Origin of the sequence: Acinetobacter sp. CWB-G5 (genome assembly GCF_019209785.1) — a bacterium.
In the GTDB taxonomy this organism is placed as follows: Bacteria; Pseudomonadota; Gammaproteobacteria; order Pseudomonadales; family Moraxellaceae; genus Acinetobacter; species Acinetobacter johnsonii.
This window is the reverse complement of sequence record NZ_JAHUTF010000007.1, coordinates 1-115,343: the sequence shown is the minus strand read 5'-3', so window position 1 is coordinate 115,343 and position 115,343 is coordinate 1. Positions and strand designations below refer to the sequence as shown.

Below are 115,343 nucleotides of genomic sequence, written 5' to 3'. Positions count from 1 at the left end.
TGTCAGGGATCGCGGGACATAGTGGCCGACAGCACAGTGGACCACCACCAATGGGGATTCAAATTGCGGATATTGCAGGTGGCTCTTTGCATAGTGTGATTGGAATTTTAGCCGCAGTAATTGAAAGACAGCGGAGTGGTTTGGGGCAGTATATTGATATTTCTATGACCGACTGTGTGGTGGGGCTCAGCAGCATGGCCGCAGCTGCGAGCTTAGCAGGACAGGAAAAACAAGGGCCCGAGCAAAGCTATCTCAATGGTGCGACTTTTTATGACTATTATGAAACGCAAGATGGACGTTATTTATCGATTGGGAGCTTAGAGCCACAGTTTTTACATGGGTTGGCCCAGATTTTAGAATTGCCAATTGTGGCTGAAAAAGGAGCTTCATTGGCAACTGATGACCGTCAGGTGGTGAAACAAGCAATAAAAGACAAAATTAAAACCCAAGATTTTGCCACGTGGAACGCAATTTTTCAGCAGCAAGATGTCTGCGTTGAGCCTGTATTAAAGTTGGATGAAGCACTCGATTCGCAGTTGGCCAAAGATCGTGCATGGGTGGTTTCTGTACCTTTACAAGAGGGGAGTACAAAAAGCGAACAACAATTAGCTTGTCCAATTAAGTTTTCACGTTCAAAAATAAGATATGAATTTATAGGCAAACCACTTGGTTTTGATTTCTTGTAAATATCATATAGCGATAATTTGAATAGATTTAAAACAACAAAACGTCATAAAATGGGTTTTTATACAAATAAAGCGTATCATATCGATTAGTTGTAATTTTGTAAGAAAGGTCACCAATTATGAATAAATGTAAAAGAAGTTGGTGTTTTAACCTCAGTCTCTTAGCGCTCAGTTGCTGCTTTCAAAGTGTGTATGCTGCAAATGCCTTTGAGGCAGAAAGCCCTTGGATGCTGGGTGACTGGAATGGTCAGCGCAGCGCATTGCAACAAAAAGGCTACGACTTTAGCTTTGGCTATACGGGTGAAATGGCAACATTGCTCGATGCCTCACATTCTTCAAGTCATGGTACCGAATATGCAGACCAGTTTGCATTTGGTACGCACTTCGATTTAGACAAAATTTTGGGCTGGCAGGATACTGAGGCCCAAATCACCATTACCCAACGCAATGGGCGTTCACTTTCTCAAACATCCGATGCTTTAGATGGGCATTTAAGTTCCACTCAAGAAGTGTGGGGACGTGGTCAAACGTGGCGTTTAACTGATTTGTGGATTAAGAAAAAGTTCATGGATCAAAAGTTAGACATCAAAGTCGGTCGTTTTGGTGAAGGTGAAGACTTCAACAGTTTCGATTGTGATTTCCAAAACCTTGCGCTCTGTGGCTCTCAAGTTGGTAACTGGGTCGGTGACCAGTGGTACAACTGGCCTGTCAGCCAATGGGCTGCGCGAGTCAAATACAACCTTCGGCCAGATCTGTATGCACAAGTCGGGGTGTATGAATATAACCCTGAAAACTTAGAACGTGGCAAAGGCTGGAACTTAAGTACCGACGGTTCGCAGGGGGCTATTATTCCTGCTGAAGTGGTGTGGTCTCCTCAGTTAGGGGCTGAAAAATTACCCGGCGAATATCGTGTGGGTTATTACTACAGTTCGGCAGATGCCACAGACATTCAAAACCCACAGCAAACCTCACATAAACAAGGCGGCTGGGTTGTTGCCAAGCAGCAACTCACAGCACATCACGGTGATGCTGCACGTGGTTTAACAGGTTTTGTGAATCTCACGCTACATGACTCAGATACCAATACGGTTCGCGACATGCAGAATATTGGTGTGGTCTATAAAGGCGCTTTTGATGCTCGCCCTCAAGATGAAATCGCGATTGGCCTAGCCCGTATCAATATTAATGATGATGTCAATGACGTGAATATTACCAATAACAGCGTCGATGCTCGTGGCTTACAAAGTGAAGAATATGATGCCGAGATTTACTACGGTATACATGCAGCCAACTGGTTAACCATTCGTCCCAATATCCAATATATCCGCCATGTAGGCGCGTATAAAAATGGTGAAAATGCATGGGTCGGCGGAATTAAATTCCAGACCGCATTTTAGTTTCTAGATCGATAAGTATTTGTCCAACAAGGTTGATAAATACTTTTTACGGTTGTTCAAAGCATAAAACTGTTCGAAATAAGTCGTTTGGACAGATACTTAAAATCTAAAAACTGTCTAGGTGCTCATATCGATATTGAAACGATATGGGCTTTTAACAGAATCTAAGAAAAAGGTGGTCAATATGAGTACTCCGTCTTCAGGTTCAGGGCTTAAAACTTTTACAGCTGTGATTGCTGTGATCTTTGGTTTAGTCCTGCTGATAGGAGGGATTTATCTTGCAGTACTTGGTGGGTCTTGGTACTACATCATTGCAGGTTTACTCTTCATCGCGACTGCAGTTCTACTGCAAAAATTAAAAAGTACGGCATTAATCGTTTATGCGTTGTTGGTCTTGGGTACAGTGGTTTGGGGCTTATGGGAAGTGGGTTCAGACTTCTTTGCCTTGGCGCCACGTTTAGATATCCTTGGTTTATTTGGCTTATGGTTACTCATTCCGGCGGTCACACGTGGATTTGACAATGCTAAAGGTGCAAAAATTGCTTTAACAGGTTCACTGGCAATTACCATTGCAGTGATGATCTATGCTGTGTTTAATGACCCTCAAGAAATTCGAGGTGAACTGAGCAGTAAGCAGCCTGCAACCGCGCAGTCCATTCCAGGTGTTGCTGATGGCGACTGGCCTGCATATGGCCGTACTCAATCTGGCTTGCGCTATTCTCCTTTAACGCAAATTAATTCTGAGAATGTTAAGGATTTAAAAGTTGCTTGGACCTATAACACAGGCGACTTTAAAACAGAAAATGACTCTGGTGAAACCACCAATCAGGTCACCCCAATTAAAGTTGGGGACAATATGTATATCTGTACCACGCACCAAAAACTGGTTGCACTTGAACCTGCTACAGGTAAGGCGAAATGGACTTTTGATCCGAAACTCAAAGCGGACAATACTTTTCAGCATTTAACCTGTCGTGGCGTGTCTTATTATGATGCAAACAATACGGCTGGTTTTGAAACCAGTTTGGCTTCAAAAAAATCAACATCGACTGAATGTCCAAAAAAAGTGATTTTACCTGTCAATGATGGCCGTTTGGTTGCTATCAATGCTGATACTGGTGAGCGTTGTACTGACTTTGGTAAAAACGGTGAAGTTGACTTACAAAAAGATATGCCGTTCCCTTATCCGGGTGGTTATATTCCAACGTCGCCACCTGTGGTCACAGGCACGACGATTATTATTGCAGGTTCAACCACAGATAACTATTCAACTGAAGAACCTTCAGGTGTGATCCGTGGTTATGATGTAAATACCGGCGCATTGTTGTGGGTCTTTGACACAGGTGCAGAAGATCCGAACGCGATTCCAGCTCCAGGTCAAAAGTATGTTCAAAACTCACCGAATGCATGGGCACCATTAGCCTATGATGCAGCCTTGGATATGGTTTACATTCCAACGGGTGTGGGTACGCCAGATATTTGGGGCGGTAACCGTACTGAGTTGCATGAGCGTTATGCTAACTCAATGCTGGCACTGAATGCTTCAACAGGTAAGTTGGTGTGGAACTTCCAAACCACGCATCATGATTTGTGGGATATGGATGTACCATCACAGCCGACATTGACGGATATTAAAGATAAGTCAGGCAAAATGGTTCCTGCCATTTACGTATTAACGAAAACAGGTAATGCCTTTGTTCTAGACCGTCGTACTGGTGCAGCCATTGTTCCAATTACAGAAAAACCTGTACCACAAACAGTGAAACGTGGGCCGCAAACCAAAGGTGAGCGTTACTCTGCGACACAACCTTTCTCTGACTTTGACCTTGCGCCAAAAGAGAAACTGACGGATAAGCAAATGTGGGGTGCAACCATGTTTGACCAGTTGATGTGCCGTGTGTCTTTCCACAAACTGAACTATGACGGTATTTATACCCCACCTTCGGAAAATGGAACTTTAGTTTTCCCAGGCAACTTGGGTGTATTTGAATGGGGCGGTATGTCCGTTAACCCTGATCGTCAAATCGCGGTGATGAACCCAATCGGTTTACCGTTTGTTTCTCGACTCATTCCAGCCGATCCAAACCGTCCGAAAACAGCCAAAGGTGCAGGCACCGAAGCGGGTGTACAACCGATGTATGGTGTGCCTTACGGTGTAGAGATCAGTGCGTTCTTGTCTCCATTTGGTTTGCCATGTAAACAGCCTGCTTGGGGCTTTGTGGCGGGTGTGGATTTAAATACTCACGAAGTTGCATGGAAACGTCGTATTGGTACGATCCGTGACAGCTTACCGGGGATTCAATTACCACCATTTAAAATGGGGGTTCCTATGCTTGGTGGTTCAATCTCAACTGCGGGTAATGTGATGTTTGTCGGTGGTACGCAGGATAATTATATCCGTGCCATCAACGTGACCAATGGTGATGAACTTTGGAAAGGTCGTCTACCAGCAGGTGGTCAAGCAACACCAATGACCTATGAAGCCAATGGCAAACAGTATGTGGTCATTATGGCGGGTGGTCATGGTTCATTTGGTACTAAGATGGGAGATGCTTTGGTGGCGTATGCCTTACCCGATGCAAAATAATCGTCTGTAGTTATTTAAACTTTAAAATAGCCTGATTCGTCAGGCTATTTTTATATGCAGTCGGTTTAAAAGGGCAAAGTGACGAGGAGGAAAGAATAGAAAAATTGAGTTCTACCCAGATAAGCCGAGTTTAAAATTTACGTGGTAGCAATGAATGAATTAGTGTGTATGTGATCAGCTGAACGGAGTTAGCTGAATAATGTATAAGTATCTAATAAAAAATACTTTAATCAGAAAAAACCTTTAGGATTAGGGACAAACAGTACATCTACTTATCCTTATCAATAAAACAGCTATGAAATATGTAAAAAACGCATTTTGTTGATAGTTTAAATCTCGTTATGCTGTCAGCCGTTATAATGAAACTACTAGCTGTACGCCATGTATTTATATACTGATTTCGATCAGCAACTGATCAATGAACGTGTTGCACAGTTCCGTGACCAAACGGAACGTTATTTAGCTGGAAAACTCACTGAAGATGAGTACCGCCCATTACGTCTTCAAAACGGTCTCTATGTACAACGCTATGCACCAATGTTACGTATTGCTGTGCCTTATGGCTTAATGAACTCAACGCAATTGCGCAAAGTTGCAGAACTTGCAACTGAGTTTGACCGTGGTTATGCACACGTTTCAACGCGTCAGAATATTCAGTTTAACTGGCCTGCGCTAGAAAATGTTCCAGACATGCTTCAAGAGCTAGCTTCTGTACAAATGCATGCGATCCAAACTTCGGGTAACTGTATTCGTAACACGACTACAGACCAATATGCGGGTGTGGTTGCAGGTGAAGTGGCTGACCCACGTCCAACGTGTGAATTGATCCGTCAATGGTCAACCTTCCACCCAGAATTTGCTTTCTTGCCACGTAAGTTCAAGATTGCTGTATCAGCACTTGAAGAAACCGATCGTGCAGCGACCTCATTCCATGATATTGGTGTGTATATCGTTAAAAATGCATCAGGTGAGATCGGCTATAAAATTAAAGTCGGTGGTGGCTTAGGTCGTACCCCTGTGATTGGTAGTTTCATTCGTGACTTCTTGCCACGTGAAGACCTAATTGCTTATTTAGAAGCAGTACTGCGTGTTTATAACTTACATGGTCGCCGTGATAACAAATACAAAGCACGTATTAAGATTTTGGTGAAAGCGTTGACGCCTCAAGTTTTTGCTGAAAAAGTCGAAGCTGAGTTTGCGCACACCATTAAAACTTTAAAAATTCAGCCTGAAATTTTACAAAAATTAGACGAAGAATTTATACCGTTTGATTATCAAGATTATGCAGATGAAGATTTTTCTGAACAGTTTGCTGCACATCCGAAATTTAAACAGTGGTTCAATATCAACACCAATGCTCATAAAGTGAAGGGCTACCGTATTGTAACGATTTCGTTGAAACGTACGGGTATTGCACCGGGTGACGTGACCACGGAAGAGATGAATTTGATTGCAGACCTTGCAGACAAATACACCTTTGGTGAACTGCGGACCACGCATGAGCAAAATATTTCTTTGGTGGATGTTCCGCAGAAAGATTTGTTTGAACTGTGGACTATTCTTGAGAAAAACAATTTAGCTCGTGCGCACATTGGTTTCTTAACCGACATTATTTGCTGCCCAGGCGGTGACTTCTGTTCACTGGCAAATGCGAAATCAATTCCTATTTCAGAAGCGATTTCACGTCGTTTTGATGACTTAGATATCATTTATAACCTTGGCAAACTGGATCTGAATATTTCAGGTTGTATGAATGCATGTGGTCACCACCATGTGGGCAATATTGGTATTTTAGGTGTAGACAAAAAAGGCGCTGAATTCTACCAAATCACTTTGGGTGGTAATGCAGATCATGATGCTTCAATTGGTGACATTTTAGGCCCATCATTTGCAGCTGAAGTTGTGCCAGACATTGTTGAAGAAATTTTAAACACCTATCTTGACCTTCGTGCTGAGGGTGAAGAATTCATCGATACTTATCGCCGTGTGGGCATTCAACCCTTTAAGGAGCGTGCATATGCTTAATCTCGCACTACAAGTCCTCTCTAAAGATGGCTCGATTGCAGACAATACTTATCATGTGATTGGTGAAGGTGGTGTTTTACCGCAAGGTGATGTGGTTTTAACGGTTGAGCAGTTAGATCAATTGGCTCAAGTTTCAGGTAAAAAAGCACTCCTTGTTACAGTTGATGCCTCTCCTGAAACGCATGAGTTCCCTTTAGATCAGCTAGATGCCATCTTTATTGATTTTGCGGGCTTTAACGATGGTCGTGGCTATTCATTTGCAGCGCTATTACGTCGCCAAGGTTTCCAAGGTGAACTACGCGCAACAGGTGATGTGTTTAAAGATGTCTTGAATTACATGAAACGTTCAGGCTTTGATACCTTTGTTATTAAAGAAGGTAAAGACATTCTTGAAGCTGCTGCGGGTTTAAATGATTTTAGAAATCCATATCAAGCATCAACAGCCGTTGCACAAGCCAGTTATCAAACGGGCGCTTAAATTTTCAAGTGAATAAAAAGCTGGACTTTGGTCCAGCTTTTTTGTATTTATACGCAGCATTTTTGATGAACAAATTGAAGAAAAAGAAGCAGGTAAAATGGACATGATGGCACTTTTTGCAAAAATTAATCCCGGTGTCATTTGGTTACTTATTGCTATTGCTACAGATGTGCTTTCGACTTTTTATTCCGCAAAAGGTAATGGCTTGGTCAATAAATTGGATCAAGGTATTGCACTGGTGCTTTACATGATTTCTTTTGCGTGTGCCGCCTATGCCTTAAAATTTATGCAAGCGGGAATTTTATATGTGCTGTGGTCTGGCATTGGTGTCATTGCCACAGCACTTCTTGCTAAAGCATTTTTAGGGCAGAACATCGATTTGGCTGGATGGCTCGGTATCGGTTTTATTACCTTGGGGCTCACTATTATTGCGCAATTCTCAAATATTGATGTTTAAAAAGAAGATGCATTTTATCCTTCTTCTAATTGGCAATTCACCATCCACTTCACTCCAAATTGATCGGTAAATGCACCATAGAGTGCGCCCCAAAATGTTTTCTCTAGAGGCATCTCTATTTTTCCATTGGCTGAAAGTGCATCAAAAAAGCGTTTTGCATCGGCTTGTTCATGGGCATCTAAGTTAATGGAAATATAGTGGTTGTTGCCTACAGTAAAAACAGTATTGGTTTGGGCACAAAACTGATCATTGGTATCCGAAGCCATCAGAATCGTGCTGGCATTGATGGGAAGCGAAACATGCATGATTTTTTGTTGGTCAGCGTCGGAAAGGGTAACTGAACTTTCATCTGAAGGTAAGTCTCCATAACGCATGAACGTTGCAAACTCTCCACCAAAGACAGACTTGTAAAAATTAAAAGCGGCTTCAGTTTGACCATCAAAGTTGAGGTAGTGATTCAGTTGCATTGTCTTATCCTTGTTGTTTTTTTCGTCGTTATTTTAACAAGTCGTTAAGATCGACCCTAATACAATCTTGTAATAAAAAATCCCTCGCAGTCGAGGGATTTTCATAAATGTCGCTTTTATATCAGCTAATCATCCAGTCTTTCATTGTATAAAATATGTCAATAAAAGAAAGTTGCTTGAATCTTAAAGTAATTCAATCGCTACAGCAGTTGCTTCACCCCCACCGATGCAGAGTGCTGCAATCCCTTTTTTACCACCTGTGCGTTTAAGCGCATGAATCAAAGTCAGGATAATACGTGAACCGGTTGAACCGACAGGGTGACCCAATGCGCAAGCTCCACCATTGATGTTCACTTTTGCAGGATCAAGTTTGAAGTCATCGATTGGACACATGGTCACCATCGCAAAAGCTTCATTGATTTCCCAAAGATCTACGTCCTGTGCATTCCAACCTGTTTTCTTAAGCACTTTTTCAATTGCACCGACTGGTGCAATGGTGAACTCTGATGGATGCTGTGAATTGGATGCATAAGCCACAATTTTCGCTAATGGTGCTAAACCTTTGTTCGATGCATTTTCTGCTGACGTTAAAACTAGTGCGGATGCGCCATCTGAGATTGAGCTTGCATTTGCTGCAGTGATGGTGCCATCTTTAGCAAAAGCAGGGCGAAGGCTTGGAATTTTTGCAATATTGGCATTGAATGGTTGTTCATCTTTATCAACGACAACATCTCCTTTGCGAGATGAAACTGTCACAGGCACGATTTCATCGGCAAAGTAACCTTCGTTGACCGCTGTTTGTGCACGCTCTAAAGAGCGAATCGCGAAGGCATCCATTTGCTCACGCGTATAGCCACGGGTATTGGCCATATCTTGTGCAAAAGAACCCATCAATCGACCTGTTTCTGCATCTTCTAAGCCATCAAGGAACATGTGGTCTTTAACATCGCCATGCCCCATACGGTAGCCTGCGCGTGCTTTGGTTAAAATATAAGGAGCATTGGTCATCGACTCCATGCCACCTGCAACCACGATATTTGCTGAACCTGCTTTGATCATGTCTGCTGCTTGCATTACTGCTTTCATGCCAGAACCACAGAGTTTATTGATGGTCACGGCACCTGTTGAATCAGGTAAACCTGCTTGGCGCATAGCTTGGCGTGCAGGGCCTTGTTTTAAACCAGCAGGTAGAACACAGCCCATGATTACTTCTTCTACATCGTTTGCGTGTAGGCCAGCACGAGCAATCGCTTCTTTAATTGTCACTGCACCGAGTTCTGGAGCGGTTACACTGGCTAAACTGCCTTGAAAACCGCCCATTGCCGTACGAGCACCATTTACAATCACGATGTCTGTCATTTTCTTCTCCGAATCACTTATACGTTTTGTTGGAAACTTAAGCAGTATATGCAAATTTGCTCGAGAGAAAAGCTGAAAACGTGATTATGGACTCATGGGTCTAGTTACAGGTATTGAGTCGTTCTGTGCGGGTCTGCCCCATTTTGCTCATGACTAATTTAAAGTGATCCTGACTTTGCATAGAGCAATAATAGAAAGTTCCATTTGAGCCAAGGGGGAGGCCATTTTCAGCTTTAAAGCTTAAAGATGGAAGACTGAGTGTGCCACGCCAATCAAGATTGCCATATTTGAGCTGCTGTTGTTCTGTCCGAATAATCGTTTCACTGGTATCTACTCGTCGGTTTTTATTATTATCGATAAATACAATAAAGCCCATGTTCCACTGATGATTTTGGCATTGAACGAGGTCTTGACTTGGGCAAATGGTGATATTTTGTCGTTGTAAGTTCGCCATGTTTTTGGCTGCATGAATATTATTTCTTAGTGTATTCAGTGTCTTGGTTCGCTCTTGTGCTGCCATATACTGATGAAAATGAGGAAGAGCTACTGTACAAATGATTATAATAATGCTAATAGTGATCATAAGTTCAAATAAAGTGAACCCTTTTTTATTGATAAAAAACATATGGTTATCCAGTTTTATTGTTATGGCGCTATTTTTTTATTTATTAAAGCTTTGTTTATCAAACAAATTTTATACATAATTAGTAGTACTCAACTTGTTTAAAAAGCTGTTAAAATGTAAGACAAGTGAAAATAAGCTATTCGCAAGTAAAAATTGAGTAAAAAATTACCGAATTACAACGGAAATTGTAAGTAATTTTGTCAATAATTTACTTGATTAAAGTTATCAAGCACTTGGAAAAAAAATAAAGTGTTTGTATGATTCATTGCGAATAGCTTAAAAATAAAACTGGGGTATAAAAAAGCCTATCTCAGAATGGTTAAATAAGCTTAAGCTTGAAAAACAATTGTTATCTCTGGAGGATAAATCCATGAAAATGAGTCGTATTGCATTAGCAATGCTCGTAGCTGCTCCTTTAGCTGCTGCAAACGCGGGCGTAACTGTTACTCCATTAATGCTTGGTTACACTTTCCAAGACAGTAAACACAACAATGGTGGTGATCATTTAACAAATGGTCCTGAGCTACAAGACGATTTATTCGTTGGTGCAGCACTTGGCGTTGAATTGACTCCTTGGTTAGGTTTTGAAGCTGAATATAACCAAGTTAAGGGTGATATTGATTCGGCTGTTGCTAACTCAGAATACAAACAAACTCAAATCAACGGTAACTTCTACGCTACTTCTGATTTGATTACTAAAAACTACGACAGCAAAATTAAGCCATACGTACTATTAGGTGCTGGTCATTACAAATATGACTTAGGTGATATTGGTCTTAAAGATGACGAAGGCACTCTAGGTAATGCTGGTTTCGGTGCTTTTTGGCGCTTGAATGATGCTTTATCTCTACGTACTGAAGCTCGTGCTACTTACAACATCGATGAAGATTTCTGGAACTACACAGCGCTTGCTGGTCTTAACGTAGTTCTTGGTGGTCACTTGAAACCTGCTGCTCCAGTAGTAGAAGTTGCGCCAGTTGAGCCAGTTGCTCCAGTTGAACCACAAGAGTTAACTGAAGACCTTAACATGGAACTTCGTGTGTTCTTTGATACAAACAAATCAAACATCAAAGACCAATACAAGCCAGAAATCGCTAAAGTTGCTGAGAAGTTAGTTGAATATCCAAACGCTACTGCTCGCATCGAAGGTCACACAGACAACACTGGTCCACGTGCATTGAACGAACGTTTATCTTTAGCTCGTGCTAACTCTGTTAAATCGTCTCTAGTAAACGAATACAACGTTGATCCAGCTCGTTTGTCTACTCAAGGTTTCGCTTGGGACCAACCGATTGCTGACAACAACACTAAAGAAGGCCGTGCTATGAACCGTCGTGTATTCGCGACAATTTCTGGCAGCCGTACAGTTCAAGCTCAATAATCTGAGTTTTAACTAAAAAAACGACTCTTCGGAGTCGTTTTTTTATGCCGTTAGATAATGAAATTTATGTTAACTCGTGTTGATGAAAATAAGGTTGAACCAGTGCAAAAGCCGTTGAGACTTACGGTGTTCATGGTCATTTATGCATAGGATATAAGACACTGTTAGAAGTATTTAATTTTAGAAGATAAATCTAAGAAGAATGAACAGGGGATTTCCTTTACTCATGCTTCACAACATCGATAATAGCTTTAGCTTTCGAATGAATGGGTATTTCTAGTTGTCTAGCTCTGTAAGGCTTTTTTGCCAAAGAAATATTATTTATAGTTTGATATTTAGTGTCTATAAGTTGATAGAGGTCGGGACTCAATAAGCTGTCTTATTAAGATTTACATTAGTTATTAATTCGTTATATTTGGGTAAAAAAATAAATAATGAAATGGAAGATAATAAAAAACAGCCCGAAGGCTGTTTTTTATTATGAAAGAATTTTATTCGCGATCAGGATTCATTGGACTGACATCCATTTCTTGGTAAGAAACCAGTTTGGTTTTGTATTTCCATTTATAGCCTAGCCAAATCGCCAAGAATAAGAAAATACCAATATAGGTCGATAAAACAGAGAGCCATTCGCCATCAAGTACCGCTTGGTAGTTTTGACCTAAAACAACAATGGCGCACAGGATAAAGGCAAACCAAGGGGCAAAGGGGAAGAATTTTGCACGATAAGCTAAGTCTTCAACCTTATGCCCTTGGGCAACATATCCTTTACGGAAACGATAGTGTGAAACAGCAATCCCTAACCAAACAATAAAGCCACACATACCCGACATGTTGAGCAGCCAATTAAAGACCTGTTCTTCGCCAATGAAAGTAGTTAAGAAGCAAAGTGCAGCAATTGCAGTTGTCGCATAAAGTGCATTCATGGGTACGCCGCGTGGGTCTAATTTGGCAAACAGTTTAGGTGCACTGCCATTTTGGGCCATATTGAACAGCATACGCGTCGATGAATACATCCCTGAATTACCTGCCGATAGAATCGCGGTTAAAATCACGGCATTCATAACACTGGCAGCAAAGGCAAAACCAGCTTTTTCATAGAGTAAGGTAAATGGAGAGAGTGCAATATTCTCCGATGAAGCCGCTTGTAACAAAAGTGGATCATCATATGAAATGAGTGTACCGATAATGAAAATACACACCACATAAAACAGTAGGATGCGCCAAAAAATCTGTTTGATGGCAATCGGGATCGTCTTTTGTGGATCCTTCGATTCACCTGCAGCAACACCGACCATTTCGGTACCTTGGAACGAGAACCCTGCAATCATCGCGACACCAATCAGTGCCGATAAGCCACCAACGAAGGGTGCTTCACCTTTGGTCCAGTTGGCAAAAGTTGCGACACCAGGCGTCATCATGATTTTACCAATCATGAAAATACCAATGATGATAAACACAATGATGGCAAGGACTTTAACCAAGGAGAAGAAGAACTCACTTTCACCAAAGCCTTTGACTGTCAGTGCATTGATCCCAAAGACAACAGCTAAGAAGAGAGCACTCCAGTAGAAACCGGGCAGATCGGGAAACCAGAATTTCATAATGAATTGGACTGCAACCAATTCAAATGCAACCGTAATGGCCCAGTTATACCAATAGTTCCAGCCAAGGGCGAAACCAAAACCACCTTCAACATACTTGGTGCCATAGGTGAAAAATGCACCGGATGTTGGGTTGTGTGTTGCCAACTCACCCAGACTGGTCATGAGAAAGTAAATCATCACACCAATTAAGCAGTAGGCCAATAACGCCCCGCCAGGGCCAGCATTTGCAATGGTTGCACCTGAGGCAAGGAATAAACCTGTACCAATTGAACCACCAATGGCGATCATATTCAGATGGCGAGCTCCAAGCTTCCGCTTGAGTTGAGCTGGTTGAGTCATTTCGCTCATCATTGTTCCTTAAGATTTCTTTTGTGTGCTGGCAAACAGCACTTTAAAGCCTTGTTGATCGGCTTTGGTTGTACATTGGCCAAAACTTTGCTCAATGAGTAATGGATAATTCAGAAAGCGGTTGGCAACAATCCACAACTCGCCATCCGATTTAAGATGGCGACGGGATGTTTTGCATAAATTTTCGCTGGCATTGTAATCTGTATGAATGCCTTGATGGAATGGGGGGTTACTGACGATTGCGTGTAAAAACAGAGGAGCATCCTCAATTCCGTGTACCGCTTTAATCTCAAGTTGTTCTGGTAAAAGGTTATTTTTCTCAAAAGTCATTTTTGTTGAAGCTAATGCAAAGGCATCGACATCGAGTGCAAAAATGCGATTTTTCGGATTTAACTTGGCTAAATAAGCACTGATCACGCCTGCACCACAGCCAAAGTCTGCAATTTTTCCAGAAGTGACCTGTGAAAGATGAGGCAATAACACGGCTGTACCCACGTCCAGACGATTTTGACTAAATACACCCGGTAATGCGCAAATCTGTAATTCACCTTTCGGGGTTGGTACAGTGTAGTGTTGTGCCCAATCGGCCAAAGGTTTTGCCGTTACGGTTTTTTCGGTGACCAGTTGCCACATTTGACAATGTCGAGCACTGTCTAATTTGAGGGTTTTACCAAAAGGTTGTAGCTGTTTAGACGCGCGTTCTACACCACCTTTCTTTTCACCAACTAAAAAGATCGATGCGCCTACGGCCAAACGACTGACCAGTTGGTGTAGCACATAGTTAAGTAGTTCTTTTGATTTTGGAACAAAAACAATGGCTTGATCAAAAGCGGCATCAGGCAAATCTGTGCCAAAATGTACCGAGCTTTGTTGAGCCTCAAAATATTGTAATTCGTTAAGATTCCATGTCCAAAAATGTGGTTCTACAGTACCAATTAGCTGTGTGTTTAATTCGTCACACGGTGCATTGACCAGTAAAACTGAACCAGAGAGAAATTCCTGCTGGCGAAGAACAACTTCACTTCGTGGATCCATTTTATATACTCCATTGTAAAAACGATGCCCAGACAGTGCTGGGCAAAGTGCATACTGAAATGAACAATTATTTCTTCGTTTCAGGAAGAATAATATTTAATAACAAGGCTGCAATACCACCTGTCGCAACACCTGAGCTAAAGATATTACGGAATAATTCTGGTAAATGTTCCAAAATTTGTGGAACTTGTGCAACACCTAAACCGAGTGCCAATGAAATGGCAATAATCAGTAGTGCGCGGCGGTCAAGATGAATACCTGACAGAATGTTAATTCCAGAAGCTGCTACAGCACCGAACATCACCATTACAGCGCCACCTAAAACAGCTTGAGGGACCGCCTGAATCACACCTGCAACAGCAGGGAGTAAACCTAGAATCACCAATAATGCGGCAATCCAGATGCCGACATAACGGCTCGCAACACCAGTAAGCTGAATCACGCCATTATTTTGTGCAAAGACCGAACTAGGAAAGGTATTGAAAATACCAGCAAGGAAAGAGTTTGCACCATTCACCAAGACACCGCCTTTAATACGTTCCATCCAAGTGGCACCATCGACAGGTTGGTTGGAGAGTTTTGAAGTCGCGGTGATATCACCAATTGCTTCTAAAGACGTCACTAAATAGATGAAGGCCATTGGAATAAACAAGCTCCAAGAGAAGCTTAGTCCAAAATGCATTGGCGTCGGGACTTGTACTAAAGGCGCATCTTTTAAACCTGAAAAATCCAGATGCCCCATAAAGCCTGCAAGAGTGTACCCTGCAATTAAGGCAATTAAGATAGCAGAACTTTTTACCCATGTAATACGGATGCGATTCAACAAGATAATTAAGCCTAAAACCGTACACGACATGATTAGGTTGTCTGCATTGGCAAAGGTATTGTTTGACATGGCTTGATAGCCACCACCCATGCTGATCAGACCTTCTTTAATGAGGGTCAAACCAATCAATAACACCACAATGCCTGTTACCAATGGGGTAATTAACATTTTCACCCAAGGCAGAATACGTGACACGCCCATTTCAATAAATGAACCTGCGATTACCACACCAAAAATTGCAGCCATGACGGATTCTACTGGAGTACCTGCAGCAACCATGGCAGAGCCGATTCCAATAATCGGGCCGATAAAGTTAAAACTGGTGCCCTGAACAATCAATAAACCTGCACCGAAAGGTCCAACTTTTTTACATTGTAAGAAGGTTGCAATCCCTGAGATGACCAAAGACATGGATAAAATCATGTTGGTGTCTTCTTTCGACACACCAAGCGCTAGGCAGATAAGTAAGCCCGGAGTAACAATTGGGACAATAATTGCAAGGAGATGTTGAAAGGCAGCAAGAAAAGCAATGATTGGGCGAGGGCGGTCGTTTAAACCATAGACCAAATCGAGTTGATCTGTTTGATTGGGAGAGAGTTTCTGATCAGACATATGTCAAAGGGTGTTAGCAAGGTGGCGCTATTCTAATCGCTTTACACAGCTTTACAAAATTAATTACACACCACTTATCAAAAAAAATGAGTCTGTCAATAAACTGTCACTACTAAATTCTATTATTTTTCTGTATAATTTGCCCTCAAACTTTAGGCGTATCGAATTTACATGTCAGATATCAAAACTCTCCGCAACATTGCCATCATTGCGCACGTTGACCACGGTAAAACCACTCTAGTAGACAAACTTTTACAGCAATCAGGTGCACTTGGCGATCGTGCAGGCGAGATTGAGCGTGTCATGGATTCAGGCGCGATTGAAAGTGAACGTGGTATTACCATTCTTGCAAAAAACACTGCAATCAAATGGTTAGATGCACGTACCAATACAGAATACCGTATTAACATCGTCGACACCCCAGGACACGCAGACTTCGGTGGTGAAGTTGAACGTGTAATGTCGATGGTTGACTGTGTACTTCTTCTTGTTGACTCTCAAGAAGGCCCAATGCCACAAACTCGTTTCGTAACGCAAAAAGCGTTCGCACGTGGTTTGAAGCCAATCGTAATTATCAACAAAGTCGACAAGCCAAGCGCGCGTCCAGATTGGGTTATTGATCAAGTGTTTGATTTGTTTGATAACTTAGGTGGTTCTGACGAGCAGTTAGACTTCCCAGTTGTTTACGCTTCAGGTCTTCGTGGTGTTGCTGGTCCATCTCCAGAAGAACTTGCTGAAGATATGACTCCATTGTTCCAAACCATCGTAGACATTGTTGAGCCACCAGCAGTTGATGTTGATGGTCCATTCCAAATGCAGATTTCTTCACTTGACTATAACAGCTTCGTAGGTGTTATCGGTGTTGGTCGTATTCAACGTGGTTCTGTAAAATTAAACACACCAGTAACTGTGATTGATAAAGACGGTAAGACACGTAACGGTCGTATCTTAAAAATCATGGGTTACCATGGTTTAGAACGTGTTGATGTTGAATCTGCTCAAGCAGGCGATATCGTGTGTATCACAGGTATTGATGAACTTCATATTTCTGACACCATTTGTGATCCGAAAAATGTTGAAGCTTTACCAGCATTGTCTGTAGATGAACCTACAGTAACCATGACTTTCCAAGTAAACAACTCTCCGTTTGCGGGTAAAGAAGGTAAATTTGTTACTTCACGTAATATCCGTGAACGTTTAGACCGCGAATTAATTCACAACGTTGCGCTTCGTGTTGAAGATACTGATAGTCCTGATAGCTTTAAAGTATCAGGTCGTGGTGAACTTCACCTTTCAGTTCTTATTGAAAACATGCGTCGTGAAGGCTTTGAGATGGGCGTATCTCGCCCACAAGTAATCTTGAAAGAAGTTGATGGCGAAAAGCAAGAGCCATACGAAAACGTAACATTTGACGTTGAAGAACAGCACCAAGGTTCTGTAATGGAACAAATGGGTCATCGTAAAGGCGAAATGACGAATATGGAAGTTGACGGTAAAGGCCGTATCCGTATTGAAGCAACTGTTCCTTCACGTGGCTTAATTGGCTTCCGTTCAGAATTCTTGACCATGACTTCTGGTACAGGAATCATGACTTCAAGCTTCTCACACTACGGTCCAATGAAACAAGGTACTGTTGCGAAACGTCAAAACGGTGTGTTGATTTCTATGGTTCAAGGTACTTGCCTTGGCTATGCATTGTTCACATTGCAAGACCGTGGTCGTCTATTTGCTAAACCTCAGTTAGAAGTTTACGAAGGTATGATCATTGGTATTAACTCTCGTTCAGATGACATGACAGTTAACCCAACTAAAGCAAAACAGTTAACAAACGTACGTGCTTCTGGTACTGATGATGCGTTGACTCTTGTTCCTGCTGTTGAATATACGCTTGAACAAGCGCTTGAATTCATTGAAGATGATGAATTAGTTGAAGTGACACCTAAGTCAATCCGTATCCGTAAACGCTGGTTGACTGAAAATGAACGTAAACGTAACCGTTCTGGTAAATAAGTTTTAAAATGATGTTGCCTCATGCGGGGCAGCGACATTTAAAAATGCCATCAATTAATTGATGGCATTTTTTGTTTAAAATTAGCAAACCAATATATAAAAGCAGATGATTTCCGAGTAAATTACGTGGAAATGAAGCTATAAAATTAATGTATACTTCGTCACATAAATTAAAGTCAAAAAATAACTGGAGATTTAGATGAGTATTGTTCAAGAGTTTCGCGAATTTGCGGTAAAAGGTAACATGGTTGATTTGGCTGTCGGTGTGATCATCGGTGGTGCATTTGGTAAAATTGTCGATTCCTTGGTGAAAGACATCATTATGCCGTTGATCACGGTGGTGACTGGTGGTGGTGTAGACTTCACACAGAAATTCTTTGTTTTGGGGGATAACCCAAATAATTTACAGTCTTTAGATGAGTTGACCAAAGCTGGGGTGAACGTCCTGACTTATGGTAACTTCCTTACGATTTTAATTAATTTCATCATTTTGGCATGGGTGGTGTTCTTAATGGTGAAAATGATCAATCGTATGCGCCGTAAACAAGAAGAAGCAGCGCCAGCACCAGCAGCAACGCCAGAAGATATTGAGTTGCTACGTGAAATTCGTGATGAATTGAAAAAACGTCAGTAATTGAATAGGTAAAAATAAAACGGCACATTAAGTGCCGTTTTTTATGTCTGTGTCTTATCCAAAGACTGGTTTTTATACAGTTTTGGTTTTATGATGCGCGCTGATTGAATAGCGGTGGTGATGCCGAATGAACCAATTATTTGTCTATGGGACACTTCGTCCAAATCATGAAAATGCCCATCTTTTAGAGCGCATAGGTGGAACATGGCAAAAAGGCTATGTGCATGGCGTAGTGCATATTTTGGATTGGGGACCCGACAAAGGCTTATTCGCCATCGTCTTAGACCCACAAGCAGCAGCGGTTGAAGGATATTTTTTTATTAGTGAAAAATTGGCCGAACATTGGGATGCGTTGGATGAATTTGAAGGGATACAGTATCGACGGGTGAGGGTACAAGGGACGCTGGAATCTGGCGAACGCGTTGATGCTTGGACATATGAGATGAAAGAGGCTTAATCAAATACAGCGTTCGTGATGTGCTTAGACGTAAACACATCACACACCGCATAGCCTTTTAAAAATCCATACGGAATTTAATTTCTAGTAAATGAAAACCAAATTGGCTTTTGATGGGGCCATGTAGTACTTTTTCAGCTGCACTAAAGACCAATTTATCAATCACAGGCACCAGTTGGCCTTTTTTGACTTCACCCAGTTCACCACCGCGCTTAGCTGAATTACAGGTGGAATATTGCTTGGCAATTTTGGCGAAATCGGCGCCATCGTGGATTTTCTTTTTCAGTTGTTCAGCGAGGTCTTTGTCTTTGACCAAAATATGACGAACAATGGCAGTTTTCATTTGGTTTTTCCTCGAGCTGTGGTTTTGGGCTTAGGTTGCACTTTTTTCAGCGGTTGGCATTCGGGACAAAATACAGAAGCACGCTGTCCTAGTTTGATGTTTTCAAGTGTGGTTTCGCAGTTCACACACATTTCACCTGCTCGACCATAAGCCAATAAGGTTTGTTGAAAGTAACCATTTTCACCCATTGCGTTGGAATAGTCCCGCAGGGTAGAACCACCTAAATCGATGGCCTGCTGCAAAATACGTTTAATCTCGACCACCAATTTTTCAATTTGGCTGGGTGTTAAACTAGACGCCACTTGCGCAGGGTGTATGCCCAAATTAAACAAACTCTCTGTGGCATAGATATTTCCGACACCAACCACCACATGGTTATCCATGACTGCAACTTTTATGCCGACCTGTTTGCTTTTTAACTTTTGACTTAAATATTCAGCGTTAAAATCAGCACTCAGCGGTTCAGGCCCAAGGGTATCGATTAACTTGGTTTGCGAATATTCATCCAGCCATAAAATACAGCCGAAGCGGCGCGGATCATGGTAGCGTAGCTCGACATCTTCAAAACGAATAATCAAATGATCGTGTTTACGCAGGGTTTCACCCACCTCACAAATACGGAAACTCCCTGACATGCCCAAATGCCAAAGCATCGTGTCTTGTTCAAAAACGGCCAAAATGTATTTAGAACGGCGTTTGAGTTGAATTAAACGCTGTCCCACCAGTTTGCTGAGATCGGCGGGAATCGGCCAGCGCAGGCTCGACTGGCGAACTTCAACACTGAGTACTTGTTGATCTAATAACGGCGCTAAACTGGCTTTGGTGGTTTCAACTTCGGGTAATTCTGGCATGGCAACATGAGCTGATAAAACTTGAGGCTAATATTGCGGTGTACACGCGAGATTGCAAGTGATTTCAGTCAGAGGCTTGCTTTTAGCGCATTTGCACAAAGCAAAAGTGCGGGATTGTTTGTGGTGATCAGGAATCCTCCTCCTTAAATTACACTCTTGAATTGAGTGAAAACTGCTATGAATCACCCAAATCCAATCTTCTATTTATAGCTGTGGACGATATTGATAACTTTTTTTTGACTTAATGATAAAAATTTTGCTGAGATCTTTGTTTAAAAATTATGTACTTTTCATTAAATTTTTCATTTAAATGAAATGGATTGTTCTTCATTTTAGTTTGGGGCTTAGGTTTTATGCGACAGTTTTCTTTCTCTTTATTTGCAACTGCAATGTGTGCCTGGGCGACAGTGAGTCATGCGGAGCAGATGTTGGATGTACATGGTCAGTATTTGTTTGGTGACTGGCAGGGAAAACGAACTGAATTGGCGCAAAAAGGCATTAAGTTTGAAGCTAATGCTTTAACAGATACCAACTATTTGGCGGATGGCGGGCATAATGCAGGTGCAAGCCCAAATACCGCTTCACAGTTTTGGCTAGGTACACAATTTGATTTAGAGAAGCTAGCGGGCTGGGAAGGGGTCACCGTTCGTTTTGTTGCGACTGCCCGTCAAGGACAAAGTACCTCAATTCGCGATTTACAAGATCCTTCTGCACCGCAATTAGCCAATGTACAAGCCACCTATGGCCGTGGAAACCAAGACAGCCGTTTGTCAGAGCTTTCAATTGAAAAACGTTTTAAAGAACAAGGGCTCAGTGTCAAAGTTGGGCGACTGGGTTTGGGTTCTGACTTTGATGTGATGGCGTGTGATTTTGTCAGTAATGCCTTTTGTGCCGCGCAAATGGGGAAATGGCAGGGCAATATCTGGATGAATACGCCGGTTTCACAATGGGGTGGTCGCATTAAGTATCAACTGACCCCTGAAGTGGCAACTCAAGTGGGTGTTTATGAATTCAATCCAGATAATGGCAATGGCAAAGCCGAGGGACAAGGTTGGAGCCTAGACACAGAACATGCCGACGGTGTGACTATTCCAGTAGAAGTGATTTGGACACCGAAAGCACTATTCAATGGTTTGGCGGGGAGTTATCGGGTCGGTGGGATATATAACACCGCAGATGATCCGAATAACCAATATGACGTGGCTTATGGCAAAGGTGTGGTTGGCGAAGACCGGACGTTTGCAGGTTGGATTGCCATCGAACAGCAACTAACTTCAACGGGTGCAGGGCGCCAAGGTTTGCATAGTTTTGCCAATTTTACATGGCATGATCGCATCACCAATAAAGTAGATAACTCACAACAAGTGGGGCTGAAATATATTGGGGTATTTGAGCAGCATCCGACGGATATTTTAGGTTTGGGGGTGAATCGTGTACATCTGAATGAGCGATTCACTGCGGGGAAAGCACAGTATGATGCGAGCGCGGAATACAATATTGAACTGAACTATAGCTATAACGCTACGCCGTGGTTAATGTTACGTCCCAACATTCAGTATGTGGTCAACTCAGGTTCAAGCCATGTGGTGGATAATGCACTGGTCTTGGGGCTCGGAAGCCGTATTATTTTCTAAATGGATAGCCATAAAAGTGCAAAGGTTTGACAGCAGATTTGCACTTTTAGCGTTGAATGCAAGGCACTTTATTTGTTATAGATCATAGTGAGTACAGGGAGAGCTGTGATGCCATTATTATTTCAACCCATTCAATTTGGGGATCTAAACTTAACAAATAAAATCGTGATTGCACCGATGTGCCAATATTCAGCCAATGATGCGGGTGAGCTGAGCTATTGGCATGAGCAACAATGGGCCAATTATGCTTTGTCAGGTGCAGGCTTATGTATTGTTGAAGCGACAGCCGTACAAGCGGTAGGAAGGATCAGTTTTGCGGATTTAGGACTGTGGAATGATTTGCAACGTGCACAAATGAAAGCCTTACTTCAAAAAGTCAAAACACTCTCTCCAATGCCTTTTGCCATTCAACTGGCACATGCGGGACGTAAAGCATCGACCGATCGTCCTTGGTCGGGAAAAGGTCAGATCAAACCGAATGAACCGCATGGTTGGCAAACGGTGTCTGCCAGTGATGTCCCCTTTAAGCCTGAAGAGCATGCACCCCATGCTTTGAGTGTGCCGGAGATGCAAGACATCATTGATGACTTTGCCAGTGCTGCAGTACGTGCAGTAGATGCAGGTTTTGAGCTGATCGAACTACATGCAGCCCATGGTTATTTGTTGCATCAGTTTATGTCACCGCTGTCGAACCGACGGACTGATGAATATGGCGGAAGTTTTGAAAACCGCATTCGATTTACCTTAGAGGTCTTCCAAGCCATTAAACAAGCTGTTCCTGAAAATTATCCCGTAGGTATACGTTTATCTGCGACCGACTGGATGGAGTCGACCGCAACAGAAAGTTGGGATATTGATTCAACAGTGGGGCTATCGAAAGCGTTGGAGCAACTCGGTGCGGCTTATATTCATGTTTCAAGTGGTGGCTTGCATGTGGAGCAAGACATTCAGATTAAGGCCAAATATCAAGTGCCTTTTGCCCACGCAGTGAAACAAGCGGTGAAAATTCCAGTCATTGCGGTGGGATTGATTACAGAAGCCAAGCAGGCTGAACATATTTTGGAGGCGCAAGAAGCCGATGCAATTGGTCTGGCGCGCGCCATGTTGTATGACCCACGATGGCCGTGGCATGCAGCCGCAGAACTGGGTGGGAAAGTCTCTATCGCACCGCAGTATTTACGGTGTCAGCCACATGGGATCAAAGATTTGTTTTCTGCGTTCTAATCGCATAAGTGTTTTGCTTCGCCATTGGTCTTATAAAATATTTCAACTGAGTAAAGGTGTATCCTAGGATAGGTCTTTACTGCCATCATCTGGAAAAGGAACAGCTTGAATGATTTTTTCGGTAATTTTTCCAGTATTTTTCCTGCTCTTCCTTGGTTTTGCCTCTGTCAAAATTCAGTTGCTCGCTAAAGAGCAAATGACTGCAATCAGTGCTTTTGTCATCAAAATTGCGTTACCTGCTTTATTGTTGCATGCCTTAGCTTCAAAAGATTTGCATGAAATTTGGTATCCCTCTTATTTTTATGTTTATGCAGCTGTGACCTTTGGCTTATTTATTACGGCTTTTATTTTAGGTCAAAAGCTATTTAAGAATCACTTTACCCATGCTGCAGTTTTTTCACTGGGTGCATCCATGTCCAATACGGGGTTATTGGGAGCAGCGATTTTGACGCTGCTGATGGGAAGTGAAGCGATGATTTATATTTCATTGGTGGTTATCATTGAAAGTGTATTTCTTGTACCGCTGATGCTCACTCTGGCAGAAATAGGGCGACAAAGACAAGCCAATTTAGCCTCCATTTTAAAAACTACATTTCTTACGCTACTTAAAAATCCACTGTTTTTGTCGGTGATGCTTGGCATGAGTTGTGCGATTTTTGAACTTCAAATTCCACATTTAATCGACCAAGTATTTGCGATGTTAGGTCAGACCGCTGCACCTTTAGCGCTCTTTATTATTGGTGGGGGAATGGTTGGGCTAACCATTCAATCGTTTAACTTACAAACCATTTATCTGGTGGTATCTAAAAATATTTGTATGCCACTCTTGGTTTATTTAGGGTTGACCTATTTGACTGAATTGGACCCAAAGATGATTTATGCAGGGACCTTGATTGCGGCTTTACCGATGCCGTCTCTATTTGGAATTTTTGGGCAAGTGTATGGCTTAAATGAAAAAGCACTCACCCCATTGATGATCAGCACGTTATTGAGTTTTGTGGTGGTCAGTGTCTTGATTGGTCTTTGGTGGTGAAAAAAATACTCTCAATTGAGAGTATTTTTTTTGAAGAAGAGATTTATTTTTTGACCGCAGCTGTTGCAGGGGACTTAGCTTGATTCGCCATCATGGTTTCAACCTGCGCTAATGATTCTTTCGCTTGTGGCACATTTTCTTTAGCTAAAGCGGTAAAAATTTTCTTCGCTTCAGGTAAGTTCTGCGGAATGATATTGCCATTGGCAAACATATTGCCTACGGCCATCAGGGCAGGAATGTAACCTTTTTTGGCTAAGTCTTGAATGCTGTTGAGGCCTTTTTGAATGGGTGCTTCTTGTTTATTTTTAAAGCCTGTGCTGATGTCATATAAAGCTTGTGCATGAATGGCTTGATAGTTACCTTTTTTCACCAAAGGCTCAAGTTTCTTAAGGGCTAACTTTTCAGACTCTGGCTTATTTTCAGAAAATAACAGCACGGCATATTCAACGGTTGCATCATCAAAGCCTAGTTTAGATGCGGCTTCAAAGTGTTGTTTGGCTTTGTTAATGTCTTGAGGCAAGCCTAAAGTACCCGTGACATAGTTTTTCGCAAGCACATAATGCGCAACAGGGTAGCCTTTGTTTGCAGCATCTTGATAGAGCTGAATGGCTTTCTTCTCATTCTTCGTTGTGCCTTGGCCAGTCTGAGTCAAATAAGCCAAGTTATACATGGCTTGTGAGTTGCCAGACTTTGCCAGTTTTTCTAAAGCCTGATATGCCCCCGTCATATTGTTGGCTTTGACCATTTCCTCTATCTTGGCAAATTCGGGGTTAATGGTATCTTGAGTGGTGGCTGCAAGTGCAAGCTGGCTAGTGAGTGCAATTAAGCTTGCAAGTACGATTTTCTTCATGTTTTATAAACCTTTTTCTTACACATAAGTCCATCTATGTGTGTATTTGTTTTGAGTCATTTCACATCATAAGTTGAATTGTGTGAATGTAAATATCTGAATTGTGTCTTGTTCTTACAAATTTCCGTTGATTGTATTGATCGGTATATATTTTTCCAATACAAACTGCGTGCTGTAGGGTGGAAAAAACTGAAATGTGTTATTGGTATTTGTAGCTGATGAGCTTCGGGTTTTATTAGGATTCTGGCTTAGATTCTGTTTAAATAGCGCTGAAAATGAGTAGTGAGTTCAGCATGTTTATTAAGTCAATTAAGCGAAATTATTTAAAAGTTTTGGCCGATGAGTCGATTCCAGATGGCGAAAAAATTGATGCCTTATTGATGAAATTGGGTGGTGAGTTTTTAGTGAGCAAAGATGACCGTGTATATATCTTTGAAAAAGATGGTGTGACTGCAAAATTTGATGCTAAACATGCACGAGATTTTTCATTTAAAGACTATCTCTGCAAAGACATGAATAAGCTGTTTCATGATTTTTGATGTTTAATCTTCATTGAAGATGAGTGAACTATTAAATAAGGCTCTAAAAATAGTTTAAGTCCTTGGATGAGCCTTTTACCCAAGTACTGATGCTTACTATAGAGTTAAAGCAATATTTTTTATGTTCTGTTTATAGCTGCAGAACGAGTGTGAATGGATTTAACCACTGCAAAGATACTTGCAGTGGTCAGGCTAAAAGATAATATAAAATAATAATTTGTATATGAATAGCTTATACGCTTTTCTAGCAAAAGCGTTTGACTATCTGCTCATCATTCAAGTTATATCCTATAAAAAAGATGCTGTATTTCATAAGATGAATCGAGACGTCTCTAAAATGATAAAAATATTCTCAATCTTATTCATATGTTTAGTTGGTTCAATGGCAGTTTTAGCAGGGCAGCCAAATCTTGTGCCTCATCAAATCAGCTTGAAAAATGGGAAGCGCTTTTCTCTCAATCTGCCAGAAAATTACGTCATCATTCCTGCGGCTGAGGGCTTAAAACGTGTTCGTTTTTTTAGCAAAGCACCTGATGGGAGAATGTTTGTCACAGATATGCACGATTTGACCGACAATAATAAAGGCATCGTTTATATTTTGGATGAATGGAATGCTGAAACGGGAAAATTCGGCAAAATAATTCCTTATATGACAGGTTTGAAGAATCCAAATTCAGTCCAGTTTTATACCGATTCTTCAGGGCAAGACTGGTTATATTTGGCTGAAACGCATCAGCTCACCCGACGAAAATTCACCCAAGGTGAAATTAAACCCACGGACAAAACCGAAGTTTTAGCGACTTTTCCTGATTATGGTTTAAGTTATAAATATGGTGGCTGGCATCTAACACGAACCATTGCCGTAGGTGGAAACGGGAAAATTTATGTTTCAGTCGGCTCAAGTTGTAATGCTTGTACCGAGAAAGAGAAAGTTAGAGCGACAGTTTTAGAAATGAACCCCGATGGTTCTGAACAAAAGATTTATGCCACAGGTTTGCGTAATGCCGTCGGTTTGAAATGGGTGGGTAAATTTTTATTTGCCACCAATCAAGGTGCGGATCATTTGGGTAAACATAAACCTGATGAAACTTTTTATGCACTCAAGCGTGATGCAGATTATGGTTGGCCATCTTGTTATTCGTCGAATGGTAAAATTATTGCAGACCCAAAATTTAAACGTCCAACAGGATGTAAAAATGTACCGCCTCCTTATGCTTATTTCCCATCACATTCATCTGCACTAGGCTTTGACTATTTTGATCATCCAAATACGGATGAAACGATTAAAAATTCTTTTTTAGTGGCTCTGCATGGTTCTACGGATGCCACGATTGGTCATGGTTATAAAATTGTGATTATGCGTAAAGGGAAAAAACTTGAAACCTTTATGGATGGTTTTTTAGTGGGTAAAAATGTGTATGGTCGACCTGCGGATATTTACCGTATTGATGCAAATTCCTTTTATTTTTCAGATGATAAGGGTGGTGTGGTTTATTATGTGAGGAAAAAAGAGCCTTCATAGCTCTAAGTTAAAAAAGCCTCCAAAACCAAGAATAAGTTTTAGAGGCTCATTTATCATAACAGCATAAAATTTAAAGTCTTACTGCGGTCTTGCTACATCACCATTTAAGCTTTCTGGTAAGTCTAAAACTGTCACATCCAGTTCACTCAAAGACTCAGGACGTGCCACCACCAACGCGACATAACCGCCATCAATCGCAGTGCTATTCACCACTTGAATACCTTTATTCAACTGTTCAGCTTGAGCAGGTGCACTGCCTGTACCCTGAATTAAATGCAACCACGCTTTTGGTTTTGCTTTAAACCATAAACGCGCAATCACTTCCTGACCCAAGTAACACCCTTTGTCATAGTGCACGCCAGCACGTTGGTGTAAACGTAGCTCTTGAGGTTGAAACACATGCTCAATGGCTTGGTCGATATACGCTTCACCATGAGTAATGGCTTGCACTTGCCATGCTGCAATATCGGTAGGCTCAGCAGAGAAGGTAGTGCGGTCTTGCGTGAAGGTTGGGAAAACTGAACCCATAGGTTCAAGTTTCATTTTAGAGAAAGCACCAAACTTTTTAATGTGTTTAGCAAACTCTTCCGACTGGTCTTGTGTGGTAACAATTTCAAAATGTTCAGGGTTACGTTTTGTCAGCCACAAACCGAAGTGAATACGGCCTTTCAAGTCACAAATGGCGGTGTATTGCGTTGTATTTTCAGCTAAAGCTTCAACGTTGACCGTCACTTGACCTTGTAAAAATTTGAGTGCATCTACACCAATTAAAGTGAAAGAGGAGAAAGCTAGATCGCTCATGAATTGCTCGCCTACCTTAAAATCTAATACTAAAGAATTAGGGCTATTTTCCGCTATTTTTCAGAAAAAATCATATTTAGAGTAAATATTTAAAAGTTAATGTAACTAAATATTTCAAAAACCCCTATTTTTATATCTAAGTTTATGAAATATAAACGATTTGGGAAATGGGTTTTCGACAGTGTAGTATGCCTAGCAGACAAAGATGAATTGTCTAGTAAAGACAGTGAAGAAAAATGAAACACCAAAGGCAGGAACGCTATGAACAATAATCACCGCAAACCACTGCAAGGCACCCAGCTAGAATACTTTGATGTGCGAGAAGCCGTTGAACAGATTCAGCCAGGCGCTTATGCAAAACTTCCATACACCTCAAAAGTATTGGCTGAACAGTTAGTGCGTCGTTGTGATCCTGCCATTTTGGAGCAGTCACTAAAAGAACTGATTTTCTCAAAACAAGATCACGATTTCCCTTGGTATCCAGCTCGCGTCGTCTGCCATGACATCCTTGGACAAACGGCATTGGTTGACCTTGCAGGTTTACGTGATGCGATTGCAGACCAAGGCGGTGACCCATCCAAAGTGAATCCTGTGGTGCCAACACAGTTGATTGTCGATCACTCTTTAGCTGTGGAATACGGTGGTTTTGACCCAGATGCATTTGAGAAAAATCGCGCCATTGAAGACCGTCGTAATGAAGACCGTTTCCATTTCATCGAATGGACTAAGACCGCTTTTGAAAATGTCGATGTGATCCCTGCGGGTAACGGCATCATGCACCAAATCAACTTGGAGAAAATGTCTCCAGTGGTGCAAAGTCGTGAAGGTGTGGCATTCCCAGATACTTGTGTCGGTACAGATTCACACACACCTCATACCGATGCACTCGGTGTGATTTCGATTGGTGTCGGAGGACTCGAAGCTGAAAATGTGATGCTCGGTCGTGCGTCTTGGATGCGTCTTCCAGACATTATCGGGGTTGAATTTGTTGGACAACGTCAAGCGGGGATTACTGCAACGGATATTGTTTTAGCATTGACTGAGTTCTTGCGTAAAGAGCGTGTCGTTGGTGCGTATCTGGAGTTTTTTGGCGAAGGTGCAGACAGTATGTCCGTAGGTGATCGTGCTACGATTTCCAATATGACCCCTGAATATGGCGCAACTGCGGCAATGTTCTATATTGACCAAAACACGATTGATTATTTAACCCTGACAGGTCGTGAAGCTGAGCAAGTGAAACTGGTTGAAACCTATGCCAAAGAAATTGGTCTTTGGGCATCAGAGATGAAACAAGCAGAATATCCACGTGTATTGCGTTTTGATCTTTCAACGGTAACACGTAATATTGCAGGCCCATCAAACCCACATGCTCGTGTTTCTACGGCTGATTTAAAAGAAAAAGGCATTGCGGGTGTTGTTGAAAATCGTACCGATGGCTTAATGCCTGATGGTGCTGTGATTATTGCTGCCATTACTTCGTGTACTAATACATCAAACCCACGTAACACGGTTGCAGCAGGTCTATTGGCACGTAAAGCCAATGAATTGGGTTTAACACGTAAACCTTGGGTGAAATCTTCTTTTGCACCAGGTTCTAAAGCTGCTGCTTTATACCTTGAAGAAGCAGGTGTGTTGGATGACTTAGAAAAACTCGGTTTTGGTATCGTGGCGTATGCATGTACCACCTGTAACGGTATGTCAGGTGCTTTAGACCCTAAACTGCAACAAGAAATTATTGACCGTGACTTGTATGCAACCGCAGTATTGTCAGGGAATCGTAACTTCGATGGTCGTATCCATCCATACGCAAAACAAGCATTCTTGGCATCTCCTCCGCTGGTTGTAGCCTATGCGATTGCAGGAACGATCCGCTTTGATATTGAAAAAGATGCATTAGGTAATGATAAAGACGGTAATCCAATTTACTTAAAAGACATTTGGCCGTCAGATGAAGAAATTGATGCGCTGGTCAAAGAAGCAGTGAAACCTGAACAGTTCCGTAAAGTCTACATTCCAATGTTTGATTTGGGTGTGGCGGAAAAATCGGAAAGCCCACTGTATGACTGGCGTCCACAAAGTACCTATATCCGTCGTCCACCGTATTGGGAAGGGGCTTTGGCTGCACCACGTACATTGGCAAATATGCGTCCGCTTGCCATCTTGCCTGACAACATCACTACAGATCATTTATCACCATCGAATGCCATTATGATGGATTCGGCAGCGGGTGAATATCTGCATAAAATGGGTGTGCCTGAGGAAGACTTTAACTCCTATGCAACGCACCGTGGTGACCACTTAACCGCACAGCGTGCAACGTTTGCGAACCCGAAATTGTTTAATGAAATGGTGGTTCGTGCGGACGGTACGATCAAGCAAGGTTCGAAAGCACGTGTTGAGCCTGAAGGCGAAGTGATGCGTATGTGGGAAGCGATTGAAACTTATATGAATCGTAAGCAACCACTTATCATTATTGCTGGTAAGGACTATGGTCAGGGTTCTAGCCGTGACTGGGCTGCAAAAGGTGTGCGTCTTGCAGGTGTTGAAGCGATTGTGGCGGAAGGTTTTGAGCGTATTCACCGTACTAACTTGGTGGGTATGGGCGTGTTACCGCTTGAGTTTAAAGCAGGAACTGACCGTAAAACTTTAGGTTTAGATGGTACTGAACTGTATAGCGTGATTGGTAATATCGCACCACGTTCGACGTTAACTTTAGTGATTGAGCGTGCGACGGAAGATGGTAAGAGTGAAACCGTTGAAGTGCCTGTAACCTGTCGCCTAGATACTGAAGAAGAAGTGTCTGTATATGAAGCGGGTGGTGTATTACAACGCTTTGCGCAAGATTTCTTGGAAGGGAATGTGGCGTGATTTAATTCTTTAAATCCTCCCCAACCCTCCTTTGAAAAAGGAGGGAGTTCCCCTCTTTAAAAAGAGGGGCTAGGGGAGATTAAAGTCCTTGAAATTGTTGTAAAAATACCCTACTTTTAAGTGGGGTTTTTTAATAGAGATATGAATGGAAAAAAATATAGACTTAGAGCAATTTTCTCAAGATTTAAAAGTATTACAGCGAATATCTTATGATAAAAAAAAATCTATGTTTGAACGATTGGATGTGAGTCGTTATGAAAATGTAAGTTCTCGAATGTTAGAGTTTTTATTTAATAGTTATGAAGAACACGGGATTGGAAACTTAGCAATTGTTGCTTTACTGGAAGAAGCGAATATTAAATTTAAGCATCAGCCTGTAACATTGGAGTGTTTATCAGAAGTTTACACGACTTCAAAAAAGTTCGATCACAAAGGATTTATTGATATTGTTGTACATTTACAAGAATATACATTGATTATTGAAAATAAGATTTCACATATTTTAAATAACCCTTTTGAACTCTATCAACAATATGCAAAAACTGCATATAATAATAAAAATGGTCATAGTGGTAATAATGTTTTTATTATTATGGGAATAAATAAACCTAAAAATATTCCTAAAAATTTCATATTTGTAAGTCATGCCCAGTTCTGCAAAAATTTAAAAAATAAGCTATCAAATAATGTAAGTAGTCAAGATAAAAATAAAAGTTATTATTTTGTTCAGGATTACATAGAGGCTATCGAACATATGTCAAACACTAAGTTAAACGAAGATAAAGAAGAGTTTTTTAAGTTTATTGCTGAACATTATCAGCAATTAGATCAAATACAAGAACAGCAGAAATATATGTTTGATATTGCAAATGGATATTTAGAAGAAATCTTGGGTCATACACAATGTAAAGAAAAATATTTTGTTCAGAATAAAAGTGAGAAAAATAATCAAAAGGAATGGGCATACAAAGGGTACTACGTGTATTCGTCAACTATAAAAAAGGTATTTAATGGAAGTGAAATTTATGTCGTCCTAAATGTAATTGCTCAAGGAATATTTTTATCGATAGCTATGCATGATAATAGACGTGAAAAATACTATGTACAGGAAGATATTATCGAACGTTTAAAAGGATCTAGATTAATTTCATCCTCTGAAAAAGTCGACCAGATATTTGCTAATGAAGCTATATTAATGAAGTGGAATCATACTGAGTTTGACCCTCTAGCAATTGCCAAAAAAATAGATAGCTATGTTGAAAAAATAGAAAATATTAGTTTAAAAAATGGTTAACTTATAAATAGAATAAATTAGGTAGATGTATCGGCATTAGGTTAGTCATTGTTTATAGTTATTTTAATGAATTGAAAGTTTTTTATTGCTATTTGTCACCTTCGTGGTCCAAACGTCATCATCACTTGTGGAAATGATCAATAGATATTCATCATAAAAGGCATGTACTAGGGATACCATTTCTAAAACCTATGGAGAACAAAAATGGTTACTGCTGGCGAAAAACCTGGAACAGGCTTCTATTTTTGTGTTCAATGCGGACATCGTGTCTACTTAGAAATTGGTACAGATCGTTTACCCCCCCGTGTGCCAAATGCCTTGGCCATCAATTTAACAACAAGATTGCCTAAGCGGCACACTGCAAACAGTTATCCATTGTTTTAAATCAAGCCCTGTCATTAGATAGGGCTTTTTATTTGCTGGAAGAAAGGTTTTGGAAGCGGTTAGCACTGATACCATGACTCAAATGTATCTCAGCCTAAACGAATGCACTTATGATTCAATGCTCTAGAGACAACAATATAAGCTACTGACAGCACTTTCATGACTAAATTTTATTTAGCTTAGCTATTTTTGAAATACATCATTTCTTACATTTATGACGTCATCATTTGTCAAAATGATCAATAGACATCCATCATAAAATGCATATACTAGTAAGACCATTTTCTAAACATATGGAGAACAAAAATGGTTACTGCTGGCGAAAAACCTGGAACAGGCTTCTATTTTTGTGTTCAATGCGGACACCGCGTCTACTTAGAAATTGGTACAGATCGTTTACCCCCGTGTACCAAATGCCAAGGCAATCAATTTAACAATAAGAATGCCTAAGCCAAAGATTTAACAGTTACCCACTGTTTTAAAGAAAAGCCCTATCACCCGATAGGGCTTTTTGCTAAGTTATAAAAAAGATAAGAACATCCAACTTAGGCCACATAGGAAAAGCACATGGAAACCATATTAGGACTTTGTATCGGTATTGGCTTAAGTGCGGCCTGTGGCTTTCGTGTCTTTGTCCCACTCTTGGTCATGAGCCTTGCATCTATTCTGGGTTGGTTCGAACCCATGCAAGGTTTTGAATGGTTAAGCATGCCATCGGTATGTATCGCCTTAGCTATTGCAACTGTCTGTGAAATCGCAGCCTATTACATACCATGGGTCGACAACGCTTTAGACACCATCGCAACGCCAGCCGCGATGGTCGCAGGAACACTCACCACTATGGCAGTCAGTAGCGGGGAAATGTCGCAGTTTGCCAGTTGGGCCGCTGCAATCATTGTCGGTGGCGGTACAGCAGGCGCCGTGCAAATGAGTACCGTTGCTGTCCGTGGGGTTTCAACCGCAACGACAGGCGGTGTTGCCAACCCACTGGTGTCTACAGTGGAGTGGGTCGGAGCCGTTTTACTGTCCGTGCTTTCACTACTGGTTCCAGTCTTGGTGGTGATTGTGGGCATTATTTTGGCGATCTGGGCCGTGCGTTGGTTTAAACATAAAAAACAAGAAAGTATCAGCACACCTTTATAGTCTCGGGCGTTTTATTTTGGCGTTGCTGGATCTCTAAATTTTAAAAATAAAGTGGCTAATTTTTCCTTATATGGGCATCAAATCCTCTATGTTGATATGACTTAAAGGCCAGTTTAACTTTTAAAATAATGATTGATTTTCATACGCTATCTGTTTAATTTTATAAATACATACTTTTTGTATGGCTTTGTTTGTAGTTGAACTTTATAAAAATTATTCGGGGAACTGTAAATGATAAAATTTATTGTAAATGAACAGCCTAGTGAAAAAGGCATCCATCATATTCATAATGCATCCTTAGGCTGTGCAGACTTACCCAGCTCGGAGGATCAAATTCTGATTGGTTATTTTGCCAATTATCAGCTGGCTTATAAACGGGCAAGAATGAACTGGCCCAGAGAAAAAGTCGAAGGTTGTGACAAGTGTTGTTTCAAATAATCAAAAACAAAAAAGCTCTGCAAATTATGCAGAGCTTTTCATTGTTAGATATGGATGCTCTATTTTTTAAGCATTACAACATTAATGAATTTCAATTCGGGTCGTGACCTTAATTTTTCGACACTCTCGGTCAGCTTCGACTAAAGCGCGAATTTTAAAGTCAGAAAATCGAACCATTCTGTTTTGCATAGCAAACTGTTCAGGTGTTTTAATTTCTAAGCACTGAAAAGGACGCAGGTTTTTTAGAATGTGCTTCTGTTTTTCTGTCATATTCTGTGTCGATAAGTACACATAGCCTTTGGTGGTTTTTAACAACACTTCATTTGGCTGTGTTTCAGTTGAGCTGGTGACTTTGACGATATGTGTTTTTAACACTTTGCATGCACTGAGGGAAAGCGCAAGGCATAGCATCAATAGGGTAGTTTTGGTTTTCATGATGAAACGTATTTGAATGGTCTTTCGTTACTTTAGCTGAAAGTTTTCAACGGCAGCAACCAAAATATGACACTGACACAGTCATCTGTTTTTAATTGTAGAGCATTCTACAAATAGGCTTCTGATAAATGCTAAGCTGAAGCACAGATGCCAAAATTAAGCATTCGTTAGCGCGCTCTTTTCCCTACTTTATTTAAAAAAATTAACAAAACTATGAAAAATCAGTTCATTCAAACTTCTCTAATGTTCGCTGCAATGTTGGGTATCTCCGCCAATCTGTGTGCTGAAAACTTAAGCGCAGAGGACGTTCAGCGACAAAAAGCCACCAGCCAGTATAATGCTTACCTTCCGACAAAATATACGGTGTTTGAGGTCCTGCAAGGGGACTTAAACAAAGATGGCTTAAAAGATGTGGTTTTAATCATCAAAGGTACAGATCCGAAACAGTGGGTCACCGATGAATACCGCGGAAAACTAGACCGCAACCGCCGTGGTGTGATTGTGCTGTTGAATACCAAAGGGCACTACCAAAAAGTCGTTCAGAACTTGTCACTGTTTTCTTCAGAAAATGAAGATGGCGGTGTGTACTTTGCGCCTGAGTTGGTGTCCTCTATCGAAAAAGGCCTGTTAAAACTACATTATGCCCATGGCCGTTATGGATATTGGGCCTATCAGTTCCGTTTAGAGGGGCGTGATATGCGCTTGATTGGCTATGACAGCTCCGATAATTTCGGCCCTTATGTGAACAGCGAAACCAGTGTCAATTTTCTCACCGCTAAGAAGCTGGTCAGAGAAAATCTCAACAAAGACCCGGATAGTGACCCTAAATTTAAAGAAACATGGAGCAAAGTGAATGTTGCTCCGCTGTATTTGAGCAAAATTCAAGACATCGATGATCTGAGTTTTGAATAGTATTGGCTTAGTTTTTGCTAACTTATATTTCAAAAATGCACTTTTATGAGTGACGTGAGTCTGAGGCAGCAGTCACATGACTGCTTGATCATGTATAGGGGAAAGCGATGGAAAGTAAAGAACTGGCCTTGAGTGTTGAAGAGAAACCTAAGCTGAGTACAGCTGCCCATTTGATGGCAGGCTGGCCTTTGTTTTTAGTGATGATTGGTGGTGCAATCGGTGGAGCCTTAGCTGTGGTTGCGTATGTAATTAACCGAAAAATCTATTTGTCTCAGCTGAGTAATCTGCAGAAAGTTTTAGCTAACTTACTCTGTGGTATGTCCGCGATCAGTTTGTGGTGGTTTATTGCAACGTGGCTGCAAGGTTATATGGGGACTTAAGCATTCTGAAATTATGGTGTTGTAAAAAAAATGATAGAAGCCTGTTTTTATGCGATGAAATAGATGATTCAAGTGTCATTATGAATGTTTTTATCAAATCTAGTTGTGTTTAGGGAAATATTTTTCATCATTGCTTGAAATCAGCCAATCTTCGGAAATTCATCCCGCACCAATTTGCTTAATATAGCGTTTAAGGGCACAGGAATCGAAAAGAGTAGTTTGCGACTCGTTATCTATCAGATCAGCGTCGTACTTACCCACAAGGTCTCGATTCGGCTTAGGACGCTATAGATTATCCATTTATAGGCAAAAGTTTAGAACTTACCCAGTTTTAATCGTTGAAGTTATCTCCTGATCCCTAGAAACAACATGATAAAAACAACACGATAAAAGACACGTCCATTCAAATATTTTCTTCCATTTTAAGCATCTATATTGCCCCGAATTTATCCAAATATTTGCTCTAACTGTGCCAAAACAAATTGGCGCTTTGGTTTGCGAAAACGGCTTTAAAAAAATTGCGATTTGATAACATTGGAACGCTTAGAGTTCTGCTATAACCATTAAAAGTCTGATAAAAAATATGGAACAACAATGAAAATATATGTCACCAGCATCATGGTCGATAGCCAAGAAAAAGCCTGTCAGTTTTATACAGAAAAACTCGGTTTTAAAATCAAACATGATGTACCTGTGGGTGATTATCGTTGGCTAACCTTGGTTTCACCCGAAAGTCCAGAGGGTGTTGAACTGCTATTGGAGCCTGATGCACATCCCGCGGCACAGCCGTTTAAAGCTGCAATTAAAGCAGACCTGATTCCCTATACTTCTTTTCAAGTGGATGACCTTGATGCGGAATATGAGCGACTCAAAAACTTAGGGGTGCGCTTTACCAGTGAACCGATGCGGGCCGGAAAAGTCAAAGTTGCAGTCTTTGATGATACCTGTGGGAATCTCATTCAGTTGATGCAGGTCTGTGCAGGAAGTTGATTTTCTCATCTGTGATGCAGTAAAGAAATAAAATCCTGAGAAAAGCGCTTTTATGTGAGAAAAAAATCACAAATACGCTGCATTTGGGAAAATATTTTTTAGATAACCTGAAAGCCAAGATTTTTTTCCAAAAATAGCCAAAAAGACTTTATCTTCGGGAAACAATCCCGCCCTTGGATTGTTAAATTATATCTCAAGGGTGTGACGGGATCGAAAAGAGTAGCATGCTACCAGTGGCGCAAAACGCGTGAGTAGTACTTACCCAAAAGGTCTTGATTCGGCTTAGGACGCTATAAATCAAAAGTTTATAGGCTATAAGATCATCACTTACAAAGTTATGATAGTTGAAGTAAACAACATGTTTTCCCAGACACCCTAAAAAATTTGAACTCGAATAAAATATAAATCAAAAAAATAAATTTTAATATTTCCCACGAAAATCGAAAAATCCTGCTGTTGTAGTTTCACTTACATCATTTAATTTTAAGTTTTCAATCTAATCAGCGCTGCTAAAAAGCTGGTTTTATATGGAGTGATGGACGCCTAAGATTAAGGCTGTTTTCCATATTTGGTGAATGATTGACAGCAGAAACACAGCTTGCTATTTTTCGCGCTCGCTTTTGTATGCTGTTATTCCTATGGCTCTAAATGACAACTTTATATATTCACCGCCCCAAGAAGACTTGGTGATCGTTTATGAAGACGATGATTTGGTGGTGATTGAAAAGCCTGCGGGCTTGTTGTCTGTACCGGGGCGTTTACCAGAACACCAAGACAGTGCCTATTTACGGGTTTTAGCCCAGTATCCACATGCCAAAATTACCCATCGTTTAGATATGGCGACCTCGGGGATTTTAATGTTTGCCAAGCACCGCGATGCCGAAGTCGCCGTCAGCAAAATGTTCCAAGCCCGCACGGTGGACAAACACTATATTGCTTTAGTTCAAGGCCAGTTGGATGCCGAAGGCAGTGTTGAAGTACCCCTGATTACTGACTGGGAAAATCGACCACGGCAGATCGTGCACTTTGAGTTGGGCAAACCTGCAAAAACACTTTATCAAGCACTTAGCTATGATACTGAGACCGATATTACGCGAGTTTTACTGACCCCGATTACGGGGCGCTCACATCAGCTTCGTGTGCATATGCAATATATTGGACATCCAATTACAGGGGATAAGTTATATCACCCTGAGCCGACACGAAGTCCATTAAAACGTATGGCTTTACATGCCAGTTTTCTAGCCTTTCAGCAGCCTTTAAGTGGACAATCGGTCGCGATTCATGGAAGTGTGCCATTTTAACTGTGTCACACTTTATTCATATTCTGAGAAATACTTAAAATTTGGGATATCGGGCAGTTTAAAAAACCGTTAGCGTAAGTTGTGTAAGTGCAGTTTTATCCAGTGTGCTTATCTTTGTTGAAATTAACATTTGAGTTTGGCTTTTTAGCCATGATCACGACTGATTGAAATTGAATGAAAATAGGTTTGTCTGTTCCAAGGCTTACTGTTCGAGTTTCATGTGTTCTTACAGCGGAGTCTTTAAAAGAAAAATGACGTTCCCGTAGGGAGATAGGCCATGCTTTATGTATTCGCTGTCATTCTTGTCCTGCTGTGTGCGGTTATATGCTGGCAAAAAATACACAGCCTTGCCCAAAAAAAGAAGATTGAATCCTTAGAAATCAATTTAGAGCGCAGTCGAAACAGTTTAGAAGTTTATGAACAGCAGCAAAGTGAATTACAACACCGGCTGACCAGTTTAAGAATTGAGCTTGGAACGCTCAGACAACGCAACGAAACTTTGAGTCCTTACCAAGAAATTATTGATGTCGAACACTATGTCATTGAACGGCACAACCAAGTGGAATTGTTTGCTGAAACGGTCAAATTTGATGCTGAACAGATGCTCAAACAATGTCGGCAGCGCATCGAAAAAGTACATCACTTCTTAACAGAGTATGAGCGTAAGGCCAAAGAAATGAGCATGCTGCGCGCCAGAGAAAAACTGGGTGCTTTTTTTCACATGGCTGAAGAACGACAACATCTGGCTGAAATATCGAAGGCTCTACACCATAAAATTGAAACCTACAGCCAGAGTTATCAACTGCCTTCGGAGCAGTTATTAGATGAACTCATCGAAGGCTATGGGAAAACAGATGCGGCCTGTCATCTACTGAAAGTTCGGCAACAGGTGATTCGTGCGGTTGAGCAAAACGACGTTGTGAACTGCGCCTTTATGGATGAGAATCGGCGATTATCGATGATGGTTTTGGTTTCACAGTTATTTAATACGAAAGTAGACTTTTATTTACAACGTGTGAGCAAAGACAATCTTGGCCTTTTGATTCAAGCTTTGCAGGATGATTTTATCCTGATCAATCACTATGGTGTGGCTTTCGGTCATACTCAGATACAAGAGAGTTATCTGGCTTTACGCTTAGAAGAACTTAAATTTGCAGCCTTATTAGAAAACTTAAAAAGCAGTGATTTACAGTTTCAAGCGGACATTTTAGTTGAAGATCGGGTTTTACACTAACACGGCAAAGCCAGCGTGAAATAAAGTCTAAACAACCTTCGAAAAATCAGATGTAACTGCTATAAAAATGAGCAAAATATGCTATGTTGAAGTCACTATTTTGTCACTTGCCAACGATATATTGGCTAAAAAGATAACAAGGACATACGCATGACACGTGATTATGAATTATATCCAGATGATGATAACGGAAATGTACTTTGGCAAATGGCTGAGGATGGCGACGACCTATCTGAACCGCATGAAATAGAATATTCGATTGCCTTTCAAGAGCAGTCACAAGCAGAAAAGTGTGCGTTGTATTTATTACAAGAAGAGCAAAAAATCACTTTGTTTGTCGATGAAGAAAGCGACGTATCTGAGTGGATTATTACCATCTATGTGTATATGGAACCTGAGTATTCAGACATTGTTGACTTAGAACAATGGTTTACTAAAATTGCAGAACAGTTTGGTGGTGAATATGACGGCTGGGGCTGTATGGCCTATGTCTATGACGACGAAGATGATGAGGACTATGAGCAAGGTCAAGCTTAAGAAATGGTCAAAGTTAAAGCATGTTGAAAAACATGCTTTTTTTGTTGGTGGGTAGAAAAAGACAGCAGGTCACGTTTGGCTTGTCTAAAAATATGCACAAAAAAAATACAGTATGTGGGTTTGAGCGTTTTAAACTAAATCTGAATATTTGAAAAGAACGAGAAAAATCATGTCAAATAGTGTTCAATTACACCGCGTATTTAGTGCACCCGTCGAGCGCGTCTATCGTGCTTTTACCACTGCAGATGCATTAGTGAAATGGATGGCACCACATGGCTTTACCGCACATGTCGATCAGTTCGATCTGCGTGAAGGTGGTCAATATCGCATGTTTTTTACCAACTTCACTACAGGCATGCAGCATTCGTTTCATGGCACTTATCATGAAATCGTTGAAAACAGTTTATTACGCTATACCGATGAGTTCGATGTACCTGAACTAGCAGGAAAAATTGAAGTGCGTGTTGAGTTTAAAGAAGTATCTGTCGGTACAGAGGTTCATATTACGCAGTCTGGTTTACCCGATGTGATTCCTGTCGATGGTTGTTATTTGGGTTGGCAAGAGTCGTTGCAACTCTTAGCTTTTTTAGTGAATCCAGACATTCCTGATGAATAGTGCATTGTCATCGTTGAACAATAGAATAAGTTGCACCATAGATTTAAAAGGAGTTTTGCATGCCAATACGCATGAAGCGGATTTATGCACCTGTCGAGGCAGAGGATGGCAAACGGATTTTGGTCGATCGGTTGTGGCCACGAGGGGTCTCAAAACTTGAGGCCAAAATAGATGAATGGCCAAAAATTCTCACACCATCCAATGAACTACGGAAATGGTATCACCAAGACATGGTGGCACACTGGGATGAGTTTAAATTCCGTTATATGAAAGAACTGGAAGCACATCCCGCCGAGTTGAATGATTTGTGCCAACTGGCAGTGCGTGAGCAGATCACGTTACTCACCGCAGCCAAAGAAGAACAGCATAACCATGTGGTGATTTTGAAGCAGTGTTTGGAACAAAAGTAAGTGTTGAGCTGATGCTATCACAGGGAAAATTTATATTTTCCTAGGCTTTATTTTATTCATCCCGTGACAAGGCTAAAGCCTTAAAATAAATAGGTGATTCGCATCGTTTTTGTCTGAAAAATGCTATATTGGCGCTTTGAGCAATGTGAATTGCTTATTTTTTTATTTTTGAGGTTTTTATGTCTTTACCCAACTGCCCAAAATGCCAGTCCGAATATACCTATGAAGATGGTGACTTGCTGATCTGCCCTGAATGTTCAAACGAATGGAAAGAGGGAGAAGCAACTGAAGAAGTCGTAGCAATCAAAGATGCCAACGGCAACTTACTTGCTGACGGTGACACGGTAACGGTGATTAAAGATTTAAAAATTAAAGGTTCGTCATCGGTGGTGAAAGTCGGAACCAAAGTGAAAAATATTCGTTTACTGCCAGATGCCGCAGATGGCCATGACATTGACTGTAAGATTGACGGGGTCGGTGCGATGAAACTGAAATCTGAGTATGTGAAAAAAGCCTAATCCGTTGAGTTTGCAGTTGGAGATTAAAACGGAGTCAATTAGACTCCGTTTTTGTTTTTTAGCCATTTTGAAAAGATATTAAGCGTTGAAACACCAGCACAGCATGCTATAAAGATAAAAACCTGTTGAAGAATACGCTATGCCACATATCCACCTTGAATATTCAGACAATATCGACACCCTTGAAGTTAAGCCGATGTTATTGGCTCTAAACCAAGCTTTGTTGGATGGTCAGTTTGTACAATCGGGCAACGACATCAAAAGTCGTGCTATTCGACAGTCCGATTTTGTGATTGGGGTAGAAGGTGATGCACAGGCTTATTTGCATGCCAAAGTGTCTTTATTAAGCGGACGAGATGAAGCCACCAAGTGTGCCATTTCGAGCCAATTACTCCAAACATTGCAGCAAAACTTTATAGCGCCTCAGGATTTAACGGTACAAATTTGTGTAGAAATTATTGAAATGCCAAAAAGCAGTTATAGCAAATTGGTATTAAAAGCATAAAATGATGAAGGGTTCCAAACCGTTTATTGGGCCGATATCGCGTGTCATTTAAATGGTTTGTGGCTGTCATGCGTTATTCATATAGCGCTGTTATTTTAAAAAAATAAAATTTGGGCTGGTAGTAAATGCACTTTTTTTTATAAAAGAAGTCATTTATATTTTATGAAATTGGATGTTTTTTTATTCAGTTTTTGTGAATCTACAATCACTTTAAAATAACAATAGGTGAGCTTATGTCAGGATGGTACGAAGTAAGTCAGGCAAATGATGGCCAATATCGCTTTGTTTTAAAAGCGGGAAATGGCGAGGTCATTTTGACCAGTGAACTGTATAAAGCAAAAGCGTCAGCACATAATGGAATTGAGTCGGTACAAAAAAATAGCCCCGATGATACGCGTTATGAACGCTTAGAAGCCAAAAATGGCAAACCTTATTTTAACTTAAAGGCTGCCAATCATCAGATTATTGGTACCAGTCAGTTTTATGCCAGTGAGCAATCCCGAGATAAAGGCATTGAATCGGTCAAAAACAATGGTTCAAGTACCACAATTAAGGATTTGACGACTTAAGATCAGATTACATATTTTGCTTGTTTTAAGAATTAAAGAAAACCGCGTGTTTGCTATGGATGGCGCACGCGTTTTTTTATGCGGTTTGATTTGTAGTGTGGGAGTGTGATGTGGATTTTCGATTAGTTGGAGATGAGCATGCAGGGCATGAAATTATCTTCAAACTCAAACAATGGGATGATGCCATTTGTAAAATGGATGTACAAAATATCATTCGTCTTTGTCAGAGTGATGTCAGCTTGTTTGATATTGGGTTTGAGCTGCAAGGTGTGCAAGCCTATCAAGAATTGTGGAGACGATATGCCCCATTTTTTCAGGGGGAAATCAAAGTGTTTAGGCGTAACATCAATATTTTTAGTCGTGACGGTTTAGCTTTTTTACATTGTTATTCTAAACTAGATCATGCCAGTGGTATTGCAACTCCAGAGATTCCTTGGTGCAGAATCACCCTATGTTTTCAAAAAACGGCAGGTGAGTGGTTGGTTGCCCATCAGCATATTTCGGTGCCTGTGGACTTTGAAACTAAAATGTCAAAGCCGATTTATTTTCCAGACTGAGTTCGACTAAAGCTTTGGCTTGGGCACAGATCGAGCCACCTCAGTTTTAGTGAGTTATGTTTTAATGACAACATGAACAACTTAAGAATAAGGTATCTATGGCATTTCAAGACTTTTACCGACTGAGTTCTCATGCGGTGCTAACCAATGATGCAGGACAGGTTTTATTACTGAAAGCCAATTATGCCGATCAGGCTTGGGGGCTGCCCGGTGGAGCATTGGATATGGGAGAAACCATTCATCAGGCTTTACTACGTGAGTGCCAAGAAGAACTCGGTTGTCAGGTTCAGATCGATTATTTATCGGGGGTGTACTTTCATTCGGCAGTGACCTCGCATGCCTTTATTTTTAGGTGCCATTTGACTGCATCTGCTGAGATCAGGCTCAGTGATGAACATACGGCTTATGCTTGGTTTGATTTAGATCAGCTGTCGAAGGTACAACGGATTCGCGTTGAAGATTGTTTAAATTACACAGGTATCGTGCAAAGCCGAAGTTTTTGAGTGCAAGATTAAGATTCCTCTGAAGTGGAGTGAGTGCATATGTTGAATAATAAGATCATAAAACGAAATAGTCCCATTATTGGTGTGTTGCTGATGAGTGCCTTGAGCCAGTTGACTCATGCTGAAACAGGTAACTATTTTATGCATAAAGACTGGGAGCTTGCCTGTGATAATACGGGCATGTGCCGTGCGGTGGGATATCAAAGTGATGCTCAGTTTGGTCATCCAGTTTCATTACTGATTTCTCGTCCTGCAGGTTCAGGCAGCGCGGTGCTCACCCAAGTTCAAGTGGCTGAGGAGTTTACGCAGGATACTGAAGCCAGTTTAAATGTAGGAGGAACATCTCTGGGGAGCCTGACCATCGATGCCAAGAAAAGTACCGCGAAACTGTCCAGTGCTCAAAGTGCGCAGTTGCTAAAGGCTTTGGTGGGTGCGGAAGATATTCGTCTCACGACCCAAGCACAGCAATGGCAAATTTCAACTGCTGGGGCAAATGCAGTTTTGCTCAAAATGGATGATATACAAAAGCGTGTAAATACACCGAACGCGGTATATCAAAAAGGCAATCAGTCTGAGCAAAATGTTTTACAACCCAAAGCCATCCCCAAAATTGGTATTACGGGATATCGACCTACGGTTGCCAGTCATTTTGCCGTGGACAGTAAAAATGCCCATCAACTCTTTAAAAAGTTAAAAGTGAAAACAGATGAACAAGACTGTCCAAATCTATATGAAGCACGGTTTTTTGAGGAAGATCGGGTTTCAGTCTATCCGCTGAATGCGGAACAAGTGGTGGTTCAAGTGCCATGCTGGCGTGGGGCGTACAATGAAGGTCTAGGCTACTGGGTTATGGACAAAGCATTACAAAAGATTCAGCAGCAAGTCACCACATCAGGCTCAAGTTTTAGTGAGGCGCAAATTTTCTCAGAACAAAAAGGGCGGGGTATCGCTGACTGTGGTATTCGTTCCGAGTGGGCTTGGAATGGAAAGGCTTTTGTCCTCAGTTATCAGGCACAATCGCAGCAATGTAAAGGCTTTGCAGGTGGTGCGTGGAACTTACCCACTTATGTCGCGATCGTTGCGCGAACGGATTAAGTCGCGCTTGCGTTTAGTTTAAGAATAATGTCATCCAGCGGCTTTATACGTTTGACTTCATCCCAGAGGGCTTTGGCTTCTGGATAGTGTTTAGACATCATGCCCAACCATTGCTTATAACGTCCGACCATATTCATTTCCTTCTTATACCCGCCGTTTAAGAAACGGATTTGTAAGGTCAGTAGCTCATTCCATGTCAGCAAAGGTGTGTCGATATTTTGACGAATACATTGGGTCAAATCGGGTGTGGTCACGGCACCACGTCCAATCATCAAATCTTCACAGCCAGACTCTAAGCGACACTGTTTCGCATCTGCATTGTTCCAAATTTCTCCATTGGCAATCACATTGATTTTCAATGCTTCACGAATCGGGCGGAGCTGATCCCAAAAAGCGGGTGGGGTATAGCCATCGGCTTTGGTACGCGCATGCACGGTAACCCATGCTGCACCTGCATCTTCAATGGCATGAGCATTGTCCAGCATATAATGTCTGTCCATATAGCCTAAGCGCATTTTTGCAGAAACAGGAATATGTGCAGGAACCGCATCACGTACTGCTTTGACCAGTTCATGCACCACTTCTGGCTCATCTAAAAGCACCGAGCCACCACGGTGACGGTTCACGGTTTTGGCTGGACAGCCAAAGTTCATATCAATGGCAGGCGCACCGAGTTTCACTGCACGGATGGCATTGGCAGCCAACATTTCAGGGTCATTGCCCAAAAACTGCACATGCACGGGTGTTCCTGCAGCCGTTTTTCCGCCATTGAGTAATTCAGGGCAATACTGGTGGTAAATATGATCGGGTAACACCGAATTGGTCACACGGATAAACTCGGTCACACACCAGTCGAAGCTACCTACAGACGTGAGAACATCACGCATGATTGGGTCGGTTAAGCCTTCCATTGGTGCAAGAATGAGTTTCACAGCGGTGTCACCAGTCAAATAGAAAAACGGTGTTATACGCAAATCCGATCACGCTGTCTAGTCTAATGCGTTTGGGTTAAATCGAAATAGTTTTGAATCTGTGTCTCCTCGACAAAGGCATCATCATGTGAAACTAAAATAACCGCCCCTGTAAAATCGCGAATAGCCTGTGCCAACAGTTGTCTTGAGTCGATGTCGAGATGATTTTCGGGTTCATCCAGTAGCAGTAAGTCCACAGGCTGTGCTGCGAGACTGATACACAGTAAAGCAACTTTGAGTTGTTCACCGCCACTGAGTAGTGAGATGGGAAGTAAAGCCTTATCTCGTCGAATTCGAAGTTGCCCCAATTGATTCCGACACGCCTCATCGGACAAAGACGGATTCAATAACTGTAAATTGTGTACCGCATTCAGTTCTGGATTCAGTAGGCTAAAGTTTTGATCTAAATATAACGATGCTCCTCGCTTGAAAATGTCTCCCGATTGAACATGACTATGATTTTGAATGGCACGAAGTAAGGTCGACTTACCTGAACCATTTTGGCCGCGCAGTTGGATTTTTTCTCCGCTATGTAAGGCAAAAGAAATAGGCGAGATAGAAAGTGCTGCTAAACCCACTTCTTTCAAACGAAGAATTTCACCTGTTTGTTTAGGTTGAAAATGGAAATCAAACTTTTGTGACTTAATCTGTTCTAGTTGCTGCTGTTTGTTTTTGAGCTCATCTTGCGCTTGTTCCTTTTGGCGAAGTTGTTGCTGCGCGACTCCCGATAAGGTTTGACTCGCACGTTCTTTTTTAAAGTCGAGTAGGATTTTGGCTTGAGAACCAGAGCTTCGTAATTTCTTCCCAGACTTTTGCCTTTTCTGAGCTTTCATGAGCTGCTCATGCTGTTGGACTTGTAATTGTTTTAGTTCGCATTTCTCTTGCGAGATATTGTGTTGTAGTGCCTGCTGTTGTTGCTCTGCTTGTGACTGATACTCGGCATAGTTGCAACGGAAGTGTTGTAAACCAAAATCATTTAAAACATACGTATTGGAGATTTGATTTAACAATGTGCGGTCGTGGCTAATGACTAAACAGCCCGCAGGATGCTGAAGGATTTTTTGACTTAACCATGCACGACTTGCATGGTCTAAGTGATTACTGGGCTCATCAAGAAGTAAATAATGCTCAGTTTGTAAAAAAAGGCGACACAGTGCCAGTTTAGTTTTCTGACCTTCACTCAGTTGAGAAACTGAGCTAGATAGATTTGTAGGTAAGTTTGCACTTTCTAGCAATTTCAACCATTCAGTGGGTTGATGCCATGCATGTTCGACGCGGTCATAGTCTTCAAAGCTCGCAGTCGATTGTTCAATACGTTGAAAACTTGCATGTAAGTCAGCAATGCTAAGGGCTTCGGCAAGTGTACAGTTGCTTAAACGCTCAAGCTGACTTAAGTAGGAAAATGGCATATGCCAAATCACTTCGCCACTCGCATAATTGGGCATGTGCGTCTGAGTGAGTAGCGACATTAATATTGATTTGCCTTGACCATTGCGTCCGATCAGAGCTGAACATTGGGCAGCAGGCAATTCAAAGTTTAAATGCTGAAAAAGTGGTTCATGAGCAAATTGAACGCTGAGATTTTTTACAGTACAGGCCTGTTGGGTCATTGAAGACTCCTTTATACAGGACATACAAAATAAATTTTTATAGAGATATAGAGCAGTAAATAAGTTTATTTTGCACGTCAGAAAACACATAAATTAGATTTGACGGAAAATAAGACTTACTTCATTGGCATTACTCTGAAATAGAAGAAGGGGGGATATTTAGCCAGTATAGCAGGTGGATAAAAAATGATCCATTTCATTGTCTTTCTTATGTACTTAAGGTTTATTGATCAATGCTATTGGTTAGGGAGTTTGTCATACACTAGTCGAAGCTTCCTGTAGATGTGAATACAACCCGCAGGATTGAGATAGTTGTTATTTTATTCATGATAGACCAAATGTCAGAACCACAGATATTCTTTTTTGGAACTTAAGATAATGAAATTTCTTTTAATTATATTCAGTTGTTTTATTGCAAGTTCATGTTATTCAAAAAAATAGAAGTAGACATATTTAAAAAAGATGAAATTAATATTAAAAATTTTGGCTTTAGCTACTGTCTAACAAAAACTAAAGACAAACTATTGCTTTCTGAATCTTCTCTAGCAATGGGAGGATATTTTCAAGAAGGCGCTTATGAAGAACCAGCATATAAAAATATAAAAATATTTGTTGATAGGTATATCAATAAAAATAATGATGTCTATCAAAATACAGGAAATACAGGAAATACAGGAAATACAGGAAATACAGGAAATACAGGAAATACAGGAAATACAGGAAATACAGGAAATACAGGAAATACAGGAAATACAGGAAATACAGCAATACTGATGAATTGCCTTAGTATGTATAACTCCACTGAATATAATAAGCTCATCGCGGAGCAAAATGACTATTGGATCAAGTAAGTGATTATTAAATAAAATTAATGAAGTAAGTTATTTAAAAAAGAAAAGCCCAGCTTGGTCAAGCTGGGCTTTTCTACTTAATTATCACGCTCTAGGTCTACTTATCGAGCAATGTTCTGCGTTTTTAATTAGTAAAACTAAAAAAGACTTTATCGACCTAAAATCATTTCCAATACAAACTTAGATCCGATAAAACCGACAGCCAACAAGAAGAATCCAATTAAGGTAAAACGAATCGCTTTTTGACCGCGCCAACCAAAACGGTAATGTCCGATGAGCAAAGCCCCATACACAAACCAAGAAATAATACTAAAAGCGGTTTTATGTGCCAGATGTTGGGCAAAAAAGTTATCGATAGTAAAGAAACCAAACACCAACGCCACGGTCAGTAAAAGAAAACCCGTTTTAATCAAGTCAAATAGTAAAGATTCCATCGCTTGAAAAGAGGGCAGTAAGTTGACCCAAAAGCGTTTCTTCTGTTTGTTCTTTAACTCTCGATCTTGGAACCATAAAATCACGGCTTGTATGGTCGCCATGAGTAGCACTGCATAGGCCGACAGCGACAAAATAATATGAATATCTAGGCCCAATGAGCGTTGTTCAATAAATTGGGTAGACTGGCTAAAGGCAAAACCTAAAATAAGTCCTGTAGCAGCCACAGGAATGCCAATCAGATTCAAAGCTAGAATTGGACGATAAGTGCTATAGAGCAGACTAAGTAATAGCATGAGCCCAGATGTAAATGACATTAAGACAAAAACGTCATAATTCACTCCCATCGGTGTGAGCATGTCATGGTACAAAACAGTGGCATGTAGCAATAAGCCTAAGCCTAAAATAATGCCAATAAACCAATGGTTTGGATCACGTTTAGCCATTAATTTGAGAAACAAATACCAAAAAGAGGTGGTATAAGCGACTAATGCTAAGATGGTGTAAACCAAGGGCAGGCTAATCATGTCAAACCTTTTTCAGGATGATGAATATTCATTTATATAAATTCGGTGCGAACTACAGTATCCTATAGCATTCTATGCATAAATTTTCTATTTTAAGAAAGATTTTTTTGCAACTAGCAATTTTAAGCGGATTTTGCAATGTTTGATACCTTAACGGAACGACTCACGCAGAGTTTAAGAAATGTTACTGGCTCTGGGCAGCTAACCGAAGACAATATTAAAGATACCCTACGTGAAGTACGTATGGCACTTCTTGAAGCCGATGTTGCACTTCCTGTAACTCGTGAATTTATCGCGAAAGTTAAGGAAGAGGCGTTGGGTCAAGAAGTCATGACTCAATTATCGCCGGGCCAAGCATTTGTTAAAATCGTGCATGACGAATTAACAAAAATGATGGGCGAGGCAAATGAAAGCCTTGATCTTGCAGCAAAACCTCCTGTTGTAGTCCTACTTGCAGGCTTACAAGGTGCAGGTAAAACAACAACGGCTGCAAAACTTGCTCGCTTCTTACAAGAACGCCAAAAGAAAAAAGTAGCGATGGTATCTGCCGATGTTTACCGTCCAGCAGCAATTAAACAGCTACAAACCGTTGCAGGTGAAGTAGGCGCGATTTTCTTTGAATCGAGTGCTGATGAAAAACCGATTACCATTGCAACGCGTGCAATTGAACAAGCCAAAATTCAGTTTGCGGATGTCTTGATTGTCGATACAGCAGGTCGTCTACACGTAGACGATGAAATGATGGACGAGATCAAAGAACTTCACGCGGCGATTAAGCCAACTGAAACTTTGTTCGTGGTCGATGCAATGACCGGTCAGGATGCGGCAAATACAGCCAAAGCCTTCAATGATGCACTGCCATTAACAGGTGTGATTCTGACTAAAACTGATGGTGATGCGCGCGGTGGTGCGGCGCTTTCAGTACGCGCAATCACAGGTAAGCCAATCAAATTTTTAGGTATGGGCGAAAAGCTTGATGCCCTAGAGCCATTCCATCCTGAACGTGTTGCACAGCGTATCTTGGGTATGGGTGACGTACTTTCTTTGGTCGAAGAGCTTGAACGTAAAGTCGACAAAGAAAAAGCCGAAAAAATGGCGAAAAAACTGCAAAAAGGCGGCAGCTTCAACTTTGAAGATATGCTAATGCAGTTTGAGCAAATGAATAAAATGGGCGGCATGATGGGCTTCTTGGATAAGTTGCCTGGCATGAGCAATGCAGGGATTCAAGATGCGTTGGCGCAAGCGAACCCTGAAAAGCAAGTGAAAAAGATGGAAGCGATTATCCAATCGATGACCATCAAAGAGCGTCGTAATCCGGACCTGATGAACCCAAGCCGTAAAAAGCGCATTGCAGCAGGCTGTGGTATGGATGTGGTTGAAGTCAATAAATTGATTAAACAACATGCGCAAATGGCTAAAATGATGAAGAAATTTGCCAATCCATCGGGTATGGCAAAAATGATGAAATCATTAAGCGGTATGCAAAAACAGTTTGGTGGTGGCGGCGGAATGGGACCATTATTTGGTGGCAACGATAAGAAGTAATCTGCTTCTTACCATTTCAGAAAAAGGCGCGTTGAGCGCCTTTTTTTATGTTGTTTTGTGAGTCATGGAAAATATTATGTGTATTTTCAATACCCTCAATCAATAACAAAAACGCACTGTTTATGGCTTGAAAGTTGCGTAAAATTTATTCTTTTCAAACATTATAATAAGAAGTTGAAAATGAATGGATCAAAACAACATATCTATATTGTGCATGGCTATCAAGCATCGCCCAATGACCATTGGTTTCCGTGGCTAAGTCAAAAACTCAGCCAGATGGATCTGCATGCTGAAGTAAAACGTTTAGTGCTCCCGCATAGTGATGCACCACATTTCGAAGAATGGCAACAGGCTTTAGCCCTGCAAATGACCACTTTGGATGAAAATACCATCATCATTGCGCATAGTTTGGGGTGTCTAGCGACTTTACATTATCTGAGTAGTAAATTGCGTGAACGTCGAATCAAAGCGATCTTCTGTATTGCGGGCTTTAAAGCGGCTTTAACAACCTTACCTGAGTTAAGTGGCTTTATTGCGCAAGCGAAGTTGGACAGCGGTATACTCCACTCTCACATCGCTTCACGTGTGGTGATGTTTTCCAATAATGACCCTTATGTTCCACCTCCTTTGGCACTTACCTTTGGGCACTTCTTGAGTGCAGAAGTACTGGAGGTGAAACGTGCAGGGCATTTTATGCGTGAAAATGGCTATGCTGAATTTGAGCTACTGCTGAATACTTTAAAACCCCTTTTACAACAGCAGGCGGTGGCTCAGAGTTGATGCTGAATATAATATTGCAGCCCTTTAAGTAATAAATCATTTTCAATGCATGGTGCATACTCTGCCAAATAGCGCGCAAATACAGGTGCATCACCGCCAGTTAAAATCAGTTGGCGTGGAGACTGTTGCAAGACTTTTTCAATGGTACTGACCAAGCCGAGTAAAATCCCATGATGCACTGCGTCGATGGTATTACGACCGGGACCTAGTTCATCAAAAGCCGCATCTGGAATTTTAATGCCTTTGGTGTTTTGGATCAGCGAGTCTCTTTGTAAGTAGAGGTTGGGTAAAATATAGCCGCCCAAATGCTGTAAACCATCCGCCAAGTCGATGGTTAGCGCCGTGCCACAACTAATGACACAATAGTTCTGCTCAGGATCACGTGCGACGGCCAACACTTGCAACCAACGGTCAATTCCGAGTTGTTCTGGATGTTCATAACCACACTGTAAGCCAGCATAGTTGGCTTGGACTTGAGCAAAGGTGATCGGCACATTTAAACTTTTTAAAAGTCTACGGATTCGGTCATTATTTTTTTTGTCCTGAACCGAAGAAACACCAATCTGTTGGATGTTTAAGTTTTTAAAATGCTGAATCAGACCTAAAAGCAAATCGGCAGGGGACTGTAAATGTAACTCAGCCCCTTGTTCCAAAATTTGATCTTCCTGCGTAATCCAATACTTCAGACGAGTATTACCAATATCTAACCATAAATTTTTCATGATGATGCTCAATCATTTAAACAGGAATCATTGGGCGTAAACGGCCTTGATAAAAGTTTTCAACACCATGAGCGGTCTGAATTTGTACCGCACCATCATCTTGAATGCCTAAGAATAGGCCTTGAGACAGACCTTTCATATGTTCAAATTCAACTTGTTGCTGCATAAATGCTGCGTAATGATTGAAACGAGACGCCAAATTTGCACTGTTATGGGTGAACCATAGGCCTGCCTGTTGAATCGCTAGATATAGTTCCGCCATTAAGCGAATGCGATCTGCTTGGGCTAAACCCAGCTGTTCAAGTGAGCTGGTGGCTTGATCAAGCTGAGTATCTTCGACTTGGTTGATATTGATGCCTACCCCAATAATCGCTTGGTGGCTCGACAGTGGTTCAACTAAAATTCCGCCCCATTTACCTTGAGCACTGTAAAGGTCATTTGGCCATTTCACTTGCAGAGCAAGGCCTTGCAAACTCGGCATTTGCAAGATATTTAACGCAATTTCTAAAGCCAAGCGCCCATCTATAGGTGTTTTGGTCTGTAGCAATGTGCTTAAATAGATGTTTCCTTCAGGAGAAACCCATTGTCGTTGACGCTGTCCACGACCTTGAGTTTGTCGTGTACTGCAGACCAAAACGCTCTGAATCCCTTTTTGCGCAATTTCACGCACATCATCATTGGTGGATGTGGTAACTGGCTTAAGCAATAAAACTTCAGGAAGTTGCTGTGCTTCAGCGAGAAGCTGTTGTAATTGGCGTGTCTCTAAATCCATATGAATCTGAGAAAAGTGAAAAATGATCATGGAGTTAATCATATATTTACTGATTGGCGCAATCGCTGGTTTTGCTGCGGGGCTATTTGGGGTCGGTGGTGGACTCATTATCATCCCGATTTTATATGTGGTGTTTACTCATCTGAACTATGACCCGAGTGTCATTATGCATATGGCGGTTGGTACATCACTGGCGACCATTATTGTCACGTCAATGAGTTCAGTGAGTGCGCATCATAAACGCGGGGCAGTGTTATGGTCTGTGTTTCGCAATTTGGCACCGGGTTTAGTCATGGGCGCTTTTTTAGGTGCGGGCATTGCAGACTATATGTCGGGACATGGCTTACAACTGCTGATCGGTTTTTTTGCGGTATGGGTGGCGTACAAAATGTTTAGTAGCGCACATGTTGAGGTTGACCCGTCGCGTCAGTTGCCCTCTACAGGCAAACAGTTATTTGTCGGTGCAGGCATTGGTGTGGCTTCTGCGATCTTTGGCATTGGTGGGGGCAGTTTGACAGTGCCGTACTTAAACCGTCATGGTGTGGTTATGCAAAAAGCGGTAGCGACGTCAGCTGCTTGTGGCTTACCAATTGCAGTGGCTGGAGCTTTAGGTTTTATGTGGTTCGGGCATCGGGCTGAAGTGAATGTACCGAATACCATTGGTTATATTCATGTCTATGCATTTTTCGGGATTGCGGTCATGAGTTTTATCACCGCAAAGTTTGGTGCGAAAGTGGCGCATCTTTTATCGCCTGCGATGTTGAAAAAGTGTTTTGCTGGTTTGTTGGTGGTAGTTGGTTTATATTTTATTTATCAAGGTTTTAGTTCTTAATTTCTTTGATAATGTTGTGTGCGTTGCTGTTGATTGGCATTATAGACGGTAAAATTGTTAGACAATGACATAGTGTTTAGCGTTTAAGATCGGGTAAAACCTAAAAATAGGTCACTAAAGACCATGGATTGCATCTTATAAAAACAAGTTAGGAACAGTATGCAAGCACATGATACAGAGAGTTTGTCCGAACAAATTGCCAAGCACATCAGTGAGCAAATCATTCGCGGTGAGTTGGTCGAAGGTGAGCGCATACAAGAATTACGTATTGCCGCTGAACTGGATGTGAGTCGCGGCTCGGTGCGTGAGGCCTTGTTACTGCTTGAACGTACACATCTGATTGAAATCTACCCCCGCCGTGGTGCCATCGTTTCTGAAATGTCGGCTCAACAAGTGCGCGCCTTGTTTGACACCAGTAGTCTGCTGTTGGGGCAAATTGTGCAACGCATAGCGGAGACGTGGCGCAGCTATGAAGCGGAACGTTTACAGCTGTTATTGGATGAATTGGGGAATCAACTGAAACAGGGCAGTATCGAAAAATTTTATGATTTGATTTTTGAAGGATTGGCACGCCAGCATGAAATGGTGGGCAATGCCTATTTGATGAAGTTTTACCAAGAACTGTTACCCTCGATACGGCGGAGCTATTTTTTAACCTTAAATACTTCGCGTAGAGAGTTACAAGAATCTTATGATTTATTTAAACTGGTGACTGATGCGGTTTTAATCAGAAAATCACAACAAGCTACTTTATTTATGGAAGATTTTTGTCGACACTTACGTAACTTGGTGTTGGAATCTCTGACCCGAATGAAACAAATTGAACTTGCGTGGGCGAGACGCTCACGACGTTAGTCAGGACATTATGCGTTTAAGCAGTTTAAAACTTTCCGGCTTTAAATCTTTTGCCGACAGTACCACACTACACTTTAAAGATAACCGTACCGCAGTCGTTGGGCCGAACGGTTGTGGCAAATCCAATGTGATCGATGCTATTCGCTGGGTCATGGGCGAATCCAGTGCGCGTCAGTTGCGTGGTGGCAGTATGCAGGATGTCATTTTTACAGGCACGGCAAAGCGCAAACCTGTCAGTGTTGCCAGTGTAGAACTGCGTTTTGACAACACTTATGGCAAGTTAGGCGGTAGCTATAATGCCTATACCGAACTGGCGGTTAAACGTCAGGTCAACCGAGATGGCAAGTCTGAATACTTTTTAAACGGCACCAAGTGCCGTCGTCGGGACATTACCGATATATTCTTGGGCACAGGTTTAGGGCCACGTTCTTATTCGATTATTGAACAGGGCATGATCAACCGTTTGGTCGATGCAAAACCTGAAGAAATGCGGGTTTTTATTGAGGAAGCCGCAGGGGTTTCGCGTTATCAAGCACGTCGCCGTGAAACTTTATTGCATTTGGATCACACTACGCAAAATTTATCGCGTTTAGAAGATATTGCCTCCGAGTTAAGATCACAGTTAAAAACTTTAAAACGTCAAGCTGAAACCGCAATTCAGTACAAAACACTGGAAAGCCAAATTCGCACCATTAAAGTCGAAGTTTTATCTTTTCAATGTGAACAAAGCAGCCGTTTACAGCAAGAATATACGTTGCACATGAATGATTTGGGCGATCAGTTCAAGTTGGTGCGTTCAGAGTTAACGACTTTAGAGCATGATTTGACGTCAACCAGTGAGCTATTTCAACGCCTGATTCAGCAGTCCACGCCACTACAGAGTGAGTGGCAACAGGCAGAGAAAAAGCTGGCTGAGTTGAAAATGACTTTGGAACAAAAGCAGAGCCTGTTCCAGCAAAACACGACTACTTTGGCACAGCTTGAACAGCAGAAGGCGCAAACTAAAGAACGTATGCAACTGATCGAGCTGCAACTGGAAAGTTTGCACGAACAAAATGAGCTTCATACCGAACAGTTACAACAGCAAGAAAGTCAAAACCAACAGCAAAGCCAAGGTTTAACGGATTTAAAAGCACAGCAGCAACAGTTGCTTCAACAGTTTGAACAAGTCAAAAGTTTGGTTGAAAAACAGCAGCAACAAAAAACGCAAATGTTGGCGCAAAGTGAACAGTTGGCCAAAAATATTTTACGCTTTGAACAGCAAAAGCAGATTTTAGAGCAGCAAGCGGCGCAAATTCAAAACCAAAGCCAGTTGGATGCGATAGACCAGCTGTTACATGCAAAGCAAGACGCTGAGGCACAGCAGTTACAACGTGAGCAAAGTGTCATTGAGGTACAGTTGCAGCTGGATGATTTGCGTATCCAACACCAAGCTGCTCAAACTGAGCTGAATCAACATAAAGCAGATATACAGGTTTTGAGTGCCGAACAGAAGCATCTCAAGCAGCTTCTGGTCAAAGTCAGTGCCTTAAAAAATAGTGATCATCCACAGTTGATGCATGTGCTGAAGCTTAAAGATGCGGCTAAAACCCATGCCGCGCTGGTCGAAAAATTCTTAGCCAAATGGCTTTCAGCGCATTGTTTGGAAAACAGCGATGCATTCACCGATGCCGTTGCACGTCAGTTAACGCCTCAGCCGCATGTTGAACTGATCGAAATTGCAGGTTGCGATAGCCTAGCCAGTTGGATTGAATCGCCACAATCCTCTTTGTGGCAGCAGGTGGGGGTGACCACCAACTTAAAACAAGCCTTGGCTCTGCAAAAGCAATTGAAAGATGGTCAGTCTCTTCTGAGTTTAGACGGTTACCATGTCGGCGTGGACTGGGTGATTGGTTTGGATTATGACGAAGCAAGCCAAGCTGGACAGGGTGCGTTAAGCCATCGAATTCGTTTAGATGAAATTGAGCAGAGTCTTGCTGAAAAAATAGGACTTCTGACTCAGCTTGAAACGAAAACCACAGAGCTTCGTACTCAAGTCCAAGCGGTGGATGAGCAGTTAAAAGCGGATCAACAACTGTTGAAAAAAGAAGTTCAAGCGACGCAGCAGATTGATTTGAATATTGCCAAAGTGCAAAGTACCAACCAAGCCTTTGAAGTGCAAAAGCAACAATTGGCCAATCAACTGGCGCAGCTAGACAGTCAGCTTGAAGAAGATGCTATGCAAAAAGATGATCTAGAGATTGATTTGCATGCATTGAATATTAAGCTCGAGCAAAACTTGCCAAACTACAAAACCATGCAGTTCCAAGTGGAGTCTTTGACTGAGCAACTGGATGATAGCCAGCAGCAGGCACAGCAGGTTTGGCAGGCGCTTGAAATGGTGCGTCGTCAGGCGGTGCAAACCACACAGCAGATTGAACTGTTAGAAAAAGACAGTACATTCTTAAAAGCGCAGTACCAGCAAATATTGTCGCAGATGGAGCAGGCCAAAAAGTTTATTGATCCTGTACAACTTGAGCTGCCTGCCTTAGAAAGCCAGTTCAGCGAACAAGCACAGATCACTGAAAAACTGCAAAAAACATGGTCTGAATGGCAAGTTGAGCTGAATGCGGTGCAAGAACGTCAGCAAAGTTTGACCGAACACCGTCATCAACAGCAACAACAAGATGAAAAGCTAAGAACCCAGTTAGAAGAGAACCGTTTGGCGTGGCAAGCCGCAAAGTCAGACTTACAACATTATTCTGAACAGCTGAAAGAAATGAATGTTGAACCTATTGTGGGTTTGAGTATTGATATTAGTAGCCATCAACAGATTTTGGAAAAAGCGCAGCAACAGTTTGAGAAATTGGGCGCAGTCAATTTGGCGGCTTCTGAAGAATATGAAGAAGTATCAAAACGTTTTGAAGAGTTGAGTCATCAAATTCAAGATTTGGAAAATACCGTTGAGCAGTTGCGCGCTGCAATGAAAAGTATTGACCAAGAAACCCGTAAACTGTTCATGAGCACCTTTGATCGGGTTAATACCGAACTACAAGATCTGTTCCCGAAAGTTTTCAATGGTGGAGAAGCGAGCCTGACTTTAGAAGATGACTGGCAGTCTGGGGTTAAACTCATGGCCCGTCCACCAGGCAAACGCAATAGCTCTTTGGCGTTACTTTCAGGGGGAGAAAAAGCCCTGACAGCATTGGCCTTGGTGTTTGCAATTTTCCGCCTCAATCCATCGCCATTTTGTGTTTTGGATGAAGTTGATGCGCCTTTGGATGATGCGAACGTGGGAAGATTTTGTAATCTTGTAAAAGAGCTTTCTGAACAGGTGCAATTCATTTACATTACCCATAATAAACTCGCAATGACGATGGCGACCGACTTGTTAGGTGTTACGATGCCTGAACCGGGAACATCAAAATTAGTGACTGTAAATTTAGAACAGGCAAAAGAATACGGTTTAGTCGCGGAGGCCTAATAAGATGGAATACACAACAATTATTGGTATCGTCATAGCAGTGATCATTATGCTGTTTGGGGTTCGAATGATTTTTCGAAAGCCGGCAGATGCAGCGCCTTCACTTGAGTCCGCATTGCATATCGATGCTGACAGTCAAAAACCGATTATCCCGCGTCACGTACGTGACCAATTGCAGACGGCATCAGTTGAAGAGGCTGAACGTAAAGAGCCGACTTTAAACGAAAACTCTGTAGAAGAGACACCGCCTGAAAAAGCCGAACCGAAAGCTTTGGATGCAGACAGTGTGCTCGAAAGCAGCAGTACTGAACCAAGTTTGGATGCGTCAGCTGAGGTAGAAAATAAAGCAGTAGACTCAGTCGCTCCTGAAAATACTGTAGCAGATGCAACGGAATTAACGACTGAAAGCGCAAGCTCCTCGCTTCTTGATGACCAAGCAAAAGCGGATAAAGTTGAATTTAGTTTAAATGCCAATGTCGAAAAAGCCGAAATTTCAGAGTTTGACGATGAAAGCAGCATTTTAGATGCACATTTGTATGAGCAGAAAATTGTCGATGATGAAAGTGCTTTAGCCACAGCAGAGTCGTTTATTGCCCTGAATGTTTATCCTGAACGTCGTGCATTGTCTGGTGAGAAAACTTTAAAAGTTTTAATGAAGTATGGTTTACGTTTTGGCGAAATATCTTGTTTCCATCGCTATAACGAAGATGGAACCAAGTTACTGTTCTCTGTCTTGCAAATTACCGATACAGGCATGGATGGTTTTGACTTGGAAAATCTGTCGACCGATCCAATTAAAGGCTTGGCATTTTTCTTGGCCTTACCACACCGCGATGTCCAAAATGCCTTCGACACCATGGACAGTATTTCACGTTTGATTGCTCGTGAAATCGATGGCACGGTTTATGACCAAAACAACCAAGAGTTCACGCCACAACTGCGTGAGCATTGGCGCCATTTGGCGATTGATTACCGTGCTGGACAAGCAATCGATGCTTAATCTGATTGAAAGCAGTGGTAACGATTTCTATAATAGACAGTAGAAATACAATTTTTAGGGCGGAACAAAGACCGCCCTTTTTTATGGTGAAATTATGACTCAAACTTCGACTGTCGTTGCGCAAATGCGTCAACTGATCCAAATTTTGGCACAGCATAATCATGCTTATTATGTGATGGATCAGCCGACCATTTTAGACAGTGAATATGATCAGCTTTTTCATCAGTTGAAAGCTTTAGAAGAACAATACCCTGAGTGTATTCAGCCAGATAGCCCGATCAATAAAGTCGGTGGTAAACCTTTGGCGAAGTTTACGAGCGTGACCCATGTGGTACCGATGTTGTCTTTAGGCAATGTGTTTAATCAAGAAGAACTCTTTGCTTTTGCACGCCGTGCAGAAGAACGGTTGCCGAATCAAACGATTCAATATGATGTTGAACTGAAGTTTGATGGTCTTGCGATCTCACTGTGGTATGAACAAGGTGTGCTGGTGCGTGGAGTGACGCGTGGTGATGGTGAGACAGGGGAAGACATTACCCAAAATGTCAAAACCATTCGGAACTTACCGAAGGTATTGAGTACAGATCAGGGCGAAGTACCTACGCTACTGGAAGTTCGTGGCGAAGTTTTGATGCCTAAAGCAGGTTTTGAAAAGCTCAATGCAGAAAATGAAGCCAAAGGTGAGAAGACTTTTGCCAACCCACGTAATGCCGCGGCGGGAAGTTTACGTCAGTTAGACCCGAATATTGCGGCTTCGCGTCCACTTGCATTTTATGCTTATGGTATTGCGCAGTGTGAACCAAATCATGGTCAAAGCACCATGTCGGAAAGTCTAGAGTGGTTGCAACAGTTTGGTTTTGCAGTTGGTGAGCGTCATTTTGTCTGCGATAGTATTCAAGAAGTTCAAGCGGTTTATGAGCAAATCAATGCGGAACGACCACAATTGAGTGTGGAAATTGACGGCATGGTGATTAAGGTCAACAGTCTCAAACAACAGCAACAGCTCGGGTTTTTAAGTCGAGAACCGCGTTGGGCAACGGCTTATAAATTCCCTGCGGTGGCTGCGCTCACCACGGTTGAAAATATTGACTGGCAAGTGGGGCGTACAGGTACACTCACACCTGTGGCGCGTTTGAATCCTGTTGCTGTGGGCGGCGTGACTGTTTCAAATGTGACCTTGCATAATATTGGGGAAATTCACCGCCTAGATGTGCGAATTGGCGATACTGTCAGTGTTTACCGTAGTGGTGATGTGATTCCCAAAGTGGAAAAAGTGTGGCCTGAGTTCCGTCCTGTCGATGCGACTGAAGTTGAACTCCCGAGCCAATGTCCCGTGTGTGAATCGCCAGTGGTGATGCCCGAAGGTGAAGCTTTAGCACGTTGCTCTGGTGGTTTGTATTGTGCTGCACAGCGTATTGAGGCAATTCGCCACTTCGTGTCACGTAAAGCGCTTGATATTGAAGGGTTGGGCGATCGTTGGGTCGAGTCACTGTTACATCTTGATCTGCTTAAAGATGTGGCTGATATTTATCACCTACACGAGCACCGAGAAAAGCTATTAACCATTGAAAAAATGGGTGAGAAGTCCGTTCAGAACTTGATTGATTCGATTGAAAATAGCAAGAAAACCACTTTGGCTGCATTTATTTATGCACTGGGGATTCGTGGGGTGGGTGAAACCACAGCGCGTATGTTGGCCAATACCTTCCAAACTTTAGATGCGCTACGTGTCGCAGACATTGAAGCTTTAAAGAAAACCCCTGATGTAGGGGATATCACGGCGGAGTGGATTGTCGATTTTTTCCAAGCACCGCATAATCTTGAAGTTTTAGACCGATTATTGGCGGCAGGTATTCACTGGGATGCGCCTGTGGCACCAAGTCGCCAGCCTCTAAATGGAGAAAGTTGGGTCGTGACGGGTACACTCAGTACGATGGGGCGTGATGAAGCAACACAGCTCCTACAAGCACTGGGCGCACGTGTGAGTGGTAGTGTGTCGAGTAAAACCAAGTGTGTTGTTGCAGGTGAAAAAGCAGGTTCAAAGCTGGATAAAGCAGAGAAGCTTGGTATTGCTGTGATTAATGAAGCTGAATTTATTCAACTGATGAAAGATTATGGACAGTTAGAGGTTTAGATTTTTGATTTGGATCAAAAATATACTGTTCAGATAATAACGTTCAGTTAAAGCACACGACTAAAACGACTTTTAATGATGAGGGTTACAGCGGAGTCTTAGGTATTCGCATCAAATGCTTGAAGTTCGTATGTTACTTTGGATTAGCCCAAAGTAACCAAAGGCATTAGTCATCAGCAAAACTCGTTCATTGCCATCAATGAATAAAATTGTCGCAGAAACAATTTTTTTCTAATGTAGTGTTGTCTCGAACAGTTGCTGATGACATTTCGTGTATCCCATACCTTCATAAATTTAGAAAAAGCATAACGCTCATCAGTTATGAAATTGACTAGTATTATGCTTTTTATTTATTTTTAAGGAATATATTGTTTGATGACACCGTCATCGAGCAATTGTTGAAAGTGCTCAACGAGGCTTTCTTTGACATCTCGATACTCTAAACCCAATTCTTTTTGGCTCTTGTTCGCATCAAAATAAATCGGATAACCCATATTCAATTCAACAAACTCGCGGCTAAAACCAATGAATGGACCAATCACCTTAAAAGCTGCTTTGGGCAGTTCATTTCGAGGAAATGGAAACTTCCAACCAAAATGTGCTTTAAGCAATTGACCGATTTCAAGCAGACTTAAAGTTCCACCACTTACAATGTAACGACCTGTTGCTTCTGGGGTGAATGCTGCTTGTAAGTGCGCTTCAGCAACATCTTGAACATCGACTACACCATTCCACATAGGTGGGACACCAGCTAAAGTCAAACCATTGGTAAACTGTTGTAAGACCTCAATTGAGCCTGACTGTGTATTTGGTGTCAATGAACGACCAAAGACCAACGCAGGGTTAATGCATACCAACTGCCAACGATCTTGTGCCTCAGCCATTTCCCAAGCTTTACGCTCAGCCATCACTTTAGAATATGGATACGGCTGATGGGTCTCAGAACTGCTGGTGTTCCAGTGACTTTCATCGAAAGAATTATGGTCTGTTTTTAAAATATCAATGGCATCGCCATAGGTCGACGCAATACTCGAAGTGACAATGACGCGTTTAACGGACTCGGTTTCATTGACGGTGTTTAAGACATTTTCTGTACCCAAAACAGCAGGTTCAATGATGTCTTTCACTGCATCTTTATAGTTAGTAACGACGAAAGGAGAGGCCATATGAAAGACAATTTCACAGCCTTGCATCGCTTCTTTAAAGGAATTGGGCTCGAGTAAATTGGCTTTAAAGAGTTTCAGTGTTCCGGCACTGCTGTCTGCAATTTTAGATAAATGCGCGAAGCTTTGAGTTTTGTTCAGGTCACGTACAGTGGCATGAACGGTATACCCTTGGGTTAATAATTTTTGAATCACCCAACTGGCAATATAACCCGATGCACCTGTAACCAGTACCGGTGCTTGTGTTGCTAAGTTTGTCATAGATTACCCATTGTTGTTTTAAGTATTGGCTTAGTGTAAACGTGAATGCCATGAAAGTCTTTGCCTATGGGGTGAACAGGTGTCTGACTTATGCGTCATTTTATAATACTGCACCAAACTGTATTGAAAATGAGCGAGTAAAACGTATTTTTTAGCAGTAATCTTAAATTTGTATTTTAGATCAAATAGATAAGTCAAATGATAAAATACAATAAATAATGATAATTATTTTACATATAATAATGATTCTCATTAAAAATAAGTGTTGTTTAAAATGAAATCCTTCTCTAAGAAAATTCTTGCAAGCTCTGTTGGGCTTTTGATGATGGGTGGAGGCTGTTTACAGCTTGCTTTTGCAGAGGAGGTTTCAGTTTTACCTGCCTTAAAATCAGAAGCGCAATCACAACAAGGCTATGCCGATGGTAAATTGGCGAAGGCGGCTGACTTGGGTGCTTTAGGGAATAAGTCAGCGATTGATACACCATTTACGGTTTCTACTTATACAGAGGAACTGATTCGTGATCAACAAGCATCTACAGTGGGGGAAGTTTTAGAAAATGATGCCAGTATTCGTGCGACGACCAATCAAGGTCATTTAAACGAAAACTTCCAAATTCGTGGTTTTAGTGTCGGCTATGATGATATGGCTTATAACGGGTTATACGCTGTAGCTCCTATGGGACGTATACCAACAGATTTACTAGAATCGGTGACAGTATTGAAAGGGCCGAATGCTTTGGTTGCAGGTATGGCACCAGCAGGAAGCGTTGGCGGAGTAGTGATTGCTAATTCTAAACGTGCCGACCAAGATCTAACACGTATTTCGACGTCATTAGAAGATGAGAGTTATTATAAAACCAATGTGGATGTTTCTCGTCGTTTTGGTGACCAAAAACAATTTGGCGTTCGTGTAAACGGCACATATGGAGACGGTGAGCATCTTATTGAAGGTATGGATGACCGTTTAGCACTGGGTTCGATTGCAGCGGACTATACGACCGATAAATTAAAACTAAACTTTGATGCTTATGCCATTCGTGAAAACCGTGATAATGGTTCACCTGCAATGGTCTCTATGCAAAAAACAGGCGTAGTTGCTGCACCAAAGGGTGATAATAATTACTTTGATCAAATTCATGGGGAAACCTATAGCCGTTATGCGGGCTTAAATGGTGAATATAAATTCACTCCTGATACTAAGGTTTTTGCAGGTGTGGGTTATGTTGAAAAAGGTTATTCGGGGCATATTTTTGGTACGCGTATGATCTTGCAGAACAGTGCAGGTGATGCAACTTCGCAGTATTATCGAGTCGCATCTAAAGAAAATAACCTAAGTGGTAATACGGGTATTGAAACTAAATTCAATACAGGCGCCATTAAACATACCCTTGGGTTACGTGCAGATTATGTGCATCGCGAATACGATCAACACTCTCGTGCGACAAGTTCATCATTTACAACGAATCTTTATAATCCTAACTCGAACGGGACAATGCCAACGACCTATCCAACAGTTGTACCTTATGAAGATGATAAATTCATGAGTTATACCTTGACGGATCAAATTTCAATGTTGGATGACAAATTGCAGTTGATTTTGGGTGCTCGTTATCAAGATATGCAGTTAGAAAGTCTCACTACAGATGTGAAATACGATGAAAATAAGCTTTCGCCAAGTTTAGGCATCATAATCAAACCGTTTGGAGAAAATTTATCTTTCTATGCAAGTTATGTTGAAGGTTTATCAAAAGCAGACTCAGTAACTTCTACCGCGGATGTGAATGAAGGAAAACTGTTTAAGCCTTACGAAACGAAGCAATATGAAGTGGGGACGAAGTATCAAGCTGGTTCTTGGTTAAATAGCTTGGCACTTTATCAAATTGAAAAACCGACTCTGATCACAACAGCTTTGGCTACAGCGGTTAATGGTAATACACAGATCACTGAAGATGGTGGAGAAAGTCGATCACGTGGTATTGAATGGTCCTTCTCAGGGAATTTGACTAAAGACTTAAGTCTACTGGGAAGCATGGCTTATATTGATGCTGAATATACAAAAGGTTCTACAAGCACCACTGATATTTCAGGCAATACGATTTATGGTGTACCAGACTTTACTGCCTCATTAGGTTTGGATTATGCCGTACCTGTGGTAGATGGTTTAAATGTTAATGCTCGGGCTAACTATGTTAGTGAACAATATTTAGATAGTTTGAATACCTATAAACTTCCTGACTATACTATTCTCGATGTTGGTGCGCGCTATAAAACAAAACTGGGTGGTGTAAACACGACTTTCTTAGCCAATGTAGATAACGTGACTAATAAAAAATACTGGGAAGGTGTGTTCAACTCTTACTATGCAACGGTTGGTGGTGCACGTACCTATAAATTCGGCGTCACTTTCGATTTCTAATTTTACTGAATAGCCCATTGCGATGCATTGGGCTTTTTTTATGTCTGAATGCTGTCTCATTTAAGTTGAACGCAATGATGAAATTTCTCGGTTTACTCCTGTGCTGTGGTGGTTGTGTGCTGCTGTATTTGACCCATCCTAACCAAACGGTTCTTAAACAGACTGTGGCGAAAAAATATCGTTGGGTCGGGTGGATTGGTTTTGTTTTGGCGTTGGTTCTTTTACTGACGGTATTACCAAAACTGGTGGCGGTGTTGATGTGGTTACTGATGCCATTGGTATTGTGGTCAGTACTGCCGTTTATTCCTTTATTACATGGGGCTTTGACGCATGAGGTTGCTACGCGATCAAAAGATACAACCTGACTGGTGGACGAAAAGCTTTGCAGGAGCAGTTCTTGGACTCAGCCTAGCTTTCGCTTTAGCTGCATTAATCACGATGTGGGGACTGCAATCTGAGTATCGTAGTCTTGCTCCACAGTTAGGTATGTGGTCGATTCCTTGGATTTGGCTACCACTCTTTTTCGTGGCCTATTTTATTCCACGCGGATGGCAGTCCATTGTGATTTATCTGTTTTTCAATGTTGTGGCTTACACACTCGTATTTTGGCTCAGAGGGGAATAGGGTATGAAGGTACGTACAGATATTCTCCGACTGGCCAAAGAGTTACATACGTGGGTAGGAATTTGCGCAGGCATTCTCTTGTTCATTTGCTTTTTTGCAGGTGGGCTGAGTATGTTTCAGCATGATTTGAGTAAGTGGGCAACGCCACCGCAACAAAGTTTAAATACGGTTGAATTCCATCAGTACAACGATTTGGTGTCACAGGTACAGCAGCAGTATCCTGAAGCGCAAAAAAGTTTCCAGATCAATTTAAACTCCAAAGAGTTCCATTATGCCCCGATTCAGTGGCAACCTGAACAAAGTCAAGCACATGATGATCATGCTTTTGATACCGATCAAAGTGCGATGTTAGCGACATTGAAACCAGATGGCACTTTACAGGTTGAACAAGAAAACCTATCCAAACTGGGTTGGTTGATTGAACAACTACACGAAACGGCAGGCATTCCGGGAATGCTTGGGCATCATACACTCGGTGTTTATGTGATGGGTGTGGTATCCGTCTTATACTTTTTAGCGCTAATGACAGGTTTGATCATCCTCTTGCCGACGTTGGTCAAAGACTATTTTGCGATACGGCAAGGTAAGAACAAAAAACGCTTTTGGCTCGATGCGCATAATGTGATTGGCATTACCAGTTTACCGTTTCATATTTTGATTAGTGTGACGGTAATTGTTTTTGCATTTCATGATCTCTTTTATGATGGCTTGGGGCAGTTGGTCACCAAAGGTAAACCACTGTTTGAACGTCCCGCTAAGGTGCAGATTGCAGATCCAGTTCCTCAACTGGATGTTGAAAAAATACTCTTACAGGTACAGCAACAAGCACCGGGCTATGAGGTCTCGTCTGTAAGCTTTAACAATCTAGACCAACCCGCCAAGGCATCGGCACGCGTGAGTTTATATAGTCCAGATCAGATGTTACGTGGTGATAACTTCGACGTGATGTTTTTCAATCCTTATCAGCCCGCACCTTATAGTACAGCCAATTTAAATACCCAAAGTTCTGGTCTAGATCAACTGATTCGATCGATGTTCAGTTTGCACTTTGGTAACTATGGTGGAGATTTTACCCGTTGGTTGTATTTGGCCTTGGGTCTGGGCGGAGCATTTTTATTTTATTCAGGCAATATTCTATGGATTGAATCGCGTGTAAAGCGACAAAAAAATCCGAATTTAGCACCACCTGCACAGCGTAAGGATGTGCAATTCATCGCAAACTTAACCATAGGCGCATGTTTGGGAACGGTCTTTGGCATTGTTATGAGTATGTTGATCGGGCGTTGGGCCTATGTACTCAGCCCTGAACTACACAGCATCAACGCATGGTTTATGTATATCTATTATGCGATTTTTATCTTCAGTTTAATGCTGAGCTTTGTATTGGGCGCGGCGCGAGCATTACCAACGTTACTGCTGTCGATTGTGATTGTTTTACTGCTCATGCCTTTGACTTCTGCTATCGCACTGCTCTTACCTGAGATTGGACTATGGTCATCTTCTTCCTCTTTATGGTGGATTGACGTCTTTGCTATTCTTTTTGCTGGATTATTTTTCCGTTTTTATCGCCAAGCTCAGGCCCGAGTCCAGTCCGCAGAAGTGGGTTCTCTTTGGGCCGTTGCTCAGAACAAGTGAAAGAATGAATACCGTTCCAAGGCTGAAATAAGAAGCATTTTTAATGGTTACAAAATGAAGCACAGTGCTGTTCAAGCCTAAAAAGCCTTTGTAAAAGGGATGAAGTTTTGCAAAGGCTTCTTTTATAACTATTATTTTGATGATTCATACTGCAAATGCGTATGTTTCTCATTTTAATTTTATAAAAATCATAAACTTACATAATTTATCTTTTGCAAAGTGAATTAAATGTGTCCATAATAGTTGCATTAGAGAATGGAGATTTTGAAATGCGTGGCAATCCTGAAGTCGTAGACTACTTAAATATGTTGATCGGTGGAGAATTGGCTGCACGCGATCAATATCTCATTCATTCACGTATGTATGAAGATTGGGGTTTGAGCAAAATCTTTGAACGTATCGATCATGAAATGCAAGAAGAAGCACAACATGCAGATGCGATTATTCGCCGTGTTTTGTTTTTGGAAGGCACACCAAATATGCAACGTGATGACGTTGAAATTGGTGAAGATGTGGTTTCATGCTTAAAAGCCGATTTAAAGCTTGAATATCATGTACGTGAAAAATTAGCGCAAGGCGTAAAATTGTGTGAAGAAAAGGGTGATTACATTACCCGTGATATGTTACGTCAGCAAATGTCAGATACCGAAGAAGACCATACTTATTGGTTAGAAAAACAATTACGTTTAATTGAATTGATTGGTCTGCAAAACTACATTCAGTCTCAAATGTAAGAGATGCCGGCCACTTTATTTAAAAAGTGGCATGTGTATTTACATACTGAGTAATCAAAAAGCCTTCGAATCAATGTTCGAGGGCTTTTTTATATGGGTTATTTTTTAGAGAACTTTTGAATATCTGCCAATACTTGTCCCGCATGGGTTTGGGTATTCACACTGCTGTAGTGATAGACCACCGTACCTTGTGGGTCGATCAGAAAGGTTTCACGTTTCGCAATTTTAGCGATACCTAAGTTCCGTACGATGCCGAGCTGATTGGCCAGTTGATGATTGTTATCAGCCAAAATAGGGAAATTCAGCCCTAACTTTTTCGAAAATTTTTGATGTGACTGTACGTCATCCAGACTTACGCCTAAAACCACGGCATTATTTTTGCTAAATTGTGGGTAGAGTGCTTTGAACTGATTGGCCTCTTGTGTGCAACCTGGTGAGTCATCCTTCGGATAAAAATACAGAACGACCCACTTGCCTTGATATTGTTTGAGCTCATGCCATTTGGAATTTTGATCTTGTAACTTAAAACTTGGAGCTGGCTTACCGACCCATTGTTTTTGGTCTGATGAAGCGCTTGAAAAAGCTGGTGCTGCATAAGTGGCACTACTGATGGCACAGAAACTACCTAGCGAAATTAAGCTAATCGTTGCCATTTGCATTATTTTCATTGTGTAGGCTGTCCAAAAATGTATTTCATTGATCTTAGCAAATTTTAAGGCACTAAAGTGCTGAGATTCTGGTGTCTAAATCTGAATTATTTATTTAAATTTGCTGTTCATTCAAAGGGCTTGCTTTGCAACGGAGTCTGAGGTTTTATACTGTTTGAAATTTACAGTTTTAGAGTCTGCATTGAATCAACGTATTTTACTCATCACGGGCTGGGGTGGTGGGACCAAGTTACTACAACCTTTGGCTCATGCTTTGCAGCATAAAGGCCATTCGGTTGAGCTGATCAATATTTTTAATGGATTGGACGCACAGGTGTTGCAGCAACATGCTGAACAAGCCAAAGATTTTGATGTCATTATCGGTTGGTCTTTGGGGGGGCAACTGGCGACTTTATTGGTCGATGCTGTTGAACAGCAATATCAACAGCAAAAAATATTAATCACTCTGGCTTCAAATCCGTGCTTTGTGGCGCATGAAAACTGGCCAACCGCGATGAGTCCAGCGACATTTCAAAACTTTAAACAATCCTTCGAAGCAGATGCGATTGCAACCTTAAAGAAATTTGGATTTATGGTGTGCCAAGGGACGGCAACCACCAAGCAAGATTTTTTGAAGTTGCAAAGTTTGCTTCAGCCTCAATCTTTAGGTCTTTTAAAACAGGGACTTAATTGTTTAGAGTATTTAAATACGGTTGAGATCTTACACAATTATACGGGGCATCAATTCCATCTGCTGGCTAAACAAGACTTTTTAGTTAGCTACAAAGTCTTGGATAATTTAAACGCTTTAGGTGCAAATTTTTTAGATGCGATGCTTTTAAGTGGTTCACATGGACTTCCAGTTTTCCATGTCGATGAACTAACTGACCAAATCTGCCAATATTTACAAAAAATAGATTAAACAATTCACTGAGTGGCGAATATCGCAATTTCTTTTTGATGCGCGCAGGTTTAAGATCAGTCAAATTGAAATTTTGCAGTAACTGTCGTAGATATGGAGTTAAGGATGACTGAGATCAATGCCAAATTGGATGGTGAGTTGGATGACTTAGCATTTGATCGAGAACATATTTGGCATCCTTATACCTCGATGACCAATCCACTCCCCACTTTTAAAGTCAAAAAAGCCTTTGGTTCAATCATTGAACTTGAAGATGGTCGTCAGCTGATTGATGGGATGTCTTCGTGGTGGTGCACCATACATGGTTATAACCATCCTGAACTGAATCAGGCCGTGACAGATCAACTGCAAAACATGTCGCATATTATGTTTGGTGGTTTTAGCCATGATCCCGCCATTCAACTGGGCAAATTACTGTTGCAAATCACCCCGCCAAGTTTAGATAAAATCTTCTATGCAGACTCGGGTTCTGTTGCGGTTGAAGTGGCGTTAAAGATGGCAGTTCAATATTGGACTTCGCTTGGGAAACAAGACAAAACCAATTTTGTCACCCCGCGTTCGGGCTACCATGGTGATACATGGAATGCGATGTCGGTCTGTGACCCTGTCACAGGCATGCATCAAATTTTTGGCTCAAGTTTACCCAATCGTATTTTTGTTCCTGCACCGCAAGTTGCCTTTAATGCAGCATGGGATCAGAAGGATATTTGTGAGCTTGAAAACACCTTAGCTGCACAGCATGAAAGTATCGCCGCGCTGATTATTGAGCCGATTGTTCAGGGTGCAGGAGGGATGCGTTTTTATCATCCTGAGTATTTACGGCAGGCCAAATTGCTCTGTGAAAAATACGGTGTTTTACTGATTTTTGATGAAATTGCGACGGGTTTTGGGCGTACGGGGAAACTCTTTGCTTGGGAGCATGCACAGGTCGAACCTGACATTATGTGTATTGGTAAAGGTTTAACAGGCGGCTATATGACTTTGTCAGCAACCTTAACCACAAAGCATATTGCTGAAACCATCAGTCGAGGCGAAGCGGGCGTATTTATGCACGGCCCAACGTTTATGGCCAATCCCTTGGCGTGTGCAGTAGCGGCGAAAAGTACAGAACTCCTCATCTCACAAGATTGGCAAAGCAATATTCAACGCATCGAAACACAACTTCGTACCGCTTTGACCCCGTTGCAGTCACTTGAATATGTCCATGAAGTTCGTGTATTGGGGGCCATTGGTGTGGTTGAGCTGACGTTTAATGTGGATATGAAGACCTTACAACAGGAGTTTGTCCGCCGTGGTATTTGGGTGCGACCATTTGGAAAATTGGCTTATGTGATGCCCCCTTATGTAATTAGTACACAGGAACTCAAGACCTTACTTGAGCAACTGGTTGAAGTGGTAGCGCAGATGCAGGTGCCTGTTGTATGAAGCATGTAGAATATTTTGCAGCACAACTGGATGTGCTTAAACAGCAAGGCAATTTGCGCCAGTTCACGTCCAATGTGCAGCAAGGGCGGATGATTCGAATCCATGATCATGAGATGTTGAATTTGGCATCGAATGATTATCTAGGATTGGCTGCAAATATTGAATTACGTGAACAGTTTTTCGATGAAACACCGAATGCGCAGCGCTGGATGAGTTCAGCTTCTTCACGTTTATTGACGGGTAATTTTCCTGAATATGAACAGTTTGAGAGCAGTCTGAGTCAAGCTTTTCATGGTCGAGCGGCTTTGGTATTTAACAGCGGCTATCACATGAATATTGGTATTTTACCTGCGTTAGCGGACAGTAAAACTCTAATTCTGGCTGATAAATTAATCCATGCCAGCATGATTGATGGTATTCGTTTATCGACAGCGAAGTTGGTACGTTATCGCCATAATGACTTGGCGCATTTAACCCAACTTTTACACAAGTATCATGCCGATGATGCTTTTGAGCGGATTATTGTGGTGACCGAGTCCATTTTTAGTATGGATGGTGATGAAACCGATTTGGCTGAACTGGTCCGTATCAAAAAACAGTTTGAAAAAGTCATGCTCTATGTCGACGAAGCACATGGCATCGGTGTGCGTGGTGAGCAAGGCTTGGGCTGTGCCGAGCAATATCAAGTGATTGATGAGATCGACTTTTTGGTTGGTGCTTTGGGTAAGGCCATGGCTTCAATCGGCGGCTATCTGATTTGTCATCCTGTGATTCGAGACTATCTGATCAATACTATGCGTCCATTGATTTTTAGTACGGCACAACCGCCGATCTGCATGGCGTGGAGCAACTTTATCTTGCAACAAGTCTTGCAGTTAAATAATGCACGTCAGCATTTACACAGTATTAGTCAGCGCCTACAGCAAGAAGTTCAAGCCAAAGGTTTTGATTGTCCATCAACGTCTCAAATTGTCCCAGTGATCATCGGGGATTCAAGCAAAACGGTGGAGAAGGCGAAAACTTTGCAACAAGCAGGTTTTTATATTATGCCTGTACGACCACCGACTGTGCCGCAGCATAGTTCTAGACTACGCATTTCCTTAACTGCTCAAGTTCGCCATACTGATTTAGATCAGTTGATTCAGTTGTTGTGAGTGAGTCGTGAAGAATTTAGAGATTAATAAAGCACAAGTCGCATTGCGCTTTGCTCAGGCAGGGCAAAGCTATAGTGAACATGCTGTTGTGCAAAAGCAAATTGCACGCCAGCTTTTTAATTTAATCCAAGGTTATACCACTAAAACGCAATTTGATCGGGTGTTTGAAATTGGTTGTGGTTCAGGCAATTTAAGCTATCTTTTGCTGAAGGATTTCCAAATTCAGCACTATCTACTGAATGACTTATATGCCGAGGTGCAGCAGCACTTTCAGGGTTATTTGAATATAGACTGGTTATTGGGCGATATTGAACAGCTTGTTTTTCCAGCTCATTTAGAACTGATTGTATCGACCTCTGCACTGCAGTGGATGACGGATCTTGATGCTGTTTTGCAGAAAGCGAATGACAGTCTGCTTCCACAAGGGCTGTTTTGTTTTTCCACTTTTGGTGAGCGGAATTTACAAGAGATTAAGACCTTAACGGGGCAAGGTTTAGATTATATAAACCTCGATCAACTACGGGAAAAATTGCAAAACCAAGGTTTTAAAGTTCTGCATTTGTCTGAACAGATTGAGTACTTAGACTTTGCGACCCCGAAACAGATACTGCAACACTTAAAAGCCACAGGGGTTACGGCAACTGCCTCTAGCTTTCGCTGGACCAAGCACTCGCTTGAACGCTTTTATCAAGATTATCAACAATTTTCACAACTCGATACATCAGGTCAGATTCATTATCACCTGAGTTATCACCCTATTTATTGTATTGCACGGAGAATGCCATGACTGGATCAGTTTACTTTATCAGTGGAATCGATACAGGCATTGGGAAAACCTATACCACGGGCTACTTAGCCAAGCTTTGGAATGAGCAAGGCCAAAAAACCATTACCCAAAAGCTAGTGCAAACGGGCAATGTTGATGTTTCTGAAGACATTGAACAGCACCGTAAAATTATGGGTATGGGCTGGTTTCCTGAAGATGACAGTAAGCTGACCATGCCTGAAATTTTTAGTTATCCTGCATCGCCACATTTAGCGACTAAAATTGATGGTCGTGAGATTGATTTTGCAAAAATCGAGCGTGCTACTCAGCAGCTGGCTGAAAAATATGAGGTGGTGTTGTTAGAAGGTGCGGGTGGTTTGATGGTGCCTTTAACCACAGATTTGCTTAGCATTGACTATATTGCAGCCAAGCAACTGCCTGTCATTTTGGTGAGTTCGGGGCGTTTGGGCAGTATTAACCATACCATTTTAAGTTTAGAAGCACTGAAAAACCGTGGTTTAGAGCTTTACGCTTTAGCCTATAACTTAAATGATGAGTCACAAGATGAACTCATTTCTAAAGATACTGCGAGCTATTTAAAAGCTTATTTGGCGGCACATTTTCCGCAAGCATTGTGGATCGACATTCCTGTGTTGAAGTAATTCGCAGAGTCCCTAAAAAAATAAAAAAACCGCGAACAGCAAAAGTTGTCAGCGGTTTTTTTGACGGTTTTATTTATTGATTACTCACGACTCCAATTTTTTTCACATCAAGGCGTTGGGCTGCGGCCATGACCATCGCAATGTATTTATATTCCGTTGCGCGGTCAGCTTTGAGTTTGATTTGGTCTTGATCTGCTTTTTGAGCAACGGTTTGAAACAAGGCTTCGAGCGCTTGTTTGGACTCCACAGCTTGTTCATTCCAAAACATTTTGCCTTGAGCATCTAAGCGTAGTTCCACGATTTCAGGTGGTTTTTCCTGAACTGGTGGTGGTGTGCCATTCGGGAGGTTGATATTAATGGCGTTGTTTGGCAATGGAATCGTGATAATGAACATAATCAGTAATACCAACATGACATCAATCAAAGGCGTCATGTTGACATCAAGCATCACATCTTCATCATCTTGGTTGGAACCAACATTCATACCCATAGCTGAATCCTTCTTTGATTAAGGTGAAGAGGGCGGTGTGGTGACAAAGGCAATTTTGCCAATCCCCGCTTGCTGCGTGGTAGTAATGACTTGGTCAATCGCATCGTATGGCGTAAGTTGGTCACCACGAATGTGGACATCGGGCTGAGGTCTCTTTTGTGCCTCTGTTTGTAGTCGTGCCAGTAAAGTGGCTTTGTCGGCAATGTAACTCTCATTCCAGAAAATATCGCCATTTTTATTAACTGCGAGTTGAATATTTTCAGGTTTTGTTTCATAAGGCACATTCCTTTCTTCAGGCAAATTGACTGGTACAGTATGAACTGCAACAGGCACTGTAATGAGGAAAATAATCAGTAAAACCAACATAATATCAACCAATGGTGTGGTATTAATGGTTCCGATTACATCATCATCGCTGTTATTTGAATTTACCGTCATTCCCATGGCTGATTCCTCATGTTCTTATTTCATGTCACGGTTAACAGGATTGTTGGTGCTGATTTCACCACTTAACAACACAGCATGCAGGTCTGAACCGAAGGTACGAACTTCTTCCATCACGGCTTTATTCCGACGGGTTAACCAGTTGTAACCAAGCACTGCTGGAACAGCCACGGCTAAACCAATTGCAGTCATAATTAAGGCTTCACCCACAGGGCCTGCGACTTTATCAATAGATGCTTGACCCGATACTCCAATCGCGGTTAACGCATGATAAATGCCCCAAACCGTACCAAATAAACCCACGAAAGGTGCGGTTGAACCTACAGTTGCTAGAAAAGCTAGCCCACCACTTAAATGACTGTGAATTTTGTCGATAGCGCGTTGAATCGAGATAGTGACCCAAGTATTAAAGTCGATACGCTCTAATAATGTTCCACCATGGTTTTTTGTGGATTTAATGCCTTTTTCAGCAATAAAGCGATACACACTGGCATCATCTAAACCTGCAGTTGCAGTATCGAGAGAGGTTGCTTCCCAAAAGTTTTTATCGGCATGTTGGCCTTGTTTGCGAATTTTGCCTTGCTGTAAGCACTTGGTGATGATGATGTACCATGTCCCAATCGACATAATCACCAAAATAAACAGCGTAACTTTAGACACCAAATCACCGTCTTTCCACATTGCTTCTAAGCCATAAGGGTTATGTACTTTTTCTGAAGCAGAAGGTGCTTTCTCAGCTAAGGGTGGGGGAACAGGTGTTGCTGCTTTCTCAGTCGCAGTGACTGGTGTAGTCATTGCTGTAGTGGGCGCAGCGGTTTCCTCCGCAAAAATAGCTTGTAGAGGAAGTAATGTGCTCATTCCAAGTAGGCTTGCTGCGGTAAAGTTTTTTAATTTTTGCATTGTGTAACTCCTAATGTCGGCTGATCTTTTTCAATTATTCGAGAACAAATTCGTATGGGATGTCGAACCAAGCGCTTTGAGCTACGCCATCTTTCATTGCAGGTTTAAATGTGCACAAGCTATACGCTTTCGTTGCTGCTCGGTCTAAAGTACGGTCACCTGTTGAGCGTTTCACTTTGACTTCTTGCGCCTTACCATTGGTATCGACAAAGACCGAAATCAGTACGGTGCCTGAAATACCACTCATCTCTGCTTCGCGTGGATAGCTTGGAGCTTTGCATCCAGCTTCACCTTCCGATACTCCACGTGTAACACCTGTGGGTTTGGGTGCAGGTGATGGAGCAGCGGCAGTCGGTGTTGGGGTTGGAGATGGGCTTGGAGAAGGCGATGATGCAACTGGCGTCGGCGTGCTTATCGTCGGTTTAGTGACGGGTGTAGCAACTGTTTTTTGCACTGGGACTACTTTTTCTACAGGTTTGGGGTCAGGTTGCTGCGCTACTTTTTCCACCATTTTTGGTGGCTCTGGTGGAACTTCTTTAGGTGGTTCAGGCTCAGGTGGCTTGATATCTTGTAGAATGACCAATTCCACAGGTTCGGTTGAGGGTTTGACAATATCTTTTGCCAAACCTGCCATTAGCACCAAGCCAACAAGAACATGTAAGAAAATCACAACGCCAATACCTGTGAGTTTTTTGGCGGAGTTTTTTTCTAAATCTTCAAATGTAGTGCCCATAATTACTCCTAAAATTTAAGCCAAATCTACTTTTTAAAAGCATTGGATTGCACTTGGGAAAATCCATATATATCTGTTTAAAGTTGAGCATGTATAAACATCACCACAGATTGAATACTTCAATCTGTGGCTCAGATCCGCTTAGAACGTATATGTACCTCTTACGTAGAAAGTACGTCCTGTTGGGTCGCTGTAACGTGGGTCATAGCCGTATTGGAAGTTATCGAGAACATTCGATGCAGCAGGTTCTTCATCAAATAGGTTTTTGATGCCACCCGTTAGGGTTAAGTTTTTGAAACCTTTATAGGTGCCTGCAATGTTGTAGAGGGTATAGTCGGGGACTTTGTGATTATCAAAGCCTTCTTCACCTGTTGCATTTTGGTCGTGATAGCCTCGGAAAAATTGCTGTTCAAAGACCAATTTCCAGTCTTCATAGCTCCAATTGATGTTTGCGGTATGTTTCCAGCGCAGTACAGCAGGGTCATCATAAACGCCCACTAAGCCCTCCCAGTCTCCATCTTTTTCTTCTTGGTAGTCATTTTTGATGACATAGGTTCCATTAATTCCAAAGCCAAACCGACCGGTTGATGTCATAGGAGTGAGGTAGTCCAAGCTAATGTCTATCCCTTCGGTTTTGATGCCACCTGTATTCATTAAAGTGGTATTGATGTATTGGATACGGCCATCTGCATCTCGCACAAAGCGATCTGCATATTTAGTTGGATCTTCGAAAATGGAAGTTTCACCCGTTAAGCCAATAAGATTTTCGATTTCGATATTGTAGTAATCGACCGCTAAGACTAGGTTCTTAAGGGGCTCAAAAACAAAGCCTCCTGTAAATGTGGTTGATTCTTCGGGCTGAAGCTCAGAGTTACCGCCTTGCATACGCTTAAATTGGGTATTACATTCTGTTTGATATTGCGGTGAAGTTGCTACGCCACCTGGACAGAGCACAGGGTCATCGTATTTTGCCCCCGTGTAAGTTTGGCTTTGCGGCGCATTAATTTCATATAAGCTTGGAGCACGGAAACCTGTACTGTAAGTACTTCGGAACATTAATTGTTTTAAAGGTTCCCAGCGTAAACCTACTTTCGGGTTGAAGGTGTCGCCAAAATCACTGTAGTCATCATAACGTGCTGCAAGTTGCGCTTCTAAAGTGGAGGTAATCGGAATTTGTAGCTCTGAGAAAACGGCTGTAATGTCGCGGTCACCCTTGCTGATAGGTTTGTCAGGGTCAATGCCACTACCTGGGACAAGTCGAACAAGGTCTGAGTTTACCTTTGCTTCCCAGTCTTGCGTGGTAAAGCTACCGCCGAAGGCAAAACCCACGTCACCCGCAGGAAGGGTAAAAATTGGACGGCTGATCGTAAAGTCAAAGGTGGTGGAGTCTAAGGTCGCATCATTGGTCGTACCGCTGACTTCTAATGAATTCCAAACACTTGAATCCGCTGAAGGACCAAAGGGGTTAATGGTGCCGTTATCTAGCCCTTCTTGCAGTTGACTACGATTTAAATAGCCACTAACGAAACTGTCCTTTGCTTTACCTTTTGCATAGGTCACGCCGCTGTCGATGTTCCAGCCATATGCTTCACCTTCAATCCCTGCAAAAATACGATGTGATTCATTGGTTGTCTTAGAAACACGGTTACCTGCTTGTGAGCGTAGGTAGAGTTGTAAAGGGTCACCACTTAAACCTGGAACAGCAGGAGTGATACCTTCCCCTGGATAATATTGGCTTCCTTTGGGAAGTGTCACAGATCGGCTATAGACATCGGGTGCGATTGAGGTAGTGACTTCATTTTTTGCATATACATATTCAGCAATGGCGTTGAATTGGTCACTGAGTTTGAACGTTGCACGCCCTAGGGCCGATAAGTCTTCTGTTTCTGGTTGAATACCAATCAAGGCTTGAGTGTTTAAAAAACACAGACCATCTTCCGCAACGACATTAGGAGTGTTATTACAGTTGGCATTACCGTAAGGGTTGGCTAATACACCACTGGTTGGGTCATAGAAGTTAGCAGGAAAACCATTCGCAGAGCCAGCATCGATCCCTAATTCAGGTAAAAGCCCACCACGACGGCTAACTTTACGGTCTTTGGCCATAATTTCTTTAGACTTTTGGTAGCTGATTGCGCCATATACGTTAAAACCTTGTTCGTCTAAGTCGCCATAGCCACCAAAGATAGAGACATCGTATTCTTCCCCCCCTTTTTCTTCGGGTTTGAGTACACCGCTGCTGATACCGAAACCTTCATATTGTTTTTTGGTGATGAAGTTAATCACCCCAGCAATGGCATCTGCGCCATATACCGCGGATGCACCATCTCGAAGGACTTCAATTCGTTCAACCATTGCTAGAGGAATTGTATTGAGGTTGGTTTCAGAGGTACTAAAAGGGCTATAAGCCAAACGGCGGCCGTTTAATAATACTAAGGTTTTGTCTGGACCTAGGCCACGCAAGTTAGCTGTTGAACCAGAGGTATTACTTGCCCCCACGTTTTGCGCGGTTGTGTAACCCGCTTGGTTGGCACTGATTTTGGTTAAAGCTTCTTCGGCAGTTGTGACGCCTTGTTGCGCAAGATCTTCGACTTTAATGACGGTAATGGGTGAAGAACTTTGAGCTGCAACTCCTTTGATAGAGGAGCCAGTGACAGTCACTTTAGCAACTTTTTTAGTTGGTTCTGCTGAGACTGAGCTTTCGGTTTCTTCTGCATGAGCTAAAGACAAACACATCATACTTAAAGTCAGGGTACTTAGTTTAAGTATTGATTTGCTGATGGTTGGGGTCCCCATAGATCGAACAAGTTTGTTTTTTTGCATCGTAAATTCAACCCTTCTTTTTCTATATTTAGCGGTATTGCTGTGCTGAGGAAGTGCAAGGCAAATGCCAACTTTCAGGGATAGACAAAAGACAGTGAATTAAGTTATTGGAAAATATTGTTTTATTTTATTATTTGTATGAATTTATGTAACTTGTTTTCATTTTTCTAGAATTTAAAAAATTAAAATGGCAAAAAATTACTTATAAATCGATTAAAAAATAATCATAAAATGATTATTCATATAATAAGTGATCAAAAATGAGTCGTGATTTTTTGAATTTTTAATACAAAATATTATTCGTAATTATACTGAAATATTAATATTTATCTTTAATAAATAAATGCTTGAGATGTTTTATTTGGTTTTTTGTAGTTCTTGTGATGTTCGAATTTGAATCATTGGTGTATTAAATCTGTGCAATAGTTTATTTAAACTGAATGTTTGAAAATAGCTACTAATTGGCAAAATGTTTCGATGTGAGTTGAGCCTCTCATTTATAACTAATTAATATCCATATATTTTTCTTACAAAATGTTAAATTAGAATGATAAAAAAATAGGCGTGGCATGATATTCGCTTTGTTGCTGAGGTGAATATTTGCCCATGACCGTTTTTTAAATTTTGATAATTAAAATTTAATTTATAAAACATGGGTTTATGTTTTAAGTTTTTGTCAGTGTTGTCTGAAAAATAAAACACTGACATTGAACATGGATGGCATGAGATCACCTTGCTTAAAAAAAGATGTGTATAGGTATGAATTTGAATTCAAAAAAACTGAAGCTTGCTGCTTTATCCCTTGCGATGGGTTTTGGCTTTTCTGCCTATGCAAAGTCGCCTGCAGATCCAAACAAAGTATTAAATATCGCTTATGAAGCGCCTGATGATGGTTTTGATACGGTTAAAACCTATAATTTTTATAGTGGTAGTATTGCCCAAGCCATTTTTGAACCGCTTTTAAAATATGATTATTTGGCGCGTCCCGCTCAATTGGTTCCAAATACAGCAGTGGCGATGCCAAAAATAGAACAAGAGGGCAAAGTCTATATCTTTAAAATTCAGCCCAATATTTATTTTAGCGATGACGCGGCCTTCAAAGGCAAGCCGCGGGAGTTGGTGGCGCAGGATTATATTTATTCTATGATGCGGATTATGGATCCGAAAAACCGCTCACCGACCTATTCATTTATTGAAGGCAAAATTGTCGGTGGCGATGCTGCTGTTGCTCAAGCCAAGAAAACAGGCCAGTTTAATTACGATGCCGAGATTTCGGGTTTAAAAGCCCTCGATAAATACACACTACAAATCACATTAACTCGTCCTGACTATAATTTTCCCTATATCTTAGCTTACGCCACATTTAGTGGAACAGCGCGGGAAGTGGTGGAGTTTTATGGGGACCGAATCGCGCAACATCCCGTGGGAACAGGGCCTTATCAACTGAGTAAATATGTACCGCGGAGTCGTATTGAACTGGTGGCCAACCCGAAATATCGTGGCTTTACATGGAATTTTAAATCTACAGGTTCGAGTTGGGACAACCGTCTGGTCAAAGAAATGCAAGGCAAAAAAATGCCGCAAATCGGCAAAGTCAGCGTCAGTATTATTGAAGAAGAACAGTCTCGCTGGCTCGCGTTCAAATCGGGACAACTCGACTTTGACAAACTGACTTCCAATGCGGTACCACAGGCTTTAAATGGCAAACAACTCAAACCTGAACTGGTCAAGCAGGGTATTCAACATTTTCCCAATAAAGACGCTGAAATCACCTATACCATGTTTAATATGCAAGACCCTACAGTGGGTGGTTTTGGGCTTGAAAAAGTTGCATTAAGACGTGCGATTAGTCTGGCTTATAACCAAGCAGAAGCCATTAAACAACTGTATAAAGGGCAGGCGGTGAAGTCGGAGATGTTGGTGCCTGAGGGGGTACAAGGCTTTAATCCGAATTATCGGAGTAGCGTGGCCTATAACCCGCTCTTGGCGAATAAATTACTGGATCGTTTCGGTTATAAAAAGGGGGGAGATGGTTACCGTCGGCTACCGAATGGTCAGCCTCTAACGCTTAAGTTTATGACTGAAAACAGTTCCAGTTCCGTGATTCAATCTGAACTGTGGAAGAAAAATTTAGATGCAATTGGTCTGCGTGCCGACTTTGTGGTGAGTAACTTTGCTGACAATTTAAAAGCAGCGATGCAATGTAAATATATGATTTGGGGCGGGGCTTGGATTGCAGACTATCCTGAAGGGGAAAACTTTGCCCAGCTGCTGTATGGGCCCAATTCGGCTCAGGGCAATCTCAGTTGCTACCAGTCCAAAGCCTATGATGCACTTTATACACAAGCGATGGCACTCCCACCGCCTCAGCGTTTGCCATTTTATGAAAAACTCAGTCGTCAAATTGAAGCCGATAATCCATGGATTATTCATAACAGTCGCATTCGAAATTGGTTGTTACATCCACAAGTTCAGGGTTTTAAAGCACATCCGATGATGAACACCAATTGGCAGTATTTGGATATTCAGCCCATAAAAAATAATTGAGATGTAGAACATAATGAGAGATCTAAATCAGAAATTGAAACGATGGGGTTTGGGGATTTGGGTAGGCAGTATTCTGCTGAGTAGTTCAGTTTCCAGTTTTGCACAAAGCCCTGCCGACCCGAAAAAAGTTTTACGTTATGTTTTTCCTGTGGCTGAAACAGGCTTTGACCCTGCGGGCGTACATGACTTGTACTCGGCGCATGTCAACGGTTCGATTTTTGAAACTTTGTTTACCTATGATTATTTGGCCTCACCTGCGAAATTGGTTCCACGAACAGCTGTGGCTTTACCCGAGGTGAGCGCAGATGGATTGACCTATACCATTCGTCTGCAAAAGGGGATTTATTTTGCTGCTGACCCAGTGTTTAAAGGTAAAAAGCGTGAGCTGACCTCGGCTGATTATGTGTATACCTTTAAACGCTTAATGGATCCGAGCTTGCGTTCACCCAACAGTTGGCTGCTTGATGGGCGAATCTTAGGGATGGAGGCTTTGCTGAAACAGGCGCAGAAAACAGGAAAATTCAATTACGACCAATCTGTCGCGGGCTTGCAAACACCAGACCGTTATACCTTGGTTATTCGCCTGACCAGCCCTGATCAGAACTTTCCAATGCTGCTTGCGCATCAGCCTGCAGGTGCAGTTGCACGGGAAGTCATCGAAAAATATCGTGACAAAGCGGGGTTTGTCATGGGGCATCCAATAGGAACGGGGCCATATATGCTCAGTCGTTGGACGCCGGGTTCGCGGATTATTTTAAAGGCCAACCCAGATTTCCGAAGTTTTGTTTGGAACTTTAAGGCCAGTACGCCTGAGGACCAAAAGATCATCAAAGCCATGCAAGGCAAAAAGATGCCACAAATTGGCGTGATTGATATTCAGGTGATGGAAGAAGGACAATCACGCTGGTTGTCCTTTATTAAAGATGAAGTCGATCTATTTGCTTTGGATGGTGAGTTGACGGTTCAAGCCTTGCAAGATGGAAAACTAAAACCGGAACTGATCAAGAAAGGTGTACAGCTGTCACGGATCACCGATCCTTCGATTGACTATCATTATTGGAACATGCAAAACCCAGTAGTTGGTGGTTTGAGTAAAGATAAAATTGCCCTGCGCCGTGCCATGGCGATGGCATTTTCAGCCGATAATTACATCAATATTTTACAAAAAGGCGATTCGCAAAAACTGCAAGCACCGATTCCAAGTGGTGTGGTGGGCTACGATCCCAATTATCGAAGCAGTATTCCTTACTCAGTCAAAGCGGCAAATTTATTGTTAGATCGTTATCACTATAAAGTAGCTGCGGATGGTTGGCGTACTCAGCCGAATGGCAAACCTTTGGTGATTGAGATGACGCTTTCGGGCAATAATTTACGCAGTCAACAACAAGCCGAGTTTTGGAAGAAAACCTTAGACAGCATCAAAATCAAAATGACCACCAAGTCGATGCCTTTTGCTGAAGCTTTGAAATTAGAAAAACAATGTAAAACCATGTTTAAAGCATCAGCATGGATTGCAGACTACCCAGATGCAGATAACTTTATGCAGCTGTTTTATGGCAAAAACATCAAGATCACCAACAATGGCTGCGTCAAAATTCCTGAATATGACCGCCTATATGAACAAGCCCAAAAGATGACACCAAGCCCAGAGCGCGATGCAATCTACGCCAAAATGTCGCGTCTGCTAGAGGTGTATATGCCTGTACAGGTGATTGGCGCGCGTTACCGCAATATCTTGGCACAACCGCGTGTGATTGGTTTTAAAAAGCATCCCATACTGCCCGCAGAGTGGATCTATATCGATATTGATTTGAAGAAATAGAAATTAAACAAAACTGGAGTCATGATGAAAAAGCAACATTTTAAATTCACTGCATTGTGCATGTTGGGCCTAGGGATGAGTCAGATGGCTTTGGCGGAAACACCACCGCGCCAAACATTACCCAGCTTTCAAGCCAAAGACATCCCTGCAATGTGTAATGCCAAAATTGCGGATGTGAAAAAGCAACTCAAAGCGTTTGAAAATAAGCCCCTTAAAAATGAAACGGCAGCAGCGCCTGTATTGGCTGAATGGGATCATATTTTTGCATCATTTGAAGATTTTTACGGCCCGATTGGTCTGTATAGCAATGTTGACCCTGATGAAGCATTACGTAAAGCGGCTGAAGACTGTGAAATTAAAATTAGCCAATTCCAAACTGATGTGTATCAAAATCCAAAGCTATATCAACAAATTAAGAAAATTAAAATTGCTGATCCGATTGAAGCCAAGTTCCGTGAAGATATTTTGGAAGGTTTTGAAAAAACAGGGATACAGCTTTCAGCAGATAAACAAGTACGTTTAAAAGCAATTTTTGATGAACTGGCAAAAATTGAACAAGAGTATGCGCGTAATGTCCGTGATAATCCTGAAAAACTCGAATTTAGCCCTGATGAGCTAAAAGGCCTGCCACAAAGTTATATCGACGGCTTAAAGAAAAATGACAATGGTAATTATCTGTTAGGGTTTGAGTATCCCGATTATCGTCCGTTTATGGAGTTGGCAGATAACGATGATGCACGTAAGCGTTATCAAATGGCATTTACCCGACGTGGTGGTGAGAAAAATTTAGCGCTGTTGAAGCAAGCGATGGACTTACGTTATGAGTTAGCACAACTGTTTGGCAAGTCTAGCTATGCCGAGTGGGTACTACAAAGTCGGATGGCGAAAACCCCTGAAACTGTGAATAAATTCTTGGCAGAGGTACATGCTACCGTGGCGCCCCTAGAGAAAAAGGAAGTTCAAACTCTACGTGAGTTTAAAGCGCAAAGTTTAAATATCCCTGTTGAGCAAGCCAGTATTGAGCGTTGGAGCGAAGCATATTGGAGTGAAAAGTTACGCAAAGCCAAGTATCAGGTCGATCAAGAGCAACTACGTCAGTATTTTCCAACGCAAGCCTCTCAAGACTGGCTATTTGCCATTTCTGAAAACCTGTATGGCATCAAATTTAAGCCTGCCAAAGTCGAAGTTTGGCAAGATGAAGTGGAATATTACGATGTGACCGATGCCAAAACAGGGCAACTGCTCGGTGGCTTATATATGGATAAATTTCCACGTAAAGGTAAATATGGACATGCTGCTGTATGGGGTGTTTATGGCGGCAGTAGCTTAACTGGGCGAAAACCGATTTCAGCACTGGTGACTAACTTTAACCGCAATGGTTTAAATAGCGATGAACTTGAAACTTTTGTACATGAGTTTGGTCATGCGCTGCATGGCATTTTATCCAACACACGTTTTTCATCTCAGTCTGGAACTTCGGTTGAGCGAGACTTTGTCGAAGCACCTTCACAAATGTATGAGGAATGGGCACGACGCAAAGAGACTTTGTCAAAGGTGGCAGACTACTGCAAACCTGACTGCCCACGCGTGGATGATGCGCTGATTGCCAAACTCAATGCCGTGCATAGTTATGGGCGTGGTTTGCATTATGCTCGTCAGACGTTGTATGCGCAGTATGACATGGCGCTACATGGCAGTGATGCACGAGAGGTTCAGCCCTTAAAGGTTTGGGAAAAAATGGAAGGAGAAACGGCTTTGGGTTATGTTCCAACCACTGAGTTTCCGGGGCAGTTTGGTCACATCATGGGTGGTTATCAAGTCGGGTATTACGGCTATATGTGGTCAGAAGTGATGGCGTTGGACATGCTCTCAGCCTTTGGTGATAACTTAAATAACCCTGAAGTGGGACAGCACTATCGTCAAACCATTTTGTCCCAAGGCGGTCAAAAACCTGCCAAAGCATTGGTCAAAGACTTTTTGGGGCGTGAGCCTGATAACAAAGCCTTTTTCGATGAAATTACCGGTCAACGGGTGAAATAAGGGGCATTTTTATGCTGGCATATATTATTCGTCGAATTTGGCAAATGATCCCGACCATGCTTGGGGTGGTGTTGCTGATTTTCTTGTTGTTTAACTGGGTCGGTGGTGACCCTGCCTATATTTTGGCAGGGAAAATGTCGAATCCTGAACAGATTGAAAATATCCGACAGCAGCTTGGGGTCGATCAGCCCTATTATGTGCAATTGTGGATTTTCATTAAGCAGATTTTGACATTTGATTATGGGCTGAGTTGGAGTACAGGGGAGTCAGTATCGCAAATCATCGCGACACGACTCGGACCTTCACTGACTTTGCTCATTCCACTGACGATCTTACAAACCATTATTTCTATTATTTTGGCTTTGGCGGTAGCAGCGGTGCGTGGCAGTTTAACGGATCGTATGGTGATGATGCTGTGTACGATTGGCATGTCGATCAGTATCTTGGTGTATATCATTGTTTTTCAGTATGTCTTTGCCTATCAGTTGAGCTGGTTTCCGGTACAAGGCTGGAGCGATAGCTTTAGCGAGAACCTGTTTAAATATGCTTTATTGCCTATTCTGATCATGTTGGTGGTCAGTATTGCCCCGACTTTACGGTTGTATCGTAGTTTTGTTTTGGATGAAGTCAATCAAGACTATGTTCGTACTGCACGTGCCAAAGGGATTGGCGAACGGCGCATTTTAGGTGTGCATGTGCTACGCAATGCCTCAATCCCGATTATTACAGACGTGATGGCAAGTTTACCTGCTTTGCTGATTGGTGCATTTTTGATTGAGCGCTTCTTTGGTATTCCGGGTATTGGTCGTGAAGTGATTATTGCAGTAGAGCGCAGTGATTTTCCCGTAATTAAAGCCATTACCGTGTACGTTGCCCTCGCAACGATGTTTTTCAACTTGATTGCCGATTTGATTTATAAATGGGTCGATCCACGTGTACAGTTGAAGTAGGTGAATTATGCTCAGTGTTCTCACTAAAAGAAAACCAGATACTGCTGAACCTACAACAGCATCTACAGGGCTATGGCAACTCGCTATGCGCCGTTTAAAACGCGATCGAATCGCCATGTTTTCCCTCCTAATCGTACTGTTTTATTTGGTGCTGTTAATTTTGTCATCTACAGGATTGATTGCCAAAGACTGGAATAAAGAAGTCGCTGTGAGTTATGCACCGCCTACGTTTATCGGTGCAGCAGCGATACCTGCTACGCAAAGTGAAACACGAAAAGTCGAAGCGGCTGTGCCTGAAAACCCTGTTGATCCTTTAAAAGATGTGATTCGTGAGCTCAACGCAGAAATTGCTGCTGAACAGGGTGTAGGTGGTGCTATTGATTACTATGGGGTTGTTGATCCTTTAGCCGAAGATATGAAAGCGATTGACCAAGCGCTGGATGGTCATTTACTAGATCAACAAGCGGAACTCAAGCAAAGCTTGGTTTTAGGTGCCGACAAATGGGGACAAAGTGTTTTACTGAAAACCATTAAAGGTGCAGAAACATCAATTATTGTTGGCTTGGTCGCAGCTTTTCTTGCCGTGGTGATTGGCACAGTTTTAGGTGCCATTTCGGGCTACTTTGGTGGCTGGGTCGATGATGTCTTGAATTGGTTTTATAACATTTTTACCTCGATTCCTTATCTGCTCTTGGTGCTAGCGATTGCTGCAGTACTGCAACAAAAAGGTATTTTATCCATTGTTTTGATTTTGGGTTTAACGGGGTGGACGGGGGTATATCGTTTAATTCGTGCTGAATATATGAAGCATACTTCGCGGGAATATGTGTTGGCGGCAAAAGCAATTGGGGTGAGTCATGGCCGACGTATCTTTGTGCATATATTTCCCAATGTCAGTCATATCGCACTGGTTCAAATGTCAATTTTAGTGGTGGCCTTTATTAAGTCAGAAGTGATTTTGAGCTTCTTAGGTTTTGGTGTCCCTGTCGGTGTGGTGTCATGGGGCAGTATGCTGAATGAGGCTCAAAGTGAGTTGATTTTAGGCAAGTGGTGGCAGTTAGCGGCCGCTTCGGTAGCAATGGCGGTTCTGGTCACTGCATTTTCAATGTTTACCGATGCACTGCGAGATGCATTAGACCCGAAACTGAAATAGGAGCATGAGAATGTCTGAACTCAATCATATGACAGCGCCAGCCTTACTTCAGGTGGAAAACTTGCGTGTCAGCTTTAAAAATGAAGAAAAGCAGTATGTTGGAACGGTCAAAGGCATCAGTTTTAGTATTCCAGTGAATACCACTGTAGCTTTAGTCGGGGAGTCTGGCAGTGGTAAATCGGTCACATCGCTAGCGACCATGGGGCTATTACCTCCTGAAAGTAGTCAAATTGCTTTGGACAGTAAAATTCTGTTTGAGGGGAAAAACCTACTCGACTTACCGCGCCGTGAAATGCGGAAAAAGTGCGGAAAAGATATTGCCATGATTTTTCAGGAACCGATGTCATCCTTGAATCCTGTGTTTACGGTAGGTTCACAAATTGCAGAAATTTTGCAGTTACATTTGGGTATGAGTCGTAAGCAGGCGCGTGCACGTGCTTTGGAACTCTTGATAGAAGTTGGGATTCCATCTCCTGAAACCAAGATTGATGCTTATCCGGGGCAATTGTCGGGTGGGCAGCAGCAGCGCGTCATGATTGCTATGGCAATTGCGTGTAAACCCAAACTATTGATTGCCGATGAACCGACGACAGCGCTGGATGTCACTATTCAAAAGCAAATTTTAGATTTGCTGGAGTCGTTGCGGAAGAAGCATCAAATGTCGATGCTGTTTATTACCCATGATTTGGCTTTGGTCGGGGAAATTGCCGATCAGGTAATCGTAATGCGGCATGGTCAAATTCGTGAACAAGGTAGGGTTAAAGATGTGCTTGAACGCCCTCAAGATGTCTATACCAAAGCGTTGTTACACTGCCGTCCACAATTGTCCAAACGTCCCATGCGTTTGCCCATGATCAGTGATTTCATGCAGCAAAAGGGTGATGACTATATTGAAACGCATACCATCGATGTCGAGTCACTTCAACAAAGATCTCGGGGCTTAACTGGCCAAGAAGAGATCATTTTAGATGTGCGAGACCTTAAAAAGTCATTTTATAGTCGTAAAGGATTATTCGGCAAACAGGAGTTCCAAGCGGTCAAAGGCGTGAGTTTCCAACTGGCAAAAGGCAAGACTTTGGGCTTGGTGGGTGAGTCTGGTTCGGGGAAAACGACCATCGGATTATTGCTGATGCGCTTACAGGAGGCAACAGGGGGTAAAGCACTGTTTGAAGGTCAAGATATTTTGGCCATGTCAGAAAAAGAGTTTGCTCGGTATCAACGCAAGATTCAAATTATTTTCCAAAATCCCTATGCATCACTCAATCCACGTTTTACCGTCGGGCAGATTTTGATGGAACCGATGCAGGTGCATCATATCGGCGCGAATGATGCTGAACGCAAACAGATGGCTTTGGACTTGTTGGAACGCGTGAGCTTACCTGCACAGGCTTTTTATCGTTATCCACATGAGTTTTCAGGTGGACAGCGTCAACGTATTGCTATTGCCCGCTGCCTAACTTTAAAACCTGAGGTTTTGATTTGTGATGAGTCGGTATCAGCATTGGATGTTTCGGTACAAGCCCAAGTACTGAATTTACTGCAAGATTTACAGGATGAATTTGGACTGAGTTATATCTTTATTTCACATGATTTATCAGTGGTGAAATATATTTCAGATCAAATCATGGTGATGAACCATGGTGATTTGGTGGAAATAGCCAATTCAGATGATTTGTACCAGTCGCCACAGCATGAATATACCAAACGTTTACTCAGTGCTATTCCGCAAAGTGTGGCATGAATAGGCTGTTGTTGGCGGAGGAATAAAAACGCTCAATAAGTTGGGCGTTTTTTATGAGGAGCTTGCGTTTTTTTCTGATCTAGAACAGAAAGAGGGCTTATTGTGCAGCGTAAACACATATAAAAAGAGCCACTCGAAGGTGGCTCAAATTTTGACTTTAAAAATTAAAACTTCTTAAAGCTTTTATTTCCAAAAGGTTTACGTGGTGCATTTTCATCACGCGCGTCGCGTTGACCATAGGTGCCTTTGTTGCCAAAGTTCTCTGGACGGCTGTCACGTTGTGCATAGCCTGAGTTTTGGCGTGGTTCACGTTGACCATAACCTGTTTGTGCATTGTCCTGACGACGTTGGCTATGACCATTTGGATTTTCACGACGTTCACGGTTGAAAGCTGGCTTCGCTTGTTGTTGGCCTTCATCTTCATTGTCACGGCGCTGTTGACGTAAGAAACCACCACGACGTGCAGCCATTGGTTTTTCTTGCATACGTTCAGTACGACGTTTTGCCATGCCGTACAAACCAGTGCCTTGACGTGGTTTTAACTCAACCGCTTTGGTTAAGTTATCGATGTCGTTTTTGTCCAATTCCATCCAACGACCCGTACGTAGTTCGCGTGGTAAAATAACCGTGCCATAACGTGTACGGAGTAGACGGCTGACTTTTAAACCTTGCGATTCAAAAATACGACGTACTTCGCGGTTACGACCTTCTTTTACCACCACTTGATACCAGCGGTTAATCCCTTCACCGCCAATTTCAGAGAATGACTCAAACTTCGCTGGGCCATCATCTAACACCACACCTTTGAGCATGTTGTTCTTAATTTGAGGCGTCACTTCACCCATAACACGTACAGCATACTCACGTTCAACTTCATTTGATGGGTGCATCAAGCGATTCGCGAGTTCGCCATCATTTGTGAACAACAGTAGACCTGTTGAGTTAATATCCAGACGTCCTACCATCACCCAGCGATCATTCGCGATTGCAGGTAATTGATCAAATACCGTTGGACGTGACTCAGGGTCGTTACGTGAACAAATTTCGCCTTCTGGTTTATAGTAAATCAGAACACGACGACGAATTTCATCTTCAATTTGGAACGATACTTTACGACCATCGATGCGAAGCTCATCACCTGGTTCAATACGTTCGCCTACTTGGGCAACTTGGCCGTTGACACTCACACGACCAGCGGCAATGACTTCTTCCATATAACGGCGAGAACCCAAACCAACTCGTGCGAGTACCTTTTGCAACTTTTCACTCATGACAGCATAACCTTAGAAATTATCATCAACAGTTCACCTATTTACGACTTCGGTGCATTCGCATCGAGCGCCATAAAAGCTTCCTTGGCATCCTGCAGGGGAGGCAACTGACCTAAAGAATTTAGGCCAAATGCATTTAAAAATTGGGGCGTTGTAACTAACAACGCAGGTCTTCCTGGGAGTTCACGAAAACCAGATTCTTTAATCCAGTTCCAATCAAATAACGTTCGTAACAGTTGACTGTTATTTGAGACTCCTCGAATTTGTTCTATATCTGCTCGAGTGACGGGTTGATGATAGGCAACCACGGCCAACATTTCGAGTAGCGATGGCGAGAGACGAGTTGGTCGCTCTGGCCACGTTTGTGCAACGATTTGACGGTATTTTGCTCGAACTTGAAAACGAAAACCTTGAGCAGTTTCAATCAGTTCAATCGAACGACCATGCTGTAACATGGCAAGTTGTTGTAAAAACTGGCGTAAATCTTGTTTGCTATATTGATTTTGGAACGATTCTTTCAATCGTGCAAGTGAAACAGGTGCATCACTGGCAAAAATAATCGCTTCTAACTGCATCAACACTTCATGCAAGTTATCTTCATTCGTTACAGGAGCGGTTTGTTCTAACATTATTTTTTGACTCCTTGTATCGAAAGCGGTGCTTCAACACCTGAACTCACAATTTGAATACGTTGCTGACGGGTTAACTCTAAAATGGCCATAAACGTCACGACCATGCCCATCCGACCTTGGATGGGACGCAGCAAAGATTCAAAAACTAAAACTTCACCTGAAGCGACTTTGCTTTCAATAAAAGCCATGCGCTCTTCAAGTAAAACAGGTTCTTGTGCAATTTGATGGGTGATCGGCTCAGGTCGGTTAAATACACAAAACAGGGCATCACGTAGCTGTTGCACATTATGACCGTCATTATTATCTAGAGTTTGGCCTAAGCTGACATTGGTTGAGAAGGTGTCTCGCTCTAATATAGGCATTTGCCCCAAGCGTTCAGCCGCTTGTTTAATACGGAGATAAGTTTCTAAACGGTCAATCAGCTCTTGTTTTGGATCTTTTTCAATTTGGATTGTATTGGGTGCTTTGGGCAACAGCAAACGTGACTTTAAGTCAGCCAATAGCGCGGCCATCACCATATAGTCTGCTGTCAGCTCAATGTTAAGTGACTTCATGGCATCCATATAAGACAGGTATTGCGCTGCAATCGGGGCAATATCTAACTGTAATAAGTCGAAGCCATTTTTTTGAATCAGGTAAATCAGAAAGTCGAGTGGTCCTTCAAAATGCTCTAAAAGAATTTCAAATGCAGCGGGAGGAATATATAAATCCTCGGGGATGGAGTCATGCCACTCATCCATAACACGGATTTGTGGAAGATCTTCCATGGCATTATGGACGGATTGATTCATTACAGTTATTGGCCACGCGAATTTTCAAAGGCATGATTATGTTTTTTCGAATCAGTACTTAGGAGAAAAAGTAGAGGTGATTTAAAAAATACATAATTTTAATAGGGCTTAGTGTAAAACAAATTGCGGTGTGAATACATGATTTCACCGACCAAATAACAAAAAAAGCTGTAAATAAATAGAGAGTATTTATTTGTGTGATGCTTTTTATTTGCTGATGTCGTGGCTAAATCTGCAGAAATGGGTTGGGTTTAAGAGAACATGACGGACTTAGGGCCTAGTCCTGTGGTTTGAAAAATAATCGATTTATTGTAAGTAGCTAGATGAGGCTGCATAGTGCGGCATTATGAATCTCAAAAGCAGCCTACAAAATAGGCATTGGATGAATGCCTTAAAGAATAGCGCTGAAATACGAAGAATGTATTTCAGCGCAGCCCTAAACGTTAGACTTTGAAGCCTTAAGCTTTTGGGTGTTGATCAATCTCAGATCATCGCGTTTGAAATTATTTAGTCTTTTAAATCGATTGTGACGGTATCGATTTGACCTGTGAATGCATACGGCGCTTTTTCATTGTAGCGAGGTGAAACGGTTGAGCCTAAGTCCATACCGATATCGAAGGTTTCAGTTGCGGAGAAGCGATAAGGAACCACTTTTTCAACCTGACCTTGGGCAACCGTATCGCCATTGACGCTGATGGTCACGGGTCCGCCAATACCATGTCGTCCTTCACGCGGAGTCTGTTGATAGTCTACGACGATGCTGTGTTTACCCGGTGCTAATGCTTTGGTGGAAGCAATCCGATAATACGATTGGGCAAAGAAGTTGTATTCGTACACAGGTATGCCATTTTCCAAATACAAAGAGAAGCCACCACCTGAACCACCTTCAGCAACAATTACACCATTGGCACCGCTTTTAGGAATGACAATGTCAGCCTTAATACTATGCGAGCGCTGATACATGGGTGGTGCACTGCCTTCAGGCAGACGCGTGGTTCCTGCTGAATAGGTGAATTGCTTTCGGCCACGAACTGAAGAAGGCCGTTCTGGATTAAAAGCACGTTCCACAAAACGGTCATCTAACGGATAAACGCCATATTTGCCTGCTTCTTGGTCGAACAGTTTCTGCATTTCTGCTAAGCGTTGAGGCTCTTTGGCTGCTAGGTCATGCGCTTGGGAAAAGTCCTGTTTGATATTGTATAGTTCCCACGGACTATCTTTAAAGCCTAAAGAGCCACTGAGCTTCCACGGTACGCCATGGAAGGATGAGGCAACCCAACCGTCTTGATAGATGGCTCTATGTCCACCCGTTTCAAAGTATTGGGTATGACGCTGATCTTTGGCTTTTGCATCATTGAAACTGTATGCCATGCTAATGCCAGACATTGGCGTTTGCTTTACACCATCTACTGAGTTGGGCTGCGGAATATTGGCTGCTTCTAAAATGGTTGGGGTGATGTCGGAAACATGATGGAATTGGTTATGGATCGCATGCGTGGCTCTAATTTTTGCAGGCCAAGAAACGATCATGCCATTGCGTGTTCCCCCGAAGTGAGAAGGAACGCGTTTCATCCATTGGAACGGGGAAGAGCCAGCCCATGCCCAACCGACAGGATATTGGTTTTCGTGCTTTGGTCCGCCAATTTCATCAATATGTTTTAATTGATTTTCAACGGTATCTGGAAAACCATTTTGAGTCATTAGATTATTTATAGTACCCGTTAACGTCCCTTCAGCACTGGCACCATTATCCCCAGCAATAAAAATAATGAGGGTATTATCTGCATCGGGAAGTTTCTTAATGGCTTTAATCAAACGTCCCATTTCATGATCTGTTTGCGCGAGGAAGCCTGCAAAGACTTCTTGATGTTTTGCAAACAAACGCTTTTCATCGGCTGATAAGGAAGCCCAAGCTTGAATACTGTCTGGACGTGGCGTTAAGTCAGTATTTTTAGGCACAATGCCCAATTTCTTCTGACGGGCCAAGGTTTCTTCACGGACTTTGTCCCAACCTTGGTTGAACTGGCCTTGAAACTTATCAATCCATTCTTGATTGACATGGAGTGGTGCATGGACGGCACCGGGTGCCATATAGACAAAATACGGTTTATCTGGAGATACTGAGCCTTGACGATTGATCCACCCAATTGCATCATTGACCAAGTCAACATTCAGGTTATAGCCTTGCTCTGGTCTTTTAGTTGGTTCAACGGGTGTTACTCCGCGGATCAGCTGCGGTTCCCATTGGCTCGATTCACCACCAAAGAAGCCATAAAAATATTCGAAACCGAGACCTGTTGGCCAGCGTTCAAAAGGCCCAGCTGGAGATGTTTCCCAGTCAGGGGTGTTGTGCCATTTACCAAATGCCGCAGTGGCATAGCCATTGTCTTTAAGGATTCTAGCGACACTGGCACTTTCCTTGGGCCATATTGTGTTATATCCCGGATAACCCGTTGAAAGTTCGGTGATGGTTCCCGCTCCAACTTGATGTGGGTTTTGTCCAGTTAAAAGAGCTGCACGTGTTGGAGAACTAATCCCTGTAGTATGGAAACGATTGAAAATCACACCATCATCTGCAAGTTCATCCATTTCAGGTGTCGGTACAGGCCCACCAAAGGTGCCAGCTTGCCCAAAGCCTAAGTCGTCTAACAAAATTACCACCACGTTAGGGGCACCTTTGGGTGCTTTTACAGGTTGAGGAAAATCTTGTTTAGAGCCCTCAAAGGTTTCTTTAATCACCCCTTTAAATTCTGGTGTAGGCTGGGGCAAAACCAAGCCTGTCTGGTTTGAGGCTTGAGGTGTGCTACTTTGGGCTTCGGGAGCTGCTAAAGCGGCATGCGATGCTGTAATGGCTGCGACCAAGGTGAGGACACGTGTCAGTGGTTTGGAGCTTAATGATCTATTTTTGTTCATATACAATCCCTTATTAAAAGTTTCCTTGCTGTGGTGTTGAAAAAATGTGCAAAAATGCTGAGCAGGGAAAAGACCTACGGAATAAAAAGGTTTAGATGTTTGGGGATTTCGATTGAGTTGTAGCTTCAGACATGAGGCTCTCATCTCATACAGACTGTTACAGGCTTGATTTAAACGAAGCAGAGATCGCGTTTGGAGGAAACCTGAATAGTTGGAAGCTGAATGCGATGGATTGGCTAGAATGCATTGGAGTGGTTGAAACCGCAAATAGGCCTAATATTGTTGTATTCCCTTGGTTCGACATTTTTTGTCCTTATTGATTTGATTATGCTGTAGCTGTTTTTCATACCCATGACGATCCATCGTCAATGCACGGTGAAGTACGTTTAATGTTCTGGCTGTACAGTATCAAACTGCTTCAGAGGATGAACCACTCAAAAGAATGGACTTGGCTGTTTTTTCCGCACTTTAAAATGAAGATGGTTATTTGCGATAACAGTGGTTGTGAACACTGAAGCTGCATAGATTAGGTACTTTATTGTTATGGATGCGTGGATTTATTTGAACGCGTAGGGAAGAAAAATACGTCTAAAGCCTGCAGAAATGGATCAGCTGACGCGACGGAAAATATTCATTCAAGATTTACTCAGGTGCTTGTAGAGCAAATTCAATGATGCGTTGACAGTTGTCCTGTAAGCAGAGGTTTTTGGGTTCAAGATATTTGAAATATTGCTGGATGGTCGCGATCGGCAGGAAATAGCTGTACAGATTCTCTTCCCGCATAATGCAGTTGATTGAACTCGGACTTTGCACCAAAGTCTCGGACTCAAGCGTCCAAGGACGCTGCACATATAAATTATGTTGCTCGGGAAATTGATTCAGATTGAGTAAAACCGTAAACAGGGTCATGTTGATCTCTTGAGAATGTGAGATTCAGTTTCCCTAGCGAATAAATGCAGCGCATTACTCAAATGCGCTGACATCGCCAAGCCCACGGCGAATCACTTCAGGGTGATCACCTGATAAGTCGACAATACTGGTGGTGTTTAATGTGCCCAGCCCGCTGTCGATAAACACATCAATTCGTTTTGACAGTTGCATTTCGATGTCATAGGGATCATCCAGCGGTTCTTCCTGATTCGGCAGGATTAAGGTACTGGTTAGTAGCGGCTCACCTAACTCTTTGAGTAACATTTGGCACACAGGGTTACTTGGAATACGTAGACCAATGGTTTTTTTCTTCGGATGCATCAAGCGTTTAGGCACTTCACTGGTTGCAGGCAAAATGAACGTGGTCACGGCTGGTGTATTGTTTTTCAGTAAACGATACATGGCATTATCGACTTTGGCATAAGTGGCAATATCGGACAGATCTGCACAAATGATGGCATATTGATGTTTGGCCCCAAGGCCGCGAATTTGAGCAATCCGCTCCATGGCATTTTTATTCCCAATCTGGCAGCCAATGGCATAAGCGGCATCGGTTGGGTACACCACCACATCGCCTGCGCGAATCCGTTCTACTGCTTGGCTGATGGAGCGTGCTTGAGGGTTATCAGGATGGACTCTTAAATGAAGCATCGTTTTTATCTCCTGATGGTTTTTTCAACATTATCGCGCTTTATCTCGGTGATGTTCAATGACCAAAATGTGAATCGTGCTAAATTTAGTCGAGCATTTCTCTTTGAAATTCATCGCTCTGTAATGTTTTGCCAGCACGAGTACATAGGCAAATGCAGTCAATGAAGTGTTTCGCATCGCGCGGTAATTGGGCTTGGCCTGAAAAATAAGCCTGAACTTGAGCGAAAACATGGTCTTTGAAGCGGTTGCCGTCACCACCTTCACCAGTCAGATTGTCTAAGGAAACACGGAACTTCCGACCAAAAGCTGTGGCAAATAACCATTCTATGGCTTGCGGCTTAATTTCAACCTGTTCAAATAAAGCTTGTTGCTCAGCCGTACGACCATCGGGTGCATACCAGTAGCCTAAGTCGGGGAGTAGACGGCGTTGGTCTCCTGCGATGCTCCAATGGCTGATTTCATGCAATGCACTATTAAAAAAACCATGGGCAAATTGGATACGCGCAGGGGTGCTGTCTATCGCGGGAAAATATTCAGGTTCAAAGTCACCTTTAACCAAGTTGACATTCAGGTGGGAAAACCAACGATTAAAGTGTAAGATGAGCCAATCAACTTGTTCTGCTTCTGTACACAAATTCTCCCACGTCGAGAGTTGCACTTGGCGGTTTGAAATGTCAGAATCGACAGTTGAAATTGTGCTCACAAGTGATGAAATACTCACTTCTGTTTGCGGCTGCAACAGATGCATGACTTAAGTTACCCAAATGGTCTGTCTAAATAAGTACAAAATTGTATCTTAATCTTTGACAGAGTACTGATGAATTTGTAGAATTGCCGCCTTAATTATGTCAGCAAATACCTTTCCGGCACAGATTGAGCCGTTTAAATGGGCCGAACAAGGCTTTACATGGTCAGGAACACTGCCATTGTCTCGCTTTGCTCGTATAGCCCGTGAAGCTGTTGGATCAATTGATGATCAATTGATTAACATAGACTGTAAGCTATCAATGGATGCGTATCATCGTATTGTATGGCTAGATGGTCACGTTGAAACGAACGTTCCAATGGAATGCCAGCGCTGTTTAGGCACGGTAAACATTGAACTCGTTTCAGATTTTCATCTAGCTCTAGTGGATGATGAGTCACTGATAGAGCGCTTGGATGAGGATGCTGATTTCATCGTCTTAGGTGAAAGTGAAGCAACGACGAAAGGTAGCTATGATGCGCCTGCGACGGCTGATTTACTGTCTCTGATAGAAGATGAATTGTTATTGTTGATGCCTTTGTCTGCTAAGCATGACGCTTGTGAACATAAGCACCAACCTGCCGTTGAAGAACTTGTTGAAGAAAAGCGGGATAATCCGTTTGATGTTTTGGCAAGTTTGAAGGGTAAACTTAACTAATTTTTGTGTTATACTCTTCCGTATAAGACAACTGAATTTGTTCTGATCCATATTTTTCGATTTGTAAGGAGCCATCATGGCCGTTCAGCAAAACCGTAAAAGTCGCTCTCGCCGTGACATGCGCCGTTCACATGACGCTTTAACCGAGAATGCATTAACTGTAGACCAAGCTACTGGCGAGACTCACCGTCGTCACCACGTATCTAAAGATGGTATCTACCGTGGTCGTCAATTATTCGCTAAAGCATCTGCTGAATAATTGTCGAAGCATTAAGCTTAAAGCTTAGTCGAAAAAAGGGGAGCGTAAAGCTCCCTTTTTTTGTTGTCGAATTTTTATCGCTGCTGTTTTTGTTGTATTTGGCAATTACATCGACCTAAATTAAGTGTTAAATTTTCGCTCCATAAACGAGAGCAAAGACAAGAAAGGACTTTTTTATGTCTGCGAAACAACTTGATCAAGTCGCTCAGGCAACAAAAACAGCTTTTGTATTTCCTGGTCAGGGTTCACAAAAGGTTGGCATGTTGGCTGAATTGGCAGAACAATTTGCCAGTGTTGAAGCAACATTTGCAGAAGCCTCTAAAGCGGTTGGATTCGATTTGTGGCACATTGCACAATCTGGTGAAGGTTTAGACCAAACTGAATTTACCCAACCGGTATTGTTAACTGCCAGCATTGCTTTGTGGCGTGTATGGTTAGAACTTGGTGGTGTTGCACCAAAGTATTTGGCAGGACACTCACTTGGTGAATACAGTGCGTTGGTTGCAGCAGGAAGCCTAAGCTTAGGCGATGCAGTCAAGCTGGTAAACTTGCGTGGCAAGTTGATGCAAAGTGCTGTACCTCAGGGTAAGGGCGCAATGGCGGCCATCTTAGGTTTAGATGATGCGCAAGTTGTTGCTTTATGCCAACAAGTTTCGAGTCAAGCTGAAGGTTCAGTTGAAGCGGCTAACTACAATGCTCAAGGTCAAGTGGTGATTGCTGGTGAAAAAGCAGCAGTTGAAGCAGTCATGGCTTTAGCCAAAGAAAACAGCGGCAAAGCGATTGCACTCCCAGTTTCTGTTCCATCGCATTGTTCATTGATGAAGCCTGCTGCAGAACAGTTCGCACAAGCTTTGGAACAAACTGCCATTGAGCTGCCTAGCATACCTGTAATACAAAATGTGGGCGCGGAAATTGCTACAGATGTAGCACAAGTCCGCCAAGCACTTACCGCTCAGTTATATGAGTCTGTACAGTGGACCAAAACAATGCAGTTTATTCAGGATCAAGGGATCCAATATGTTGCAGAGTGTGGTCCAGGCAATGTTTTGGCAAACTTGGCAAAACGTCTACCTAATATTGAAAAAGCATTTCCACTCGATAGTAAATCGCGCTTGGAAGATGCACTAAATGCCATTTTAGTGGCTGAAGGAAAAATTGCATGACACAGGAACGCAAAATTGCACTCGTGACAGGTGCAAGTCGAGGGATTGGTGCTGCCATCGCTCAGCAACTTATTCAAGACGGTTATTTTGTTGTGGGTACTGCGACATCTGAGTCAGGTGCAGAAAAACTGGCTGCAAGCTTCGGTGAACACGGTGCAGGTAAAGTGCTCGATGTTCGTGATGGTGCTGCCATTGATGCGCTTGTAACTGACATTGAACAAAACTATGGCCCTGTGTTGGTTTTGGTGAACAATGCTGGGATTACCAAAGATAATTTGTTACTTCGTATGTCAGAAGATGACTGGGATGACATTTTAAATATCCATTTAAAAGCAGTTTACCGTTTGTCGAAACGCGTTTTAAAAGGTATGACCAAAGCGCGTTTTGGACGAATTATTAATATTAGTTCTGTGGTTGCGCATTTTGCCAACCCAGGTCAGGCCAACTATTCAGCAGCGAAAGCTGGTATTGAAGCATTTAGCCGTAGCCTTGCAAAAGAAATGGGCAGCCGTCAAATCACTGTAAACTCAGTGGCGCCTGGTTTTATTGCAACAGAAATGACTGAGCAATTAAGCGAAGATATCCGTAAAAAAATGAGCGATCAAGTGGCTTTGAACCGTTTAGGTGATCCACAAGATATTGCAAATGCGGTGAGCTTCTTGGCATCAGACAAATCAAATTACATTACTGGTACGGTAATGCATGTAAATGGTGGTCTATACATGAGCTAATTGGCTGATGGATAAACTTTCAAAATTTTAAAGATTCAATTAAACTAACGGCATTAAAAACGCCACAAGCAATGAGGAGAATTCCTGTGAGCGATATCGAACAACGCATCAAGCAAGCAGTTGCAGAACAACTTGGTCTTAAGGCTGAAGAAATCAAAAACGAAGCATCTTTCATGGATGACTTAGGTGCTGACTCTTTAGACCTTGTTGAGCTTGTTATGTCTTTCGAAAACGACTTTGACATCACAATCCCAGATGAAGATTCTAACGAAATCACAACTGTACAATCTGCGATTGACTACGTTTCTAAGAAACTAGGTTAATACATATTGTTTCAGCTTTGCTGAATGGAAAAGCCACCCACTTGGGTGGCTTTTTTATGCCTTTCAAAAAATGCAAAGCACCTAACTCACCTTTAAAATCTTTTATTTACTCGGGTAACTTACAAAGCTTTACCTTAAGAGGACTTTTCGCTACCAAATCTACCGTCTGTTTTGGGTATAAAAAAGGGTGTCTCATTTTTGAGCATTCACTATAACAACACTGATATAACAAGATGGAGCATACACATGGGTCTTTTTGATTTTGTTAAAGGCATTGGTAAGAAAAATACAGCAGCAGCCGAGCCTCAAGCTGCACCAAGCACACCAGCAGAGCCATCTGCTCAAGAAATTGCCAACAAGTTATTGGGTCATATCAAAGCATTGGGCTTACCTGTGACGGGACTTTCAGTTAGCTATAACTCCACCACGGATTTGGCGACCGTGAAAGGGCAAGTTCAGACTCAAGCCGATAAAGAAAAGATTGTTTTAGCCGTCGGTAATATTGACCATGTGGCGCAAGTCGATGATCAACTCACTGTGGCGAGCCCTGAACCTGAAAGTAAGTTCTACACGGTTAAATCGGGGGATAACTTATCGAAAATTTCCAAAACATTTTATGGTGATGCCAACCAGTACAATAAAATTTTTGAGGCCAACCGTCCGCTATTGAAAGATGCAGATGATATTTTCCCAGGCCAAGTCCTACGTATTCCTGCTTAAGTTAAAAGGTTGAAGAAAAGGCGCATGAAGCGCCTTTTTTATTTGAGTGTGGAATGTTGATCGAGTGCTTAGCGACTTGCTTTCACAACAGCATGCTGACTGAGCATACCTAAGGTAATTTTTTTTACTTCATCCCGACTTTGTTGAATGTGAGCGCTGATCTTTTCAACGGCAAGCTCTGTCTGTTGCTGTGCTATATAATTCAAAATGGCTTGATGCTCCGCATAGGTGGCTGCAATCCGATCTGTTTTTGAAAAATCGAGGCGACGAATAATGCGAATTTTTTCACTGATCTCTTGGTGAATTTTGATCATTTCTTGATTGCCAATGGCACGAACCAATGCACAGTGAAAATCTTCATCAATTTTCGCCATGGCTTTTAAACTCGACAGATACTGCTCCGGTGCAACCATCCAAATTTTGTGTAGGTGTTTCATTTCCTTAGATGGCTGAGATGCACTGCTGCATAACTTTCGAATTGCATACTGCTCAATCATGATGCGTAACTCATACAGCTCATCGTAGTATTGCAAGTTCAACGGACGGACAGTCCAGCCACTACGAAATGCCACCTCTACATAGCCTTCTTGTTGCAATCGATATAGCGCCTGCCGTGCAGGCGTGCGGCTGACCTGATAGCTCAAGGCGATTTCGGATTCGGTAAAACGTTCACCTGGCATCAATTTGAAATCAAAAATATCGTTTTTTATTTGCTGGTAAACCAGTTCAGACAAATTGTCTGAACTTGAACCTGCACGTGTCGTATTGGGCATGCGTTATTCCATATAAACCAAAGGCTCACCGCTATGAACGGTTTGTCCAGCCCGACAAATAATGGCTTTGACAGTACCATCATCCGCAGCGTACACCGGTAATTCCATTTTCATGGCTTCAATGATAGCAATGGTTTCACCTTTTTTCACAATCTGACCTTGTTCCACTAATATTTTCCAAATATTACCGGTCATCGAAGCATGTAGTGCTGCATAGGCGCTGTAGTCAGTCTCATCAGGTATTTCTGCAATCAGATGTTCTTGATGATCAACACTTTCTTTCCATAAGCCCACTTCAGCGCTAAAAGCGTGTTGTTGCTGTGCTCTAAACTCGGCAATGCTGTCTTTTTCATCTTCAAGGAGTTGTAAATACGCTGCATAGTCAAATTCAGTGTCTTCAATTTGAATTTGTGCTTGACCATTTTCAAAGTCGGCACGCCATTGCTCTAACTCTGGCTCAGATACGGGGAAGTATTTGATTTGATCAAAGAAGTTTAGGAACCATTGTTTGTCGCCAAACTGTTTGTTCTTTTTAAACTTATTCCAAATGGGTAGAGTGCGTCCGACCAGTTGGTAGCCGCCTGGAGAGTCCATACCGTAGATACACATATACATGCCGCCAATGCCTACGGTACCTTCAGCGGTAAAAGTACGTGCAGGGTTGTATTTTGAACTTAATAGGCGGTGGCGTGGGTCAATCGGTACTGCACAGGGCGCGGTGAGATAAACATCACCAAGGCCTAAAATGAGGTAGTTAGCATTGAAAATAATCTCTTTGACTTGCTCACGACTGTCTAAGCCATTGATGCGTTGAATAAAATCGACATTGTTCGGTAGCCAAGGCGCTTTGGCACAGACACTTTCTTGATAGCGTTCAACAGCACCTAAAGTTGCACTGTCTTCAAATGCCATGGGTAGATGAATGATCCGTGACGGAATCTTGATTTGGCTTAAATCCCCCATTTGCTGTTCAAGCTTGAGTAGAAATTCGATCAATTGATGCTGTGGAAGCGCGAGTCCATCGTATTTGATTTGCAGCGAGCGTACACCAGGCGACAGTTCCAATATGCCTTTAATATTGGCTGCGCGAATGAGTTGCATGAGCTGGTGGACGCGTAAGCGTAGCGCCAAGTCTAAAACGTTGTCACCGTACTCCAGTAGAATATAACTGTCACCCGCTTGGCGGTATACCGTGCGTGGGGACACATCAGTTGCTTCTAAGCTGGCAAGAATTGCGAATGTTGGAATATCACTGCTTGGCAGCTCAGAATGAAGTACTGCGTCGGCAAAGTTTTCGATCCGTTCAATTTGTTGTTGTTCTAAGGCATTGGCTTGTTCAACAGTCAAAGGATAAAAGCTGATTTTATCATCGGCTTTAAGCTGACCCACTTTCCAAAGTTCAGCTTTGGCAATAGTTACAGGGCAAACGAAACCTCCTAGACTTGGCCCATCTTTGGCTAAAATGACAGGGAAGTCACCTGTGAAGTTAATCGCACCAATGGCATATTCACAGTCATGGACATTGGATGGGTGGAGCCCTGCTTCACCGCCATTTTCACGTGCCCAGCTTGGTGTTGGCCCTGATAGTCGGATGCCTAGACGATTGGAGTTAAAGTGTACGCTCCATTCGGAGGCAAAAAACTCTTCAATATATTCGGGTTTAAAGAAGTCAGGTGCACCATGTGGGCCATATAGCACCCCAATTTTCCATTGTTTGCCATAGCTTGGAATCAGTGCAGGAGATAGAGCTTGTGGTTCATGCGGGGCTAAAGGTGTATCGCTATTTGGATGGGCTGTGTTGACGAGTTTGATCATGTCACCTGCACGAAGCACGCGTCCTGCATGCCCGCCAAAGTTCCCTAAAGCAAAAGTCGAACGACTGCCCAAATATAGGGGGACATCGAGTCCATGACGGACGGCTAAATAGCTACGGCAACCAGATTCGACTTGTCCTAAGCTGAGTACTTGACCTGCGCGAATGTGAATCGGCTGCCAAAAGGTCACGGGCTTATCATCCAGTTGCGCAGGGCATGGCGCACCTGTCAGTGCAATCACACTGTCTTGGTGGAACTTGAGGCTTGGGCCTTGCAGGGTGAACTCGAAACCTGCTGCGCTAGCAGCATTCCCTACAATTTGATTGGCCAATTGAAAAGCATAGTCATCCATAGGACCCGATGGTGGTACACCGATATCCCAATAGCCAACACGTCCCGGAAAGTCCTGAATCGAGCTTTGCGTGCCAGCTTGGAGTACTTCAATCACATTCGGTACGTAGTCAAAGTCATCCAGCAGGCGTGTCCAGATTTGCATTTGTGCAAAGCGTTCATCAGAGATCACGCTATGTGCATAGTCTAAATTAGTGCTGATGCCATTTAAACGAGTTTGAGAGAGCACACTTTTTAGTTGCTCAATGGCTTGTTCACGGGTGTCCGCATGTACGATGATTTTGGCAATCATTGGGTCAAAATATTGCGAAATTTCTGTTCCTGTTGAAACCCATGTATCAACACGACAATTGTCTGGAAATACAACTTCGGTCAGTACACCTGGGCTGGGTTGGAAGTTTTTAACTGGATCTTCTGCATAAATACGCACTTCAATTGCCGCACCTTGCGGTTGGATGTTGCTAAGTGCAGTCCAATCCAGTGTATCGCCCGCAGCGACTTTAAGCATGCATTCAATCAGGTCTAAACCCGTCACCATCTCAGTGACAGGATGTTCCACTTGTAGTCGGGTATTGACCTCAAGGAAGTAAAATTCATCACGTATAGCATCATAAATAAATTCGACCGTACCTGCGCTGCGGTAATTGACCGATTTGCCGAGTTCAACTGCTGCTTGATGTAGTTTTTGACGTGTAGTTTCGGGTAGATGGGCCGCAGGGGTTTCCTCCACTACCTTTTGGTTGCGACGTTGCAATGAACAGTCACGTTCGCCTAATGCAACCACTTGACCTTGACCATCACCAAAAATCTGAACTTCGACATGGCGTGCACGGTCAATAAAACGTTCTAAAAATACGCCCGAATCTTTAAAAAATTGTGCGCCTAAACGTTTGACGCTTTCATAAGCTTCAACTAAGGCTTGTTCATTATCACAGCGGGTAAGACCAATACCACCACCGCCTGCGGTACTTTTCAGCATGATAGGGTAACCAATCTCTGTAGCCGCAGAAATTGCCTCATCTAAGCTTTCAAGTAACCCTGTCCCAGGTGTCATAGGCACTTGTGCAGCAGCAGCCAGTTCACGTGCACGGTGTTTTAAACCAAACTCTAAAATTTGTGTCGCGGTTGGTCCCATAAAGGCAATATTATTTTTCTCACAAGCCTCTGCAAATTCAGCGCTTTCTGATAAAAAGCCATAGCCGGGGAAAATAGCTTCAGCCCCCGTTTTTTGTGCCGCTTGAATCAATTTTTCAATGCTTAAATAAGTGTCGGATGGCTTTAAGCCATCTAAGGCAATGGCAATGTCCGCATCTTTGACATGTTGTGCATAACGGTCACTGTCTGAATATACCGCTACACTGGTCATCCCCAGTTTTTTTAAAGTGCGAATTGCACGTACGGCAATTTCGCCACGGTTTGCAATCAATACAGTTTTAAACATTTTAAAATTCCTAAATTTGACTAAGCTTGTTCTACTTTTGAGTTGTTACGGTGCTGGATATAGGCGCGCCAACCGCCAAAATGACTGATGTTTTCGGCATCGTTTAAGCCATAAGGTTCACAAATGAAACCTTTCACCCATCGACCATCTGCCAGTTCGACATTGCCCATGCCCAGTGGTGTCGGAATCTCTGCGACAAATTCTCCAAAGCGAGCGGTGGGTACATCCCACAGTTCAACAATGATCTTTTGACCGTGTTCATCGACTCGGGCTAGACCGGGTTTAGGCGGGATCGTGCCATTCAGGGCAAATAGGGCATAGTGTTCAGCGGTATGCGTGGTTTCCACAAGCACAGCATCACGGGTGAGCAATTGGAAGTTCAGCGGCATTCCAGTCAGGTGTGCCCCAACCACCGCAACACGGATATGATGTGGAGAGACTGAGTTCTGCAGCACTGGAATGGGTGCATAGCGGTCTAAAGCCCCCAGCTTTAAGTTCAAATGTGTCTGCCAAATTTTTCCAAATTCAATCAGGGCTTGGTCATACCATGCAGGTGCAATTAGGCTGATGCCGAAAGGTAAACCGTCTGTGCGGAAACCTGCGGGCAGGGCGAGGGCACTTAAATCGGCGAGGTTGGTAAAATTGGTATAAGTCCCAAACTCAGAGTTCAGACTGATCGGTGACTGCTCCATTTCTACAAGGGTATGAATGGTTGGGGAGGTAGGAACAATCAATGCATCAAATTGGGATAAAGTATCTTGAATTTTTCGGCTTAAGTCTTGCTTTAAGTATTCCGCGTTATAGGCATCGACTGCACTAAAATCATGACCTTTTTGAATGATTGCACGTACTGTCGGATCGAAAACCTCGAGCTGCTGCGTCAATAACTCGGCAACCGCCGCCGTACGTTCTGCCACCCATGAGCCTTGATAGAGTTGGGCTGCCAACTGTTCAAACGCTGAAAAATCAATTTCAGTAATTTCAGCACCGAGAACTTTTAACTGTTCTACAGCCAGTTGGAAGGCATATTTAGCTTGGTCATCTCCAAAGAATTCCAGTTTTTGGGGAATAGCAAAATGTGGCTTAGCCGAGAGTTTCGCAGGTACAGTTTTTGGGTGCTGGCGTGAATAGCTATCAAACGTATCGTAGTGTTCTACCGTTTGGGCAATGGAGTCGGCATCTGTTACCGTTAATGCAAAAATCGAAATACAGTCTAAACTTTTACAGGCGGGGAGTAGCCCACGATTTGAAAAACGACCTTTAGTCGGTTTTAGCCCAATAATATTGTTAAATGCAGCAGGAACACGTCCAGAGCCTGCAGTATCTGTTCCGAGTGCAAAGGGCACCAAGCCACGAGCAACAACACTGGCTGAACCAGAGCTAGAGCCACCACTGACATAGTCAGCATTAAACGTGTTGCTGACCGCGCCAAAAGGAGAGCGTGTTCCGACGAGACCCGTTGCGAACTGGTCTAAATTGGTTTTTCCCACAACTATTGCCCCTGCATTTTTAAGCAGGCGAATGGTTTCTGCATCTTGCGTAGCAACAGTTGTCAGGGCTTTGCATGCGGCCGTGGTGACAAAACTAGCAACGTCGATGTTATCTTTAACTGCAAACGGAATACCGTATAAAGGTAATTCTTTGCTGAGGTCTGTAGCTTGCTCTGCTTTTTGCTTTAAGGCTTCAATTTGTTGGGACAGTATTTCTGTCGTAGCAATTGAAATCCATGCATGATCAGGTTGTGGTAATTGCGCTACATAGTCGATTAAATCTTCAAGATGAATATCTTGGTTGAGATAAGCAGTTTGCCATTCTTGAAGTGTCCAGCCAATGCATTTGTTCTGACTCATTTTTTGCATTCCAACTTGTATACATGATGGAATACAAAAATGCAGAATCTATGCCAATCTAATCAATTTTATTTATCTTTAGTTATAATTTTTATAAATCAATTGGTTGAGAGTAAAGCTTTGGATTAATTGAGTGATTCTAAGTGTTTTTAGAGTTGCACCAAAACAAGCGCATAGGGGAGCTAATGGTGCTTTTTATGATCAAGCCTTGGGTAGTTTGACGTTAAACTATTTAAAAATAGGGTTTAAATCATATTCGTTTTTTATGTGAATTAAAGCCAAAAGAATTGAGGTTAAAACATATTATAAAATAGGATGATTCAAAGAAAATATACACACTCAGTTTTTAATTTTTATGTATAACTTAATGTAATTTGAAGTATAGCAAATCTGGAAAGTTGCAAGTTTCATTTAACTCTTGACCAATACAACCGTTGAAATTTGCAGAGATAATCAATAAATCACGCGTATAACTTATAATAAACTATTATTCTTATAATTTTGCATTCAGATTTTCTCATCTTTCCTGTGTAATTAATTCTATGCCATATATTGATATACATAAGCAGGCTGGATCTCAATTCAAACATCTGACATGAATAACTGGGTCTTTTTTTCGAATAATAATTGATGTACTTAACTTGTATTTATCCTGCGTAAGGTGATGATCTAAACTGTCTGTCGATAGCAGCTCAATTGCTTCTATGTATAAGCTATTGCCAGTAGGCTATGTATCTATGGGGGAGTGGCCTATATTTCTTGATAAGCAGCAGCTTCAAGAATTGCGGGTTATGTAGAAGATTGTAATTGTTAGCGGGCTAAATGAAGTTCGAGTAAATTGCAAACCAGTTTGAAGAAAATAAAATTTTAATACTTCTCTGGGGGATAAAGGAATGAATGGGGTTAAGCTGAATATGACTGGGATAATATCAAAACTATAAAAATAGAAACTTACAGATGGATCGGTCATTTATTGAAAAAAGGCTCTGAAACTTAAAAAATTTATTAAAGTTACAAAAAATTAAAGATTTTTTTTGAGACTTTTGTACAATCAGCCACAACTTAAAATTTAATAATAACGATGCCCAATAATATTTATGCTGCAATAGAGCAACTTGGACTTAGTGCACAAAAACGTGCCATTCATATTCAGTTCAGCAATACTTCGCTTAACGAACAAGTATTCCTTCAGCGCATAGATGGAACGCATGAACTGAATGCAGGTATAGAGTTACAGCTCCTTTGCTTATCTACCTCCGCTCATATTCCGTTAAAGCAATTTATCGGTAGTCAGGTGGCTGTCGATATTGTCACTGAAAAATCAGAACTCAATCGTATTTCGGGCATCATCACCAAGGCTGATGTAGGGGCAAGCGATGGCGCTTTAACCATATACCGTTTAACCGTGGAAGACCCGACAGCCTTATGGAAGCATCGACGTAATTCTAGAGTTTTCATGGCGAAGTCTGTTGTTGATGTGGTTCAAACTATTTTTGCCGAGTGGCAGCAACGTAGTCCCTTATTTGCTTCGAGTCTGACTTTGGATAAAAGTGGTTTAAGCAAAGAATATGATGTGCGCCCATTCATGATGCAAGCGAATGAGTTGGACAGTGAATTTATCCAAAGGCTGCTCTCTTCAGAGGGGATTAACTGGCTTATTGATGAGTCTCAGCTCAAAGTGTCCAGTTCAAGTGAACCTATTCAACCACAAAAACTTAGACTTATTGATGACAACGCCCAATATCAAAGTTTAGAACGTCAGAATATTCGCTTCCATCGTAGCAGTGCTGTAGAAAGCAGTGATTCGATTACAAATTTGGTCGGGCAGCGTTCTATACAACCAACATCTGTTTATATTCAACATTGGCAAGCAAATACTTTAGAAGTAGAAGAAGGTGCGGGTTCAGTTCAAAGCAAACATAGCCATAGTGATAATCAAGACAACGCCAGCCTAGGTTTAGAGCAGGCGTGGCATTTCTCACCTGCATGGATACAAGACCTTAAAGGTGAAGATGGAACGACCAAATCAGGCAATGGTCAGATTGAAAAGTTTAATCAAAATCTTGGACACTATTACGACTTACAAGCTAAGCAATTTATGGCTACCTCGACCGTACGAGATGCACAAGTGGGTTACTGGTTTGAGCTCAACGAACACCCTGAAATTGATCAGCATAGTGGTTCAGACAAAGAATTCTTAATCACATCCAAAAAATTCTATAATCAGAATAATTTACCTAAAGATTTGACCGATCAAATCACAGCTTTGTTGAAACAAACCAATTGGCAACAGATTGAAATTACAACAAATAATAAAGAAGAACGCCAAGCCAATCACCTCGTCTTACAACGACGTAATATCAGTATTGTTCCAGAGTACAATCCGCTGCGACAACGGCCTATTGCATCACCACAACGTGCGAAAGTGGTTGGGCCAAGTGGTGAAGAAATTCACGTGGATGAATGGGGGCGTGTTAAAGTCCGTTTCCTGTTCACGCGTAGTGAAGACAATACTCACGATGGCGGTGCAGGTTCAAATGACAATGACACAGATTCTGCTTGGGTTGATGTGCTCACACCTTGGGCAGGTGAAGGTTATGGTGCACGCTTCTTACCGCGTATTGGTGAAATCGTGGTTATCGACTTTTTTGATGGCAATATCGACAGACCTTTTGTCGTGGGGCGCATCCATGAAGCACAACGTCATCCAAGCAAATTTGACAATACAGGCAAACTGCCTGATACCAAAAAACTGGCAGGGATCCGATCAAAAGAGGTTCAAGGCGAGGGCTTTGGGCAACTACGTTTTGATGACACGACGGGTCAGATCAGTACCCAACTACAAAGCAGTCATGGTGCGACACAACTGAACTTAGGGAATTTGAGTCATCCTAAAGAAACGGACACCAGTGAAGGGCGAGGTGAAGGTTTTGAACTGCGTACAGACCAGTGGGGAGCACTCAGAGCTAAACAGGGTTTATTACTTTCTACCTATCGACAAGATTCAGCAAATGGTCATCATCTTGATACTTCTGAAACGAAATCACAATTTGAATCTAGTCTAAGTAATTCAAAAGCTTTAAGTGAAGTTGCTAAAAATCAACAAACCGATCCATTAGAAATACTGGATAATCTAAAAGAGTTTATTGAACAAATTGAACAAGAAAGTGAGGCGAAGGCAAAAGCATTTAAACAAGCTTTAATGATATTGACCTCCCCCCATTCGATTGCTCTGACTACAAATGAAGATGTTCACCTTTCAGCAGATGGTCAAATTGGTCACAGTGCAGGGGACAGTATTAATTTTAGTACCCAAAAGAATTTACTTGCACATGCACAAAGTAAAATCAGTTTGTTTGCAGCACAGGATGGTGCGAAATTCTATGCAGGTCAAGGCAAAGTTGAAATACAGGCTCAAGCAGATGGGGCTGATTTGATAGCACGTAAAGGTGTTCAGATCATTTCAACTGAAGATGCCATTTACATTACCAGCCCTAAAGAAATTAAATTAATCGCTGATGGTTCGGAACTTAAGATTAATAGTTCTGGAGTCTTTGCAACAACTAGTGGAAAGTTTGAGGTTAAGGCGGGGCAACATAAGTTTATGAGCGGGGGAGAGGTTTCACCTAATTTGCCCCAATTACCTAAACTAGAATTTGCTCAGTCACCTTACTCAGCGCAATATCAACTATTTAAAGCAGATGGTCGAAATTTTAAAGGATATAAGTACTTTATTTCTGATAATCAGAATAATTTAATGAAAGAAGGTATTACAGATGAGTACGGATTTACAGAGCAGGTTGTTACGGAAACTAGAGAAAGAATTATTGGATATAAATCGGTGATGAGAGAAAGCGAGCGATTGACTGAAAATTGGGAAGCAAAATTAGAAGAAAAATCAAAAAAACTAGAATCTGAGTTGGATGGAGAGTAACGATGCTTCCAGCTATTATTGTCGTTGTTAAATTGGCAGGTTATGCAATAACAGCATATGAAATATACCGTACAGCTTCTAATGCTTATGGTGAGGTGAAAAACTATCAGGACAACATTAAAAAGGCTAAAGAAGAAATTAAAAAAATCATGAAAAATCTTGGTCAAGAGATTTCAGATAAAATTGATAAGGAAAAAGAAAAGGTCTTACTAACGACATTAACTACTGGTGATAAGCAAAGTAACAATACCAAAGCTGCATCTGGGAGACCCCAGACAAAAAGTAATGTGATTACTGCTGCAATCAAACAAAAGACACCATTTCGTTCAATCATAAGTCAGGTTTGTGAAAAAGCAGAACAACTACCTATGATTCAGTTGAGAAAGCAGAAAGGGAAAAAGTTAAAGGATATAGTTCCTAAAAGTAAAGTGGATGTTGTTGCAAAGCTTCTAAAAATGAGTGCTCAAGAACTGGCAGGAGCAAATGTTGATGAATATATCATTGTGAGACTGAAACAACTTGCTGTAAATTTTATGTTTGAATTCATGGATGAAATTGTCAAATGGAAAAGTCCATTAAAAGCTGAAGTCTGTTTTGGTTATGATGTTAAAACGAAGAAGTACCTTGCACCTTTATTAGAGGGGAAAACACGAATCAAGCGTACAGGTTCTGATATCAATCCATTCTGGCCGATGCCCTATAAAGGAAAGAATACAATTGGTGCTGATATTATTATTCCTGAGTATCGTGGTGAACCTTTAACTCTGACCAATATTTTTGCATTAGTTGAAATCAAGTTTCAAGGTGATCGAATTGATGATAAGCAATTTAAGGCTTATGACGATTTAAAAAAGCAATGTGCTGCAGAAAAGAAAACCAGCAAGATAACGGCAAGTGAGGGCTTTAAGTTGTCACTGTTTCGTTATCCTGAAGATGTAAGTCCTAAGGATCAACCACAACAGCAACAGCCAAAGAAGTCAAAAGGAAAGGGTAAAATATAATGAATGACGAAGAGTTATTTTTAAGTCAAGATGAAGTGACTGACTATATAGCAGAGTTTAAAAAAGATAGTTATCACACTTATGGGTACGAACAAGAAGAGTTTGGCATTTGTCCCTACATCACATTTTATATTTACCATCAGGATAATGAAGTAGAGGAAATTGCCAATAAAATTATCAATATTTATGAAGATTTTGAAAATAAAATAATTGATAAGCCATTTAAGCGACGCTATCGGGATACAGGTGTCTGGAAAAATGCCAATAAATGGAAGCCTTCTCATAAAGAGTTAATCAATGAAATGCACCAAAGTTTTAAGAGGTATCCTGTATATTTTATAGCAGCAACTACAGGGAATTCTCCTAATCAAAGTGCCCGTTGGGTTTTCTGTGCTCAATTTTCAGATAACAATAATAGTAGGTATACGACATTAAAGCTGTCATTTGGTGAAAAATGGTATAGAGAACATAAGTCAAAATGGTATCAGTTTGTTCAACATTGTTTAATTAAACTTAATCCGATACAAGCTTATAGTGGCTATGAAATTGGAAATTCGACAAACTTTAATATTGTTTCGCCTGAGTTTGAAACAGCAGAACGTATTTTTAGTGATTACTTTTATGGGCTGGATATAGATCATCCTAATATGAATCATTCTCACGATGATCCTGAAGGCTTTATCTACACACCTTCGTTAGCCGCAGGTTTGCGAACTCCAACTTGGTGTTTTTTATTATCTCCCTATTGGCTCGATAAATTAGGTTTAAGCGAGGAGCAAATCCGCTTAAAACTAGATGATCCACGGATAGAGATCACCAAATTGCTAGATGCAACAGATCCTGAAAAATTCAGTCTTTGGATTCAACTTGGGGAACTGTCACTTTATCCTGTTGAAGAGGGTATTCCTGATTTATTGGTGAGGGCAAATGACCTGATAAAACCAATACGTTGTAATGACTTGAAACTAACTACGTTAGATGCATGGGATGATGACCCTAATCCACGATTTGATATAGAAAGTTCTCCCCAATGGATTGCCCGTTTTGATGAAGACAGCAGTTGGCCTGAAGGCAAACGAGTCAATAAGGTTAGCAACTTATCATTGGAAGAAGAAAAACTTAAAGTGAAAGGTGGAGAGCCATGCCCACAAACAGGCTATTGGCAAACTCCAGCACAACCTGATTTACGACAGTATTTTGAAGAAGGTGATATTCTTCCAACCTTTTCAGAACTAGATTGGGGAGAGGTCTATTGGTATTGGGGTGGTGAAAAATAAGTTAATCATTTGAGAAAAGCCATCCTCTTTCGGATGGTTTTTTTACTTTTACCGAATGACATGCTGGAGCGTTAATAAATGTCCATACAAGTAAATGAGCAGACAATAGATTGGCAAAAGTGGTTAAGTTTAGAAATAAAAGACCCTGCTTTATTTAGAGATAATTTGCTTGAACAAAAAATGTATAGCAAAAGATTTGATACATTTGTGAATGGGATATATTCCGTAACGGATGGTTTTAGTAATTATAAAAATGAAAAAAAATATGGTGGCTATATTGCGGCAGGTCATCAGCGTTTAAACGATGTCTTAAATTTAATGTCTTTACAGTATTCGGCAGGCGGAAGTCTTGAGTTTTTAAAAGAAATATATCCATATCTACTTCATTGGACAGAAGAGTACGCAGAAGCAAGCCATTTATATAATTTAAGTCCTGATGCTGATGGACGATTTGTTTGGCATATTAGTTTGGGAACAGAAGACTATTGGTATATTGCTTTACGTCTGATTTGTTTTGGGCTGTTGACTGGCTATGCAGACCAGATGGATCGGATTATGCCAATCATTGACTATGTAGAAGCAACACCTGAAGGACAGGAAAAAGATGGATTAATTGAACGTTTAGTTGCTCCATTTGTTGCAGATCGTGAAACTCCACCAGATGAAGCAAGACGACATTTGCCTTATCGTAAGCTGATTAACGTGTTTAATGCTTCACCTGAACAGCGTCCAGCTTTAATGCTGCAATATTTAGAAGATTGGTATGAGGCGAGCCGCCGAGAGCCTTATTATGATCAGCATCCTCAAACTGATTTAAGATCAGGAAGAGGTTACTATGGCTATTGGTCATGGGAAGCAGCAGCGGTAACGTGGTTGCTGGATATAGATGATACGTCATATTGTGAACATCAGTTCTATCCAAAAGATTTGGTTGATTTTGCTCGAACACAGTCAAAAGTAGTTTTAGATGATCAACAATTAGAACGAATGAAAGTTAAGGGTGGAGAAGCTTGTATTAAAACAGGTTATTGGAGAACACCAGCACAACCAGATTTACGACAATACTTTAAACAAGGTGAGATTGTTCCTGCACTTATCGAGCTAGATTGGGGAGAAGTATATTGGTATTGGGATGGTGAGAAATAATTTAATCATTTTAGAAAAAGCCATCCTCATTTGGATGGTTTTTTACTTTTACCAAATGATATGTTGCCGGAGTAAGAAAGTTGAATAACCAAATAAATGATTTAAATATTGATTGGGAACAGTGGTTTAATCAACAAATACTAAATTATGGAAAATATAGAGATAGTTTCTTACAAGAAGATATGTATCAAAGGCGGTTTGATGCTTTTCTTAATGGTGTTTATTCAGTAACTGATGGTTTTCAAAAATATAAGGCAAATGCTAAATCCAGTAAAATGATGGCTGCTGGGCATCAAAGATTAAAAGATGTCTTAAATTTAATGTCATTACAGTACTCTGCAGGTGGAGATATTGCGTTTATTCAGGAACTTTACCCATATCTTTTAAACTGGACAGAAGAATATGCCGAAATTCATAGTCACTATCATCAAAGCCCAGAGGCAGATGGTCGATATGTTTGGCATATCAGTTTAGGAACAGAAGACTATTGGTATATTGCTTTACGTCTGATTTGTTTTGGACTGTTGACTGGTTATGCGGATCAGATGGATCGGATTATGCCAATCATTGACTATGTAGAAGCAACGCCTGAAGGACAGGAAAAAGATGGATTAATTGAACGTTTAGTTGCTCCTTTTGTTGCAGATCGTGGAACTCCACCAGATGAAGCAAGACGACATTTGCCTTATCGTAAGCTCATTAAAGTGTTTAATGCTTCACCTGAACAGCGTCCAGCTTTAATGCTGCAATACCTAGAAGACTGGTATGAGGCGAGCCGCCGAGAACCTTATTATGATCAACATCCTCAACCAGACATAAGATGTATTAGTTCCGACTTAATCTGACACAGAGCTTGAAAAAGAAGAAGTTACCGATTTTGATTAAAGGTGTCGAATCTCAATCAATAAAGGTAACTTCTCATGTTGCATACTAACAATCAAAT

At 41.9% G+C, this 115,343-nt stretch carries 101 protein-coding genes and 2 pseudogenes (1 of these 103 running past the window's edge); 70 read left to right on the top strand and 33 right to left on the bottom strand.

The features are described 5' to 3' along the window. From KVY11_RS12170 to KVY11_RS12145, 6 genes are all read left to right on the top strand, one after another. Window positions 1–686, top strand: the 3' portion of a protein-coding gene (locus KVY11_RS12170) for a CaiB/BaiF CoA-transferase family protein (RefSeq protein ID WP_218289090.1). It extends 433 nt beyond the left edge of the window; only the last 686 of its 1,119 coding nucleotides appear in the window; its start codon lies off the left edge, out of view; it ends in the stop codon at window positions 684–686. 119 nt (window positions 687–805) lie between these two features. After that, a complete protein-coding gene (locus KVY11_RS12165) occupies window positions 806–2,083 on the top strand; it encodes a carbohydrate porin (protein WP_218289089.1) in 1,278 nt (425 codons plus the stop codon). A gap of 184 nt (window positions 2,084–2,267) precedes the next feature. Next, on the top strand, window positions 2,268–4,670 hold the full coding sequence (locus KVY11_RS12160; protein WP_218289088.1) for a glucose/quinate/shikimate family membrane-bound PQQ-dependent dehydrogenase: 2,403 nt from the start codon (window positions 2,268–2,270) through the stop codon (window positions 4,668–4,670). A gap of 381 nt (window positions 4,671–5,051) precedes the next feature. After that, window positions 5,052–6,695, top strand: coding sequence for a nitrite/sulfite reductase (locus KVY11_RS12155; protein WP_218289087.1), 1,644 nt, complete (start codon window positions 5,052–5,054; stop codon window positions 6,693–6,695). Next, window positions 6,688–7,173, top strand: a complete 486-nt coding sequence (locus tag KVY11_RS12150; RefSeq protein ID WP_218289086.1) for a DUF934 domain-containing protein — start codon at window positions 6,688–6,690, stop codon at window positions 7,171–7,173. Before KVY11_RS12155 ends, KVY11_RS12150 begins: the two co-directional genes overlap by 8 nt. Window positions 7,174–7,276: 103 nt before the next feature. Beyond that, window positions 7,277–7,630, top strand: a complete 354-nt coding sequence (locus tag KVY11_RS12145; RefSeq protein WP_058870222.1) for a multidrug efflux SMR transporter — start codon at window positions 7,277–7,279, stop codon at window positions 7,628–7,630. Window positions 7,631–7,644: 14 nt separating this feature from the next. On the opposite strand, the gene KVY11_RS12140 is transcribed toward KVY11_RS12145, so the two are convergent. The 3 genes from KVY11_RS12140 to KVY11_RS12130 form a co-directional block, all read right to left on the bottom strand. Beyond that, complete coding sequence (locus tag KVY11_RS12140; RefSeq protein ID WP_218289085.1) at window positions 7,645–8,097, bottom strand: VOC family protein; 453 nt, start codon at window positions 8,095–8,097, stop codon at window positions 7,645–7,647. Between the two features lie 183 nt (window positions 8,098–8,280). Further along, entirely contained in the window at window positions 8,281–9,456 is a 1,176-nt protein-coding gene (locus KVY11_RS12135) for an acetyl-CoA C-acyltransferase (protein WP_004983123.1), read from the bottom strand. 100 nt (window positions 9,457–9,556) lie between these two features. Then, on the bottom strand, window positions 9,557–10,081 hold the full coding sequence (locus KVY11_RS12130; protein WP_218289084.1) for a GspH/FimT family protein: 525 nt from the start codon (window positions 10,079–10,081) through the stop codon (window positions 9,557–9,559). Window positions 10,082–10,451: 370 nt separating this feature from the next. Here KVY11_RS12130 and omp38 point away from each other — a divergent pair, with 370 nt between their 5' ends. Beyond that, a complete protein-coding gene (omp38, locus tag KVY11_RS12125; RefSeq protein WP_004983121.1) occupies window positions 10,452–11,462 on the top strand; it encodes an outer membrane protein Omp38 in 1,011 nt (336 codons plus the stop codon). A gap of 491 nt (window positions 11,463–11,953) precedes the next feature. On the opposite strand, the gene KVY11_RS12120 is transcribed toward omp38, so the two are convergent. From KVY11_RS12120 to KVY11_RS12110, 3 genes are all read right to left on the bottom strand, one after another. Further along, the gene (locus KVY11_RS12120) at window positions 11,954–13,417 is read right to left on the bottom strand and encodes an amino acid permease (protein WP_010327438.1); all 1,464 of its coding nucleotides are present in this window, start codon (window positions 13,415–13,417) and stop codon (window positions 11,954–11,956) included. Window positions 13,418–13,426: 9 nt separating this feature from the next. Next, on the bottom strand, window positions 13,427–14,452 hold the full coding sequence (locus tag KVY11_RS12115; RefSeq protein ID WP_159153311.1) for a class I SAM-dependent methyltransferase: 1,026 nt from the start codon (window positions 14,450–14,452) through the stop codon (window positions 13,427–13,429). A gap of 67 nt (window positions 14,453–14,519) precedes the next feature. Next, the gene (locus KVY11_RS12110) at window positions 14,520–15,890 is read right to left on the bottom strand and encodes a uracil-xanthine permease family protein (protein ID WP_125280288.1); all 1,371 of its coding nucleotides are present in this window, start codon (window positions 15,888–15,890) and stop codon (window positions 14,520–14,522) included. A 171-nt stretch (window positions 15,891–16,061) separates the two neighbouring features. Here KVY11_RS12110 and typA point away from each other — a divergent pair, with 171 nt between their 5' ends. The 3 genes from typA (at window position 16,062) to KVY11_RS12095 (ending at window position 18,991) form a co-directional block, all read left to right on the top strand. Continuing rightward, window positions 16,062–17,900 carry a translational GTPase TypA gene (gene typA / locus KVY11_RS12105; RefSeq protein WP_087528277.1) on the top strand — a complete coding sequence of 613 codons (1,839 nt, stop codon included), beginning with the start codon at window positions 16,062–16,064 and terminating at the stop codon, window positions 17,898–17,900. Between the two features lie 199 nt (window positions 17,901–18,099). Then, complete coding sequence (mscL, locus tag KVY11_RS12100) at window positions 18,100–18,534, top strand: large conductance mechanosensitive channel protein MscL (RefSeq protein WP_168158264.1); 435 nt, start codon at window positions 18,100–18,102, stop codon at window positions 18,532–18,534. Window positions 18,535–18,661: 127 nt separating this feature from the next. After that, complete coding sequence (locus KVY11_RS12095) at window positions 18,662–18,991, top strand: gamma-glutamylcyclotransferase family protein (RefSeq protein ID WP_218289083.1); 330 nt, start codon at window positions 18,662–18,664, stop codon at window positions 18,989–18,991. Window positions 18,992–19,049: 58 nt separating this feature from the next. Here KVY11_RS12095 and KVY11_RS12090 read toward each other — a convergent pair whose 3' ends face one another. Both KVY11_RS12090 and mutM read right to left on the bottom strand, forming a co-directional pair. After that, window positions 19,050–19,334 carry a peptidylprolyl isomerase gene (locus KVY11_RS12090; protein ID WP_004695176.1) on the bottom strand — a complete coding sequence of 95 codons (285 nt, stop codon included), beginning with the start codon at window positions 19,332–19,334 and terminating at the stop codon, window positions 19,050–19,052. After that, a complete protein-coding gene (gene mutM / locus KVY11_RS12085; RefSeq protein ID WP_218289082.1) occupies window positions 19,331–20,185 on the bottom strand; it encodes a bifunctional DNA-formamidopyrimidine glycosylase/DNA-(apurinic or apyrimidinic site) lyase in 855 nt (284 codons plus the stop codon). The genes KVY11_RS12090 and mutM overlap by 4 nt, the downstream gene beginning before the upstream one ends. Before the next feature lie 353 nt (window positions 20,186–20,538). On the opposite strand from mutM, the gene KVY11_RS12080 reads away from it, so the two are divergent. From KVY11_RS12080 to KVY11_RS12070, 3 genes are all read left to right on the top strand, one after another. Beyond that, on the top strand, window positions 20,539–21,819 hold the full coding sequence (locus KVY11_RS12080; RefSeq protein WP_218289081.1) for a carbohydrate porin: 1,281 nt from the start codon (window positions 20,539–20,541) through the stop codon (window positions 21,817–21,819). A 108-nt stretch (window positions 21,820–21,927) separates the two neighbouring features. Continuing rightward, window positions 21,928–23,043, top strand: coding sequence for an NADH:flavin oxidoreductase/NADH oxidase (locus KVY11_RS12075; RefSeq protein ID WP_114837220.1), 1,116 nt, complete (start codon window positions 21,928–21,930; stop codon window positions 23,041–23,043). Between the two features lie 109 nt (window positions 23,044–23,152). Further along, the gene (locus KVY11_RS12070; RefSeq protein ID WP_183175216.1) at window positions 23,153–24,076 is read left to right on the top strand and encodes an AEC family transporter; all 924 of its coding nucleotides are present in this window, start codon (window positions 23,153–23,155) and stop codon (window positions 24,074–24,076) included. A gap of 43 nt (window positions 24,077–24,119) precedes the next feature. Here the strand turns inward: KVY11_RS12070 and KVY11_RS12065 are convergent, their stop codons facing one another. After that, complete coding sequence (locus KVY11_RS12065; RefSeq protein WP_218289080.1) at window positions 24,120–24,926, bottom strand: tetratricopeptide repeat protein; 807 nt, start codon at window positions 24,924–24,926, stop codon at window positions 24,120–24,122. A gap of 293 nt (window positions 24,927–25,219) precedes the next feature. Between KVY11_RS12065 and KVY11_RS12060 the strand changes: the two genes are divergently transcribed. Together KVY11_RS12060 and KVY11_RS12055 are read left to right on the top strand one after the other, a co-directional pair. Next, complete coding sequence (locus tag KVY11_RS12060) at window positions 25,220–25,465, top strand: hypothetical protein (RefSeq protein WP_004695190.1); 246 nt, start codon at window positions 25,220–25,222, stop codon at window positions 25,463–25,465. A 337-nt stretch (window positions 25,466–25,802) separates the two neighbouring features. Continuing rightward, window positions 25,803–26,987, top strand: a complete 1,185-nt coding sequence (locus tag KVY11_RS12055; RefSeq protein ID WP_218289079.1) for a sorbosone dehydrogenase family protein — start codon at window positions 25,803–25,805, stop codon at window positions 26,985–26,987. 78 nt (window positions 26,988–27,065) lie between these two features. On the opposite strand, the gene KVY11_RS12050 is transcribed toward KVY11_RS12055, so the two are convergent. Next, complete coding sequence (locus KVY11_RS12050) at window positions 27,066–27,788, bottom strand: folate-binding protein YgfZ (RefSeq protein WP_218289078.1); 723 nt, start codon at window positions 27,786–27,788, stop codon at window positions 27,066–27,068. A gap of 261 nt (window positions 27,789–28,049) precedes the next feature. Between KVY11_RS12050 and acnD the strand changes: the two genes are divergently transcribed. The 6 genes and pseudogenes from acnD to KVY11_RS12020 all read left to right on the top strand — a co-directional run bounded on the left by acnD (window position 28,050) and on the right by KVY11_RS12020 (window position 33,915). Continuing rightward, complete coding sequence (gene acnD, locus KVY11_RS12045) at window positions 28,050–30,656, top strand: Fe/S-dependent 2-methylisocitrate dehydratase AcnD (RefSeq protein ID WP_218289077.1); 2,607 nt, start codon at window positions 28,050–28,052, stop codon at window positions 30,654–30,656. Between the two features lie 145 nt (window positions 30,657–30,801). Beyond that, window positions 30,802–31,950, top strand: a complete 1,149-nt coding sequence (locus tag KVY11_RS12040) for a PD-(D/E)XK nuclease family protein (RefSeq protein ID WP_218289076.1) — start codon at window positions 30,802–30,804, stop codon at window positions 31,948–31,950. Between the two features lie 204 nt (window positions 31,951–32,154). Then, window positions 32,155–32,300: pseudogene (locus KVY11_RS12035) on the top strand (zinc ribbon-containing protein). Between the two features lie 340 nt (window positions 32,301–32,640). Beyond that, window positions 32,641–32,784, top strand: a complete 144-nt coding sequence (locus KVY11_RS12030; protein WP_004695201.1) for a zinc ribbon-containing protein — start codon at window positions 32,641–32,643, stop codon at window positions 32,782–32,784. A 117-nt stretch (window positions 32,785–32,901) separates the two neighbouring features. Beyond that, window positions 32,902–33,477 (top strand): DUF4126 domain-containing protein, encoded by a 576-nt coding sequence (locus tag KVY11_RS12025; protein WP_218289075.1) that lies wholly within the window; start codon window positions 32,902–32,904, stop codon window positions 33,475–33,477. A gap of 231 nt (window positions 33,478–33,708) precedes the next feature. After that, on the top strand, window positions 33,709–33,915 hold the full coding sequence (locus KVY11_RS12020) for a hypothetical protein (protein ID WP_218289074.1): 207 nt from the start codon (window positions 33,709–33,711) through the stop codon (window positions 33,913–33,915). Between the two features lie 81 nt (window positions 33,916–33,996). Here KVY11_RS12020 and KVY11_RS12015 read toward each other — a convergent pair whose 3' ends face one another. After that, complete coding sequence (locus tag KVY11_RS12015; protein WP_218289073.1) at window positions 33,997–34,350, bottom strand: hypothetical protein; 354 nt, start codon at window positions 34,348–34,350, stop codon at window positions 33,997–33,999. Between the two features lie 213 nt (window positions 34,351–34,563). Between KVY11_RS12015 and KVY11_RS12010 the strand changes: the two genes are divergently transcribed. The 14 genes from KVY11_RS12010 (at window position 34,564) to KVY11_RS11945 (ending at window position 44,480) form a co-directional block, all read left to right on the top strand. After that, window positions 34,564–35,262: a hypothetical protein gene (locus tag KVY11_RS12010; protein WP_218289072.1), complete on the top strand. Its 699-nt coding sequence runs from the start codon at window positions 34,564–34,566 to the stop codon at window positions 35,260–35,262. A 107-nt stretch (window positions 35,263–35,369) separates the two neighbouring features. Then, entirely contained in the window at window positions 35,370–35,642 is a 273-nt protein-coding gene (locus KVY11_RS12005; RefSeq protein WP_168158250.1) for a hypothetical protein, read from the top strand. A 594-nt stretch (window positions 35,643–36,236) separates the two neighbouring features. Continuing rightward, window positions 36,237–36,632, top strand: coding sequence for a VOC family protein (locus tag KVY11_RS12000; RefSeq protein WP_168158249.1), 396 nt, complete (start codon window positions 36,237–36,239; stop codon window positions 36,630–36,632). Between the two features lie 638 nt (window positions 36,633–37,270). Continuing rightward, complete coding sequence (locus KVY11_RS11995; RefSeq protein ID WP_004983068.1) at window positions 37,271–37,936, top strand: RluA family pseudouridine synthase; 666 nt, start codon at window positions 37,271–37,273, stop codon at window positions 37,934–37,936. 277 nt (window positions 37,937–38,213) lie between these two features. After that, window positions 38,214–39,170 (top strand): DUF5660 family protein, encoded by a 957-nt coding sequence (locus KVY11_RS11990; RefSeq protein ID WP_218289071.1) that lies wholly within the window; start codon window positions 38,214–38,216, stop codon window positions 39,168–39,170. A 150-nt stretch (window positions 39,171–39,320) separates the two neighbouring features. Then, window positions 39,321–39,707 (top strand): ribonuclease E inhibitor RraB, encoded by a 387-nt coding sequence (locus tag KVY11_RS11985; protein ID WP_004695219.1) that lies wholly within the window; start codon window positions 39,321–39,323, stop codon window positions 39,705–39,707. Between the two features lie 169 nt (window positions 39,708–39,876). Beyond that, window positions 39,877–40,323, top strand: a complete 447-nt coding sequence (locus KVY11_RS11980; RefSeq protein WP_218289070.1) for an SRPBCC family protein — start codon at window positions 39,877–39,879, stop codon at window positions 40,321–40,323. 59 nt (window positions 40,324–40,382) lie between these two features. Beyond that, window positions 40,383–40,733 (top strand): DUF488 domain-containing protein, encoded by a 351-nt coding sequence (locus KVY11_RS11975; protein WP_218289069.1) that lies wholly within the window; start codon window positions 40,383–40,385, stop codon window positions 40,731–40,733. A 179-nt stretch (window positions 40,734–40,912) separates the two neighbouring features. Further along, on the top strand, window positions 40,913–41,251 hold the full coding sequence (locus tag KVY11_RS11970; protein WP_004695225.1) for a zinc ribbon domain-containing protein YjdM: 339 nt from the start codon (window positions 40,913–40,915) through the stop codon (window positions 41,249–41,251). A 139-nt stretch (window positions 41,252–41,390) separates the two neighbouring features. Next, entirely contained in the window at window positions 41,391–41,756 is a 366-nt protein-coding gene (locus KVY11_RS11965) for a 5-carboxymethyl-2-hydroxymuconate Delta-isomerase (RefSeq protein WP_218289068.1), read from the top strand. A gap of 233 nt (window positions 41,757–41,989) precedes the next feature. Then, a complete protein-coding gene (locus KVY11_RS11960) occupies window positions 41,990–42,325 on the top strand; it encodes a YegP family protein (protein WP_004695228.1) in 336 nt (111 codons plus the stop codon). Between the two features lie 110 nt (window positions 42,326–42,435). After that, window positions 42,436–42,882 carry a nuclear transport factor 2 family protein gene (locus KVY11_RS11955; protein WP_218289067.1) on the top strand — a complete coding sequence of 149 codons (447 nt, stop codon included), beginning with the start codon at window positions 42,436–42,438 and terminating at the stop codon, window positions 42,880–42,882. 98 nt (window positions 42,883–42,980) lie between these two features. Then, complete coding sequence (locus KVY11_RS11950; protein WP_218289066.1) at window positions 42,981–43,385, top strand: NUDIX hydrolase; 405 nt, start codon at window positions 42,981–42,983, stop codon at window positions 43,383–43,385. Window positions 43,386–43,424: 39 nt separating this feature from the next. Beyond that, window positions 43,425–44,480, top strand: coding sequence for a DUF1176 domain-containing protein (locus KVY11_RS11945; RefSeq protein ID WP_218289065.1), 1,056 nt, complete (start codon window positions 43,425–43,427; stop codon window positions 44,478–44,480). Here KVY11_RS11945 and KVY11_RS11940 read toward each other — a convergent pair. Beyond that, the gene (locus KVY11_RS11940) at window positions 44,477–45,412 is read right to left on the bottom strand and encodes a tRNA-dihydrouridine synthase (RefSeq protein WP_201952309.1); all 936 of its coding nucleotides are present in this window, start codon (window positions 45,410–45,412) and stop codon (window positions 44,477–44,479) included. The genes KVY11_RS11945 and KVY11_RS11940 overlap by 4 nt on opposite strands. A gap of 62 nt (window positions 45,413–45,474) precedes the next feature. Further along, window positions 45,475–47,061: an ATP-binding cassette domain-containing protein gene (locus KVY11_RS11935; protein ID WP_218289064.1), complete on the bottom strand. Its 1,587-nt coding sequence runs from the start codon at window positions 47,059–47,061 to the stop codon at window positions 45,475–45,477. Window positions 47,062–47,483: 422 nt separating this feature from the next. Between KVY11_RS11935 and KVY11_RS11930 the strand changes: the two genes are divergently transcribed. After that, entirely contained in the window at window positions 47,484–47,912 is a 429-nt protein-coding gene (locus KVY11_RS11930; RefSeq protein ID WP_256350757.1) for a hypothetical protein, read from the top strand. A gap of 149 nt (window positions 47,913–48,061) precedes the next feature. Here the strand turns inward: KVY11_RS11930 and KVY11_RS11925 are convergent, their stop codons facing one another. Then, on the bottom strand, window positions 48,062–48,871 hold the full coding sequence (locus tag KVY11_RS11925) for an inner membrane protein YpjD (RefSeq protein WP_010327405.1): 810 nt from the start codon (window positions 48,869–48,871) through the stop codon (window positions 48,062–48,064). 138 nt (window positions 48,872–49,009) lie between these two features. Here KVY11_RS11925 and ffh point away from each other — a divergent pair, with 138 nt between their 5' ends. Both ffh and KVY11_RS11915 read left to right on the top strand, forming a co-directional pair. Next, a complete protein-coding gene (gene ffh / locus KVY11_RS11920) occupies window positions 49,010–50,416 on the top strand; it encodes a signal recognition particle protein (RefSeq protein ID WP_010327404.1) in 1,407 nt (468 codons plus the stop codon). A gap of 180 nt (window positions 50,417–50,596) precedes the next feature. Further along, on the top strand, window positions 50,597–51,196 hold the full coding sequence (locus KVY11_RS11915; RefSeq protein WP_168158239.1) for an alpha/beta hydrolase: 600 nt from the start codon (window positions 50,597–50,599) through the stop codon (window positions 51,194–51,196). Here the strand turns inward: KVY11_RS11915 and KVY11_RS11910 are convergent. Both KVY11_RS11910 and KVY11_RS11905 read right to left on the bottom strand, forming a co-directional pair. Then, window positions 51,187–51,918 carry a type III pantothenate kinase gene (locus tag KVY11_RS11910; protein ID WP_218289063.1) on the bottom strand — a complete coding sequence of 244 codons (732 nt, stop codon included), beginning with the start codon at window positions 51,916–51,918 and terminating at the stop codon, window positions 51,187–51,189. The genes KVY11_RS11915 and KVY11_RS11910 overlap by 10 nt on opposite strands. Window positions 51,919–51,934: 16 nt before the next feature. Then, the gene (locus tag KVY11_RS11905; protein WP_218289108.1) at window positions 51,935–52,690 is read right to left on the bottom strand and encodes a biotin--[acetyl-CoA-carboxylase] ligase; all 756 of its coding nucleotides are present in this window, start codon (window positions 52,688–52,690) and stop codon (window positions 51,935–51,937) included. Window positions 52,691–52,718: 28 nt separating this feature from the next. On the opposite strand from KVY11_RS11905, the gene KVY11_RS11900 reads away from it, so the two are divergent. The 5 genes from KVY11_RS11900 (at window position 52,719) to ligA (ending at window position 60,974) form a co-directional block, all read left to right on the top strand. Further along, window positions 52,719–53,522 (top strand): sulfite exporter TauE/SafE family protein, encoded by an 804-nt coding sequence (locus KVY11_RS11900; protein ID WP_218289062.1) that lies wholly within the window; start codon window positions 52,719–52,721, stop codon window positions 53,520–53,522. Window positions 53,523–53,681: 159 nt separating this feature from the next. Next, window positions 53,682–54,377 carry a GntR family transcriptional regulator gene (locus KVY11_RS11895; RefSeq protein WP_004983028.1) on the top strand — a complete coding sequence of 232 codons (696 nt, stop codon included), beginning with the start codon at window positions 53,682–53,684 and terminating at the stop codon, window positions 54,375–54,377. A 10-nt stretch (window positions 54,378–54,387) separates the two neighbouring features. Further along, window positions 54,388–57,840 carry a chromosome segregation protein SMC gene (gene smc, locus KVY11_RS11890; RefSeq protein ID WP_218289107.1) on the top strand — a complete coding sequence of 1,151 codons (3,453 nt, stop codon included), beginning with the start codon at window positions 54,388–54,390 and terminating at the stop codon, window positions 57,838–57,840. Between the two features lie 4 nt (window positions 57,841–57,844). Continuing rightward, complete coding sequence (locus KVY11_RS11885; protein WP_218289061.1) at window positions 57,845–58,840, top strand: cell division protein ZipA C-terminal FtsZ-binding domain-containing protein; 996 nt, start codon at window positions 57,845–57,847, stop codon at window positions 58,838–58,840. Window positions 58,841–58,934: 94 nt separating this feature from the next. Then, on the top strand, window positions 58,935–60,974 hold the full coding sequence (gene ligA / locus KVY11_RS11880) for an NAD-dependent DNA ligase LigA (protein WP_218289060.1): 2,040 nt from the start codon (window positions 58,935–58,937) through the stop codon (window positions 60,972–60,974). Window positions 60,975–61,330: 356 nt separating this feature from the next. On the opposite strand, the gene KVY11_RS11875 is transcribed toward ligA, so the two are convergent. Beyond that, window positions 61,331–62,398, bottom strand: coding sequence for an aldehyde reductase (locus KVY11_RS11875; protein WP_218289059.1), 1,068 nt, complete (start codon window positions 62,396–62,398; stop codon window positions 61,331–61,333). A 274-nt stretch (window positions 62,399–62,672) separates the two neighbouring features. Between KVY11_RS11875 and KVY11_RS11870 the strand changes: the two genes are divergently transcribed. From KVY11_RS11870 to bfr, 5 genes are all read left to right on the top strand, one after another. Then, a complete protein-coding gene (locus tag KVY11_RS11870) occupies window positions 62,673–64,814 on the top strand; it encodes a TonB-dependent siderophore receptor (protein WP_218289058.1) in 2,142 nt (713 codons plus the stop codon). A 74-nt stretch (window positions 64,815–64,888) separates the two neighbouring features. Continuing rightward, complete coding sequence (locus KVY11_RS11865) at window positions 64,889–65,179, top strand: hypothetical protein (RefSeq protein ID WP_218289057.1); 291 nt, start codon at window positions 64,889–64,891, stop codon at window positions 65,177–65,179. Continuing rightward, window positions 65,145–65,438 carry a hypothetical protein gene (locus tag KVY11_RS11860; RefSeq protein WP_218289056.1) on the top strand — a complete coding sequence of 98 codons (294 nt, stop codon included), beginning with the start codon at window positions 65,145–65,147 and terminating at the stop codon, window positions 65,436–65,438. The genes KVY11_RS11865 and KVY11_RS11860 overlap by 35 nt, the downstream gene beginning before the upstream one ends. Before the next feature lie 3 nt (window positions 65,439–65,441). Next, complete coding sequence (locus KVY11_RS11855; protein ID WP_218289055.1) at window positions 65,442–67,073, top strand: PepSY domain-containing protein; 1,632 nt, start codon at window positions 65,442–65,444, stop codon at window positions 67,071–67,073. Between the two features lie 269 nt (window positions 67,074–67,342). After that, complete coding sequence (gene bfr, locus KVY11_RS11850; RefSeq protein WP_004695301.1) at window positions 67,343–67,807, top strand: bacterioferritin; 465 nt, start codon at window positions 67,343–67,345, stop codon at window positions 67,805–67,807. 98 nt (window positions 67,808–67,905) lie between these two features. Here the strand turns inward: bfr and KVY11_RS11845 are convergent, their stop codons facing one another. Next, a complete protein-coding gene (locus KVY11_RS11845) occupies window positions 67,906–68,475 on the bottom strand; it encodes a peroxiredoxin (protein WP_218289054.1) in 570 nt (189 codons plus the stop codon). Between the two features lie 154 nt (window positions 68,476–68,629). Here KVY11_RS11845 and KVY11_RS11840 point away from each other — a divergent pair, with 154 nt between their 5' ends. The 5 genes from KVY11_RS11840 (at window position 68,630) to bioD (ending at window position 73,383) form a co-directional block, all read left to right on the top strand. Continuing rightward, complete coding sequence (locus KVY11_RS11840; protein WP_218289053.1) at window positions 68,630–69,376, top strand: hydrolase; 747 nt, start codon at window positions 68,630–68,632, stop codon at window positions 69,374–69,376. 105 nt (window positions 69,377–69,481) lie between these two features. Next, on the top strand, window positions 69,482–70,801 hold the full coding sequence (bioA, locus tag KVY11_RS11835; protein ID WP_218289052.1) for an adenosylmethionine--8-amino-7-oxononanoate transaminase: 1,320 nt from the start codon (window positions 69,482–69,484) through the stop codon (window positions 70,799–70,801). After that, entirely contained in the window at window positions 70,798–71,955 is a 1,158-nt protein-coding gene (locus tag KVY11_RS11830; protein ID WP_218289051.1) for an 8-amino-7-oxononanoate synthase, read from the top strand. Before bioA ends, KVY11_RS11830 begins: the two co-directional genes overlap by 4 nt. 7 nt (window positions 71,956–71,962) lie before the next feature. After that, window positions 71,963–72,742 carry a malonyl-ACP O-methyltransferase BioC gene (gene bioC / locus KVY11_RS11825; protein ID WP_218289050.1) on the top strand — a complete coding sequence of 260 codons (780 nt, stop codon included), beginning with the start codon at window positions 71,963–71,965 and terminating at the stop codon, window positions 72,740–72,742. Further along, entirely contained in the window at window positions 72,739–73,383 is a 645-nt protein-coding gene (gene bioD, locus KVY11_RS11820) for a dethiobiotin synthase (RefSeq protein WP_094148240.1), read from the top strand. Before bioC ends, bioD begins: the two co-directional genes overlap by 4 nt. 73 nt (window positions 73,384–73,456) lie before the next feature. On the opposite strand, the gene KVY11_RS11815 is transcribed toward bioD, so the two are convergent. From KVY11_RS11815 to KVY11_RS11795, 5 genes are all read right to left on the bottom strand, one after another. After that, window positions 73,457–73,873: a biopolymer transporter ExbD gene (locus KVY11_RS11815; RefSeq protein ID WP_004695313.1), complete on the bottom strand. Its 417-nt coding sequence runs from the start codon at window positions 73,871–73,873 to the stop codon at window positions 73,457–73,459. Window positions 73,874–73,891: 18 nt separating this feature from the next. After that, on the bottom strand, window positions 73,892–74,317 hold the full coding sequence (locus KVY11_RS11810) for a biopolymer transporter ExbD (RefSeq protein WP_218289049.1): 426 nt from the start codon (window positions 74,315–74,317) through the stop codon (window positions 73,892–73,894). A gap of 18 nt (window positions 74,318–74,335) precedes the next feature. Beyond that, window positions 74,336–75,217: a MotA/TolQ/ExbB proton channel family protein gene (locus tag KVY11_RS11805; protein WP_218289048.1), complete on the bottom strand. Its 882-nt coding sequence runs from the start codon at window positions 75,215–75,217 to the stop codon at window positions 74,336–74,338. A 34-nt stretch (window positions 75,218–75,251) separates the two neighbouring features. Then, window positions 75,252–75,950, bottom strand: coding sequence for an energy transducer TonB (locus KVY11_RS11800; RefSeq protein ID WP_004695319.1), 699 nt, complete (start codon window positions 75,948–75,950; stop codon window positions 75,252–75,254). 141 nt (window positions 75,951–76,091) lie between these two features. Then, window positions 76,092–78,773: a TonB-dependent receptor gene (locus tag KVY11_RS11795; RefSeq protein ID WP_218289047.1), complete on the bottom strand. Its 2,682-nt coding sequence runs from the start codon at window positions 78,771–78,773 to the stop codon at window positions 76,092–76,094. Window positions 78,774–79,526: 753 nt separating this feature from the next. On the opposite strand from KVY11_RS11795, the gene KVY11_RS11790 reads away from it, so the two are divergent. From KVY11_RS11790 to KVY11_RS11765, 6 genes are read left to right on the top strand one after another with little or no spacing between them, the layout of a single operon-like run. Further along, window positions 79,527–81,320 (top strand): ABC transporter substrate-binding protein, encoded by a 1,794-nt coding sequence (locus KVY11_RS11790; RefSeq protein ID WP_371315991.1) that lies wholly within the window; start codon window positions 79,527–79,529, stop codon window positions 81,318–81,320. A gap of 13 nt (window positions 81,321–81,333) precedes the next feature. Then, window positions 81,334–83,142 (top strand): ABC transporter substrate-binding protein, encoded by a 1,809-nt coding sequence (locus KVY11_RS11785; RefSeq protein ID WP_218289045.1) that lies wholly within the window; start codon window positions 81,334–81,336, stop codon window positions 83,140–83,142. A gap of 24 nt (window positions 83,143–83,166) precedes the next feature. Continuing rightward, entirely contained in the window at window positions 83,167–85,182 is a 2,016-nt protein-coding gene (locus tag KVY11_RS11780) for a M3 family metallopeptidase (protein WP_218289044.1), read from the top strand. Between the two features lie 11 nt (window positions 85,183–85,193). Next, window positions 85,194–86,132, top strand: coding sequence for an ABC transporter permease (locus tag KVY11_RS11775; protein WP_218289043.1), 939 nt, complete (start codon window positions 85,194–85,196; stop codon window positions 86,130–86,132). Window positions 86,133–86,139: 7 nt separating this feature from the next. Next, entirely contained in the window at window positions 86,140–87,285 is a 1,146-nt protein-coding gene (locus KVY11_RS11770; RefSeq protein WP_218289042.1) for an ABC transporter permease, read from the top strand. 10 nt (window positions 87,286–87,295) lie between these two features. Then, a complete protein-coding gene (locus KVY11_RS11765; RefSeq protein ID WP_218289041.1) occupies window positions 87,296–89,026 on the top strand; it encodes an ABC transporter ATP-binding protein in 1,731 nt (576 codons plus the stop codon). 164 nt (window positions 89,027–89,190) lie between these two features. Here the strand turns inward: KVY11_RS11765 and rluB are convergent, their stop codons facing one another. The 7 genes from rluB to KVY11_RS11730 all read right to left on the bottom strand — a co-directional run bounded on the left by rluB (window position 89,191) and on the right by KVY11_RS11730 (window position 96,962). Continuing rightward, a complete protein-coding gene (gene rluB, locus KVY11_RS11760; protein WP_004695341.1) occupies window positions 89,191–90,297 on the bottom strand; it encodes a 23S rRNA pseudouridine(2605) synthase RluB in 1,107 nt (368 codons plus the stop codon). A 41-nt stretch (window positions 90,298–90,338) separates the two neighbouring features. Further along, window positions 90,339–90,926 (bottom strand): SMC-Scp complex subunit ScpB, encoded by a 588-nt coding sequence (gene scpB / locus KVY11_RS11755; protein ID WP_010327370.1) that lies wholly within the window; start codon window positions 90,924–90,926, stop codon window positions 90,339–90,341. Further along, window positions 90,926–91,720 (bottom strand): ScpA family protein, encoded by a 795-nt coding sequence (locus tag KVY11_RS11750; RefSeq protein ID WP_218289040.1) that lies wholly within the window; start codon window positions 91,718–91,720, stop codon window positions 90,926–90,928. Before KVY11_RS11750 ends, scpB begins: the two co-directional genes overlap by 1 nt. Before the next feature lie 507 nt (window positions 91,721–92,227). Then, window positions 92,228–94,633 (bottom strand): sulfatase-like hydrolase/transferase, encoded by a 2,406-nt coding sequence (locus KVY11_RS11745; protein WP_218289039.1) that lies wholly within the window; start codon window positions 94,631–94,633, stop codon window positions 92,228–92,230. Between the two features lie 642 nt (window positions 94,634–95,275). Then, window positions 95,276–95,542 (bottom strand): hypothetical protein, encoded by a 267-nt coding sequence (locus KVY11_RS11740; RefSeq protein ID WP_005400318.1) that lies wholly within the window; start codon window positions 95,540–95,542, stop codon window positions 95,276–95,278. 54 nt (window positions 95,543–95,596) lie between these two features. After that, complete coding sequence (locus KVY11_RS11735) at window positions 95,597–96,214, bottom strand: L-threonylcarbamoyladenylate synthase (protein WP_218289038.1); 618 nt, start codon at window positions 96,212–96,214, stop codon at window positions 95,597–95,599. Between the two features lie 85 nt (window positions 96,215–96,299). Continuing rightward, window positions 96,300–96,962 (bottom strand): elongation factor P hydroxylase, encoded by a 663-nt coding sequence (locus KVY11_RS11730; RefSeq protein WP_058870158.1) that lies wholly within the window; start codon window positions 96,960–96,962, stop codon window positions 96,300–96,302. Between the two features lie 97 nt (window positions 96,963–97,059). Here KVY11_RS11730 and KVY11_RS11725 point away from each other — a divergent pair, with 97 nt between their 5' ends. The 6 genes from KVY11_RS11725 (at window position 97,060) to lysM (ending at window position 100,813) form a co-directional block, all read left to right on the top strand. Further along, window positions 97,060–97,617 (top strand): DUF177 domain-containing protein, encoded by a 558-nt coding sequence (locus KVY11_RS11725; RefSeq protein WP_004982945.1) that lies wholly within the window; start codon window positions 97,060–97,062, stop codon window positions 97,615–97,617. A gap of 76 nt (window positions 97,618–97,693) precedes the next feature. Beyond that, window positions 97,694–97,876 carry a 50S ribosomal protein L32 gene (gene rpmF, locus KVY11_RS11720; protein ID WP_004279227.1) on the top strand — a complete coding sequence of 61 codons (183 nt, stop codon included), beginning with the start codon at window positions 97,694–97,696 and terminating at the stop codon, window positions 97,874–97,876. Window positions 97,877–98,052: 176 nt separating this feature from the next. Further along, the gene (gene fabD / locus KVY11_RS11715) at window positions 98,053–99,039 is read left to right on the top strand and encodes an ACP S-malonyltransferase (protein ID WP_010327367.1); all 987 of its coding nucleotides are present in this window, start codon (window positions 98,053–98,055) and stop codon (window positions 99,037–99,039) included. Then, complete coding sequence (gene fabG / locus KVY11_RS11710) at window positions 99,036–99,770, top strand: 3-oxoacyl-ACP reductase FabG (RefSeq protein ID WP_218289037.1); 735 nt, start codon at window positions 99,036–99,038, stop codon at window positions 99,768–99,770. The genes fabD and fabG overlap by 4 nt, the downstream gene beginning before the upstream one ends. An 86-nt stretch (window positions 99,771–99,856) precedes the next feature. After that, entirely contained in the window at window positions 99,857–100,093 is a 237-nt protein-coding gene (gene acpP / locus KVY11_RS11705; RefSeq protein WP_004695351.1) for an acyl carrier protein, read from the top strand. 246 nt (window positions 100,094–100,339) lie between these two features. Beyond that, window positions 100,340–100,813: a peptidoglycan-binding protein LysM gene (gene lysM / locus KVY11_RS11700; RefSeq protein WP_004695352.1), complete on the top strand. Its 474-nt coding sequence runs from the start codon at window positions 100,340–100,342 to the stop codon at window positions 100,811–100,813. Window positions 100,814–100,881: 68 nt separating this feature from the next. Here the strand turns inward: lysM and KVY11_RS11695 are convergent, their stop codons facing one another. Genes KVY11_RS11695 through atzF form a run of 3 tightly spaced genes read right to left on the bottom strand, consistent with a single transcriptional unit; the run spans window position 100,882 to window position 107,042 of the window. Beyond that, a complete protein-coding gene (locus KVY11_RS11695) occupies window positions 100,882–101,586 on the bottom strand; it encodes a GntR family transcriptional regulator (protein WP_218289036.1) in 705 nt (234 codons plus the stop codon). 3 nt (window positions 101,587–101,589) lie between these two features. Beyond that, window positions 101,590–105,192: an urea carboxylase gene (gene uca / locus KVY11_RS11690; RefSeq protein ID WP_218289035.1), complete on the bottom strand. Its 3,603-nt coding sequence runs from the start codon at window positions 105,190–105,192 to the stop codon at window positions 101,590–101,592. 20 nt (window positions 105,193–105,212) lie between these two features. Then, entirely contained in the window at window positions 105,213–107,042 is a 1,830-nt protein-coding gene (atzF, locus tag KVY11_RS11685; RefSeq protein ID WP_218289034.1) for an allophanate hydrolase, read from the bottom strand. 1,081 nt (window positions 107,043–108,123) lie between these two features. Here atzF and KVY11_RS11680 point away from each other — a divergent pair. From KVY11_RS11680 to KVY11_RS11660, 5 genes and pseudogenes are all read left to right on the top strand, one after another. Beyond that, on the top strand, window positions 108,124–110,976 hold the full coding sequence (locus KVY11_RS11680; protein WP_218289033.1) for a type VI secretion system Vgr family protein: 2,853 nt from the start codon (window positions 108,124–108,126) through the stop codon (window positions 110,974–110,976). 2 nt (window positions 110,977–110,978) lie between these two features. Further along, on the top strand, window positions 110,979–111,977 hold the full coding sequence (locus KVY11_RS11675; protein WP_078426824.1) for a hypothetical protein: 999 nt from the start codon (window positions 110,979–110,981) through the stop codon (window positions 111,975–111,977). Continuing rightward, on the top strand, window positions 111,977–113,254 hold the full coding sequence (locus tag KVY11_RS11670) for a type VI immunity family protein (protein ID WP_218289032.1): 1,278 nt from the start codon (window positions 111,977–111,979) through the stop codon (window positions 113,252–113,254). Before KVY11_RS11675 ends, KVY11_RS11670 begins: the two co-directional genes overlap by 1 nt. Before the next feature lie 78 nt (window positions 113,255–113,332). After that, window positions 113,333–114,400 carry a PoNe immunity protein domain-containing protein gene (locus KVY11_RS11665; RefSeq protein ID WP_218289031.1) on the top strand — a complete coding sequence of 356 codons (1,068 nt, stop codon included), beginning with the start codon at window positions 113,333–113,335 and terminating at the stop codon, window positions 114,398–114,400. Between the two features lie 80 nt (window positions 114,401–114,480). After that, window positions 114,481–115,218, top strand: a pseudogene (locus KVY11_RS11660) (PoNe immunity protein domain-containing protein); the annotation flags it as partial. Window positions 115,219–115,343: the final 125 nt, after the last annotated feature.

Coding starts and splice junctions, on each gene's coding strand:
- KVY11_RS12165 (WP_218289089.1), top strand. CDS start 806: ATGAATAAATGTAAAAGAAGTTGGTGTTTTAACCTCAGTCTCTTAGCG.
- KVY11_RS12160 (WP_218289088.1), top strand. CDS start 2,268: ATGAGTACTCCGTCTTCAGGTTCAGGGCTTAAAACTTTTACAGCTGTG.
- KVY11_RS12155 (WP_218289087.1), top strand. CDS start 5,052: ATGTATTTATATACTGATTTCGATCAGCAACTGATCAATGAACGTGTT.
- KVY11_RS12150 (WP_218289086.1), top strand. CDS start 6,688: ATGCTTAATCTCGCACTACAAGTCCTCTCTAAAGATGGCTCGATTGCA.
- KVY11_RS12145 (WP_058870222.1), top strand. CDS start 7,277: ATGATGGCACTTTTTGCAAAAATTAATCCCGGTGTCATTTGGTTACTT.
- KVY11_RS12140 (WP_218289085.1), bottom strand. CDS start 8,097: ATGCAACTGAATCACTACCTCAACTTTGATGGTCAAACTGAAGCCGCT.
- KVY11_RS12135 (WP_004983123.1), bottom strand. CDS start 9,456: ATGACAGACATCGTGATTGTAAATGGTGCTCGTACGGCAATGGGCGGT.
- KVY11_RS12130 (WP_218289084.1), bottom strand. CDS start 10,081: ATGTTTTTTATCAATAAAAAAGGGTTCACTTTATTTGAACTTATGATC.
- omp38 (WP_004983121.1), top strand. CDS start 10,452: ATGAAAATGAGTCGTATTGCATTAGCAATGCTCGTAGCTGCTCCTTTA.
- KVY11_RS12120 (WP_010327438.1), bottom strand. CDS start 13,417: ATGAGCGAAATGACTCAACCAGCTCAACTCAAGCGGAAGCTTGGAGCT.
- KVY11_RS12115 (WP_159153311.1), bottom strand. CDS start 14,452: ATGGATCCACGAAGTGAAGTTGTTCTTCGCCAGCAGGAATTTCTCTCT.
- KVY11_RS12110 (WP_125280288.1), bottom strand. CDS start 15,890: ATGTCTGATCAGAAACTCTCTCCCAATCAAACAGATCAACTCGATTTG.
- typA (WP_087528277.1), top strand. CDS start 16,062: ATGTCAGATATCAAAACTCTCCGCAACATTGCCATCATTGCGCACGTT.
- mscL (WP_168158264.1), top strand. CDS start 18,100: ATGAGTATTGTTCAAGAGTTTCGCGAATTTGCGGTAAAAGGTAACATG.
- KVY11_RS12095 (WP_218289083.1), top strand. CDS start 18,662: ATGAACCAATTATTTGTCTATGGGACACTTCGTCCAAATCATGAAAAT.
- KVY11_RS12090 (WP_004695176.1), bottom strand. CDS start 19,334: ATGAAAACTGCCATTGTTCGTCATATTTTGGTCAAAGACAAAGACCTC.
- mutM (WP_218289082.1), bottom strand. CDS start 20,185: ATGCCAGAATTACCCGAAGTTGAAACCACCAAAGCCAGTTTAGCGCCG.
- KVY11_RS12080 (WP_218289081.1), top strand. CDS start 20,539: ATGCGACAGTTTTCTTTCTCTTTATTTGCAACTGCAATGTGTGCCTGG.
- KVY11_RS12075 (WP_114837220.1), top strand. CDS start 21,928: ATGCCATTATTATTTCAACCCATTCAATTTGGGGATCTAAACTTAACA.
- KVY11_RS12070 (WP_183175216.1), top strand. CDS start 23,153: ATGATTTTTTCGGTAATTTTTCCAGTATTTTTCCTGCTCTTCCTTGGT.
- KVY11_RS12065 (WP_218289080.1), bottom strand. CDS start 24,926: ATGAAGAAAATCGTACTTGCAAGCTTAATTGCACTCACTAGCCAGCTT.
- KVY11_RS12060 (WP_004695190.1), top strand. CDS start 25,220: ATGTTTATTAAGTCAATTAAGCGAAATTATTTAAAAGTTTTGGCCGAT.
- KVY11_RS12055 (WP_218289079.1), top strand. CDS start 25,803: ATGATAAAAATATTCTCAATCTTATTCATATGTTTAGTTGGTTCAATG.
- KVY11_RS12050 (WP_218289078.1), bottom strand. CDS start 27,788: ATGAGCGATCTAGCTTTCTCCTCTTTCACTTTAATTGGTGTAGATGCA.
- acnD (WP_218289077.1), top strand. CDS start 28,050: ATGAACAATAATCACCGCAAACCACTGCAAGGCACCCAGCTAGAATAC.
- KVY11_RS12040 (WP_218289076.1), top strand. CDS start 30,802: ATGGAAAAAAATATAGACTTAGAGCAATTTTCTCAAGATTTAAAAGTA.
- KVY11_RS12030 (WP_004695201.1), top strand. CDS start 32,641: ATGGTTACTGCTGGCGAAAAACCTGGAACAGGCTTCTATTTTTGTGTT.
- KVY11_RS12025 (WP_218289075.1), top strand. CDS start 32,902: ATGGAAACCATATTAGGACTTTGTATCGGTATTGGCTTAAGTGCGGCC.
- KVY11_RS12020 (WP_218289074.1), top strand. CDS start 33,709: ATGATAAAATTTATTGTAAATGAACAGCCTAGTGAAAAAGGCATCCAT.
- KVY11_RS12015 (WP_218289073.1), bottom strand. CDS start 34,350: ATGAAAACCAAAACTACCCTATTGATGCTATGCCTTGCGCTTTCCCTC.
- KVY11_RS12010 (WP_218289072.1), top strand. CDS start 34,564: ATGAAAAATCAGTTCATTCAAACTTCTCTAATGTTCGCTGCAATGTTG.
- KVY11_RS12005 (WP_168158250.1), top strand. CDS start 35,370: ATGGAAAGTAAAGAACTGGCCTTGAGTGTTGAAGAGAAACCTAAGCTG.
- KVY11_RS12000 (WP_168158249.1), top strand. CDS start 36,237: ATGAAAATATATGTCACCAGCATCATGGTCGATAGCCAAGAAAAAGCC.
- KVY11_RS11995 (WP_004983068.1), top strand. CDS start 37,271: ATGGCTCTAAATGACAACTTTATATATTCACCGCCCCAAGAAGACTTG.
- KVY11_RS11990 (WP_218289071.1), top strand. CDS start 38,214: ATGCTTTATGTATTCGCTGTCATTCTTGTCCTGCTGTGTGCGGTTATA.
- KVY11_RS11985 (WP_004695219.1), top strand. CDS start 39,321: ATGACACGTGATTATGAATTATATCCAGATGATGATAACGGAAATGTA.
- KVY11_RS11980 (WP_218289070.1), top strand. CDS start 39,877: ATGTCAAATAGTGTTCAATTACACCGCGTATTTAGTGCACCCGTCGAG.
- KVY11_RS11975 (WP_218289069.1), top strand. CDS start 40,383: ATGCCAATACGCATGAAGCGGATTTATGCACCTGTCGAGGCAGAGGAT.
- KVY11_RS11970 (WP_004695225.1), top strand. CDS start 40,913: ATGTCTTTACCCAACTGCCCAAAATGCCAGTCCGAATATACCTATGAA.
- KVY11_RS11965 (WP_218289068.1), top strand. CDS start 41,391: ATGCCACATATCCACCTTGAATATTCAGACAATATCGACACCCTTGAA.
- KVY11_RS11960 (WP_004695228.1), top strand. CDS start 41,990: ATGTCAGGATGGTACGAAGTAAGTCAGGCAAATGATGGCCAATATCGC.
- KVY11_RS11950 (WP_218289066.1), top strand. CDS start 42,981: ATGGCATTTCAAGACTTTTACCGACTGAGTTCTCATGCGGTGCTAACC.
- KVY11_RS11945 (WP_218289065.1), top strand. CDS start 43,425: ATGTTGAATAATAAGATCATAAAACGAAATAGTCCCATTATTGGTGTG.
- KVY11_RS11935 (WP_218289064.1), bottom strand. CDS start 47,061: ATGACCCAACAGGCCTGTACTGTAAAAAATCTCAGCGTTCAATTTGCT.
- KVY11_RS11930 (WP_256350757.1), top strand. CDS start 47,484: ATGTTATTCAAAAAAATAGAAGTAGACATATTTAAAAAAGATGAAATT.
- KVY11_RS11925 (WP_010327405.1), bottom strand. CDS start 48,871: ATGATTAGCCTGCCCTTGGTTTACACCATCTTAGCATTAGTCGCTTAT.
- ffh (WP_010327404.1), top strand. CDS start 49,010: ATGTTTGATACCTTAACGGAACGACTCACGCAGAGTTTAAGAAATGTT.
- KVY11_RS11915 (WP_168158239.1), top strand. CDS start 50,597: ATGAATGGATCAAAACAACATATCTATATTGTGCATGGCTATCAAGCA.
- KVY11_RS11910 (WP_218289063.1), bottom strand. CDS start 51,918: ATGAAAAATTTATGGTTAGATATTGGTAATACTCGTCTGAAGTATTGG.
- KVY11_RS11905 (WP_218289108.1), bottom strand. CDS start 52,690: ATGGATTTAGAGACACGCCAATTACAACAGCTTCTCGCTGAAGCACAG.
- KVY11_RS11900 (WP_218289062.1), top strand. CDS start 52,719: ATGGAGTTAATCATATATTTACTGATTGGCGCAATCGCTGGTTTTGCT.
- KVY11_RS11895 (WP_004983028.1), top strand. CDS start 53,682: ATGCAAGCACATGATACAGAGAGTTTGTCCGAACAAATTGCCAAGCAC.
- smc (WP_218289107.1), top strand. CDS start 54,388: ATGCGTTTAAGCAGTTTAAAACTTTCCGGCTTTAAATCTTTTGCCGAC.
- KVY11_RS11885 (WP_218289061.1), top strand. CDS start 57,845: ATGGAATACACAACAATTATTGGTATCGTCATAGCAGTGATCATTATG.
- ligA (WP_218289060.1), top strand. CDS start 58,935: ATGACTCAAACTTCGACTGTCGTTGCGCAAATGCGTCAACTGATCCAA.
- KVY11_RS11875 (WP_218289059.1), bottom strand. CDS start 62,398: ATGACAAACTTAGCAACACAAGCACCGGTACTGGTTACAGGTGCATCG.
- KVY11_RS11870 (WP_218289058.1), top strand. CDS start 62,673: ATGAAATCCTTCTCTAAGAAAATTCTTGCAAGCTCTGTTGGGCTTTTG.
- KVY11_RS11865 (WP_218289057.1), top strand. CDS start 64,889: ATGATGAAATTTCTCGGTTTACTCCTGTGCTGTGGTGGTTGTGTGCTG.
- KVY11_RS11860 (WP_218289056.1), top strand. CDS start 65,145: ATGAGGTTGCTACGCGATCAAAAGATACAACCTGACTGGTGGACGAAA.
- KVY11_RS11855 (WP_218289055.1), top strand. CDS start 65,442: ATGAAGGTACGTACAGATATTCTCCGACTGGCCAAAGAGTTACATACG.
- bfr (WP_004695301.1), top strand. CDS start 67,343: ATGCGTGGCAATCCTGAAGTCGTAGACTACTTAAATATGTTGATCGGT.
- KVY11_RS11845 (WP_218289054.1), bottom strand. CDS start 68,475: ATGAAAATAATGCAAATGGCAACGATTAGCTTAATTTCGCTAGGTAGT.
- bioA (WP_218289052.1), top strand. CDS start 69,482: ATGACTGAGATCAATGCCAAATTGGATGGTGAGTTGGATGACTTAGCA.
- KVY11_RS11830 (WP_218289051.1), top strand. CDS start 70,798: ATGAAGCATGTAGAATATTTTGCAGCACAACTGGATGTGCTTAAACAG.
- bioD (WP_094148240.1), top strand. CDS start 72,739: ATGACTGGATCAGTTTACTTTATCAGTGGAATCGATACAGGCATTGGG.
- KVY11_RS11815 (WP_004695313.1), bottom strand. CDS start 73,873: ATGGGTATGAATGTTGGTTCCAACCAAGATGATGAAGATGTGATGCTT.
- KVY11_RS11810 (WP_218289049.1), bottom strand. CDS start 74,317: ATGGGAATGACGGTAAATTCAAATAACAGCGATGATGATGTAATCGGA.
- KVY11_RS11805 (WP_218289048.1), bottom strand. CDS start 75,217: ATGCAAAAATTAAAAAACTTTACCGCAGCAAGCCTACTTGGAATGAGC.
- KVY11_RS11800 (WP_004695319.1), bottom strand. CDS start 75,950: ATGGGCACTACATTTGAAGATTTAGAAAAAAACTCCGCCAAAAAACTC.
- KVY11_RS11795 (WP_218289047.1), bottom strand. CDS start 78,773: ATGCAAAAAAACAAACTTGTTCGATCTATGGGGACCCCAACCATCAGC.
- KVY11_RS11785 (WP_218289045.1), top strand. CDS start 81,334: ATGAGAGATCTAAATCAGAAATTGAAACGATGGGGTTTGGGGATTTGG.
- KVY11_RS11780 (WP_218289044.1), top strand. CDS start 83,167: ATGAAAAAGCAACATTTTAAATTCACTGCATTGTGCATGTTGGGCCTA.
- KVY11_RS11775 (WP_218289043.1), top strand. CDS start 85,194: ATGCTGGCATATATTATTCGTCGAATTTGGCAAATGATCCCGACCATG.
- KVY11_RS11770 (WP_218289042.1), top strand. CDS start 86,140: ATGCTCAGTGTTCTCACTAAAAGAAAACCAGATACTGCTGAACCTACA.
- KVY11_RS11765 (WP_218289041.1), top strand. CDS start 87,296: ATGTCTGAACTCAATCATATGACAGCGCCAGCCTTACTTCAGGTGGAA.
- rluB (WP_004695341.1), bottom strand. CDS start 90,297: ATGAGTGAAAAGTTGCAAAAGGTACTCGCACGAGTTGGTTTGGGTTCT.
- scpB (WP_010327370.1), bottom strand. CDS start 90,926: ATGTTAGAACAAACCGCTCCTGTAACGAATGAAGATAACTTGCATGAA.
- KVY11_RS11750 (WP_218289040.1), bottom strand. CDS start 91,720: ATGAATCAATCCGTCCATAATGCCATGGAAGATCTTCCACAAATCCGT.
- KVY11_RS11745 (WP_218289039.1), bottom strand. CDS start 94,633: ATGAACAAAAATAGATCATTAAGCTCCAAACCACTGACACGTGTCCTC.
- KVY11_RS11740 (WP_005400318.1), bottom strand. CDS start 95,542: ATGACCCTGTTTACGGTTTTACTCAATCTGAATCAATTTCCCGAGCAA.
- KVY11_RS11735 (WP_218289038.1), bottom strand. CDS start 96,214: ATGCTTCATTTAAGAGTCCATCCTGATAACCCTCAAGCACGCTCCATC.
- KVY11_RS11730 (WP_058870158.1), bottom strand. CDS start 96,962: ATGCATCTGTTGCAGCCGCAAACAGAAGTGAGTATTTCATCACTTGTG.
- KVY11_RS11725 (WP_004982945.1), top strand. CDS start 97,060: ATGTCAGCAAATACCTTTCCGGCACAGATTGAGCCGTTTAAATGGGCC.
- rpmF (WP_004279227.1), top strand. CDS start 97,694: ATGGCCGTTCAGCAAAACCGTAAAAGTCGCTCTCGCCGTGACATGCGC.
- fabD (WP_010327367.1), top strand. CDS start 98,053: ATGTCTGCGAAACAACTTGATCAAGTCGCTCAGGCAACAAAAACAGCT.
- fabG (WP_218289037.1), top strand. CDS start 99,036: ATGACACAGGAACGCAAAATTGCACTCGTGACAGGTGCAAGTCGAGGG.
- lysM (WP_004695352.1), top strand. CDS start 100,340: ATGGGTCTTTTTGATTTTGTTAAAGGCATTGGTAAGAAAAATACAGCA.
- KVY11_RS11695 (WP_218289036.1), bottom strand. CDS start 101,586: ATGCCCAATACGACACGTGCAGGTTCAAGTTCAGACAATTTGTCTGAA.
- uca (WP_218289035.1), bottom strand. CDS start 105,192: ATGTTTAAAACTGTATTGATTGCAAACCGTGGCGAAATTGCCGTACGT.
- atzF (WP_218289034.1), bottom strand. CDS start 107,042: ATGAGTCAGAACAAATGCATTGGCTGGACACTTCAAGAATGGCAAACT.
- KVY11_RS11680 (WP_218289033.1), top strand. CDS start 108,124: ATGCCCAATAATATTTATGCTGCAATAGAGCAACTTGGACTTAGTGCA.
- KVY11_RS11675 (WP_078426824.1), top strand. CDS start 110,979: ATGCTTCCAGCTATTATTGTCGTTGTTAAATTGGCAGGTTATGCAATA.
- KVY11_RS11670 (WP_218289032.1), top strand. CDS start 111,977: ATGAATGACGAAGAGTTATTTTTAAGTCAAGATGAAGTGACTGACTAT.
- KVY11_RS11665 (WP_218289031.1), top strand. CDS start 113,333: ATGTCCATACAAGTAAATGAGCAGACAATAGATTGGCAAAAGTGGTTA.